Origin of the sequence: Rhodococcus sp. NPDC058532 (assembly GCF_042719255.1) — a bacterium.
In the GTDB taxonomy this organism is placed as follows: domain Bacteria; phylum Actinomycetota; class Actinomycetes; order Mycobacteriales; family Mycobacteriaceae; genus Rhodococcus_G.
Window position 1 is genome coordinate 524,553 of record NZ_JBHXNU010000001.1, and the last position, 99,863, is coordinate 624,415.

Sequence of the window (99,863 nt, forward strand, 5' to 3'; positions counted from 1 at the left end):
TCCGGAAGCTGCAGGAGCTGCACGCGGCGCCGATCCAGCCCCACCTGCTGGCCGCCGCGGTCGCGCAGGTGCGGGACGCGGGCGTCACCACCGCGGTGCGGGTCAGCCCGCAGAACGCCCGCGCGTTGACCCCGGACCTGCTCAAGGCGGGCATCGACCTCCTCGTCATCCACGGGACGATCATCTCGGCGGAGCATGTGGCGAACGGGGCCGGTGAGCCGCTGAACCTCAAGACGTTCATCTCGGAATTGGATGTACCGGTCGTCGCGGGCGGCGTGAGCGATCACCGCACCGCCCTGCACCTGATGCGCACCGGTGCCGCGGGTGTCATCGTCGGCTACGGCTCGACCGAGGGCGCGACGACCACCGGTGAGGTGCTGGGGATCGGGGTCCCGATGGCGACCGCGATCGCCGACGCCGCCGCCGCGCGCCGCGACTACCTGGACGAGACCGGCGGGCGCTACGTGCACGTCATCGCCGACGGCGACATCACCACCTCCGGTGACCTGGCCAAGGCGATCGCCTGCGGCGCCGACGCCGCGGTGCTCGGTGCGCCGCTCGCCGCATCGGCCGAGGCGCCGGGCGGGGGATGGTACTGGCCGTCCGCCGCCGCGCACCCGTCCGTGCCGCGCGGTGCGATGCTGCCGGTCGGGTTCGGTGACCGCCCGAGCCTGGACCGCGTGCTGACCGGCCCGTCGGACGACCCGTACGGGTCGCTGAACCTGGTCGGCGGCCTGCGCCGGTCGATGGCGAAGGCGGGCTACTCCGATCTCAAGGAGTTCCAGAAGGTCGGGCTCAGCGTCCGCGCCTGACCCCCGCGCTCCGCACCACCGACCACGACAGACCCCACCCCCACCGAGTGAACGGAAGCGTTCAGTCGATCAGATCGAGCGAATGTTCCGTTCGCTCAATCGCCAAAGGGGTGGGGTCTTTCTGGTACTTATGGTTACGCTAAGCCGCACCCTGTGGGGTCGGTCACAGATCCCGGGTGCATACTGGCGAGTAACCAAGAGGTTCACGGTGGAGGTCTCCTGATGGGTAAGCGTGCGACGGATTTCGACGTCCTGATCGTTGGCTCCGGATTTGGCGGCAGCGTCACGGCGCTGCGGCTGGTCGAGAAGGGGTACCGGGTCGGGATCCTCGAGGCCGGACGCCGGTTCGCGGACGCGGACTTCGCGAAGACCAGCTGGGACCTCAAGCGCTTCCTCTGGGCACCCGCCCTCGGCTGCTACGGGATCCAGCGGGTGCACCTGCTGCACGACGTCCTGATCCTTGCTGGTGCCGGCGTCGGCGGCGGCTCCCTCAACTACGCGAACACCCTCTACAAGCCGCCGACCTCGTTCTTCCAGGACCCGCAGTGGCGGGAGATCACCGACTGGGACGCGGAGCTCACGCCGCATTACGAGCAGGCGAGGAAGATGCTCGGCGTCGTGCAGAACCCGCACATGACGCCCGCCGACGAGATCATCAGGTCCGTCGCCGATGACATGGGCGTCGGCGATACCTTCATCCAGACCCCGGTCGGGGTGTTCTTCGGGGAGCCGGGCGCGACGGTCGACGACCCCTACTTCGGCGGTGTCGGACCGGCCCGCACCGGCTGCATCGAGTGCGGTGAATGCATGACCGGCTGCAGGCACGGGGCCAAGAACACCCTCGTCAAGAACTACCTCGGCCTCGCGGAGCTGGCCGGGGCGACGATCGTGCCGATGACGACGGTGGACTCGCTGCGCGAGGCGGCGGACGGCACCTGGGAGGTGCGGACGCATCGCACCGGCGCGAAGGTCCGCCGCCAGCAGCGGACCTACACCGCCCAGCATGTCGTCCTCGCCGCGGGCACCTGGGGCACCCAGCACCTGCTGCACCGGATGAAGGACACCGGCGCGCTGCCGAGGCTGTCCGACCGGCTCGGCGAGCTGACCCGCACCAACTCCGAATCCATCGTCGGTGCGGGGAAGATGAAGGTTGATCCGGCGATGGACCTCACCAGGGGCGTCGCGATCACGTCGTCGTTCCATCCCACCTCGGACACCCACATCGAACCGGTCCGCTACGGCAAGGGCTCCAATGCGATGGGCCTGCTGCAGACCCTGATGACCGACGGCGGGGGTAGCACGCCGCGCTGGGTGAAGCTGCTGAAGATCATCGCCGCGAACCCCGCGCAGATGCTGCGGATGCTGTCGGTGAAGGACTGGAGCGAGCGGACGATCATCGCGCTCGTCATGCAGAACCTCGACAATTCGATCACCACCTACACCAAGCGCGGCCTGTTCGGTCGCCGCAAGGTCACCAGTAGGCAGGGGCACGGGGAGCCGAACCCGACCTGGATCCCGGCGGGCAACGAGGCGACCCGGCGGATCGCCGACAAGATTGACGGCGTCGCGGGCGGCACCTGGGGCGAGGTGTTCAACATCCCGCTCACCGCGCACTTCCTCGGTGGGGCCGTCATCGGATCGGATCCGGGTCACGGGGTCATCGATCCCTACCACCGGGTGTACGGGTATCCGACGCTCAGCGTGGTCGACGGATCCGCGGTGTCGGCCAATCTCGGGGTGAACCCGTCCCTGACGATCAGTGCACAGGCGGAGCGGGCGGCGTCGCTGTGGCCGAACAAGGGGGAGAAGGACTCTCGACCCGAGCAGGGGCAGGCGTACCGGCGGATCGAGCCGGTGGCCCCGAACGCCCCGGTGGTTCCGGCCGGGGCCCCGGGCGCGCTGATGCTGCCGATCACCCCGGTCCGTCCCGGTGTCGAGCCGACGCAGGAACCGTCGGGCACCGGGGCGGCCTGACCGCCGATCCGGGTGGGCGCGGCCACACATTAGACTGGGCGGGTGGCAGACACCCAGCATTCCGGCCCCAGCCAGCAGAATCCGGTCCTCGTCGTCGACTTCGGTGCGCAGTACGCGCAGCTGATCGCACGCCGGGTCCGTGAGGCCAGCGTCTACTCCGAGGTGGTGCCGCACACGGCGACCGTCGAGGAGATCGTGGCCCGCAAGCCGGCGGCGGTGATCCTGTCCGGCGGACCGTCCAGCGTGTACGCCGACGGCGCGCCGAAGCTTGATCCGCGGCTGTTCGACCACGGCATCCCGGTCTTCGGCATCTGCTACGGCTTTCAGGCGATGGCCGGCGCGCTCGGCGGCACCGTCACGCACACCGGTACCCGGGAGTACGGCCGCACTCAGCTCAGCGTCGACGGCGGCATCCTGCACGAGGGCCTGCCGACCACGCAGCCGGTGTGGATGAGCCACGGTGACGCGGTCACCGACGCCCCGGACGGCTTCGAGGTGACCGCCACCAGCGCGGGCGCCCCCGTCGCCGCGTTCGAGGACCGCGCGCGCCGACTGGCCGGTGTTCAGTACCACCCGGAGGTCCTGCACTCCCCGCACGGCCAGCAGGTGCTGACCCGCTTCCTGCGGGAGATCGCGGGCATCGCCCCGACCTGGACCGCCGCGAACATCGCCGAGGGTCTGATCGAGCAGGTCCGGGCGCAGGTCGGCGACGGCAAGGCCATCTGCGGCCTGTCCGGCGGCGTCGACTCGGCGGTCGCGGCCGCGTTGGTGCAGCGCGCGATCGGCGACCGGCTCACCTGCGTCTTCGTCGACCACGGGCTGCTCCGGGCAGGCGAGCGCGAGCAGGTGCAGCAGGACTTCGTCGCGTCCACCGGCGCCAAGCTGATCACCGTCGACGCCGTCGACACCTTCCTCGGCGAGCTCGACGGCGTGTCCGACCCGGAGGCCAAGCGCAAGATCATCGGCCGCGAGTTCATCCGCAGCTTCGAGGGCGCCGTCAGCGAGGTGCTCGGCGAGTCCGCCGCGCACGGCGAGGCCGTCGAGTTCCTGGTGCAGGGCACCCTCTACCCGGACGTCGTCGAGTCCGGCGGCGGCACCGGCACCGCCAACATCAAGAGCCACCACAACGTCGGCGGGCTGCCCGAGGACCTGCAGTTCGCCCTCGTCGAGCCGCTGCGGCTGCTGTTCAAGGACGAGGTCCGCGCCGTCGGCCGCGCCCTCGGTCTGCCCGAGGAAATCGTTGCGCGCCAGCCATTCCCGGGCCCGGGCCTGGCGATCCGCATCGTCGGCGAGGTGACCCGCGAGCGTCTCACCCTGCTGCGTCAGGCGGACGCCATCGCCCGCGAGGAGCTCACCGCCGCTGGCCTGGACGGCCAGATCTGGCAGTGCCCGGTGGTGCTGCTCGCGGACGTGCGTAGCGTCGGCGTCCAGGGCGACGGCCGCACCTACGGTCACCCGATCGTGCTGCGCCCGGTCTCCAGCGAGGACGCGATGACCGCGGACTGGACCCGGCTGCCCTATGACGTCCTCGAACGCATCTCCACCCGGATCACCAACGAGGTGCCGGACGTCAACCGTGTCGTGCTCGACGTGACCAGCAAGCCGCCGGGAACCATCGAGTGGGAGTGAGCCCGACGCACTGACCTCGCGGGCCCCGATCGGCGTCGACGGCACTGGCCGTCGGCGCCGATCGGGCGTTGACTGGGGGGAGACGGTATGGGAGGCGTGTGATGAAGACGAATCCACGCAATGGATGCAGGCGGCTGCTCGGCCTCGCCGCCGCGAGTGTGTTGGTCGCCGTCCCGATGGTGGTGGCCGGAACCGCGGTGGCCTCGGCCGCTCCGACGGCCGCTCCGGCGATCGTTCAGGTGCGTGCCGACACCCACAATGACAATCCCCAGTGGAACAACAGCCACAACAAGGGGTGGAACCACAACAAGGGTCGCGGTGACGGCTGGAACAACAACTGGACCGAGAACGAGAACCTCGGCGGGGCGGGCACCGGCAACGGTCTGCTCGGCGGCGGCGGTCCCCTGGGTGAGCAGGGACCGCTGAATCAGGGACTGATCTGGGGAAACGAGGGCGGGGTACTCAACGGCGGGGGAATGCTGCCCGGATTCCCCGGTGGTGGCGGGATGGGCCTGTTCGGTGGTGGCGGCATGTTCGGCGCCTTCCCGGGCGGCGGCATGCTGTTCGCGCTTCCCGGCATCTGAGCCCCGCCTACTTCCGGCGGCCCGGGGCGATCACCAGCACGACCCCGACGACGACGGCGGCAAGCACCAGCACCCAGGTGAACTGCCAGTCGCCGAGCGCGCCGAGACGGTCCGGCCCGACCAACGCCCACAGGGCGACCAGCAACGCGGCCAGCCCCGACAGCAGCAGGGCCGCGGACGGGCGTCGGCTGGTGCCGGTCGTCGCTCCCGATTCGATGTTCTCAGCCACGACGAACCTCCAGGTCTCCAATGCGGCCATCCATGTTCAGGGTCAGGACCGGGCCGTCGGTCCCGTCGGAGCCGCCGCTCAGTCCCTCCGGGAGGCACCGGACGTCGCCGATCGCGATCGAGCAGTGGTTGACGACGTTCATGTTTTCGGGAACCAGCACCGTGAAGGTGCCGACCCCCGCCTCGACGGCGACGGTCTTGTCCTCGGTGAGCGTGACGCCCCGCAGGTCGAGCACGAAGTCGCCGAGCTCGCTGGTGTACTCGGGTTCAAGGTCCGCCGCGGTCAGCGGTGTCCAGGTGCGACTGCCGACATTGTGGCTGCTCCAGTCGATCGGACCGATCAGGGAGGCGAGGACGACGAACCCGGCGAGCGGGCCCGTGACAACGAGGAGCCCGTAGCCGCGGCGCAGGAACGCGCCGACGACCATGCCCGCTCCGATCACCGCCAGCCCCACCGCGCCGATCCGGCCCGGCGTCATCCACGTCCCATCGGTGGCGGCGCCTATCGCCCACGCGGCAACCGAGGCCAGGATCGCGAGGCCGATCACCACCGACGTCAGCCGGGACTTCGGCCGGGACCGCGGTGCAGACACGGGCGCGGGGGCGGGTGCGGGCTCGGGCAGGTCCCACGCGAACGGGGCGACGCCGAGCGGGTCCCACGCCGGGGGGTCGGTGGGGCCATGCTCCCGAGGATCGGCCGCCGCGGCCGGGGCAATCGGGTCCGGCGTCGATGACCCCTGCGGTTCGCCGGGAGGCGGTGTGGGAGTGCTTGCGGCCGTTGTCGATTCACTGTCCGGCTGATAGCTCTGCGGGAGGGTCGTGAACACGCCCGGTGCGGTGTACTGGCCGGTCGCGGGCCCGACCGTGCCGGGGAAGCCGGACGCGGGTTGCGTGATACCGAACCACGGGTCGGTGCCCGCGGGCAGCGCAGGCGGTTCCGGGCGGCGCTGAAACAGCAGCCACAGCCCGCCGAGCATCAACGCCATGCTGATCAGACCGGACCCGCCGAAGTTGACCCCGATCGGGCCGAGGGTGCTCACCGCGATCAGCAGCGCGACCACCAGCACGATGGTCTTCGTTCCCGACTCGGAGCTGTGCCCGCGTCCGACCAGGGACTCGGCGGCCGAGGTGGGGTCACCGGCCCGCGGCAGCAGCAGCCAGCCGGCGAGATACAGGACGATGCCCGCGCCGCCGAACAGGGTCGAGACCACGAACGCCACCCGGACCAGGACCGGGTCGACGTCGTACCGGTGACCGATGCCCGCCGCGACCCCGGCGACGGGCCCCTGCCGGGGCAGCCGCGCGGGCCGGGTTCGCCACAACTGGTTCAGCTGCTCGGAGAAACTCGGTGTGCTCATGCCCACCATCGTCGTGGCCGGCGCACCGCCAGCACATCAGGGATGAACCCTGATCTTTCGGTGCTTGCCCGGTGCGGTATCAGGGTCCACCCTGATGCGCCCCCGGGCGCGATCGTGCCACGATCGAAGATGTGCAGCCGATTCCGCGTGTCCAGGTCCCGGGTGAGGTGACCCATCCTCGCCTCGAGCGCCGTGTCGGTGGTCGGGTGATCGGCGGTGTCGCCGGTGGCGTTGCCGACCATCTCGGGGTCGACGTCTTCAAGGTCCGGGTCGCGTTCGTCCTGCTCGGTGGGCTCGCGGGTGCGGGCATCGTCGCCTACGGACTGCTGTGGATCTTCACCCCACCCGGCAGCGACACCGAACGGCCGAGTCCCGCCGAACGGCGCAGGGCCCTCGGCCTCGCTGTGCTCGGCCTTGCCCTGTCCGGGGGACTGGCCCTGCTGGTCAGCGGCACCGCAGCGGAGGTGCTCGTCCCGGTCGCGGTGGTGGCCGTCGGCGCGGCCCTTGTCTGGCGCGAGTACGACTCGAATGGGCCCCGCTCGGTGTTCGGGCTGCCGCAGGGGTCGACGGTGCTCACCTGGGCGCGGGTGCTCGGCGGGATCTCCCTGATCGTGCTGGGCCTCGGCGTCGTGGTGCTCGCCCAGGTGGACCTGGCGTCGCTGCAGTCGTCGCTGCTCGCCGCCGTCGTCACCCTCGTCGGCATCGGGTTGCTCACCGTCCCGCTGTGGCTGCGACTGTGGCGGGACCTCGGCAAGGAGCGGGCGGCCCGCATCCGCAACGAGGAACGCGAGGAGATCGCCTCGCACCTACACGATTCCGTCCTCCAGACCCTCGCGCTGATTCAGAAGCAGTCGGACCGCCCGCAGGAGGTGCTGCGGCTTGCCCGTGGGCAGGAACGCGAACTGCGTCGATGGTTGTTCGGTGAGGGGGAGGCCGCGCACGCCAGCCTCGCCGAGGCACTGCGCACCATCGCCGGTGAGGTCGAGGACCAGCACGGCATCGCGGTGCAGACCGTGACCGTCGGCGATGTGCGACTCGACGTCCCCGAGGAGGAATCGGGTCTGCCGAAGGAGGCCGTTGCTGCCGTCCTCGGTGCCACCAGGGAGGCGCTGGTCAACGCCGCCAAGCATTCCGGCGAGTCCACCGTCGACCTGTTCGCGGAGGCGGAGGCCACTCAGGTCAATGTGTACGTGCGCGACCGTGGCGTCGGCTTCGACCCGGCCGCGATCCCCACCGATCGGCAGGGGCTGGCGAAGTCGATCCGGGCGCGGGTCGAGCGTCGCGGCGGCGACGTCTCCGTGGAGTCCGCGATCGGACGCGGAACCGAGATCCGGATCGGGATGCCGTTGGGTGGTCCGGAAACCGGCGACGACGCTGACCTAGAGTGGTCGAAGCAGGCCGAACCCCCGAGCAGCAGCGCAACCCCGAAGGAGCAGTACAGGTGACGTCGTCCGCAGGGCCCGGGGTGGGCACCCCGGGCACCGCCTTTCGGGTGTTCCTGGTCGACGATCACGCGGTCTTCCGTTCCGGGGTGCGTGCCGAACTCGCGTCGGAGCCCGACATCGAGGTGGTCGGTGAGGCGGGCGGGGTCGCGGAGGCCGTCGCGGGCATCAACGCGTCAACGCCGGACGTGGTGCTGCTCGACGTGCACATGCCGGATGGCGGTGGGGTTGCCGTGCTGCGGGCGATCGAGCCCGGCCCGGTGTGCCTGGCGCTGAGCGTCTCCGACGCAGCGGAGGACGTGATCGCGGTGATCCGTTCGGGTGCCAGGGGCTACGTGACGAAGACGATCTCCGGGCACGAACTCGCCGACGGGGTGCGCAGGGTCGCGGGCGGGGACGCGGTGTTCAGTCCGCGGCTTGCCGGTTTCGTTCTGGACTCCTTCACCGGACGGTCGACGGCACCGGAGCCGCCGCTCGATCCCGAACTGGATTCACTGACCCCTCGGGAACTCGAGGTGCTTCGTTTGCTTGCCCGCGGCTACACGTACCGCGAGATTGCCGAGACGCTGGTGATCTCGGTGAAGACGGTGGAGACCCATGCATCGAACGTGCTTCGAAAGACGCAGCAGTCCAACCGGAATGCCCTGACGCGCTGGGCGCATCGCCGCCGGATCGAGTGACGCCGGACCGGCTGCCGCCGGAGCCGCGTTGCCATCGCGGTCAGGCGACGAGCGCGACGACCAGGATCACGATCAGCAGGGCCGCGACGACCAGCGCCGCGATCAGCGGGACCGGGATGCCGGGGCCGGGGCGCTTCGGCTCGAACGCCGGTGGTTGCGGACGTTGCTGACTCGGCCGGTGCACGGACTGCAGGGGCACCGGTTGCGGGACGGCAGTCAGCCCGCCGGAGGTGCTCGACGGGAGGCGGCGGCCGGGCCGGGGCGATCCGCCCGATGCGCCCCGACGAGCCCAGAACGGAACCGTCCCGTCCGGCTCCCGCAGCGGCGCGTCGAGGACGTAGGCGATCCCGTTGTCGGTTCCTGCGGCACTGCGCGCCAACAGATCCCGGGCCTCGATCATCGTGGGGCGCCGCGCCGGATCGGGTTCGAGCATGCGCAGCAGCACGTCAGTGAGGGCGCCGCTGCGGACCGGACGCATGATCTCGGCCTTGGCGACCCGGTGCAGCAGCGCACGGGTGTCCTCGTCGATGCCGAACGGCGGCTGCCCCTCGGTCGCGGTGAACAGTGTTGCGCCGAGCGAGAATACGTCCGACGCCTCGGTTGGATCGGCGCCGCGGGCCACCTCGGGCGCGAAGAAGGCGGGGGTGCCCGCGATCACCGAGCTGCGGGCGGTCTGGTCCTCGCCGCGCGCGCGGGAGATGCCGAAGTCGCTGATCTTGACGGTGCCCGCGTCGGGGCCGCGGTCGGCGATCAGGATGTTGCCCGGTTTGACGTCGCGGTGGATGATGCCCGCGGCGTGCGCCTCGGCGAGGGCGGCGGCCACCTGCGCGCCGATCTGGGCGACCTGCGGCGGGGGCAGCGTCTCGGTGACGCCGAGTGCCTGCGCGAGGCTGCGGGAGGGCATGTACTCCATCACCAGCCACGGATCGTCGCCCTCAAGGGTGACGTCGTACATGGCGATGGCGTGCGGGTGGGACAGGCGCGCGGCAAGCCTGCCCTCACGCATGGCGCGGGCCCGGACCTCGGCGGCGCCCTCGGGGGTGAGGTCGTCGGGAAAGCTGATCTGCTTGAGGGCGATCTCGCGGTCGAGGAGGGTGTCGGTGGCCAGCCAGACCGACCCCATGCCGCCGCCGCCGAGTTTCGAGCGCAGGCGGTGCCGGCCGGCCACCAAATGGTCCGGTCCGACGATGCGCTGCCCCTGATCCGCCACACCGTGAGGGTAGTCGACCCGCCGACGGCGCCCGCGTTCGGAGCCGTGAGCAGCGGTTATCTCACGCCTTGACGGGGTCGACGGAGTCGGCTTTACTGAGCATGTTCGAATAAATGTTCGATAATGTTCTGGTATCTGCTGGCCCCGCGTCTTCCCCACGGTGGTGCCACGGCCTCGTGAGTCGTGTGTCGAGTTGCGTGCGTGGACGGAGTTGGAGTGGTGGGTGGGACGGGTCTCGCCGCCGACCTGGCCGGGTTGTCCCGGCAGGAGCGGCTCGAGCAGTTGCGGCGGCGGATGGCAGCGGTGCCTGCACGGGGCGAATCGGTGGCGGCTCGACCGGATCCCGTTTCCGGGTCTGATGGGCGCGGCCGTCCGGTGCTCCCGGTGCCGTCGGTGCTGGCGGGCCTGCTGCCGCACGGGGGGCTCCCGCGCGGGTCGGTGGTCACCGTTGCGGGTGCTGGCTCCCTACTCGTTGGGTTGCTGGCCGAGGTGACGGCCTCCGGTGGGAACGCGGCGGTGATCGGTCAGCCCCGTCTCGGGCTGCTTGCCGCGGCCGAGATGGGTGCCGAACTCGGCAGGCTGGCGGTGATCCCCGACCCGGGACCGGATCCCGTCGAGGTGGCGGCGGTGCTGCTCGACGGGCTGGATCTGGTGGTGCTGGGACTCGGCGGGATGGTGGTGCCGCCGTCGCGGGCCCGGGCCGTGGTGGCCCGGGCCAGGAGCAAGGGCGCAACGCTGGTGGTCGCCGGTGGGCGGTGGAGCGGGGCGGAGATACGGCTCGACGCCACCATCCGAGGCTACGACGGGCTGGGAGGCGGAACCGGACGGCTGCGCGGGCTGCGACTCGCTGTCGGCGCCGAGGGGCGGGCCTTCGGGCGGCGGACCGCGTGCGTCGACCTCTGCCCCGGCCGGGGCAGGGTGGAGTGGACCGCCGGGGCCGATGTCGCGCGGCGCAGGCCGGAGTTCGAAGGCGGCGTGGCGTGAGCGCCGGGGGATCGCGGGTCCTTGCGCTGTGGTGCGCGGACTGGCCCGCCGTCGCCGCCGCCGCGACCGCGGACCTGTCGCCCGCCGAACCGGTGGCGGTGATGTCCGGGAACCGGGTCGTCGCGTGCTCGGCGACCGCGCGAGCCGAGGGCGTCACGCCCGGCCTGCGGAGACGGGACGCGCAGGCGCGGTGCCCGCGGCTGCACGTGCTGGCCGCGGACGACGGCCGCGACGCCCGGGTATTCGAGCCGGTGGCGGCCGCGGTGGACGCGGCGGCGCCCGGGGTGGAGGTGCTGCGCCCCGGACTGCTGGTTCTCGCCGCAGGCGGGCTCGCCAGGTACTTCGGGTCGGAGGAGGCCGCTGCCGAACGGTTGGTCGACGAGGTGGCGGCGGTCGGGGTGGAGTGTCAGGTCGGTGTCGCGGACGAGTTGTCCACCGCGGTCGTCGCGGCCCGGCGGTCGGCGCTGGTGCCGCCGGGGTCGGGGGCGCGCTTCCTCGCGCCGCTTCCGATCGGGGAACTCGCCGCCGAGCCCGCCTTGGCGGCCGGGAGCCGTGCCGACCTGGTCGACCTGCTGCACCGGCTCGGGGTGCGAACGGTGGGGGCGTTTGCCGCGCTGACCCCGGTCGCGGTGGCCTCCCGGTTCGGCGCGGACGCGGTCGCCGCGCACCGCGGCGCCCGCGCCGAACCGGAGCGTCCGCCGTCGGCGCGGCCGTTGCCGCCGGATCTGGAGGTGGAGATGCGGTGCGATCCGCCGGTCGACCGGGTGGACGCGGCGGCCTTCGCGGGTCGCGCATTGGCGCAGCGCCTGCACGGGCGGTTGGCGGCGGCGTCGGTGTCCTGCACGCGCCTGGCGGTTCATGCGAGCACCGTTCGGGGAGAACATTTTTCGCGAACATGGCGGTGCGCGGAACCGCTGACGCCGGACGGAACGGCGGACCGGGTGCGCTGGCAACTGGACGGCTGGCTGACCGGACGCAGCGGATCCCGGCCCACCGCGGGCATCGACCTGTTGCAGCTGGAGCCGGTGGAGGTGGTGCCCACCGGGGCGCTGCAACTCGGATTGTGGGGCGGGGTCGGTGCGGAGGACGACCGCGCTCGCCGCGCGTTGACACGGGTGCAGGGGCTGCTCGGCGGGGACGCGGTACGCATCGGGGTGCTCAGCGGCGGACGCGGCCCCGCGGAACGGGTCACGGTGGTGTCCCTCGGGGACGAGATGGTGCCGGACGCCGATCCGGCCGCGCCCTGGCCGGGGCGGCTGCCCGAACCGGCACCCACCGCGGTGCTGCCGATCCCCCCGCGGGTGGTGCTCGAGAGCGTCGACGGGGTCCCGGTGACGGTGACCGAGCGCGGTGAGTTCGGTGCCAACCCCGCCAGGCTGCGCTGGGGGGACCACAGTTGGGCCCTGCTCGGCCACGCGGGTCCCTGGTCGGTGGACGAGCGGTGGTGGGACCGGTCGACGGCGCGTCGGGTGGCGCGGGCGCAGGTACTGCTCGGGCAGGGGGCCGGGAGCGGGGCGGGCGCGCCGCGAGCGCTGCTGGTGCTGTACGACGGGACCGGGTGGTGCGTGGAGGGGGTGTACGAGTGAGCGGAACCGGGCTCGGTGCTGTTGCGGCATACCCGCAGGGGGTTCATCCTCGTGGCATGGACTCCGAGCACGCCGGACATGCGGGGCACGGCGACCACGCCGATCACGCAGCCCGGTTCGGTCGGCTGTTCTGGATCATGCTCGTGCTCGCGGTCCCGGTCGTCCTTGCCAACGCGATGTTCGCGGACCTCGTCGGGTACACGCTGCCGCACGACGGGCCGGTCACCTGGATCTCCCCGCTGCTCGGCACGGTGATGTACCTGTGGGGCGGCCGCCCCTTCCTCGCCGGTGCCGTCGACGAGATCAGGGCCCACCAACCCGGCATGATGCTGCTGATCGCGCTGGCCATCACCGTCGCCTTCGTCGCGTCCTGGGGTGCGACCCTCGGACTGCTCGCCCACGATCTCGACTTCTGGTGGGAGCTGGCGCTTCTCATCGTGATCATGCTGCTCGGCCATTGGATCGAGATGCGTTCGCTCGGGCAGGCGTCGAGTGCACTTGACTCGTTGGCGGCACTGCTGCCCGACGAGGCCGAACGACTCGGAGCCGACGGCAGCACCGACACCGTGCCCCTGACGGCACTGCGCGCGGACGACCTGGTGATCGTCCGGCCCGGTGGGCGGGTGCCCGCGGACGGGACCGTCGTCGACGGCGCGGCCGACGTCGACGAGTCGATGATCACCGGCGAGTCCGTCACCGTCCGCCGCGCCGTCGGGGACCGGGTCGTCGCAGGCACCGTCACCACCGATTCGGCGCTGCGGGTGCGGGTCACGGCGATCGGGGAGGACACCGCGCTCGCCGGGATCCGGCGCCTGGTCGCCGAGGCGCAGACCTCGACCTCCCGCGCCCAGGTCCTCGCGGACCGGGCCGCAGGCTGGTTGTTCTGGTTCGCGCTGGGGGCCGCGCTGCTCACCGCCGCGACCTGGCTGCTGCTCGGTCAGCCGGAGTCCGCCGTCACCCGCACCATCACCGTCCTGGTCATCGCGTGCCCGCACGCGCTCGGACTCGCGATCCCGCTGGTGGTGTCCATCGCCACCGAACGCGCGGCGCGGGGCGGGGTGCTGATCACCGACCGCCGCGCACTCGAGGCCATGCGGACCGTGGATGCGGTGCTGTTCGACAAGACCGGAACCCTCACCCGGGGCGAACCCGCGGTCGTCGAGGTGGTGCCCGCGCCAGGCAGCACCCCGGACGAGGTGGTCGCGGCGGCCGCCGCGGTCGAGCGGGACAGCGAACACCCGCTGGGGCGCGCCATCGTCGCCGCGGCCGACGAGCGGGGACTGCCCGCGGCGGCGGCGTCGGACTTCCGGGCGCGCAACGGGGTCGGGGTCACCGCCGTCGTCGGCGGCGCGACCGTCAGCGTCGGCGGCCCCGGCATGCTCGCCGCGCATGGGATCGCGGCGCAGCACGTTGCGCCGACGGCCTCGGGCGCGACGGTGCTGCAGGTGATCCGGGGCGACGCCGTGATCGGGGCACTGGCGCTGGCCGACGCGGTCCGCCCGGAGTCGCGGCAGGCGATCGACGCGCTGCACGCCCGCGGGGTGCACGTCGCGATGATCACCGGGGACGCGCAGGCGGTGGCGGATGCCGTCGCGGCGGACCTGGGTATCGACGAGGTATTCGCGGGCGTGCTCCCCGAGGACAAGGGCGCCAAGGTCACGGCGCTGCAGCAGGCGGGGCACACCGTGGCCGTGGTCGGTGACGGCGTCAACGACGCGCCCGCGTTGGCACAGGCCGACGTCGGTCTCGCGATCGGCGCGGGCACCGACGTCGCGATCGCCTCGGCCGGGGTGGTGCTCGCCGGGGACGACCCGCGGTCCGTGCTGTCGGTCATCGAGCTCTCCACCGCCACCTACCGCAAGATGATCCAGAACCTCACCTGGGCGGCCGGATACAACCTGATCGCGGTGCCGCTCGCGGCCGGTGTCCTCGCACCGTGGGGGATCACGATGCCGATGGAGGTGGGGGCGTTGCTGATGTCGGCGTCCACGGTGGTCGTTGCGCTCAACGCCCAGCTGCTGCGGCGTCTCGACCTGCGACCCGGCGTCGCCGCGCGGGGGACTACCCTCTCCCCGGGAACATGAGCACTGCGAAGGACAGGTCCGATTCGATGACGGCGACGGCAACGGCCACCCTCGGCGGTGTCGACATCCACTACCGGGACACCGGCGGCGCCGATCCCGCGCCGGTCCTGCTCGTGCACGGCATGGGCGGCGACGGCCGCACCTGGGACCGCTTCACCCGCACCCTGATCGGCCGCGGCCGTCGCGTGGTCGCCGCGGACCTGCGCGGGCACGGCCGCAGCGCCCACGCCCCCAGCTACCTGTTCCGCGAGTTCGGCGCCGATCTGCTTGCCCTGTGCGACCACCTCGCGCTGGACCGGGTGGACATCGTCGGGCACTCCCTCGGCGGGCACGCGGCGTCCCTCGTCGCGCAGTCCCGGCCCGCTCTGGTGCGGCGGTTGGTGCTCGAGGAGGCGCCGGTGCCGCTGCGACCGGGGGAGCAGATGGGGCCGCTGGCCCGGCACCTGCCGTCACCGGTGGAACTGTGGCACGCCGCGACCAGCATGGTGCGCAGCCCCCGCGCGACGCTGGCGTTCGACCGATCCATGACCGGCGGAATGCTGACCCAGTTCCACGCCCCGCACCCCGACTGGTGGGAGGCGCTGCCGTCGATCACCGCTTCGACCCTGCTCGTCACCGGCGGGCCGAGGGGCATGGTGGACCCCGCGCGGCTCGCCGCCGCGCTCGCCGCCATTCCCGACAGCAGGACCGTGACGATCGAGGTCGGGCACAGCGTGCACCGCGACCGGCACCGCGAGTTCGCGACGACGGTGGGGCGTTTCCTCGGCCGCTGAGGCGGTACCTGCTCGATCACCGCACGGCCGGGCACAATGGCGGGGTGAGCCAGGGCCCGATGACCGACGACACCACCGCGACCGTACTCGGGTCGGGCACCTGCGCCGCGCTGTCCGCGGTCGACGAGCCGCTGCCCGGCACCGCAGCGCAGGTGACGGCGTGGCTGTGCCTCGAGCATCCGGGTCCATGGGGTCGGGACGTGTTCTCCGGGGAGGCGTTCGGCCCGGAGTTGTCCGCGCGGCTGCAGGAACGGACCGAGCGGGCCGGGGTCCGGCTGATGTTGATCCGGAGGCCGGGTCGCACCGTCCACCGCGGCAGGCGCACGGTGCTGTTCGCCCGGTCCGCACCGGACGGCAGCTGGTGCGCACGGGTCGAGGTGGACGGTCCAGCAGACCTCCTCGACCTCGACCTGGCCGCCACCCCAGCCCCGCCCGGGTGGGGGACCGCGGTCACCGACCCCGTCGCGCTGGTGTGCGCGCACGGGAAACGCGACCAGTGCTGCGCGGTATTGGGTCGACCCGTCGCGGCGGAACTGGTCGCCGGGTTCGGTGACGCGGTGTGGGAGTGCTCGCACACCGGCGGGCACCGGTTCGCGCCGTCGATGATCGTGCTGCCCACCGGCTACACCTACGGCAGGCTCGGCCCGGCGGGGTCCGTCGCCGCGGTGACCGCCGCGGCCCGCGGCGAGGTCTCCCTGCCGGGGTTGCGGGGTCGCAGCTGCTGGACGCAGGCGGGGCAGGTCGCGGAGATCGCGGTCCGGCAGCGGGTGCCCGCAGGCGCCGCGGACCTGACGGTGGACGAGTCCGGCGCGGCACCGGTGGTGCGGCATCGCGACGGCCGATCCTGGGAGGTGACGGTCGACGGCGTCGACCTGCCGCCGCGCCCGGCGAGCTGCGGCGCCGCGGCCAAGCCGGTGCGTGCGCTCGTCGCCGGGGCAGTGCACGACCTCCCGCGCTGAGCGCCGCGACCGGACCGGGTCACCAGTGGGTGCCGGGAACTAGCCGGGCCAGCCTGCGGCAGGCGCGGGCCGCCGCCGACCGTCGGTGCCGCTCCGCGGCGCGGACCGGGGACCGCGTGTCCGGCGCCGCCGGCGCCTGCCCCCGTGCGGCGGGGGAATCGGGGTACGCCAGGTACAGCCGGTGCAGGATCCGATCCTTCGTGGCGGGCGCGAACAGGTTGCCGAACTCGCCGAGGGTGCCGAGGGGAACGTCGATGCGCTTGGGTCGTTCGACCAGCGCGCGCACGACCATCGCGGCGGCGTGCCCCGGGCTGAGCACCCGTCCGACGTTCGCCCTGCCGGACGGAGCGATCATCGGCGTGTGCACCAACGGCATGTGGATGGTGGTGAACGTGATTCCGTCCGACAGGGTTTCGGCGGCAACGGTGTCGGTAAACCCGTCCAGTGCCGACTTGCTCGCAACGTACGCCGAGAAGCGAGGCGTGCGACCCTGCACGCCGGCGGTGCTGATGTTGACGATGTGGCCGAAACGCCGGTCGCGCATCCCGGGGAGCAGCGCGAGGACCAGGCGCACCGCCCCGAAGTAGTTGACGGCCATCGTGCGTTCGTAGTCGTGGACGCGGCCGGTCGAGGCGTACACGCCGCGCCGGATCGAGCGGCCCGCGTTGTTGACCAGCATGTCGACGTGGTCGTGGTCGGCGAGGATGCGGGCGACGGTCGCGGTCACGGCGGCGTCGTCGGTGAGGTCGCACGGATAGCCGTGCGCGTCGCCGCCCGCGTCGCGGATCTCGGTGACCGTCGCGTCGAGATCCGCAGCGCCGCGGGCGATCAGCAGCACCCGTGCGCCCTTCGCCGCGACCGCGGTCGCCGTGGCCCGACCGATTCCCGACGATCCGCCGGTGATCAGCACGTGCCTGCCGACGAGGGGGCCCGCGGGGTCGGGTCTGCGGTGCCTGTCCGGATCGAGATGGCCCCGCCAGTAGCGCCAGAGGGTGTCGGCGTAGGACCCGAACGGGGGGACGGTGATGCCGGTGCCGTGCAGGGCGGCGCGGGTCGCGGTGGAGTCGAAGGTGGTGGGCAGGGCGAGGTGGTCGAGAATGACCGGCGGGATGCCGAGTCGGCGCAGCGCCTCGTTGCGGGCGGCGGTCGCGGCGTGGCCCGGCGGCCGCAGTACCGGTGCGGCAACCAGCGCGGGCAGGTCCGCGACCGGGTGCGGGGCGCCCGCGGCGGCCGCGAGTGCGGCGTAGATCTCCCGGATCGGCTGGGGCCGCGGGTTCACCAGGTGGAAGACCTCGCCGTCGCGGCCCGGTGTCATCATCAACTCCACGACTGCGTGCGCCACGTAGTCGACCGGAACGATGTTGGTGGCACCGAGATTCGGGACCGCGACCGGGAGCCGGGCGGGCAGCGCCGCCAGCGCCGCGATGGTCGGGAACAGGTAGTACGGGCCGTCGACCTTGTCCATCTCGCCGGTGACCGAGTCCCCGACCACCGCCGCGGGCCGGTAGATCCGCCACGCGGCGCCGCGGTCCCGGACCAGCTTCTCGGCCTCGAATTTGGTGCGGTGATACGGGGTGGGGAAGGACTGGCCGAGGTCGAAATCGGCCTCGGTGAACGTGCCCCGGTGGTCACCGGCCACCGCGATCGAGGAGACGTGGTGCAGGGTGGCGCCCAGTCGATCGGCCAGGTCGATCACGGCGCGGGTGCCGTCGACGTTCGTCGCGGCCTGCTCGTCGCCTGCCGTCAGGTCGTAGATCGCGCCGAGGTGCAGGAGATGGTCGGCGGCGGGCGGCGGCGAACCGAGGCCGAGGCCGGGCGCGGTGAGATCACCGACCAGCGGGTGGATCCGGTCGCCGCCCAGCCAGCCCGCGGCCAGGTCGGTGAGCCGGTCGACGGACCCGGCCCGGACCAGGACGTGGATCCGGGCATCGGGCACCCGCGCGAGCAGCAGGGGCAGGATGTGGCGGCCGAGGAAGCCGGTGCCGCCGGTCACGAGGAAGGTCGGCATCGGCGCTCCTTCTGTGCGGGCAGGATGCCGCTAACTTACTCCATAGTCAGATGCGGGGGAAGGTTCGCGAACCCACCGGTCAGTGCCCGATGCCGACCTTCGCGTGGACCTTCCGCATCCACGCCGGTGCCCACCAGTTGGCCTCGCCCATCAGCTTCACCAGCGACGGCACCAGCAGCATCCGCACGACGGTCGCGTCGACGATCAGCGCGATGATCATGCCGACCCCGAGGAACCGCATGATCGACAGGCCCGACAGGGTGAAGGCGCCGGTGACGATGATCAGCAGGGCCGCCGCCGCGGTCACGATCCGGCCGGTGCGGGCGGTGCCGACCCGGACCGCTTCCTCGGTGCTCGCCCCGTTCGCGCGGGCCTCGACCATCCGCGACATCAGGAACACCTCGTAGTCGGTGGACAGCCCGAACACCACCGCGAGGATCAGCACCACGAACGTCGGTTCGAGGGGGTTCGGGGTCACCCCGAGCAGGCCCGCCCCGTACCCCAATTGGAAGATCCAGGTCAGCAGGCCGAACGTTGCGGCAAGGCTCAGGCCCGCCATCGCGACCGCCTTCAACGGCAGCACCACCGAGCCGAACGCAAGGAACAGCAGCACCAGCGTCGAGACCACCATGATCGCGATCATCAGCGGCAGGTGGGCGACGATCGAGGAGTTGGTGTCCTCGGTCAGCGCGGCGCCGCCACCGACCATCACGTCGGTGCCGGGCGGCGGTGTGATCGCCCGCAGGTCCCGCACCGCGTCGGCCGGGTCGACGTCGTTGCTGAAGGTGGCATTCAGCACCGACACGTCGCCGGTGGTCGCGGCGAGCTTCACCTGCGCGATGCCGTCGACGTCGCGGACCGCACGGCCGAACTCGGCAAGCTGGGGGGTGGTCGGCGGTGCGCCGTCCTCGCCGCGCAGCAGCACGCTCGCGCCGTCGCCCATGGAGGTGAACTCGGTGGCGAGGGTCTCGGTGGCGACGCGCGCCGGGTCCCCGGTCGGGAGCACCGTGTAGGTGACCTCACCGAGCGCGACCCGCAGCAGCGGGGACGCGAGCACCAGCAGGCCCGCGACGATGGTGACGGAGAAGAAGACCGGCCTGCGCATCACCCCGGTCACCACCCGCGACCAGAACCGCGCCGCCCGTTCCTCGCCGCGTTCGACGGCGCCGCGCCGCCACGCCAGCGCGTTGACCCGGCGGCCGAGGATCGCGAGCAGCGCGGGCACCGCGGTCAGCGACAGCAGCGCCGCGCTGGTCACTGCCGCGATCGCCCCGAAGCCGAGGGACCGGATCACCGGCTGCGGGAACACCAGCATCCCGGCGAACGCGCACGCGAGCAGGAGGCCGGAGAACAGCACCGTGCGGCCCGCGGTGAGGACGGTGCGTCGCACGGCGGCGGCGGGGTCGCTGCCCGCCGCGAGTTCCTCGCGGAAGCGGCTGACGATGAACAGGCCGTAGTCGATGGCCAGTCCGAGGCCGAGGAGGGACGCGACGTTCAACGCGAACGAGGAGACCTCGGTGATCTCGGTGAGCAGTCGCAGCGTGCCGAGCGCACTGAACACCGTGAGGATGCCGACGAACACCGGGATCGCGGCGGCGGTGACGGTGCCGAAGATCAGCACCAGCAGCAGCAGGGTGATCGGAAGGGCGATCGCCTCCGCCTTCACCAGGTCCTGCTGCAGGTGCTGGTTGAAGGCGTGCGCCACGAGGGTGCCGCCCGCGAACTGGGCGTCGATGCCGGGTGGGCTCAGCGACGCGGCCATCGCGTCCAGGTCGCTCAGCGTCGGGCCAGCGTCCCAGTCGACGAACACCGTCGCGAGGGCCTTCGTGCCGTCCTCGGACAGCAGTTGTCGCGCGGTCGCGGAATCCACCGACCAGTACGAGGTGACCGATCGCGTCGGCCAGGTCTGCTGGAAGTCGGCGAGGGTGCGCTGCACCTCGGGACCGATGTCCGCGGCCGTCCGACCGTCGGGAATCGTGTAGATCGCGACGATGTCGGGGGACTGCGGGCCGAGTTCCCTGCTGATCAGCGTGCCGACCTGTGCTGCTTCGCTGTTCGGGTCGAAATAGCCCTCCTGGCTCATCTTCCCGAATACCCCGAGGCCCCAGACGCCCGCGGCGAGCACCGCGAGCACCGCGAGTGCCAGCACCCACCATTTCCTCGCAACGACGAATGCGGCCCAGCGTGTCATGAAGTGGTGTCCTCGGGGGGTCGTGTGGTCGGCGGCGCCACGACTTTACAGACGTGACCGGCTGCCGGGGGCGCCGCCGAATGTGGTCTGGCGCACTGCCCGGGATCGGGGGACAGTGGACGGGTGGACCTCCCCGGCACGATGACCGGTTGGCGGGTGCGCGAGCCCGGACCGATGCGCGGCAGGCCGCTCGCGCGATTGACGATGCCGGTGCCGGATCCGGGACCCGACGAGTTGCTCCTCCGGGTGCGGGTGTGCGGGGTGTGCCGGACCGACCTGCATGTCGTGGAGGGGGACCTGGCGGTGCATGGGCCCTCCGTGGTCCCCGGTCACGAGGTGGTCGGGGAGATCGTGGCGTGGGGTGATCGGGTCGGTGCTCGTTACGGCCTTGGCGATCGGGTCGGGATCGGGTGGCTGCGCGGCACCTGCGGTGGGTGCCGGTATTGCCTGCGGGGCGACGAGAACCTGTGCCCCGACTCGCGGTACACCGGATGGGACGTCGACGGCGGGTACGCCCAGTACGCCGTCGTGCCCGCGGCCTTCGCGCACCGGTTGCCGGACGGCTACCTCGACGAGGAGGTGGCCCCGCTGCTGTGTGCGGGGATCATCGGCTACCGGGCGCTGCGGTGCGCTGCCGTCCCGGACGGCGGACGGCTGGGGATCTACGGGTTCGGCGGCAGCGCCCACCTGGCCGCGCAGGTCGCGTTGGCTCGCGGCGTCGAGGTGCACGTGATGACGCGCGGTGATCGGGCCAAGCGGCTGGCGCTCGACCTTGGGGTGGCGTCCGTGCAGGGAGCGGCGGATCCGCCGCCGGTGCCGCTGGATTCGGCGATCCTGTTCGCGCCGGTGGGTGCCCTGGTGCCCGCCGCGCTGGCCGCACTCGATAGGGGCGGCACCCTCGCAGTCGCGGGCATCCATCTGACTGACGTGCCGCGGCTGAACTATCGAAACCACCTATTCCAGGAGCGGACGCTGCGGTCGGTCACCGCGAACACCCGCGACGACGCCCGCGAGTTCCTCGACTTCGCGGCCGGTCATCGGCTGCGGGTCACCGCCAACGCCTACGCCCTCGACGAGGCCGACCGCGCGCTCACCGATCTGAAGGAGGGGCGCGTCGTCGGCGCCGCGGTGCTGATTACCGGTTGACCCATCCCGCCGCCCCGTGCAAAATAGAACGCATGTTCGAAGCGCTTCCCCGCTTCGGGTTCGCCGACGGTTGTCCCGTCGGCGGAAACCGAACGGGAGGAGTGCACGGTGGGATGGCACAACGGTCCGCCGACCTGGTCGGAGCTGGAGCGGGTGCTCTCGGGGCGGCCGGGGCGCACCCCGCCCGAGGCCATGCACCCCGGCGACGGCAGCGACAGCCCGGCGTGGTCACGCAAGCGCGGCGCCTATCGGGCAGGCGGGATCGCCCCCGGGCCGGGGCCGGTCGTGCCCTACGCCGAACTGCACGCGCACTCCGCGTTCAGCTTCCTCGACGGCGCGGCGCAGCCGGAGGAGATGGTGGAGGAGGCGGTCCGGCTCGGCCTCGAGTCGATCGCGCTGACCGACCACGACGGCCTCTACGGCGTGGTCCGGTTCGCCGAGGCGGCCAAGGAGTTGCGGATGCGGACCGTCTTCGGCGCCGAACTGTCCCTCCCCGCGCAGGGTGCCGGGTCCGCGCCGCCGCGCACCGGGGTGCCGGACCCGGGCGGGAACCATCTGCTGGTGCTGGCCAGGGGGCGAGAGGGGTACCGGCGGCTGTCCCGGCAGATCGCCGCCGCGCACCTGGCCGGGGGGACTAAGGGGAAGCCGACCTACGACCTAGACGAGCTCACCGAGGCCGCCGGTGGGCACTGGCAGATCCTCACCGGGTGCCGCAAGGGGCACGTGCGTGCGGCGCTCGCATCCGGGGGAGTGTCCGCTGCCGAGGCCGAAGTGCGCGGCCTGGTCGAGAGATTCGGCGCGGACCGGGTGGCCGTCGAGTTGACCGTTCACGGGGTTGCCGAGGACGGGGAGCGCAACGCCGCGCTCGCGGATCTGGCCCGCCGCTGCGGGCTTCCCGTGGTCGCGACCACCGCCGCGCACTTCGCCGGACCCGACCGGGGGCGGCTCGCGATGGCGATGGCGGCGGTCCGCGCCAGGCAGTCCCTCGACGAGGCCGCCGGATGGCTCGCCCCCACCGGCGGCGCGCACCTGCGCTCCGGGGCCGAGATGGCCCGCCTGTTCGCCGACCACCCGTCTGCGGTCCCGACCGCGGCCGACCTCGGGCGGGAGTGCGCATTCGACCTCGCGCTCATCGCGCCGAAGCTGCCGCCGTTCGACGTGCCCGACGGGCACACCGAGGACACCTGGCTTCGGGAACTGGCGCTGTCCGGTGCCCGGCGCCGCTACGGCGCACCGGCCGACCGCCCCGATGCCTACCGGCAGATCGACCACGAACTGGGAATCGTTGCGCAACTGGGGTTCCCGGGCTACTTCCTGGTGGTGCACGACATCGTGTCGTTCTGCAAGCGCAGCGACATCCTCTGCCAGGGCCGGGGCTCGGCGGCCAATTCGGCGGTCTGCTACGCCATCGGCATCACCAACGTGGACCCGGTCGGCAACAAACTGCTCTTCGAGCGGTTCCTGTCCCCGGAGCGGGACGGCCCGCCGGACATCGACGTGGACATCGAGTCGGACCGGCGGGAGGAGGCCATCCAGTACGTCTACCACCGGTACGGCCGCGAGTACGCCGCGCAGGTCGCCAACGTCATCACCTATCGCGGGAAGATGGCGGTCCGGGACATGGCCCGAGCCCTCGGCTACTCGCCGGGGCAGCAGGACGCGTGGAGCAAGCAGGTCAGCCGGTGGAGCGGCGTGAAGGACGAGGTAGGAACAGATATTCCGCCCGCCGTCCTCGACCTGGCCGGTCAGATCGAGGGCTTCCCCCGGCATCTCGGCATCCACTCCGGCGGCATGGTGATCTGCGACCGGCCGATCGCGGACGTGTGCCCGGTCGAGTGGGCGCGGATGGAGAACCGCAGCGTCCTGCAGTGGGACAAGGACGACTGCGCTGCGGTGGGGCTGGTCAAGTTCGACCTGCTCGGCCTCGGCATGCTGTCCGCGCTGCACTACATGATCGACCTGGTCGCCGAGCACAAGAACGTCGAGGTGGACCTCGCGCACCTGGACCTGTCCGAGGCCGCCGTCTACGAGATGCTGTGCCGCGCCGACTCGGTCGGCGTGTTCCAGGTGGAGTCCCGGGCCCAGATGGCGACGCTGCCGCGGCTGAAGCCCCGCACGTTCTACGACCTGGTGGTGGAGGTGGCGCTGATCCGGCCGGGCCCGATTCAGGGCGGCTCGGTGCACCCCTACATCCGGCGCCGCAACGGCCGCGAACCCGTCACCTACGACCACCCCAGCCTGGAGCGCTCGCTGAGCCGGACCCTGGGGGTGCCGCTGTTTCAGGAACAGTTGATGCAGATGGCCGTCGACGTGGCCGGGTTCACCGCGGCGGAGGCCGACCGGCTGCGGCGGGCGATGGGATCGAAACGGTCCCCGCAGAAGATGGAACGGCTCCGCGGCAGGCTGTACGAGGGCATGCGCGAGCTGCACGGCATCACCGGGGAGGTCGCCGACCGGATATACGAGAAGCTGTACGCCTTCGCGAATTTCGGTTTCCCCGAGAGTCATTCGCAGTCGTTCGCGGCGCTGGTGTTCTATTCGGCGTGGTTCAAGCTGCACCACCCCGCGGCCTTCTGTGCCGGGCTGCTGCGCGCCCAGCCGATGGGGTTCTATTCGCCGCAGTCCCTGGTCGCCGACGCCCGCAGGCACGGGGTGGTGGTGCACGGCCCGGACGTCAACGCCTCCGGAGCCAACGCCGGCCTGGAGGGCGGGGGTGCCGAGGTCCGGCTCGGGCTGGGGGCGGTGCGGCACATCGGTACCGCGCTGGCGGAGCGGATCGTCACGGCGCGACAGGAGGGCGGGCCGTACGCGTCCCTGCTCGACCTCACCGGACGGGTGGAACTGACTACCGCGCAGGCGGAGTCGCTGGCCACGGCGGGTGCCCTTGCCGGTGTCGCCGGGACCCGCAGGCAGGCGCTGTGGGCGGCGGGGGCGGCGGCGGGCGAACGACCCGACCGGCTGCCCGGCACCGGCGCCTCGGTGCTTGCGCCGACGCTGCCCGGAATGAGCGACGTGGAGCTGGCCGCCGCCGACGTGTGGGCGACCGGAATCTCCCCGGACTCCTACCCGACCCAGTTCCTGCGGCCGCAGCTCGATGCGCTCGGCGTGGTCCCGGCGGCGCGGCTGCTGTCGGTGCCGGACGGGGACCGGGTGCTCGTCGGCGGCGCGGTCACGCACCGGCAGCGGCCAGCCACCGCGGCGGGGGTGACCTTCATCAACCTCGAGGACGAGACCGGGATGGTCAACGTGGTCTGCTCGGTGGGGTTGTGGGCGCGGTACCGCACCCTCGCGCACACCGCGCCTGCGCTGCTGGTGCGCGGGCGGGTGCAGAACGCGGAGGGCGCGGTGACGGTGGTCGCGGACCGGTTGCAGCGGATGGACCTGCGGATGACGGGGAAATCCCGGGACTTCCGGTGACCCGCGCCACCTCGACGCCGGGCGGGGAACACGCCTCGACCCGTCGCCGTTCAGATACCCCAGGGGGTATGGTGTGGTGAACGAGCGAAGGGAGTCGACGTGAAGGTCGTCATCGTGGGTGGGGTCGCCGGTGGAATGTCCGCCGCGACCCGGTTGCGCCGACTGAACGAGGACGCGCGGATCGTGGTGTTCGAGCGGGGCGCGCACGTCTCGTTCGCGAACTGCGGCCTGCCGTACTACGCGGGCGGGGTGATTGAGGAGCGTGACGCCCTGCTGCTGCAGACGCCCGAGTCGCTCGCCGCCCGCTTCGACCTCGACGTGCGCGTGCACACCGAGGTGACCGCCGTCGACCCCACCGCGCGGACCGTCACCGTCCGCGACCTGCGCACCGGCGCCGAGGCCGTCGAGTCGTACGACGAGCTGGTGCTCAGCCCCGGCGCGAGCCCGATCGTCCCCGACCTGCCGGGTGTAGGGCGTGCCCTGGTGCTGCGCGACGTCGACGACGTCGACCGCCTCGTTGCCGCGCTGGATTCCGCCGCGGGCAGCGCGGTGATCGTCGGTGCGGGCTTCATCGGGGTCGAGCTGGCCGAGAATCTGCGCCGCCGCGACCTGGACGTCACGCTCGTCGAGCTCGCCGACCAGGTGCTCGCCCCGCTCGACCCGGAGATGGCGGCGCCCGTCGCGGACGAGTTGCGGGCCAACGGGGTGCGGATCGAACTCGGCACCCAGGTCGTCTCGATCGGCGCCGACGACGTGACCCTGGCCGATGGTCGGGTCCTCCCGGCCGAGGTGGTGGTGATGGCGATCGGCGTCCGTCCCGAATCCGGGCTCGCGGTCGCGGCCGGGATCGCCGTCGGCCCGCGTGGCGGCATCGCGGTCGACGACCGGATGCGCACCTCCGCCGACCGCGTATACGCGGTCGGTGACGCGGTGGAGAAGATCGACGCGGTGTCCGGGCAGGCCGGCCTCGTTCCGCTGGCCAACCCGGCGAACCGGCAGGGCAGGCTCGTTGCGGACGTCATCTCCGGGTTGCCGGTGCGTCCGCGTCCCGTCGTCGGGACCGCGATCGTCGGCGTGTTCGCGCTGATGGCCGCGGCCGTCGGCTGGAACGAGAAGCGGCTGCGTGCCGCAGGTCGGCCGTACCGGGCGATCCACACCCACCCGCAGTCGCACGCCGGGTACTACCCGGGTGCCGAGGGCATGTCGCTCAAGCTGCTCGTCGACCCGGATACCGACACGATCCTCGGCGCCCAGGGCGTCGGCGGCGACGGGGTGGACAAGCGCATCGACGTGATCGCGACCGCAATGGTCGGCGGCATCACTGCATCCGAGCTCGCCGATCTCGAGCTGGCGTACGCGCCGCAGTTCGGGTCGGCGAAGGATCCGGTGAACATGCTCGGCTACGTCGCGGACAACCTGCGTGCCGGCACCGCCGCCACGATCCAGTGGCACGAACTCGACGCCGCGCTGGCGGCCGGGGCCACGCTCGTCGACGTGCGCACCCCCGCGGAGTTCGCGACCGGGTCGATCCCCGGGGCGGTGAACATCGAACTCGACGCGCTGCGGTCGCGGGCCGGCGAGCTGCCTGTCGGGGAGATCGTCGTGCACTGCCAGGTCGGCCAGCGCGGGCACACCGCGGCCCGGCTGCTGCGTCAGCTCGGCCGCGACGTCCGCAACCTGGACGGCGGCTACCGCACCTGGCTCGCCGGCCGGTCACGCACCGACATCCTGGTCTGAGTCGCGAGGCAGCCCCGGTTCGCCGGGGCTTTTCTCGGCCCACCCATATACCCCCACCCGTATTCTGTGAAGGGTTCAGAAAGTCATGACCACCACCGACACCCACGCACCACCGGTACCGGGGCACGAACTGATGGCCCGGCTCGGCGCCACCATGGCCGACCGCTTCCGCCTCGTCGTCCTCGCCTGGATCGCCGTCGTCGTCGCGCTCGGCGCCGCCGCGCCGAGCGTGTTCAGTTCGCTCGCCGGCGCCGGCTGGCAGGCCAACGGTTCCGAGTCCGTCCAGGTCCGCGAACTCGCTCAGGAACAATTCGGTGGCACCGGGTCCGACGCCATCCAGGTCGTCGTGCACTCGCCGACCCGCACCGTCGACGACCCCGAGATGGCGGCCGCGATCGCCGGCGTCACCGACGTCCTGAACGCGGACGACCGCATCTCCGAGGTGGTGCCGCCGCGGCCGGGCATGACGATCAGCCCCGACGGGCACACCGCGATCGTGCTCGGCGGCGCAGGCGCCGACCCGAACGCCATGGTCACCGCGGCCGGTGACCTCGCCGACCCCCTCGCCGCGGTCGCGGGAGAGGGGATCGAGATCCACCCGACCGGCGCGTCGGCGTTGTGGAGCGACTTCAACGCCGCCAATCACGACGCGATGATCAAGGCCGAGATGCTGTCCTGGCCGGTCACCCTCGCGATCATGGTGCTGGCGTTCGGCTCGCTCGTCGCCGCCGGCCTACCGCTGCTGCTGACGATGGCCGGGCTGATCGCGTCCGCGGGCGCGCTGGTGTTGCTGAACGAACTCACGCCGATCTCGGTGTGGGCAATGAACTTCGCGATGATGTTCGCCCTCGCGCTCGGTATCGACTACGCGCTGTTCCTGGTCGTCCGGTTCCGGGACGCGCTGCGCGGCGGGGCGAGTGCCCGGCTGGCGGTCGCGCAGACGATGGCGACCGCGGGCAAGGCGGTGCTGCTGTCCGGGCTGACCGTGCTCGTCAGCCTGTCCGCGGTGCTGTTGGTGCCCGCTCCCGCGGTGCGGACGATGGCGGTCGGGATCATGCTGGCGGTGCTGTTCGTGCTCGCCGCGACCCTGACGCTGCTTCCCGCGGTGCTGGGCAGGCTCGGCGGCAAGATCAACGCGGGATCACTGCCCTACGCGAAGCGTCAGGAACACCGGTCGCCGCTGTTCGCCCGCTGGGGTGGGGTGGTGCACCGCAGGCCGTGGCCGCTGGCGCTCGGCGCCCTCGCCGTCCTTGCGCTGCTGTCGATCCCGGTGTTCGGGCTGAAGGTCGCGATGCCGTCGATCCAGGTGGTCCCGGAGGACGCCGCGGTGCGGCAGGGCTACGAGATCGTGCAGGAGCAGATGGGTGCGGGCGTGCCCGGCACGCTGCAGATCGTCGCGGATGCCCGGGACGCCGACGAGGTGGCCCGGGCCGCCGCCGCCACCGACGGCGTGGCAATGGTGAGCCCGGCCGTGTACTCCTCGGGTGACTCCGGTCTGGTGCTGGTGCAGGCGGTGCCGGACGTCGACCCGTCCGATCCGGCGCTCGCGGACACCCTGGACCGGCTGCGCACCGACCTGCCCGCGTCCGCGCTCGTCGGCGGCGCTCCCGCCGAGAACCTCGACCTGCAGCAGACGCTGAACGACTACCTACCGATCGTGATGGCGGTGATCCTGGTGCTCGGCTTCCTGCTGCTGCTGGTCGCGCTGCGCGCCCCGCTGGTGGCGCTGCTGGGCACGGTCGTCAGCCTGCTGTCCACCGGTGCCGCGTTCGGTGTCGCGACGCTGATCTTCCAGGACGGGCACGGCGCCGCGCTGCTCGGCTTCGAGCCGCAGGGCTTCCTCGATGGCTGGGGTCCGGTGTTCTTCTTCGCGATGATCTTTGCGATCGCGATGGACTACACGGTATTTCTGCTCTCCACCGTCAAGGAGCACTACGAGCGCACCGGCGACGCCGCGGCCGCTCAGGTCGAGGGCATGGCGCACTCGGGTCGGGTCATCTTCGCCGCTGCCGCGGTGATGGTCGGCGTGTTCTTCAGCTTCGCGCTGGCGCAGCCGCTGCCGCCGAAGGAGATGGGCATCATCCTCGGTGTCGCGGTGCTGCTGGACGCGGCGGCGATCCGACTGGTGCTACTGCCTGCGCTGCTGCGCATCACCGGCCAGGCGGCGTGGTGGTCACCGGCGTGGCTGCGCAGGCTGCTGCCGGAGATCAGCTTCTCGCACTGACGTCAGTGCTCCGGATCGGGTTCGGTGTACTCGTCCGGCCCCGGTTCGGTGTCCGATCCGGGGTCACGGTCGTCGTCGAGTGCACCGACCGCGATGCCGTATGGGAGGAACCGGACCCGGCGGCGCGGGTCGGTGTTGGACTTGTTGGCGCGCAGCGCGTCGAGTTCGGTCGCGTGGATCTGTTCGACCGTTGCTGCGCCGTCGTCTCCGACGACGAAGATCGCCCACACCCCGTCGCCGGTCTCGCCGGTGGTTCGCCGTCGACGCGGGTAGGTCACCGTGCTGGCGGGGCCGTGGTGGGTTGTCCACTCAAGCCCGGCATCGCCGATGATGTCGCCGATCCGGTCGACGGTCTCACGGATGCCCTCCCCGACCTGCCTCGCCAGGCGGTCGAGGTCGTCGGGATCGAATCCGAAGGGGCCATTGCTGGTCATGGAGGTCTCCTGTGGTCGTGGACGGGGGAGCGTTCGCCTCTGTGCCTCCAGTGTGGGCGTGTCACGGCCGCCCCGCCACGAGATCCGTCAAATACCCCGAGGGGTACCCTGGGGGTATCGGGACGTCGAGAGAAAGTGCAGGTGCCGAAAGATGACCGGAGACGAGGAGAGCATCGCCCAGGTGCTCAACCGATTGCGCCGGGCACAGGGACAGTTGGCGGGTGTGATCTCGATGATCGAGGACGGCCGCGACTGCAAGGACGTGGTCACCCAGCTCGCCGCGGTCTCCCGGGCGCTGGACCGCGCAGGCTTCAAGATCGTCGCGACCGGCCTGCGTGACTGCCTGCAGGGCGCCAGCAGGGAGAACCAGGAACCGATGACCGAGGCGGAGCTCGAGAAGCTCTTCCTCACACTGGCGTGACCGAGATGGACGCCGCGGCCTGGGACGAGCGCTACCGGGACCGGCCGGACCCGTGGGGCGGCGAACCCGCGGAGACCGTCCGCCAGCGGCTGGCTGGCGCGTCCCCGGGGCAGGCGGTGGACCTGGCCTGCGGGGACGGCAGGCACGCCCGCTGGCTGGCCCGCCAGGGGTGGCGGGTCACCGCCGTCGACCACTCCGAGGTCGCGATCGAACAGGCCCGCGCCAAGGACCCCGACGGCCGGATCGACTGGCGGGTAGGCGATGTCACGAACCTGGTTCCGGACGGCGCCGCTGACCTAGTGCTGATCAGCTTCCTGCACCTGCCGATCCCGCAGCTGCAGGCGCTGATCGCGACGGCAGCGCGGTGGCTCGACCCGGGCGGGCGCCTGCTGTACCTGGGACACTCGATCGACAACCATCACCGCGGGACCGGCGGCCCACCGGACCCGACCATCCTGCCCGGCATCGCGGACCTCGCGCCGGCCGCGCGGGGGCTGCGCGTCGACGCGCTCGAACACGTCCTGCGGCAGCAGGGCGACGGTACCGCCATCGACATCCTGCTCGAGTGCGGTCCGTGGGAGCAGCCCGAACATCACTGAGAAGGGAAGACGCACCATGGAACTCGGCATCGGAATCACCCTCACCGCGGACTTCGACGACGCGGTCGCCCGCACCAGGGACGCGCTGCAGCAGCAGGGGTTCGGCGTGCTCACGGAGATCGACATGCAGGCAACGCTGAAGGCGAAGATCGGCGCGGACCTGGACCGCTACCTCATCCTCGGCGCGTGCAATCCCGGACTGGCGAACCGGGCGGTCGGCGCCGACCCGCGGATCGGGCTGCTGCTGCCCTGCAATGTGGTGGTGCGGGCCGACGGTGACGCGGTGGTCGTTGAGGCGATGAACCCCCGGCTGATGGTCGAGGTCACCGGCAACCCGCAGCTCGCTGCCGTCGCCGACGAGGCGGCCGAACTGCTGGAGGCGGCGGTCGACGCGCTTCGCGCCTGACGTTCGATCCGCCGCGGCGGGCGCGTAGATTGCACTCTGTTCGTCACCGAATGGAGTGCGCATGTCTGTGGGAATTGGGGTCCGAATCGGCAGCCTGGTGTCGACGCTGGTTGTCGCGTCGAACGAGCCAGGCACCCCCGATCCGATCGTCATCGTCCGGGACACCGTGCTCTACGTCTGTTCGAACGGTGAGGTGGTCCTCGGGGGCGGCGATCCGCCGGAGGGTACCGAGTTCGTCGCAACGGTGTCGGGATTCGTTGGCCGAGTCGGAGATCCGGAAGGCATCGCCGCCAGTGACGGGACCCGGTATCGCGCCGAGGACGTCGTCGCGTCCGCGATGCGCGGACTGGTGCGCGAGTGTGAGCCCCTCCCCACCTTCGGCGGCCGCGACGGCGGCGCACCGACGGTGGTCGCCGCGTACCCGTCCATGTGGGACGGGGACCTCGTTGCGGACCTGCGCAACTCGCTGAACTATGCGGGCCTGAATGATCTTTCGCTCGTCTCCGATGCGGAGGCGGCCTGCGCCTGGTTCGAGTCCGAGGTTGCCGAGAAGCCCGGCCAGCTGATCGGCAGCTATCACGTCGACGACGCGGGCGCGACGGTCACCCTGGTCCGGTCCGGAGTGTCCAGCGGCCGCTCGTTCTGGTTCGCCGCGGGCCGCGGGTCGTCGCCGACCGCGCAGTTGTCCACCGCGCTCGGCGCATTCGGCTGGCTGCCGTCGAACCTGGACGCGGTGGTGGTGACCGGCGACGGCCTGGTCGCGCGCGACGACGTCGCGCTGCGGGGGGTCGCCGACGCGCTGGCAGGCAAGTTCGGGGTGCACGTCGTCGTCGGCCCGGGGCCGGAGCAGGCCGCGGCGCTCGGTGCCGCGATCCTCGCCGCCGGGTTCCGCAGTTCCACCCGGCCGAACAAGCCGATCGGATTGCCGCCGTCCTACGACGTGACCGAGGTGTTGACCGCGATCCGAGGACCGCTGCTGCCGCCCGAACTGACGGCGGAGGCGGCCGCGTCGGGCGCGGCGGCGGACGAGACGGTCACCCCGGACGTGGTGGTGATCGAGGCGGGGGCCAGCGCGGCGGCGGTCGCGACAGTCCTGCCCGAGGCGGCCACCGCCGCCGCGGACCCCGAGCCGGCCAACGGGGACGCCGCCGTCAGTTCGGGCGGCACCGCCGCGGTCAGTTCGGGCGGCACCGCCGCGGTAATTTCGGGCGGCACCGCCGCCGTCAGTTCGGGCGGCACCGCCGCGGTAATTTCGGGCGGCACCGCCGCCGTCAGTTCGGGCGGCACCGCCGCCGTGCCCTCGGGCGACGATGTCCCCGACTCGGAGCCGGGACCCGCCGGGCGAATCCTGCTGTGGGTGCTCGTCATCCTCGCGGGGGTCGCCCTGATCGTGGCGGCGCTGGCGGTCGTCGTCCTCTGATCCGGGTGGGCGGCTCACGGTTGTCGCCCCACAAGCGCTGTTTGTTGCCGAGGTAGTCTGGCGGCCATGCCGCTCTCGCCCCGGGTCCCCGAACTGGCCGCACTCGACGTGCTGGTTTCCGTCGCCCGGCTGGGCAGCATGGGGGCGGCCGGACGCGAGCACGGTCTCAGCCAGCAGGCCGTCAGCGCCCGGGTCCGGTCGGCCGAACGGCAGCTCGGCATCAAGGTGTTCGACCGCACCACCACCGGCGTCACCCCCACCTACGAGGGGGGCCTGGTGCTCGAATGGGCCGCCGGAACACTCACCGCCGCAGAACATCTCGCCTCCGGCGTCTCCGCGCTCCGGGGGGAGCGGGAAGCGAACCTCACCGTTGCCGCGAGCATGACCATCGCCGAGTACCTGGTCCCGGCGTGGACCGTGACGATGCGCCGCAAGAACCCGAAGGTGGTGACCTCGGTCCGGCTGCTCAACTCCGCCGACGTCGCCGCCCACGTCCTCGGCGGTGACGCCGACCTCGGCTTCGTGGAGGGCCCCGAGGTGCCCGCGGGTCTCGACGCGCGGGAGGTGGCTCGCGACGAGCTGGTCGTCGTTGTTCCGCCCGGCCACCCGTGGGCCCGGTCCGGGCCGATCTCGCCCGCCGAACTCGCCCGCACCCCGCTGATCCAGCGGGAGTTCGGGTCCGGTACCCGCACCACCCTCGAGCAGGCCGTCCCGGGATGCGTGGCACCGCTGCTCGAGTTGACGTCCTGCACCGCCGTCAAGGCCGCCGTCGTCGCGGGCAACGCCCCCGCCGTGGTCTCGTCGCTGGCGGTCGCGGCGGACCTGACGGACGGCCGCCTCGTCGGCGTCGCGCTCGAGGGCCTGCGGATTCCGCGGCGGCTGCTCGCCGTCTGGGATCGCGACCGCGGGGTCCGCGGGTCCGCCCGCGAGTTCCTCGACATCGCGGCCGGGGCGCGGTGACCGCGTCAGGCTATTCGCCTCCGGCGCTGTGTCGCCTATTCGCCTCCCGCGCTGTGTCGTCTATTCGCCTCCCGCGAAGCCGTGCTGACGCCAGGCCTCGTAGGTGACGACGGCGGCCGCGTTGGACAGGTTCAGTGACCGGCGGCCCGGCACCATCGGGATCCGCACCCGGTCGGTGACGTGCGGGTCCGCCAACACCTCCTCCGACAGGCCCGTCGGCTCCGGACCGAATAGCAGCACGTCACCCGGCAGGTAGGCGATGTCGGCGTACCCGGTGCTCGCGTGCGCGGTGAACGCGAACACCCGCTGCGGTGACAGTGCCGCCCACGCCGCGGACAGGTCCGCGTGCACGGTCACCGACGCCAGGTCGTGGTAGTCCAGTCCGGCCCGGCGCAGCTTCGGCTCGGAGAGATCGAACCCGAGCGGCCCGACGAGGTGCAGTTCGCACCCGGTGCCAGCGACCATCCGGATCGCGTTGCCGGTGTTGGGTGGGATGCGGGGCTCATGGAACATCACTCGGAACACGGCGTTCAGCTTGCCACCGCGGCGGCGAGCCGCACCGAACGGGCTGTTGCCGGGCAGGCCTCTCGGGCGATGCCGCGGTAACCACCCGTTCGGCGCCGACCCGCTGGCCGGAACGTGTCGGTGGGCCGTGCGACCCTCTCCCACGAAACATCAGCGCACCGAAATCCGGTGGCGTGGCACCGTGGGGGAGCAGTAGGTTCGGGATCCTCCCCTGGCGTGCCGTCGGCCGCCGGCGTGACCCAGCTCCCACCACCCGAAAGGTCAATCGTGACCGAGTCCACCCGTCTCGACACCGCCGACGGGCCCGCCGTCGGCGACCGCATCGAGCGGCGACACCTCCAGGTGATCGGCGTCCTGCTGGTCGCCACCTTCGTCGTGATTCTCAACGAGACGGTGATGTCCATCGCCATCCCGGTCCTCCAGGTCGAACTGGGTGTGCCGCCGAGCGTCGGGCAGTGGCTCACGACCGCGTTCATGCTCACGATGGCGGTGATCATCCCGCTCACCGGCTACCTCATCCAGCGCATCCCCACCCGCTCGCTGTACCTGCTCGCGATGTCGCTGTTCACGGCGGGAACCCTGATCGCGTTCGCCGCACCGGGATTCGGGGTGCTGCTGATCGCCAGGATCGTGCAGGCATCGGGGACGGCCATCATGCTGCCGCTGCTGATGACGACGGTCATGACCCTGGTTCCGCCCGCCCGCCGGGGCGCGATGATGGGCAACATCTCGATCGTGATCGCGGTGGCGCCCGCGCTCGGACCGACCATGTCGGGATTCATCCTCGACCACTTCGGGTGGCGGTGGATCTTCGGGTTCGTTGCCCCGTTCGCCGTGGTGGCGTTGGTCGTCGGCGCACGGTTCGTGGTGTCGGTGTCCGAGACGTCGGCGGCGCGCGTCGACCTGATGTCCGTCCCGCTCGCGGTGCTCGGATTCGGTGGTCTGGTGTACGGATTGGTGGGCATCGGCGAGTCCGCGCAGGGATCCTCGACCACCCCGGCGTGGGTGCCGTTCCTGATCGGTGCGGCCGCGCTGGCCGGCTTCATCGCCCGACAGTCGCGGTTGCAGCGCGAGGACCGGGCGCTGCTGGACCTGCGGGTGTTCGGCTCCCGCCAGTTCACCATCTCCGTCGTCGCGATGCTGGTCGGCATGGCGACGATGATGGGCACCTTCATCATCGTCCCGTACTTCGCGCAGTCGGTGCTGCACCTCGACCCATTCGAAACGGGCCTCATCACCCTCCCCGGCGGCCTGCTGATGGGTATCGCGGGGCCGATCGTCGGTCGCGTCTACGACCGGCGGGGCCCGCTCGTGCTGGTGGTCCCCGGATCGATCCTCGTCAGCATCGGTGTGTGGATGCTGATCGCGGTGAGCGCTTCGACGTCGCTGTGGTGGCTGCTGCTGTCCAACATCGCCCTGTGCCTCGGCCTCGCCGCGACCTTCACGCCGCTGATGACCTCCGGGTTGGGGTCGGTGGCCCCGCACCTCTACGCGCACGGCTCGGCGGTGGTTGGCACCTTCCAGCAGGTGGCTGGCGCCGCGGGCACGGCCATGTTCGTCACGGTGATGACGGTGGTCGCCTCGCGATCCGGTGCGGACGCCGAATCGCCCGACGCGATCGTTGAGGGGGTGCGGGCGGTCTTCCTCGTCGCGGGCATCCTGTCGTTCGTGCTGATCGCGGCGTGCCTGTTCGTTCGCAGGCCCGCGGACGCGCAGCAGGCGGCCGACCATCCGGTGCCCGAGCCAGCCCTGGAACGGTGACCAGCGGAGGAGATCGACGAATGCGTCGGCGCGGACCTCTCCGACGCGCGGTGGTCCCCGGCGGCACCGGGTGCCGCACGCGTCCCCGGCTCCCGGTGCCGGGGACGCGTGCGGCAGGGGCTCACGGCGCGGGGTACGCCCGCGGCAGCTCCATCCCGCGCTCGGCCAGCACGGCCCGCAGTCGGGTCGGGTAGTTGGTGATGATGCCGTCGACCCCCAGGTCGATCAGCGCGTGCATCCGGGCGGGATCGTCGACGGTCCACGGGACCACGACGTGACCCGCCTCGTGCGCGCCGGTGACGAGCGCCTCGTCCACCAGGCTGTGCGAGGGCGACATCACGTCGGCGCCCAACTGCTCCGCGGCCTCGAAGATGTCGCCGCCGACGGCGTCGTAGTCGACGGGGCCGGTCCAGGCCGAGCCCGGGACCCACTTGGGCTCGTTCCACAGCATCACCAGCGGGATGGACGGCTCCGCGGCGCGCACCAGCGGCAGTGACCGCCAGTCGAAGCTCTGGATCATCACCCGGTCGACGACGTCCGCGGCGCGGACCTCGTCGAGGATCGCGTCGACGTACTCCTCGGGCTCCGCGGTGAGCTCGCGGCGGTCCGCCTCGATCTTCGTCTCGATGTTGAAGTGCACGTCCGCCCCGTGCGCGGCGGCGAGCGTGAAGACCTCGCGCAGCTGGATCAGCTTGTTGCCCTCGACCGTCTCGGCGTCCGGGTGTGCGGCGAGCTTCTTGTCGCAGTTGAGGGTCTGGAGCTGGGCCCAGGTGAGGTCGTGGATGGCGTCGCCGACGTACGGGAACTGCGGGTCGTTCTCGGTGGCCGCCGCGGTGTCCGAGCACTTGTTCGACGAGATGGTCGCGTCGTGCCACACCACGGGGACGCCGTCGGCACTCATTACGATGTCCAGTTCGAGCGTCGTCACCCCCAGTTCGAGGGCCTTCCGGAACGCGGGCAGCGACTCCTCGATCGTCTCGCCCATGCCGCCGCGGTGCGCCTGCAGGTCGAAGCCGGCAGGAAGGGTGGTGCCGGGCCCGGCCAGGGAACCGGTGCCGCTTGAACCGGTCCCGAACATGCCGACGAGGTCGTCGAGCGGGTTCGGGGCGGCCTGCGCGGCGGCGGTGCCCAGCGTGGTGACGGCAACGGCGGCGGCTGCGACGGCTGCGCCGCGCACCAACAGGGCCGGACGGCGTCCACCGGGACGTCGACTGTGCGACATGGAAGTCCTTTCGCGTACGAAGGCGCCCGGATCGGGCGCTCGTCACAGGACGCTAGTGAGCGAAAACATCGAAATCGACTCGTGCGCAGGGAGTTCGGCAGGGTTTCACGACGTCGTCGTGTGGTGGTCGCGTCGTCGTCGGCGGGAGTTCACCGCGTCGGCCGGACCGCCCGCCCGCGGACGTCGGTACCGCCCGTCCCGCCCGTCGGTGCGGCAGGGCAGTATCGGGGTATGGCGCAGGAGCAGATTCAGGAGTTCGTCGGCGAGGACTTCTCGGACGCACGGTTGTCGCGGCAACACTGGGTGGACCGGCACTACACCGGGTGCACCTTCCGGGACGCCGATCTCAGCGAACTGCGCACCGAGCGGGTGGTGTTCACCGACTGCGACTTCACCGGCGCGGACCTGTCCGGGTCCGTGCACCGGGTCGCCGCCTTCCGCTCCTGCACTTTCGTGTGGACAAGGCTGTGGCACAGCGAGTTTCACAGTTCCACGATGATGGGATCGACCTTCGAGCAGTGTCGGCTGCGCCCGATCGAATTCGACGAGGTGGACTTCACGCTGGCCTCCCTCGGCAAGGCCGACCTGCGGGGCGTCGACTTCACCGACTGCCGGCTGCGGGAGGCCAACCTGGTCGACGCGGATCTGCGCAACACCGCGCTGCGTGCGGTGGACCTGCACGGTGCCCGCACCTTCGGTCTGCGCCTGGACGGGGCGGACCTGCGCGGCGCGCACGCCGACGCCTCGCTGTGGACCACCGCGAAACTCGCCGGAGCCAAGATCGATCTGACTCAGGCCGTCGCGATGGCCGCCGCGCACGGCCTCGTGGTCGGGGAGTGACGGCGGGTCAGCGGACGAACTCGCGGGCAAGCAGGTCCATCAGCAGGCCGTCGTCCCAGCTGCCGTCGTGCCGCATCGCGTACTCGCGCATCACCCCGACATCCCGGAAGCCGACCTGGCGGTAGCAGCCGATCGCCGCCGTGTTCGACACCGTCGGGTCGATCACCAGACGGTGATGGTGGTGGTCGTCGATCAGGTGCGCGCACAGCACCCGCACCACCTCGGTGCCGAGGCCGCGACCCTGCGCCTCGGCGGACAGAAACAGGTCGAGGCCCGCGCGGCGGTATTCCGGATCGGGCTCGGCGTACCACTGCGCGTAGCCGACGATCACCCCGTCCGCGAGCACCGTGTACCGGGTGGTGTTCGGCTCCGCCGCGTCGGGCCAGTCGTCGTCCGGCATCTGCCACCAGCGCCGCACCTCGGGCTCCCGGTGGATCTCCCGCAGCCGGGTCCGGTGCTCGGCGGTCAGCGGGGTCAGCAGCACCCGCGGACCCCGCAATTCCGGCGCGAGTTCAGGACTGTGTGCCATGAGTCCAGTCTTACCTGAAACAATGGTCGCCGTGACTGCGACGATCCTGGATGGCAAGGCAACCCGCGACGAGATCTTCATCGACCTGAAGGCCCGGGTGGACGCACTCAGGGCCAAGGGCATCACCCCCGGACTGGGCACCGTCCTGGTCGGCGACGACCCCGGCTCCGCGTCGTATGTGCGCGGCAAGCATGCGGACTGCGCGAAGGTCGGGATCAACTCGCTGCGCCGCGACCTGCCCGCCGACATCACCCAGTCCGAGCTCGAGGCCGTCATCGACGAGCTCAACGCCAACGACGAGTGCACCGGCTACATCGTGCAGCTGCCGCTGCCCAAGCACCTCGACGAGAACGCCGCCCTCGAGCGCATCGACCCGGACAAGGACGCGGACGGGCTGCACCCGGTGAACCTGGGCCGGTTGGTGCTCGGCAAGGACGCCACCCTGCCGTGCACCCCGCGCGGGGTCGTGCACCTGCTGCGCCGGTACGACGTGCCGATCGACGGCGCCCGCGTCACCGTCGTCGGCCGCGGTGTCACCATCGGCCGCCCGATCGGGCTGCTGCTGACCCGCCGGTCCGAGAACGCCACCGTCACCCTCTGCCACACCGGCACCAAGGATCTGGCCGCCGAGGTGCGCCGCGCCGACATCGTCGTCGCCGCCGCGGGTGTCGCGGGCCTGATCACCGCGGACATGGTCAAGCCGGGTGCCGCGGTCCTCGACGTGGGGGTGTCCCGCACCGCGGACGGGCTGCGCGGAGACGTCGCCGACGGGGTGCGTGAGGTCGCCGGATTCCTCTCCCCGAACCCCGGCGGTGTCGGCCCGCTGACCCGGGCGTTCCTGCTCAGCAACGTGGTCGAGCGGGCCGAGCAGCTCGCGGCCGAGTCGGCCTGACCGCCGGTGAACGCCTCGGCAGGCACCCCGGCCCGTGAGCCGGGGTTCGCGCGCCGGAACCTGCCGCTGCTCGTGGTGGCCGCGGTGGTTCTGGTCGGCGTCGGATTCGTGCTCGCCGATCGGTGGCGGCGCGGGGCCTTCGTCTTCGGGATCGCGACACTGCTGGCGGCCGGGTTCCGGCTCTGCCTGCAACCGGAGGAGGTCGGCCTGCTCGCCGTGCGCGGGCAGCCCTTCGACGTGGCCGCCCTCACCGTCGTCGGCGGCACCATCGTCTGGCTCGCGGTGTCGATCGACCCGCTCGGGACCGGCTGAGCCGCGGCCGCGCCCCGAGGGGCGGCGGCTACCGGGCGGGGCGTGCGGTCCTGGCCAGCCCCAGGGTCTCGGCAACCAGTTCGGTCACCCACGCGACCTCGGTGAGGAAGCCGTCGTGCCCCGCCGGCGAGTGCACCACTCGGGTGCCGTCGCACCCGGGGAGCAGGTTCGCCATCTCCTCGATCTGGTGCAGCGGCATGATCCGGTCGGAGTCGATGGCGCCGACGACCACCGGCACCGGCGTCGAGGACAGCGCGGCGGCGATGCCGCCGCGGCCCCGGCCGACGTCGTGCTTGTTGGCGCAGTGGGTGAGCGCGACGAACGAGCCGGCGTCGAAGGTCGCCACCAGCTTAGACGCGCAATGCTCGAGGTAGCTCTGCACCGCGTACCGGCCGCCGGTCCAGATGTCCTCGCCGTCCTGCTCGGCGTTCTCGAACTGGTCGTCGAGGGCGGCCGCGCCGCGGTACGTCAGGTGCGCGAACCGGCGGGCGATGTTCAGCCCGTTGTCCGGCGAGGTGCCGGTGCCGTAGTAGTCGCCGCCATGCCAGTTCGGGTCCGACGCGATGACATCGATCTGGGCGGTGTGGCCGCCGATCTGGTCCGCGGTGGCCCGCGGGCTGACCGCCAGCAGCAGCGCCGATGCGATCCGGTCCGGGTGGCCGATGATCCACTCCAGGGCGCGCATGCCGCCGAGCGAGCCGCCGACGACCGCGGCGAACCGGTCGATACCCAGCAGGTCCGCCAGCGCCCGTTCCGTCTCGACCTGGTCGCGGACCGAAATCGCGGGAAACCGCGAGCCCCAGGCGCGCCCGTCCGGTGCCGGTGACGCGGGCCCGGTCGTTCCGCGGCAGCTGCCGAGGGCGTTGGTGACGAGCACGCACCACTCGTCGGTGTCGATCGGGGCACCGGGCCCGACCATGCCCTGCCACCAGCCGGGGGTGGGATGGGCGTCATCCGCGGGCCCGATCACGTGCGAGTCGCCGGTCAGCGCGTGCTCGATCAACACGATGTTGTCGAGGTCGCGGCTCGGCTCACCCCAGCACTGGACGGCGACCGTGACGTCGGGCAGCTGCTCGCCCGACTCGAGCGGCAGGGTGCCGATCCCGAGATGGACCACCGTTCCGTCGGTCGGTGGAAAGTCCACCAGCGGCCGGGGGAGCGGCCGGGTGGTGGTCGAGGCGGAAGCTGTAGGGAGCACGGCGCGATGCTATCGAGCCGAGACACGCGCGATGGAGCATTCGCGAAACTGAGTCCCGCCCGCCGGTCAGCCGGTGCGCCCGGCGCGCGCCAGCTCCATCGTCTCGCCGAGCAGCCCGCGCACCCACGCGGCCTCGGTGAGGAACCCGTCGTGGCCGTCCGCGGAGTGGACCACCCGCAGCCCGTCACAGCCCGGCAGCAGGTCCGCGAGTTCCTCGAGCTGCCGCAGCGGGAACAGCCGATCGGAGTCGATGCCGCCGACGACAACCGGGACCGGGGTCGCGGTGAGGGCGGCCGCGACCCCACCGCGGCCGCGGCCGACGTCGTGCCGGTTGATGACGTCGGTGAGCACCACGTAGCTGCCGGGGTCGAACCGGGAGGTCAGTTTCCTCGCCTGATGGTCGAGATAGCTCTGCACCGCGTACCGGCCGCCCGCCCTGGGATCCTCACCCGGCTGGGGATCGTTCGCGAAGCGCCCGTCCAGACCCGCGTCGCCGCGGTAGGTCAGGTGTGCGATCTTGCGGGCGAGGGCCAGCCCGGCCCGGGGGGAGCGCCCGGTGCCGTGGTAGTCGCCGCCCTGCCAGTCGGGGTCGGCGGTGATGGCCGCGATCTGGGTGGTCTGGGTGCCGATCTGGTCGGCGGTGGCGCGCGCTCCGACCGCCAACACCAGCGCGGACCGCACCCGGTTCGGGTGTCCGGCCATCCACTCGAGGGCGCGCATGCCGCCCATCGAGCCGCCGATGACCGCCGCGAAGCGGTCCACCCCGAGCAGGTCCGCGAGCACGACCTCGGCGGCGACCTGGTCGCGGATGGAGATCGCCGGGAACCGGGAGCCCCACGCGACATGGTCCGGTGCCGGCGATGCCGGGCCGGTGGATCCGTCGCATCCGCCGAGCACGTTCGCGGTGACGACACACCATTCCTCGGTGTCCAGCGGCGCGCCGGGGCCGACCTGATCGTTCCACCAACCGGCAGTGGCGGATCCCTGTCCGGCCTCGCCGGTGACGTGCGAATCGCCGGTGAGCGCGTGCTCGACCAGCACGATGTTGTCGCGCGCTGCGGTTGGGGTGCCCCAGCACTGCACGGCGAGGACGACATCGGGCAGCACGGACCCGCTCTCGAGGCGCAGCGCGCCGATGCCGACCGTGACTCGGGTCCCGTCCGTCGGGAGCAGCCAGGACGCCCCGGGGGCGCCCGGTGCGGACTGCTCGTTCGATGCGGCGATCGTGGGCGGCGAGTCGGGGACGGGCACGATTCCCCATGCTAATGATCGGGGTGCGGGCCGCCAAACACCGCGGGTGTGTCGCGTCGACGGATCCGCTATCGGACCCGGCAGCCCGCCCGATGCGCACGCGCCAGGGCCATCGTCTCGCCGAGCAGGGTGGTGACCCACGCCGCCTCGGTGAGGAAGCCGTCGTGCCCGTCCTTCGAATGCACCACCCGCAGGCCCTCGCAGCCGGCGAGGTGGTCCGCGATCTCCCGCTGCTGCCACAGCGGATACAGCCGATCCGAGTCGACCCCGCCGACGATCGTCGGCACGGTGCACGCCGCAAGGGCTGCTTCCACGCCGCCGCGGCCGCGGCCGACGTCGTGCCGGTTCATCGCCTCGGACAACAGCACGTAGGTGGCCGGATCGAAGCGGGTGACCAGCTTCGCCGCCTGATGCTCGAGGTAGCTTTGCACCGCGTAGCGGCCACCCTGGCGCGGGTCCTCACCGTCCTGCGCCGCGTTCCGGAACCGGGAGTCGAGTTCGCCCTCGGTGCGGTACGTCAGGTGCGCGATGCGGCGGGCGATGCCGAGACCGGCCTCCGGCGAGCGTCCGGTGCCGTGGTAGTCGCCGCCCTGCCAATCGGCGTCGGCGGTGATGGCCGCCATCTGCGTGGTCTGGGTGCCGATCTGGTCGGCGGTGGCGCGGGCGCCGACCGCGAGGACGAGCGCGGCCGTCACCCGGTCCGGGTGGCCGACGATCCACTCCAGGGTGCGCATGCCGCCCATCGACCCGCCGAGGACGGCCGCGAACCGCTCGATTCCCAGCCGGTCCGCGAGCGCCACCTCGGCGGTCACCTGGTCGCGCACCGAGATCCCCGGGAACCGGGACCCCCACGCCCGCCCGTCCGGGGCTGGCGTCGCCGGGCCGGTGCTGCCGCGGCACCCGCCGAGGACGTTGGTGGCGACGACGCACCACTCGTCGGTGTCGATCGGCGCGCCGGGCCCGACCATGCCGTCCCACCAGCCGGGCGACGGGTGGTCGGCGGACGCCGGGCCGGTGACGTGCGAGTCGCCGGTCAGCGCGTGCTCGACGAGAACGATGTTGTCCCGGGCCGCGGTGGGCGTGCCCCAGCATTGGACCGCGAGCACGATGTCGGGCAGCACGGCGCCGCTCTCGAGGGTGAGCGCGCCGATCGGGATGTGCGTCAGCCGCCCGTCCGGCGGCGGGAACCCCGCGGGGGTGCCGGCCGGACGGGCGCCCGAGACGGAGCCGACTGTCAAGAGTTCGCCGCCGCGAATCCGGTCTCGAGGTCGGCCAGGATGTCGTCGATCCCCTCGATGCCGACGGCCAGCCGCACCAGTCCGGGTGTGACGCCGGAGGCCAACTGCTCCTCCGGGGACAGCTGGGCGTGGGTGGTCGAGGCGGGGTGGATCACGAGCGAACGCACGTCGCCGATGTTAGCGACATGACTGTGCAGCGTCAGGGCATCGACGAACTTCTTGCCCGCCGGGGCGCCGCCCTCGAGTTCGAACGCGACGATCGCGCCCGGACCCTTCGGGATCAGCGCCCGCGCCCGCTCGTGCCACGGCGAGCTCGGCAGCCCCGCATAGGAGACGGACGTGACGTCCGACCGGGCATCCAGGAACTCCGCGACCCGCTGCGCGTTCTGCACGTGCCGTTCGATCCGCAGGCTCAACGTCTCGATGCCCTGGCTGATTAGGAACGCGTTGAACGGCGACACCGCCGACCCGAGGTCGCGCAGCAACTGCACGCGGGCCTTGAGCGCATAGGCGGGCGCACCGAGGTCCGCGAAGACGGCACCGTGGTAGCTGGGATCGGGGGTGGTGAAGCCGGGATGCCTGCCCTGCGTCCAGTCGAAGGTGCCGCCGTCGACGATGACCCCGGCGATCGCGGTGCCGTGGCCGCCGAGGTACTTCGTCGCCGAGTGCACGACGATGTCCGCGCCGTGCTCGAGCGGGCGCAGCAGGTACGGGGTGGCGACCGTGTTGTCGACGATCAGCGGGATCCCCGCCGCATGCCCGACCGCGGCAATCCCGGGGATGTCGAGCACGTCGTTGCGCGGGTTCGAGATGGACTCGCCGTAGAACGCGACGGTGGTCGGGCGGATCGCGGCCCGCCACTGCTCGAGGTCGTCGGGGTCCCCGACGAACGTGACCTCGACGCCGAGCTTCGCGAGGGTGTAGTGGAAGAGGTTGTAGGTGCCGCCGTACAGCCGCGGGCTGGCGACCACGTGGTCGCCAGCACCCGCGAGGTTCAGCAGCGCGAACGTCGTCGCGGCCTGCCCGGAGGCGAGCAGCAGCGCGGCGACGCCGCCCTCGAGCGCGGCGATCCGCTGCTCGACCGCGTCCTGCGTCGGGTTCATGATGCGGGTGTAGATGTTGCCGGGTTCGGCAAGCCCGAACAGCGCCGCGGCGTGGTCGGTGCTGTCGAAGGTGTACGAGGTGGTCTGGTAGATCGGCAGCGCCCGGGCCTTGGTGGTGGCGTCCGAGGTCTGCCCGGCATGGATCTGCTTCGTCTCGAAGCTCCACCCTGCCGTCGGATCGATCGTGTTCTCACTCATGGGTGACTCTGGCTCCAGGGGTGTCGGGAGATGGGGCGCGTCTCCGGCGCCGAGGGCTGATCGGGCCTATCTGCGACAACAACACATGGTGAACCTCCGGTGGGTCGTGGCCCTGTCGGTGGGTCCGTCCCAGCGGACCCGCGCTTGTCATCCGACGTGTTCTCGAACAACCAGGTCATCACCCGGGGCACCCCACCGCGGATGGAGGGTTGCCGACCAGCGAGCCGGGGCTTGGCACTGGCACTCATGACCTGGCAGCGATCTTAGCGTCAGCGGTCGAACCCGCGGCATCGGGGCGGAGCCGCGATCGGGTGACCCGCGTAACACGACTAAAGTCCTGGTCGCACGCATGCCCGACCAGTCTGGGGGATTTCCGCAGTGAAGGACGCCGCGTCGGCGCTGACCCGGGGTTTGTCGGCCCGCCACATCCGTTTCATCGCGCTCGGCTCGGCGATCGGGACCGGACTGTTCTACGGCTCGGCCGAGGCCATCGAGAAGGCCGGACCGTCGGTGCTGCTGGCGTACCTGATCGGCGGCGTCGTCGTCTACATCGTGCTGCGGGCGCTCGGTGAGATGGCGGTCCGCAACCCGGTCTCCGGCTCGTTCGGCGAGTACGCAGGCAAACACCTCGGACCGCTCGCCGGATTCCTGACCGGCTGGACCTACACGTTCGAGATGATCGTCGTGTGCCTCGCCGACGTCACCGCGTTCGGCGTCTACATGGGCTTCTGGTTCCCCGATGTCCCCCGCTGGATCTGGGTGTTGGCGATCGTGTTCTTCATCGGGGCACTGAACCTGCTCAGCGTCAAGGTGTTCGGCGAGCTGGAGTTCTGGTTCACCCTGGTCAAGGTGGCCGCGATCATCGCGATGATCGCGGCGGGCGTTGCGATCCTGATCTTCGGGTTCGGCATCCACGACACCTCCGAGGGGGTGAGCAACCTGTGGGCCGAGGGCGGCTTCTTCGCGAACGGCTTCGGCGGGTTCGTCGCCTGCTTCGCGATTGTCATGTTCGCGTTCGGCGGCACCGAGATCATCGGCATCACCGCCGGCGAGGCCGAGGATCCGGCCCGCACGATTCCCCGCGCCGTGAACACGGTGCCCGCGCGGATCATGCTGTTCTACATTGCGACGCTGGCGGTGATCATGGCGATCACCCCGTGGCATTCGGTCGGCACCGAGGGCAGCCCGTTCGTGCAGATCTTCGAGGGCCTCGGGGTTGGGCCGGCCGCGGCCGTGCTGAACGTCGTCGTCATCACCGCGGCCCTGTCCGCGATCAACAGCGACATCTTCGGCGCAGGCCGGATAATGTACGGCATGGCGCAGCGCGGTCAGGCGCCTGCCGTGATGACGCGGGTGACCCGGGCCGGGGTGCCGTGGATGACGGTGGTGGTGATGATCGGCGCGCTGCTGGTCGCGGTGCTGTTGAACTACCTGATCCCCGAATCGGTGTTCCTCGTCATCGCGTCGATCGCCACCTTCGCCACCATCTTCGTGTGGGTGATGATCCTGCTGTCGCAGTACCGGTCCCGCCGCCGGATGAGCGACGCGGAGGTGGCGGCGCTGACCTTCCCGGTCCCGCTGTGGCCGTACGCGCAGCTCGCGGCGCTCGCGTTCCTCGGCTTCGTGATCGTGGTCCTCGCATTCGACGCCGACACCAGGGTGGCCCTCGTCGTTGGTGCGGTGTGGTTGGTCGGTCTCGCGCTGGCGTACCTGCGGTTCGTCCGGCCCGCCGGTGACCGGCCGGATCCGGTTCCCGCCGACCAGCCCCGATGACACCGCTACCCTGAGCGGCGCCGGGCACCCGGTGACCACCGACCGGGAGGACAACACCGTGCCAGGAACCGGACGATCAGCGAGCGGGCTGGCCGCCCTCATCCCCGTCGCGGTGCTGCTCGGCGGGTGCGGCACGCCCGACGGCGACACCCACGCGGACGGGCCAGCCAGGGGCGGCACGTGTCAACGATTCGAGTCGTTCTCCGGGCAGCTCGTCGTCGGCAACCCGGACGCGGCGCCCCCGACCCGGGTGCTGGTGCCGGTGGAGCCGGGGGCGGCGCTGCCGCAGCCACCCGACCTTCCGTCGCTGGTGTCGATCGGGGTGGACCGGGAACCGGGCCGCGACAGCGTCGTCCTCGAACTCGGGGGCGACGGCACCACGGGGTGGGCCGCCCGCTTCGTGCAGATGCCGCTGCTGCGGGGGACGGACGACCCCGTCGCGGTCCCCGGGGCGTGCATCCTGCAGGTCGACCTGACCGGGATCGACCCCGGCCAGCCGGGGGAGGGCGGCGGTCCGACCCGGATCACGCCGGACGGCGACGCGACCTCCCCGGTCGTCGAGGTGCTGAGCTATCCGACCGGCGACGGGGTGAAGCAGGTCTTCGTCGGTACCCGCAGCGGTGCCCCGGAGGTGACGGTCGGGTCGGTCGACGCCCGCCGCGCGATCACCATCACGATCTCGTCCTAACCCGCATCCTGGCGGCGCGTCACGGCAGCGGGAACCGGGTCGCGGCAAGGGAGGCGTAGTCGGTCCCGTCGTGCCCGACCATCCACGAGCCACCCTGCTGGTGGCAGGTAGCGACCACATCGAAGGCCTTCATCAGGAACAGGATCGCGTCCTCGGCGTTCGGCGCGAGGGCGAGCTGATGGGATTCACCGGGCCGGGCCATGTCCAGCCAGACGCCCCGGTTGCCGTCGAGTCGCATCCCGAGCACGTGGGTGACGTCGACGAACTGGTACTTGCGGTGCTGCCACGGCGTGCTGTGCGAGTAGCCCTGTTCGAGCACCTGAATCAGAATCGTCATCGCTGCCGGCCTCCAGCGTCATTATTCCGCCGGCCGCGGTCGTAAATCCAGGTGTCGGGCCCGGGTGATTGGATGGTCCGGTGGTGCACGCGCTGTGGTCCCCCGGGTCGGGCCTGATGCTCTGGCGCGACGCCGCAACTCCCGGCGACGCCGCCGATCTGCCGTCGCCGCTGCCCGGTGTGTTGGGTCGCCGGTTCCGGCACCGTGCCACCGTCGCACTGCCGAACGGCGACGGCACCGTCGCGGAGGTGACGGTGCCCGCGTTGGCGTTGGCGCCGCCCGCCGCCGCCTCCCTGCTGCTCGACCTGCCCGCCGCCGATCCCCGGCTGTCCGGCGACCTCCGCTACCTGATCCACGTCGCGCGGGGGGTGTGTCGGTGGGCGGAGGCCGGGCGGGTGGTGCCGGACCTGCGCCGCGAGGACGGCCAGTGGTGGGTGCGGTGGCGGCTGCTCGGTGGCGACGGGCAGCGCGCGTGGCTCGCCGAACTCGCGGTCGCGATGCCCGGCGTGCTGCGCGCCGCCGGTGGCAGGCAGGCCCTCGAGGCGTTCGTGGAGACGCTCACCGATCCGATCGTGCGGGGCCGGCTCGCGGGCCGGGACGCCGGCCATCCGCTGTTGCACGCGCTGCTCACCGACACCCCGCTCGCGGTGGCCGACGCGGGCGGGGCGGCGCAGGCGGAGGCCCGGCTGACCCGATGGCGGGAGTCGGCCACCGCGCAGGAACCGGATCTGGTGCTCCGACTCCTCGAGCCCGACGACTCGGGGGACGATCCCGAGGACGCGCTGTGGCGGCTCGAGGTGTGCCTGCGTCCGGCGGGGGAGGCGCCGGCACCGGTCCGGCACACCGACCCGGACGGGCTCCGGCTCGCGTTGCGCAAACTCGCGGTCGCGATGGAGGCCTATCCGCGTCTGCGCGCCGTCCCCACCGACCCGGACGGGCTTGACCTGCTGCTGCCGTTGCCGGTGGTCACCGACCTTGTCGCGCACGGTGCCCGCGAGCTCGCCGCCGCCGGGATCGCGCTGCTGCTGCCGAGGGAATGGATGATCGCCGCGCCCTCCCTGCGGCTGACGGTGACCAGCCCGCCGGTGCTGCTCGACACCGACGACCGGGCCGTCGGGCTCGGCCAGCTGCTGTCCTACAACTGGGAACTCGCCGTCGGCGACCTGGTGCTCACCGCCGCCGAACTGGACCGGCTCGCCAGCTCCGCCTCGGATCTGGTCCGGCTGCGGGGTCGCTGGGTGCAGGCCGACGGGGCGGCGCTCGCGAGGGCCGCGAAGTACGTCGGCGCACGACCCGATGACGCTTCGACGCTGGGTGGCCTGCTCGCCGAACTCGGGTCCGGCCCGCCTCCGCTGCCGGTCGACGAGATCGCGTCGACGGGATGGGTTGCGGCGCTGCTCGATTCCCGGTCGCGTCCCGAACCGGTTGCCGTCCCGGCGGGGCTGGCCGCGACGCTGCGGCCCTACCAGCGGCGCGGACTGGACTGGCTGGCGTTCATGTCCAAGCTCGGGCTCGGTGCGGTCCTCGCCGACGACATGGGGCTCGGAAAAACGGTGCAGGTGCTGGCGTTGCTCGCCCACGAGCGGGAGACGGCAGGCCGGACACAGCCCGATCCGGTCCCACCGACGCTGCTGGTGTGCCCGATGTCGGTGGTGGGTAACTGGCAGCGCGAGGCGGCGACCTTCACCCCGCGCCTGCGGGTATACGTCCACCACGGCGCGGGCCGACTGCGCGGCGACGCGCTGATCGCCGCGGCGACCGGACACGACCTCGCCGTCACCACCTATGCGCTCGCCGCCCGCGACCGCGACGTGCTGGGTGGGATCGGCTGGGGGCGGGTGGTTCTCGATGAGGCGCAGCACGTGAAGAACGCGGGGACGGCGCAGTCGCGGGCGGTGCGCGCGATACCCGCCCGGCACCGGTTGGCGTTGACCGGCACGCCCGTCGAGAACCGGCTAGAGGAACTGCGCGCGATCCTCGACTTCGCGAACCCCGGGCTGCTCGGGTCGCCGCAGCAGTTCCGGGCCCGGTTCGCGGTCCCGATCGAACGCGAACGCGACCAGGCGGCGCTGGCGCGGCTCACCGCGGTCACCGCACCGTTCGTGCTGCGCCGGGTCAAGACCGACCCGGCGGTGATCTCGGATCTCCCGGACAAGTTCGAGATGACGGTGCGCGCCAACCTGACCGCCGAGCAGGCGAGCCTGTACCGGGCGGTGCTCGACGACATGACCCGGCGACTGCGGGACGCCGACAATCCGCGTGCCCGCAAGGGGGTGGTGCTCGCGGCGCTGACCCGGCTCAAGCAGGTGTGCAATCATCCCGCGCACTACCTCGCGGACGGGTCGGCGGTGCTGCGCCGCGGCAGGCACCGGTCCGGGAAGCTCGCCCTCGTCGAGGACATCGTCGACGCCGTTCTCGGGGACGGTGAGCGGGTGCTGCTGTTTACCCAGTTCCGGGAGTTCGGGTCGATCGTCGCGCCGTACCTCGCCGAGCGGTTCGGGGTGCAGGTCCCGTTCCTGCACGGCGGGGTGCCGCGGACCGCCCGCGACGCGATGGTGCGGGACTTCCAGCAGGGCGCGTCGACGACGCCGATCATGCTGCTCTCCCTCAAGGCTGGCGGCACCGGACTCAACCTGACCGCCGCCAATCACGTCGTGCACCTGGACCGGTGGTGGAATCCGGCGGTGGAGAACCAGGCCACCGACCGGGCGTTCCGGATCGGGCAACGCCGGGACGTGCAGGTGCGCAAGCTGCTGTGCGTCGGCACCCTCGAGGAACGGATCGACGCGATGCTCACCGGCAAGGCGGAACTGGCGGACCTCGCGGTCGGGGTGGGGGAGAAGTGGATCACCGAGATGAGTGACGACGAGCTCGCCGCGCTGATGCGCCTCGGCCCCGACGCGGTCGGCGAATGAGCAGCCGTGCGGTGCCGCGTCGGGCGGCCACGCCCGGCTGGGGTCGGTCCCTGCTCGCGGCCATCGAACGCTCCGTCGAGGTGGCCCGCCTCGCGCGCGGGCGCAGCCACGTCCGGGCGGGCCAGGTGCTCGGGACGCGGATCGCGCCGGGCCTGGTGATCGGCGAGGTGCAGGGCAGTCAGAACGAGCCGTTCACCGCGACGGTCACGGTCCGCCGCCTCGACGCCGCGGAACTGGGCGAGGTGGTGGACCGGGTCCGCGGCACGCCGGGAGTGCTCGCGTCGGTCGCGGCGGGGACGGTGCCCGCCGAGCTCGGGGAGCTGCTGCTGCCGACCGGGTCGGGCGACCTCGACTTCGGGTGCACCTGCCCGGACCAGGGGTGGCCGTGCCGGCACGCGGCCGCGCTGGTCGCGGTGACGGCGGAGCGGCTCGACACCGACCCGACGCTGCTGCTGACGCTGCGCGGGGTGGACCTTGACACCCTGATCCACGGCGTCGACGACCGCTCCGACGGACCCGAGGATCCGGGGGACTGGTTCGGTGACGCGACGGACCTGCCCGCGCTGCCGCGCCCGCCGATCGCGCCAGCGCCGCAGGAGCTGAACCCGGTGCACCTGCATGCCGCGCTGCGGGCGACCGCCCCCGGCGACCACGACCTCGCCCGGGCCGCCCGCGACCTCGACGACCTCTATTCGGCCCTCGGGGGATAGCGCTCGTCGTCATTCCGATCGGGCCGCCATCGGGTCGGCGGACGTGGCGGCTACCGGGGTGCGCCGGAGGGGCAGGAATCGATCGGTGCCTCGAAGGTGGCACTGCCTGCGACCTCGAAGACGAAGGTGACCGCCGCGCTCCGCCCCGGCTGCACCCACTCTTCCAGTTGGTACATCAGCACGTGGATCGGTTCGTCCGGTGCCATCGGCGCGTCGAGCTGCTCGACGGGTTGGCCGGCGGCGAGGGCGGACCCGCCGTCGAGGAGGAGCAGATCCGGCGCAGCCTCAATGGTCACCGACTGCGCGGCGTCGCTGGTGATTCCGACCAGGCGATCGGGCTCCCGGCCGGTGTTGACCGCCGTGAAGGACAGTTCCGACGGGCCGTCGCGTTGCAGGACGCAGGTTCCGGGTTCGACCGAGGGGGTGATTCGAACGTTCCGCAGGTCGATGCCGCCCACCTCGGCCTGGCTGCCGTACGCGTGCGGAATGTCCTCGACCGGGTTTGCGCCACCCCAGCAGCCGGACACCGTGCCGGCGATCGCGATGGAACCGAGAGTCATCCCTGATCTGCGTCGCATGTTGGTGGGATGACCGTTTCTGGGCGCCGTCAAACATCACGGTCCGGGTGGCTCCGGCTGGTATGCGCGGCAGGTCGGGTCGTACCTCCCGGTGCGCCGATCTAGACATGCATGGACATCCAACTATAGGATGAGCACATATTCGCGAGGATCGCTCACGCTCTCAGTCAGGACGGTTGGTCATGGTTCAGGAACTCACGCACTTTGTCGGCGGCAAGCGCATCCCCGGCAGCTCCGGCAGGTTCGCCGACGTCTTCGATCCCAACACCGGTCAGGTGCAGGCCCGCGTCCCGCTGGCCGACCGCGCCGAGACGGAGGGGGTCATCGCCAACGCCGAAGCGGCGCAGCGGGAATGGGCCGCGTTCAACCCGCAGAAGCGGGCCCGTGTGCTGATCAGGTTCCTCCAGTTGGTGCAGGACGAGATGGATTCGCTCGCCCGACTGCTGTCCTCCGAGCACGGCAAGACCGTCCCCGACGCGCGGGGTGACATTCAGCGCGGCCTCGAGGTCATCGAATTCGCGCTCGGTGCCCCGCATCTGCTCAAGGGCGAATACACCGAATCCGCGGGCACCGGCATCGACGTCTATTCGATGCGCCAGCCGCTCGGCGTCGTCGCGGGCATCACCCCGTTCAACTTCCCGGCGATGATCCCGCTGTGGAAGGCGGGCCCGGCCCTCGCCGCGGGCAACGCGTTCATCCTCAAGCCGTCCGAGCGTGACCCGTCGGTGCCGCTGCGCCTCGCCGAGCTGTTCCTCGAGGCCGGTCTGCCCGCGGGCGTGTTCAACGTGGTCAACGGCGACAAGGAGGTCGTCGACGTGCTGCTCACCGACGACCGGGTCAGGGCGGTCGGCTTTGTCGGGTCCACCCCGATCGCGCAGTACATCTACGAGACCGCCGCCGCCAACGGCAAGCGCGCCCAATGCTTCGGCGGCGCGAAGAACCACGCGATCGTGATGCCCGACGCCGACCTCGACGAGGTTGCGGACGCCCTGGTCGGGGCGGCGTACGGGTCCGCGGGCGAGCGCTGCATGGCGCTGTCCGTCGCGGTGCCGGTCGGTGAGGAGACCGCCGACGCGCTGGTCGCGAAGCTCACCGAGCGGGTCCGGAGGCTGACGATCGGCCGCTCCGACGACGAGGGTGTCGACTTCGGGCCGCTGGTCAGCCGGGACGCCGTCGACCGGGTGAACCACTACATCCAGGTCGGCATCGACGAGGGCGCCGACCTGGTCGTCGACGGCCGCGGCTTCTCCCTCGCGGGCAACGAGGACGGCTTCTTCACCGGCGCAACCCTGTTCGACCGGGTCACCACCGACATGGCGATCTACCGGGAGGAGGTCTTCGGCCCGGTGCTGGTCGTCACCCGCGCCGCCGACTACGAGGAGGCGCTGCGGCTGCCCTCCGAGCACGAGTACGGCAACGGCGTCGCGATCTTCACCCGGGACGGCGACACCGCCCGCGACTTCGCGAACCGGGTCAACGTCGGCATGGTCGGCGTCAACGTCCCGATCCCGGTTCCGATCGCCTACCACACCTTCGGGGGCTGGAAGCGGTCCGGATTCGGCGACCTCAACCAGCACGGCCCGGACTCGTTCCGCTTCTACACCAAGACCAAGACGGTCACCCAGCGCTGGCCGTCGGGCACCAAGGAGCATCCCGAGCTGAAGAGTCGCTCCGTGGACTCCGCTCCCGGCGACCACTTCGTCATCCCGACGATGGACTAGGGCGGCCGGCATGTTCACCCTCACCGACGATGAGCGGGCCATCGCCGAGACCGCCCGCGACTTCGCCGCCGAGTACCTGGCACCCAACGCGATCGAATGGGACCAGACCAAGCACTTCCCGGTGGACGTGCTGCGGAAGGCGGGCGCGCTCGGCATGGGCGGCATCTACATCCGCGAGGACGTGGGCGGGTCGGGCCTGACCCGGCTCGACTCCGTCCGTATCTTCGAGCAGCTCGCGGCCGGGGATCCGTCGATCGCCGCATACCTCTCGATCCACAACATGGTCACGTGGATGATCGACACCTACGGCACCGACGCGCAGCGCCGCCGCTGGGTGCCCGCGCTGGCCACGATGGAGCACCTCGGCAGCTACTGCCTGACCGAGCCGGGCGCCGGGTCGGATGCGGCGGCCCTGTCCACCAAGGCGGTCCGGGACGGCGACGATTACCTGCTCACCGGGGTGAAGCAGTTCATCTCCGGCGCGGGCACCTCGGACGTGTACGTGGTGATGGCCCGGACCGGTGATGCGGGCCCGCGCGGCATCTCGGCGTTCCTCGTGCCGAAGGACGCGGCCGGGCTCTCGTTCGGTGCGAACGAGAAGAAGATGGGCTGGAATGCGCAGCCGACCCGGCAGGTGGTCATGGACGCCGTGCGGGTACCCGCGGCGAACCTGCTCGGCGGTGAGGGCAACGGATTCCGCATCGCGATGGCGGGGCTCAACGGCGGTCGCCTCAACATCGCGGCGTGTTCGGTGGGCGGTGCTCAGGCGGCACTGGAGAAGGCCGTCGCGTATCTCGGTGAGCGGCGCGCATTCGGTGCGCCGCTGGTGAATTCGCAGGCGCTTCAGTTTCAGCTCGCGGACATGCGCACCGAGCTCGAGGCGGCCCGCACGCTGCTGTGGCGGGCGGCGGCCGCGCTCGACTCCGACGCCGAAGGCAAGGTCGAACTGTGTGCGATGGCGAAGCTGTTTGCCACCGACACCGGTTTCGAGGTGGCGAATCGCGCGCTGCAGATGCACGGTGGATATGGGTATCTCGCCGAGTACGGTCTGGAGAAGATCGTCCGGGATCTGCGGGTCCATCAGATCCTGGAGGGCAGCAACGAGATCATGCGGGTGGTGGTCGCCCGCAGCGTGGTGGCAGGAAAGGCGGACGCGACGTGAGCAGCGTGAACGAACCGGAGGTCATCGCGGCGCGGGTCGGCGCGATCGGCAGGCTGACCCTCAACCGGCCCCGCGCGATCAACGCCCTCAACCATGCGATGGTGCGGACGATGGCGTCCGCTCTGCTCGAATGGGAGGCCGACCCGCAGGTCCGGGCGGTGGTGGTGGACGGGGCCGGGGAACGCGGGCTGTGTGCGGGCGGCGACATCGTCGCCATCCACGATGACGCCAAGTTCGGCCGCACCGGCTCCCGCGACTTCTGGCGCGACGAGTACATCCTCAACGCCGCGATCGGCAGCTACCCCAAGCCGTACGTGGCGATCATGGACGGCATCGTGATGGGCGGCGGGGTCGGCATCTCCGCGCACGGCAGCGTCCGGGTCGTCACCGAACGATCGTCGATCGCGATGCCGGAGACCGGGATCGGCTTCGTCCCCGACGTCGGCGGCACCCACCTGCTGTCCCGGGCGCCCGGCGAGATCGGCACCCATGTGGCGCTGACCACCGGGCGGCTGAACGCCGGTGACGCCATCGCGCTCGGATTCGCCGACCACTTCGTGCCGTCGGACTCCCTCGGCCCGTTCGTTGCTGCCCTCGAATCCGGGTCGGTCCCGGATGCGCTCGCCGAGTTCGAACGCCCCGCACCGGAATCCCCGCTGCTCGGGCAGCGCTCCTGGATCGACGCCGCCTACGGTGCCGACACCGTGGAGGAGATCGTCGCCCGGTTGCAGGGCAGCGACGTCCCCGAGGCGCGGAAGGCGGCCGAGCAGATCCTCGGTAAGTCGCCGGTCGCGCTGAAGGTGACGCTGCGCTCGCTGCGCCACGCCCGCACCCTGGGCAGCCTGGAGGAGGTACTCAACGAGGAATTCCGGGTCTCCGTCGCCGCACTCGACTCGCACGACCTCGTCGAGGGCATCCGCGCCCAGGTCATCGACAAGGACCGCACCCCGCGGTGGGCGCCAGCCACCCTCGCCGACGTCACCGCGGCCGACGTCGACCGCTACTTCCAGCCGCTCGGCGACCTCGAACTCGGACTCGCCGCACCCGACCTCGAAGGGGTCCGACCATGACCACCCACCCCACCGTCGCCTTCCTCGGTCTCGGGCACATGGGCGGCCCGATGGCCGCGAACCTCGTCCGGGCGGGCCATGAGGTCACCGGCTATGACCCGGTACCGGCCGCGCAGGAACAGGCGTTCAAGGACGGGCTGACCGTCGCCGATACGGCCGCGGCCGCGGTCGCGGACGCCGACGTGGTGATCACGATGCTGCCGAACGGCAGTCTGGTCCTCGACCTATACGCCGAGATCCTCGCGGTCGCCAAGGCGGGCACCCTGTTCATCGACAGCTCCACCATCGACGTCGCCGACGCCCGCGAGGCGGCGGACCGCGCGCACGCCGCCGGTCACCGCGCCGTCGACGCTCCCGTCTCCGGCGGCGTTGCCGGGGCAGCGGCGGGCACCCTCGCGTTCATGGTCGGCGGCTCCGAGGCCGACTTTGCGTCGGCCCGGCCGCTGCTCGACGTCATGGGCGCCAAGGTGGTGCACTGCGGCGGATCCGGGGTCGGGCAGGCCGCGAAGATCTGCAACAACATGATCCTCGGCATTTCGATGATCGCGGTCAGCGAGGCGTTCGTACTCGGCGAGAAGCTCGGCCTGACCCACCAGGCGCTCTTCGATGTCGCGTCCAATGCATCCGGCCAGTGCTGGTCGCTGACCAGCTACTGCCCGGTGCCCGGCCCGCTGCCGACGAGCCCCGCGAACAACGCCTATCAGCCCGGTTTCGCCGCCGCGCTGATGGACAAGGACCTCGGGCTGGCCGCGAACGCGCTGCGCGCGGCGGGCATCGAGGACGGGCTGGGGCTGCGCGCCGCCGAGCTGTACCACCGGTTCAACACCGAAGGGCATGGCGGTCAGGACTTCTCCGCCATCGTAGGCGATATCCGCAGCCGATCCAGGGACAGTGAGTGAGCACCGACGTGAGCGAGTACGAGACCATCCTGACCGAGCGCACGGGCCGCGTCGGCGTCGTCACCCTGAACCGGCCGAGGGCCCTCAACGCGCTCAACAGCCGCCTGATGTGCGAGGTCGTTGCCGCGGTGGAGGCCTTCGACGCCGACGAGCAGATCGGCGCGATCGTCGTGACCGGCTCGGAGCGGGCCTTCGCGGCGGGCGCCGACATCAAGGAGATGCAACCCAAGACGTTCGCGCAGGTGTATGCGGAAGACCTGTTCTCCCAGTGGGATCGGCTGTCCTCGGTGCGCACCCCGATGATTGCTGCGGTGTCCGGGTACGCCCTCGGCGGCGGCTGCGAGCTGGCGATGCTCTGCGACTTCATCATCGCGTCCGACACCGCGAGGTTCGGTCAGCCGGAGATCACGCTCGGCGTCATCCCCGGCATCGGCGGCTCCCAGCGGCTGACCCGCGCGGTCGGCAAGGCCAAGGCCATGGACCTGTGCCTGACCGGACGCACGATGGACGCGGAGGAGGCTGAGCGGGCCGGGCTCGTCGCCCGCATCGTCCCCGCCGCCGAACTGCAGGGTGCCGCGCTCGACGCGGCGACCACGATCGCGTCGATGTCGCTGCCGATCGCGATCATGGCCAAGGAGGCGGTCAACCGGTCGTTCGAGACCACCCTCGCCGAGGGCGTGAAGTTCGAACGGCGCGTGTTTCATTCGACGTTCGCGACCGCCGACCAGAAGGAAGGCATGGCCGCGTTCGTCGAGAAGCGGGCGCCGACATTCGTCAACGGCTGACGGGGGCACCGGCGGCGGCGAGGAGCACCGCCCCCCGCGCCGCCACCGCCGCCGGATCCGCCACGTCCGCAACCGGAAGGCCGAGGAGCTCCTGCAGGTGGGTGCCGAGGCCGGGTAGCTGGGCACCACCGCCGAGCAGGACCGCGGTGGTGGGGGCGACGCCACATTCCCGAACCATCTTGTCCAGCAACGAGGTCGACGCGGCCAGGTCCTCGCGGATCAGCCTGGTGAGGTCGCCTGCGGTCACCACCGTCGCCGCACCGGTGTGCGGATCGGTGACGGTCGCGACCCGATCGATGGTGAGCTGCCGGGTGACCTCCGCGCAGTGCTGCAGGTCCCGCCACACGCCGGCCGCGGCCAGCGTCTCCTGCACCAGCCGGTCGAGGCGGTCCCCGCAGACCAGGGCGCTGCGCCGGGAGGTGATGATCGTTCCGGTGGCCCCCTCGGCAAGGCACAGCGACAGTCCGGAACGACCGATGTCGTAGAGCACCGCGACGGCGTGCCGGGGGAGCGCTCCGGTGAACCGCAGATACCGCACCTGCGCTGCGGTTTCCGCGAGCACCCGGACGTGCTGGCGGCTGGCCACCGAGCCCAGATCCGCCGCGATCTCGGGTTCGAGGCCGGACCGCACCGTCACCGCGGTCGCGGCGACCGCCTCACCCCGCTCGGCGGCCTCCGCACGCAGCGTGCGGATGGCGGACACCGCGGGCTCGCCGATCGACATCCCCGGCCCGCGCCCGACAGCGCAGCGGGCCACCGGCTCGTGGTGGGGCCGATCCGGCAGCGACAGCACCGCGCGTGCCCCGCTCGCTCCCGCCGAGACACCGAGAACCAGCGCCACTGTCGAACTCCTCGTCGCAGATCACGTCACCATCGGGTCGGCGCGCCCCCGGTGTCGAAGTCGCCTGCCTCGCGGCGCAACTCCGCGAGGATGCGGACCAGGGTGTCGAGTTTATCCGCGGACAGGCCGGGGGCCGCGAACACCTTGCTGTTGAGTCGCTCCGTTGCCTCAAGCGCCAGATCGCGCCCGGCCTTGGTGATTTCGACCAGCGTCGTGCGCCGGTCGCTCGGATGCGGCACCCGGCGCACCAGGCCCGCCTTCTCGAGTCGGTCGACGGCATTGGTGACCGACGTCGGGTGAACCTGAAGGCGCGCACTGGCCTTCGCCATCGGCAGCGCCCCGGTGCGGGTGAAGGTCAGCAGGGTCAGCAGTTCGTACCGGGAAAAGGTCAGCCCGGTCGGCTTGAGCGCCTCCTCGACCCGGGCGATCATGATCTGCTGCGCCCGCATCACCGAGGTCACCGCGGCCATCCCGTCGGCGACAGCGCCCCACCCGTGCGCCTCCCACTGGCGGTGCGCCTCCTCGATCGGGTCCAGCGGCAAGGGTCGTGACGGCATGTCCGTCATCATCCCACGCTGCCGCACCGGGACCGGGGTGTGGACCGGTGGCCGAGAACGCGGCGGCGGTACCGTTCTTCGCGGAGGTAGTGACCACGTGACCGAACCGCGCACGCCGTGGGCGCAGCATGCGCTGATCCGCGCCGTGTTCTTCCTGATGGGCGCGGAGCTGTTCCTTGCGTCCCCGCTGCTGCCGACGATCTCCACCGACTTCGGGGTGTCCATCCCCGCGGCCGCCTGGGTGGTGACGGTGTTCGGGTTGTCCTACGCGGCGGCAAGCCCGCTGCTCGGCGCGCTCACCGAACACCTGCCGCGGAAGCGGGTGATCCTGTCGGGCGTTGCCGTGTTCGCGGCAGGCGAGGCGCTGTGCGCGATCGCGCCCGGACTCGGCTGGCTGCTCGCCGCCCGGGTGATCGGGGGAGTCGGGGGCGCTCTGGTCGGCCCGGCGATGTGGGCCTACCTCGCCGAGACGGCGGCCCCGCGGGAACGCGGCCGCGCGATCGCGGGCGGGTCCGCGGCGTACGCGGGCGGCCAGATCGTCGGGGTACCGCTGGCCACCTTCGCCGCGGCCGCGCTGAGTTGGCGGTTCGCGTTCGCCGCGGTGGCGCTGGGTCTGGTCGTCGCGGGGACGCTCATCGCGCTGCGGCTGCGGGAGCCAGCGCGGGTCGCGAACCGCACCGGGTCGCCGCTGCTGGCGCTGCGCTCGTCGTTCGGATTGTGGCGGGTCGGTGTGTTCCGCACGATCATGGCGGGCAACTTCTTCGTCCAGGCCGCGCGGCTCGGCACCTACGCCTACGCGGGCGCGCTGTTCGCGACGTCGTTCGGGTTCGGCACCGGCGTGCTCGGCCTGGTCGGCATGGTCGTCGGCATCGGATCGCTGGTCGGGTCGCTGCTCGCGGGACCGCTGATCGACCACTGGACGTCGGCGGGCAGGCACGTGTCGGTGCTCAGCGTCGGCTGGGGACTGCTGATGGCGGTCGGGCTGGGGGTCGCGACCACTGCCGGGACGTGGCCGGTGGCCCTTGCCGGGTTCGTGCTGTCCTTCTTCGCGGGCACCAGCTTCTTCGCCACCGCGCAGGTGTACCTGACCACGGTGATGGCCGATCGTCGTGCCCCCGCCGTCTCGTGGAACAACTCGGTGCTGTACATCGGGACCGGCGCAGGGACCACCATCCTCGGTGCCACCACGCTCGGCGGCACCGCGTTCGCGGCCTGTTCGGTTCTCTTCGCGCTGTGCGCGGCCGGGTTCAGCGCGATGCTGGCGGCCCGCGGCCGCTGACCCGTCAGCCGACGTTCGGGGGCTGTTCGACGCACTGGGCGAGGTAGAGCTGCTCACCGAGCTTGTCGATCAGCTCGAGCTGCGTCTCAAGGTAGTCGACGTGCTCCTCCTCCTCGGCGAGGATCCGCTCGAAGATGCCCGCGGAGGTGTGGTCGCCCTTGCCGCGGCACATCGTGATGCCGGGTCGCAGCCGCTGCACGACCTCCACCTCGATGGCTAGGTCCGACACGAACTGCTCCCGGATCGTCTGGCCGATGCGCAGCGGCAGGATCCGCTGGTAGTTCGGCAGCGCCTCGAGCATCAGGATGCGGTCGGTGAGGATCTCCGCGTGCTGCATCTCCTCGAAGGACTCCTGGCGAGTCTTCTCCGCGATCTTCGTCAGGCCCCAGTTGGCCTGCATCTTCGAGTGCAGAAAGTACTGGTTGATTGCCGTGAGCTCGCTGGTCAACTGCTCGTTCAGGAGAGCAATGACCTCGTCGTCGCCGCGCATGACACCTCCGATGGGGGTGGGCTGAACAGTGGGTTCAGCCTAACCCTCACCGGGTGCTTTCACACGGTGTATTTGGGGCGCGGGTCGCGTCAGGCGCTGATCGGCTCGTCCTCGCATTCGACGGTGGCGTAGTGCTGTTCGATCATCGACTTGATCCGGTCGCGGCACATGCCGCAGCCGCGTCCGCGTCCGGCGCCGCAGCCCAGCGCGACGTGCTTGGCGGTCCGTGCCCCCGCGGAGATGCACTGATGCACCGTCTCCTCGGTGGTGGCCTCGCAAACGCAGACGTACATGTCGGGGAACCTCCAGCCCTACCTTCTCAGGCGAGGCTACACTAAGAAGGCGTGCCGTGAACAGGGTAGGCTAACCCAATTTTCTGATCTTGATCCTGTTCGGTCGTTGACGCTCCTGTCGTCAAATGCGTAACCTCTCGTCACACATACCTGGGCGAGGGGTGGACATGGCCGACTTCGACATCGTGCTGACCGGTGGACTGTGGTTCGACGGGACCGGGACGCCCGCGCTGCGCCGCAATCTCGGCATCCGGGACGGCGTGGTCGCGGCCGTCAGCCCCGAGCCGCTCCCGATCGGTCCGCACACCGAGGTGATCGACGCCGCGGGCAAGTGGGTGTTGCCCGGCTTCGTCGACGTCCACACCCACTACGACGCCGAGGTGCTGGTCAATCCTGGCCTCGGGGAGTCGGTGCGGCACGGCGTCACGACCGTGGTGCTCGGCAACTGCTCCCTGTCCACGGTGTTCTCGACACCCCGCGAGTGCGCGGACCTGTTCAGTCGGGTCGAGGCCGTCCCGCACGACGCGGTGCTGCGGATCCTCGACGAGAAGAAGACGTGGTCGTCGCCCGCCGAGTACGTCGGCGCCCTCGACGAGCTTCCCCTCGGCCCCAATGTCGCCGCGTTCATCGGTCACTCCGACATCCGGACCGCCGTCCTCGGGATCGGGCGCGGCACCGACCGGACGGTGACGCCCACCGCGAACGAACTCGACGCGATGGGCGCGATGCTCACCGCCGCGCTCGACGCGGGCCTGCTCGGGCTGTCGTCGATGACGAACGCCCTCGACAAGATTGACGGCGACGAGTACCGGTCCCGGTCCCTGCCGTCCACCTACGCGCGGTGGCGCGAGCTGCGGTTCCTCAACCGGATCCTTCGTAGCCGCGGCCGGATCCTGCAGTCCGCGCCGACCATCAACCTGCACCCGAACGTCGCCGCGTTCTTCGCTGAGAGTTCCGGGATCGGCCGCGGCCGCCGACTCAAGACGTCGCTGCTGTCGGGCGCCGACTCCAAGGCCTACCCGGCGCTGGTGTACTTCATGCTGACGGCCGCGCCGCTGCTGAACCGGTTCGCCAGGACCGACTTCCGATGGCAGCACCTGCCCGTACCGTTCACCGTGTACGCCGACGGCATCGACCTTGTCGTGTTCGAGGAGTTCGGTGCTGGCGCCGCCGCGCTGCACCTGCGGGACGAGGTCGACCGCAACGACCTGCTCCGGGACGAGCAGTACCGGCGCTGGTTCCGCAGGGACTACGACAACAAGTGGGCGCCGCGGATTTGGCACCGCGACTTCCACGACGCCGTGATCGTCGGGTGCCCGGACGAGACGACCGTCGGTAAGAGCTTCGGGCAGGTCGCCGACGAGCGGGGCGTGCACCCGGTGGACGCGTACCTCGACCTCGTCGTCGAACACGGTCGAGACCTGCGCTGGCGCACCACCGTCGCCAACCACCGTCCCCGGTACGCGCGAATGCTGGCCGCGAGTTCCGGTGTGCAGATGGGGTTCGGTGATGCGGGCGCACACCTGCGGAACATGGCGTTCTACAACTTCCCGATCCGACTCCTCAAGCGGGTCAACGATGTCAGGCACGACCGTCGGCCGTTCCTGACCGTCGAACGCGCCGTGCACCGGCTGACCGGCGAACTGGCCGACTGGTACGGACTCGATGCCGGGCACTTGCGCCTCGGTGACCGCGCGGACTTCGTCGTGGTCGACCCGGCCGGACTCGACGACACCGTCGACGCGCTGTTCGAGGAACCGGTCGCCGAGTACGGGGGCCTGCGACGGATGGTCAACCGCAACGACCGCGCCGCCGTCGCGACCGCGGTCAACGGTCGAATCGTCTTCCGGGACGGTCGATTCACGGACGGCTATGGGGACACCGGGACGGGCCGGTTCCTGCGCGCCGGGCAGCGCTCCGACCGGGGAACGATCCGGCAGCGGGAACGCGTGTGAGCCGCATCGCCGCGGTCACCCGGTCCGGCCTGGTCTTCGACGTTCGGGACGACGGCCCGATCGACGGGGTCCCGGTCGTCCTGTTGCACGGCTTCCCGCAGGACTCCCGGTCCTGGGTCGGGGTCGCGCAGCAGTTGCATGCCCGCGGGTTCCGCACCCTCGCACCGGATCTGCGGGGCGCCTCGCCGGGGGCCCGGCCGCGGTCGCGGTGGGCGTACCGCGCATCGGAGCTGACCGCCGACGTCGTCGCGCTGATCGACCAGGCCGGGCTCGGCCCCGTGCACCTGGTCGGGCACGACTGGGGTGCCGCCGCGGCATGGTGGGTTGCCGGCGCGCGACCGGACCTGGTGCGGACCCTGACCGCGGTGTCGGTGCCGCATCCGGCCGCGTTCGTTCGGTCGCTGCTGACCACCCGGCAGTTCCTGCTGTCCTGGTACATGGCCGCGTTCCAGGTTCCGGTCGTGCCCGAGCGGATGTTCTCGGCGGGCACCCGGGTGCGGCGCCACCTGATCGGTACCGGGATGACCGCGGAGTGCGCCGACCGGGATCTGGCGCCGATGCGCGAGCACTCCCGGGCGCGCGGCGGCCTGAACTGGTATCGCGCCCTGCCGTTCGTGGATCCGCGTCGCCCCGGCGAGCGGATCACGGTCCCGACCCTGCACGTATGGAGCGACCGCGACGCGATGCTGGGCCGGGCGGGAGCCGAACTCACCGCGCGGCACGTCGCCGGTCCCTACCGGTTCGAGGTGCTCCACGGCGTGAGCCACTGGATTCCCGACGAGGCCCCGGACCGGCTCGCGGAGCTGATCGCCCAGCAAGCCGAATCCGGGGTGTAGGTCGGGACGGTCAGAACGCGAACCGTTCGTCGACCTCGGCCTCGGTCAGCCCGTACTCCGCAAGGGTGTAGCGGTGCGCTGGCTTGCGGTCGCCGGTCTGCGAGTCGGCGTGCAGCGCCTCCATGTTCTGCTGGGCCGCCGAACTCAGCGGGAGGCCGAACCGCGAGTAGATCCCCTCCACCGTGCCGAGCGGGTCGGCGTGGAAGTCCGTGAAGTCGACGTCGATGAACTGCGCCGGGTCGTACTTCGCGCGGGCCGAGGTGAACGTCTCCAGGCCGCGGGCCCACAGTTCGAGCTGCCCCCGGCCGATGACCTCGCCGCGGAACCTGTTCGACCAGCCGTCGGTTGCCTGCTCGGCGAGGCTGCAGGCCGACGCCATGATGGTGCTCGGCGGCCGATGCGTCTGCACGATCAGCGCGTCGGGGTACACCGCCATCAGCTCGTCGAGCGCGAACAGGTGGCTCGGGTTCTTCAGCACCCACCGCCGGTCCTGGTCGGGCAGGCCGATCAACTGCAGGTTCTTCTTGTGGCGGGCATAGGCATTCGTCCAGTCCTGGCCGGCGAGCCACTTCGAGTACGTCGGCAGGTTCGCCAGGCACTCGTAGGAGACCGACTTGAAGGTCTGCCGAAGCAGCTGCCAGCACTCCTCGACCTCGGCCGCCGACATGTAGTGCACGCCCATGAACTCGGGGTGCTCGACGTGATGCTGGCTGAACTGGGCCTCGATCCCGGCGAACACCGGGTTCGTCTCCCACGTCTCCCGCGGTGGACGCGGCTGCGGCATCTCGGTCAGCCACATCTCCAGACCCTGGTGCGCCGGGTCCACGGTGAGCAACCGGTGCAGGGCGGTGGTGCCGGTGCGGGGCAGGCCGGTGACGAAGATCGGACGCTCGATCGCGACGTCGGCGTGCTGGGGATGCTGCTGCCAGGCCGCCTCGGACAGCAGCCGGGCGACCAGGGCTCCGCGCAGGAACACCCGGGAGATCTTGCTGCCGAACGGTGTCAGGTCCTCGTCGCGGGCGTACGAGTCCAACAGGACGCCGAGCGCTTCGGTGTAGTCGTCGACGCCGAAATCGGTCAGGCCGGTCATCCGGGTTGCCGAGGCGTGCAGGTCCTCGACCGTGCCGACGGTGGTGCGTTCTGTCATGGCTGGGTCGTCTCTCCTAGTGGTGGAACTCGCCGCAGTTGACGTCGAGGCACTGGCCGGTGATGCCGCTCGCCATCGACGACGCAAGGAAGATCACCGCGTCGGTGACCTCGTCGGTGGTGGGCAGGCGCTTGAGATCGGTGCCCGCCGCGGTGTGCTCGTAGATCTGCTCGACGGTGGTGCCGTACTTGTTCGCCTGGTACGCGAAGAACTGCTGCAGTGTGTCACCCCAGATGTAGCCCGGTGCGACGGAGTTGATTCGGATCCCCTTGGGGCCCAACTCGGTCGCCAGCGACTGCGACACCGAGAGCAACGCCGACTTGGCCATCTTGTAGCTGCCGTAGCGCTCCTGCGAGTGCCGCAGCACCATCGAGTTCACGTTGACCACCGCGCCCTTCGAGTCGGCGAGGGCGGGGGTGAACAGCTGGGTCAGCCGCAGCGCACCGAACACGGTCAGCTCGACGGCATCCCGCATGTGCTGGTAGTCGGTGCGCTCGAGGGGCTTCATCGACGGCACCGAGAAGGCGTTGTTGATCAGCACGTCGACCCGCCCGTACGCCTCGTCGACCGCCGCGACGAGGTTCTCCACCGATGCCTGGTCGGTGATGTCGGTGGCGACGGTCAGCGCCCGGCGGCCGAGGTCGGCGACCTCCTTGGCTACCTCGTCGAGACGCGACTGCGTTCGCGCGGCAAGCACCAGGTCGGCGCCCGCCTCGGCGCACCGCAGCGCGAGGGTGCGGCCGAGCGCCGGACCCACCCCCGAGACGACAACGATCTTGTCCTGCAACAGATTCGGCATGTGTTTACCCCAGCATTCGGTCGGCGACGGCGGATCGGCGCGCCGCGATGCGCGCGGCGTAGTCCTCCGGCGTGATGGTGTTGTTGTCGTGGAACGGGAGGGCCGCGGCGAGATCGTCGAACTTCACGACCTCGACCGTCGGACCGTCGGCGGGCGTGAACTCCCGCGACGTGCGCTGCCATCGGAACTGCAGGTAGCCGCGGGGGTGGCCGAGGGCCTCAAGCCAGTTGACGACGCCGGGATTGCGCTCGGACAGGACCATTCGGATCATCCCGTCCGGATCGACCTGGGCCTGCGCGTTGTTTAGCGACGTCTGGTGGTCGAGGTAGTCGAGCGAGATATACCACAGGCTACCCAGCTGGAAACCCTGGTACGGCGCATCGGATTTCGGGACGGTGATGATCATCGCCTCGTCGTCGGCGAGCTCGTAGTGCCCCACCGACGAGTACTGGGTGGCCAGTCCGCCCGGGGTCAGCCGCGGTGCGGTCATCGTGTTGACCGGCAGGGTGTCGTAGAACCACTGCGGGAACTGCAGCCACGTCTTGACCCGCCCGACGAGGGCCTTGCCCGCGCGGGCGAACCGCTTCTCGGTCTCCGCCATGGTGAGCGCGGGCGGCGGCACTCCGATCCGGTCGGCCCGCTCGATGCGGATGGTGCCGCGCTGCTGGCTCCAGTCGCTGTACACCTCGCGGACCACGAGCTGCGACGAGCCGGGGGCGAGGGTGAAGTGGTTGCGGCGCCCGTCGGCGGGGCTCGGCCCGAACGTGGCGACGAAGCTGCCGTCGGGCTCGATGTGCAGTTCGCGGTCGTCGAATGCGATCTCGCTGCCGGGCACGTTCGAGTTCGTGTAGTTGCCGCTGAGCACCTGGAAGCTCAGATCCGCGGTGGTGCCGCGGGTTCCGGTGACGATGTACTCGGCGTCGTCGTTGATCCGGGCCCCGAAGTACAGGGTGTCCGGGTTGTCGAGGCCCATCTTGGTGAACGGCCCGGTCCCGGAGATGAAGCTCGGATGGGTCTTCTCGGTGGCCCACGCCGCGTGCACGGTCGCGAGGATTCCGCCTGCGAGGTACTGCATGCCCTCGAGCAGGTCCTGTTCCGACCGGATGTGGGGGGCGTCCGCCACGAGTTTCTCGGCCTCGGCGATCGCCTCGGCGAGGGGGTCCGTCAGCACACCGTGCTCCTTCGATCGAGTGGTACAAATATGTACCTGAGTGGTAGATCACGTGGTGGTCCGACGATAGAACGTGTTTCAAGGAGTGGTCAATGATCTCTGCCGAATCCACCGACGCCGCCGAGCCGGCCGGGCGCCGTTCGCCGCCGACCGCGCGCGTCGTGCAGGTGATCGACTATCTGGTCGCGCGGCCCGATCAGCGGTATGGGCTGTCCGAACTCGCCCGCGCCATCGGCATCAGCAAGCCGACCTGCCTCGGCATCGTGTCCGAGCTGGTCGCGGCCGGGTACCTCACCCGCGATCGACGAGACAAGACGTACGGTCTCGGGCCTGCGCTCATCGCGGCCGGGCGCGCCGCGCAGCGCGGCTTCGCGATCGGTCCGATCGCCCGGACTCACCTCGAGGGCCTCGCCGCCGCGTGCGGCGCGGTGTGCACGGCGTCCGCCGTCGTCGGCGACCAGGTGACGATCCTCGAGAACGTGACACCTCCCGGAGTCACGTTGGGGCGCACCGCGGCCCGCGCCGGACAGTCCTACCCGTTCGCGCCCCCCGTCGGGCTGATGTACGTCCTGTGGGGCGGCGACGACGAGCTGGAGGCATGGCTGCGCCGCGACCCGGCGTTGCCCGTCGTCCTTGACCGTGACCTGCTCGGCCGCGTGGTCGAGGACTGCCGCCGGGTCGGCTACCTCGTCGAACGGCTCACCCCGGTCGGGCGGAAGCTGTTCTCGCTGATGGCGGGTGTCGCCGGGCGAGACGTGCCCGCCGAACTCAAGGAGCTGATCGGTGAGGTGGTCTCGAGTCTCGGGGAGCGGGTCTACCTGCACAGCGAGACCGACGACGACGTCGACTACCCGGTCAGTCTCATTGCCGCACCCTGCTACGACGGCGATGGTCACCAGGCGCTCGTGCTCACCCTCGACGTCGGCGGTGCCATCAGTGGCGCCGAGATCGCCCGGCGCGGTGCGGCGCTCGTTGCCGTCGCGGATGCCGTCACCGCGGAGATCGGCGGTCGTCCGCCGGTACGCGGCTGAACCATTGACCATTCGGTGGAACGCGTTCTATTCTCGGCGCACAGGCGAAGTATGAACCGATGCGGTACAAATGTGTACCGCCTTCTCGTCCGAGGAGTTGCGCGTGACAACCCTGAATTCCCCGCCCGCCTACGAGCTGACGCACCTGCAGGCGCTCGAGGCCGAGGCGGTCCACATCTTCCGCGAGGTGGCCGCGACCTTCGAACGCCCCGGGCTGCTGTTCTCCGGCGGCAAGGACTCGGTGGTGATGCTGCACCTCGCCGCCAAGGCATTCTGGCCTGCGCCGCTGCCGCTGCCGGTGATGCACGTCGACACCGGCCACAACTTCGACGAGGTCATCGAGTTCCGGGACCGTACCGTCGACCGGCTCGGCCTGCGGCTCGTCGTTGCGAGCGTCGAGGACGACATCGCCGCGGGCACCGTCGTCGAGGAGACCGGTCCGCGCGCGAGCCGCAACCGGCTGCAGACGCATTCGCTGCTGCGCGGCATCCGGGAGAACCGCTTCGACGCCGTGTTCGGCGGTGCCCGCCGCGACGAGGAGAAGGCCCGCGCCAAGGAGCGGGTGTTCAGCTTCCGGGACGAGTTCGGGCAGTGGAATCCCAAGGCGCAGCGCCCCGAACTGTGGAACCTGTACAACGGCAGGCATCGGAAGGGGGAGCACATCCGGGTGTTCCCGCTGTCCAACTGGACCGAACTCGACATCTGGCAGTACATCGCCGAGGAGAACATCGAGCTCCCGGACATCTACTACGCGCACCGGCGTCCCGTTGTCGAACGCGACGGAATGCTGTTGGCGCACACCCGGTTCCTGACCATGCTGCCCGGAGAGGAAGCACGGGAGGAGCTCGTGCGGTTCCGGACCGTCGGCGATGCGACCTGCACCGGCTGCGTCGAGTCGTCCGCGGCCACCGCCGACGAGGTCGTCACCGAGATCGCGGCCAGCCGCATCACCGAACGCGGCGCAACCCGCGCCGACGACCGGATCTCCGAGGCGGGCATGGAAGATCGCAAGAAGGAGGGCTACTTCTGATGGCCACCACCCGACACCTGCTGCGCGTCGCGACCGCGGGCAGCGTCGACGACGGCAAGTCCACCCTGATCGGCAGGCTGCTGTACGACTCCAAGTCGATCTTCGAGGACCAGCTCGAGGCGGTCGAACGCAGCAGCCGCGACCGCGGCGCCGCCCACACCGACCTGGCGCTGCTCACCGACGGACTGCGTGCCGAACGCGAGCAGGGCATCACCATCGACGTCGCGTACCGCTACTTTGCGACGCCGCAGCGCAAGTTCATCATCGCCGACACCCCCGGCCACGAGCAGTACACCCGCAACATGGTCACCGGTGCCTCCACCGCGGACCTCGCGCTGATCCTCGTCGACGCCCGCAAGGGCATCCTCGAGCAGACCCGCAGGCACGCGTTTCTGTCCACCCTGCTCGGCATCCCGCACCTGGTGCTGTGCGTCAACAAGATGGACCTCGTCGGCTGGTCGCAGGACCGGTTCGAGGCGATCAAGGACGAGTTCGCGCAGTTCGCCACCAAACTCGACGTGCACGACCTGACGTTCATTCCGGTCTCCGCGCTCGAGGGCGACAACATCGTCACCCGCACCGAGAACATGCCGTGGTACGAGGGGTCATCGCTGCTGCACCACCTCGAGGAGGTGCACATTGGATCCGACCGCAACCTCATCGATGCTCGGCTGCCGATCCAGTACGTGATCCGTCCGCACCAGCAGACCGACTCCGACCTGCACGACTTCCGTGGCTACGCGGGCACCGTCGCCAGCGGGGTGTTCAAGCCGGGCGATGAGGTGGTCGCGCTGCCGTCCGGGGTCACGTCGACGATCTCGGCGATCTGGGGGCCCGGAGGCACCCCGGTCACCGAGGCGTTCGCGCCGTCCGCGGTGTGCGTGCAGCTCGCCGACGAGATCGACCTCAGCCGCGGCGACACGCTGTGCAGGCCGAACAACCGGCCGCTCGTCGGGCAGGAGCTCGACGCGATGGTGTGCTGGCTCACCGAGGCGTCGTCGCTGCGGCCCGAGGCCCGCTACACCGTCCTGCACACCACCCGCGCCAGCACGGCGCGGGTGCAGCGGCTCGACTACCGGCTCGACGTCAACACGCTGCACCGCGACGAGACGGCACAGTCGCTGTCGCTCAACGAGATCGGACGCATCCAGCTGCGCACCCAGCAGCCGCTGCTGTTCGACCCGTACCGTCGCAACCGGGTCACCGGCAGCTTCCTGCTGGTCGACGACGCCACCGGCAACACCGTCGCCGCGGGCATGATCACCGGGCCGACCCTGCCCGACTCGAAGGTGGTGTGGCATGCGGCGACCGTGGCCCGCGACGACCGCCCCACCCGTGGGGCCACGGTGTGGCTCACCGGCCTGTCTGCGTCCGGGAAGTCCACCGTCGCCGTCGAACTCGAACGGCGGCTGATCGCCTCGGGGGTGCCCGCCTACCGGCTCGACGGCGACAATCTCCGGCACGGACTCAACGCCGACCTCGGGTTCGGGGCCGCCGACCGCGCCGAGAACGTCCGCCGCGTCGGGGCGGTCGCCCAGTTGTTCGCGGACTCCGGGGTGGTCGCGGTCGCCTCGCTGATCAGCCCCTACCGGGAGGATCGGGATCGGGTCCGTGCCGAACACGAGGCGGCGGGCCTGCGATTCGTCGAGGTGTTCGTCGACACCCCGATCGAGCAGTGCGAGGCCCGAGATCCGAAGGGCATGTATGCCAAGGCCCGGGCGGGGGAGATCACCGGGTTCACCGGGGTCGACGACCCCTACGAGCGCCCCGAACGCGCCGAGCTGGTGCTCACCCCCGACGACGGGGACCCGGTCGCGCAGGCGGCCGCGATCATGGAGTATCTGACCCGATGAGCATCCACCACGACCTCGACGACGCCCAGCTCGCGGCCGACATGGCTGGCCGCGCCGGCGACCTGCTGCTCGACCTGCGGGCCCGCGAGCTCGGCCCGGAACCGCTGCCGAAGGACGCCGCCCGCGACCTGAGCCGCCGCGGCGACCGGGAGGCGAACACCCTGCTGCTGCGGATGCTCGCCGAGCACCGCCCGGCGGACGCGGTGCTGTCCGAGGAGTCCGCCGACGACCCGGCCCGGCTGGGCGTCGACCGGGTGTGGATCATCGACCCGCTCGACGGGTCCCGCGAGTACGGGCTGCCCGGCCGCGTCGACTGGGCGGTGCACGTCGCGCTGTGGGAGCGGGGCCTTGGGATCACCGCGGCCGCGGTCGCGCAGCCCGCCCTCGACCGGGTGTTCCGCAGCGACACCTGCACGGCCGCGGTCGAGGAGCGGCCCCGCCCGCGCATCCTGGTCAGCGACAGTCGCCCACCGGAGTTCGTCGGCCCGCTCGCGGAGCGGGTCGGCGGCGATGTCGCGCCGATGGGCTCGGCGGGCGCAAAGGCGATGGCGGTGTTGCGCGGGGCGGCCGACGCCTACGTGCACGCCGGTGGGCAGTGGGAGTGGGACTCCGCGGCGCCGGTCGGGGTCGCGCTGGCGGCGGGGCTGCACTGCTCCCGGGTCGACGGGTCGCCGCTCGCATACAACGAGCCGCACCCGTATCTGCCGGACCTGCTGATCTGCAGGCCCGAGCTGGCGCAGGCGTTGCTGGCAGGCATCGCGGACCTGACCGGGACGACCGCGGACAGTCCGCGGGTCGCGATGGTGCGCGAGTACCTCGGCTCGCTGCTGAGCCACGACGCGAGCAAGGTGCGGCTGGCCGCGGACTGCTTCCGCGTCGAGAACGGCAAGCGGACGGGCGATTCCGGACCGGAGATCGTCCGCGAGCTCGAGACCGCGGCGCAGTACCTGCCGCTGACCGCGATCCGGAACCTCACGTTCACCGAGTTCGGCACCGATGTCGTCGCGCGATTCCTGCTGGACATGGCGGTGGGGGACGAGACGCACACCGTCGCGCTGACCGAGCACTTCGCCGTGCCCGGCGCCGAGATCACCGCGATCACCGCCGTCATCGAGCCCGCCCCATGCCCCGACTGAACGGAAGCGTTCAGTCGATCCGATCGAATGAATGTTCCGTTCGCTCGGGCTCGGGGGTGCTCGGATGAGGGTGTACGCCACCACCGACCCGCGCCTCGGGCCCGCGGCGATCGGTGCGTACGCCCGCCGCGTCGAGGCCCTCGGCTACGACGGCATGCACGTCTCGGAGACGATGCACGACCCGTTCCTGCTCGCGGCGCAGGCGCTGCAGGCAACGTCGCTGGTCACGGTGCGCACCTCGATCGCGGTGGCGTTCGTGCGGAGTCCGGTGCTCACCGCCTATACGGCCTGGGACCTGGCTCGGCTGTCGGGCGGGCGGTTCCAGCTGGGGCTCGGCACCCAGATACGGCAGAACATCGAGGAGCGGTACGCGATGCCGTGGTCCGATCCGGCGGCGCGGATGCGTGAGTACGTGCGCGTGGTCCGGGCCGCGTTTGCGACGTTCCGCACCGGTGAGCTGGTTCCGTTCGTCGGGGAGCACTACCGGTTCACCCGGATGCAGTCGGACTTCAACCCGTACGACGGCGGTGACCTGCCGCCGGAGCCGCCGATCTACCTCGGTGGGGTGGGGCGCCGGATGTGCCGGGTGGCGGGGGAGGTGGCCGACGGCTATCTCGGGCACCCCACCTCCGGGCCCCGCAGCATCGCCGAGGACATTCGGCCCGCGCTCGCCGAGGGCGCGGCCGGGTCCGGTCGGGTCCTCGCCGACCTCGATATCATCGCCGGGGTCCGGGTGATCAGCGGGGCCTCGGACGCGGACCTGGCCCGGGAGCGTGAGCGTCAGCGGCGCCAGCTCGCCTTCCTGTACTCGACGCCCGCCTACCGGCGGGGGCTCGAGCACGCCGACCTCGGGCACCTGCAGCAGTCGCTCGCCCGGATGGTTCGCGCGGACGAGTGGGAGGGCCTGCCCGCCGTCGTCACCGACGACGTCCTCGCCGCGTTGCTGCCGATCGCACGGTATCCCGAGCTCGCCGCCGTGATCGGTGAGCGCGTCGGCGGCCTCGTCGACGGCATCACCCTCGCGCCGCCCGCGGACCCGGTCGACGACTCGCGGTTCGCGGACGTCGTCGCCCAACTCCAGGAACTGTGAGTGATTTTCACCCCGACCGGGGTGAAAATCACGCACGGGCGGCGCAGCCGCACTCACGAAGGGAACACCCATGACACCCGACCAGCTCGTCACCGAATTCTGCGCGCGGTGGAAGGACGCCGACGCCGACGCTCTTGCCGCGTACTTCACCGATGACGCGGTGTACCACAACATTCCGATGCAGCCGATCGTCGGTAGGGATGCGATCAAGGAGTTCATCGCCGGGTTCCTCGGCCAGACCGGTGGCGTCGAGTACCGGGTGCACCACCAGGCGACCACCGGGTCGGTGGTGATGAACGAGCGCACCGATGTGTTCACGATCGGCGGCACCACCATCGAACTCCCGGTGATGGGGGTCTTCGAGGTCGCCGGGGACGGCAGGATCTCCGGCTGGCGGGACTACTTCGACATGGCGCCGCTTGCCGCGATGGGATAGCGCAACGGCAGAAGGCCCCGGTCGACACTGTCGACCGGGGCCTTCTGCATGTGTGGTGCACTCGAAATGCGAGTGCCCCCGGCAGGATTCGAACCTGCGACCTTTCGCTCCGGAGGCGAACGCTCTATCCCCTGAGCTACGGGGGCGCACCGAGAAATCGGTGTGCCGGTTGGGCTGGCTTACTGTAACGCATGCGACGCCGGATTCCCTATTCGCGCCGCTGACCTGCGATGAACGGGGGTTCATGGGTCATATTCGGACCTCCGATGACCCATGAACCCCCGTTCATCAGTTCATCGGGAGCGGGGCCGCGCCCTTCTCGGCGAGCAGCTGCGTCATCCGGTCGGACTCGCTCTGCTGGGTGTCGACCATCGTCTGCGCGAGTCCGCGCACCGTCGGCACCTCGGCGCGCTGCGCGCCGTATTCCATCATCGGCAGCCCACCCTGATGGTGCCGGAGCATCAACTGCAGGAACAGCACGTCCGCCTCGGGGCCCCTGGCCTGCCGCAGCGCCGCCATGTCCTCGGACGTCGCCATCCCCGGCATCTGCGTTCCCGCCGCCGTCGGTGCCGTCGTCGCCGCACTGCCGTGTGCCGCGCCGTCGTGTGCCATGCCGTCGTGTCCGTCGGCCATCCACGTCATGTAATCCTCGGTCGACAGCAGCGGCTGGTCCCACAACGACAACCAGCCGGTCATCTGACCGATCTGGTTCTGCTGCGTGGTCAGGATGTCGTACGCGAGGTCCCGGACCATCGGATCGGTGGCGTTCGCGATCGCGATAGCGGACATCTCCACCGCCTGGTTGTGGTGCACCATCATGTCCTGCGCGAATCCGACATCCACCGACCCCGCGACCGGGTCGGCTGGTCGGTCGTCGTGCAGGAACTGATTCGCGAAGAACCCGAGCCCGAACCCGACCGCGATCGCCGCGACCACGCCGAGCACGGCGAGCGCGGTGCGCTGGCTGCGGCCGGTTTCGGAGCTGTTCGTTGCGGTCATGTCAGCTCGCGGGCGCAGGCTCGGGGGCCATCGGCAGGCCGGCGCCGCCGATCTCGGACGCGTCCGGGGTGAGGCCCTCGCCGTCCATCGAGACCGCGTCGGGTCCCGGCGTCGACGGGTCGAACGCGGGCGGGTTGTCGGGATCGAACGCGCCGGGGATCGTCGAGCAGCTCGCGCCCTTCTCCGGGTACGCGCCGAAGTTGTTCAGTCGCAGCGCGGCGATGAACTGGTTGATCCGCGGGTCGTCGGCGCCGTCGACCTTGAGCTGGTGACCCCAGCTCTGCAGCGAGATCGGCGTGTCCATGCCCGGGTACGGCGACATCAGCATGTACGCCTTGCCGTCGACCCGGTCGACGAGCTGCTGCCGCTCCTCGTCGGACACGGTGTCCGGGTTGTAGGTGATCCAGACGGCGCCGTGCTCGAGCGAGTGCACCGCGTTCTCGGTGCGGATCGGGTTCGGGTAGACGACACCCGTGCAGGTGGCCCAGGTCGCGTCGTGCGGGCCACCGAACGGCGGGGTCTGGTCGTACGCGACCCGCTGCTCCGCGGACACGTGCAGTGCCGCCGGGTAGTCGATCTTCACGACGCCGTCGATATTCGTCGACGGGTCCGGGTTCGACTCGCTGGGGGCGAACTTATCGGCCTCGGCCTTGTCCTGGTACTTCGGCACCAGGTTCACCGCAAGCAGCGCGATCAACGCGATCACCGCGACCGCGGCCCCGATCGTCAACCAGGGGATGTTGCGCTGCGTCGGCAGCCCGCCCTTGGCGGAGCCACCGGAACGCTTGTTGGCAGCCTTGATGGCCTTGGCGGATTTGGCGCTGCTCTTGGCGCCGCGATTTTCCGAACCGCTCGGCATCTGTCAGTGCTCTTTCGCTGAAGTGGACGTCGTGTCTCGGGGGCGGGGCGCCCGCTGTCGAGCTGACAGGTGCCCCCTATGGTCGTCCCACTGTACGTTCAGTGCCTGAGCGCAGGCTTTGAACGGCCAGCCCATAGGATGAATACCCGTGACTCCCGCCGACCTTGCCGAACTCCTTCGCGTCACCGCCGCGAAGGTCCTCACCGACCACGATCTCGACACCGCCGTCCTGCCCGCGACGCTGACCGTCGAGCGTCCGCGCAACCCCGAGCACGGCGACTACGCGAGCAACGTCGCGATGCAGGTGGCGAAGAAGGCCGGTGTCAACCCGCGTGAGCTGGCGACCTGGCTCGCCGAGGCGCTCACCGCGGCGGACGGCATCGACTCCGCCGAGATCGCTGGCCCCGGCTTCCTCAACATCCGGCTCGCCGCAGCGGCGCAGGGCGCCATCGTGGCGAAGGCGATCGCCGCAGGTCAGAGCTACGGAAGCTCGACCGCGCAGGAGGGTCGGCGGATCAACCTGGAGTTCGTGTCCGCGAACCCGACCGGACCGATCCACCTCGGCGGCACTCGGTGGGCCGCGGTCGGTGACGCGCTCGGCCGGATCCTCGCCGCCCAGGGCGCGGACGTCACCCGGGAGTACTACTTCAACGATCACGGTGCCCAGATCGACCGGTTCGCCCGGTCGCTGATCGCGTCCGCGAAGGGGGAGCCCGCACCCGAGGACGGGTACGCCGGTGCGTACATCGTGGACATCGCCGCCGACGTGCTCGCGCAGCGTCCCGACGCGCTCGCGCTCCCCGTCGACGAGCAGCAGGAGGTGTTCCGCTCGATCGGTGTGGCGATGATGTTCGACCACATCAAGCGGACCCTGCACGAGTTCGGGACCGACTTCGACGTCTACTTCCACGAGAACTCGCTGTTCGAGTCCGGTGCGGTGGAGCGGGCCGTCGCCACCCTCAAGTCGAGCGGCAACCTGTACGAGGAGGACGGGGCCTGGTGGCTCAAGAGCACCGACTTCGGTGACGACAAGGACCGCGTCGTCATCAAGTCCGACGGCAACGCCGCCTACATCGCGGGCGACATCGCGTACTTCCAGGACAAGCGTTCCCGCGGCTTCGACCTGTGCATTTACATGCTCGGTGCCGACCACCACGGCTACATCGGCCGGCTCAAGGCCGCAGCAGCGGCGTTCGGCGACGATCCGGCGACCGTCGAGGTGCTGATCGGGCAGATGGTCAACCTGGTCCGCGACGGGGTCGCGGTCAAGATGAGCAAGCGGGCGGGCACCGTCATCACCCTCGACGACCTCGTCGAGGCGATCGGCGTCGATGCCGCCAGGTACGCGATGATCCGCTCGTCGGTGGATTCGAGCCTCGACATCGACCTCGAGCTGTGGGCCAGCACCACCAGCGAGAACCCGGTCTACTACGTGCAGTACGCGCATGCCCGGCTGGCGTCGCTGGCCCGCAACGCCGCGGACCTCGGGCTGACCACGGAGAACCCGCGGTTTGAGCTGCTCACCCACGAGCGTGAGGGCGACCTGATCCGCACCATCGGCGACTTCCCGAAGGTCGTCGGGACCGCCGCGGACCTGCGGGAACCGCACCGCGTCGCCCGCTACCTTGAGGAACTGGCCGGCACCTACCACCGCTTCTACACCGACTGCCGCGTCCTGCCGCAGGGCGACGAGCCTGCCGGCGACCTGCACACCGCGCGGCTCGCGCTGTGCGGTGCCACCCGCCAGGTCCTCGAGAACGGTCTCGGCCTGCTCGGTGTCAGCGCACCGGAGCGAATGTGAACGCGCACCCCGCCGGACCGCGGCACGCGGACATCCCGCACGCGCCGGGGCTGCCGCCTCGGCCAACCGCCCCGGCGCAGATGACGGCACTTCCTGCCGCGGTGTGGCCGCGCGGCGCCGCCCGCGGGGCGGACGGCGTCGTCCGCCTCGCCGGGGTCGCGGTCACCGACCTGGCCGAGCGGTACGGCACCCCGCTGTTCGTGATCGACGAGGACGACTTCCGGTCCCGCTGCCGCGACATGGCCCGCGCGTTCGGCGGCGCTGACCGCGTCCACTACGCGTCGAAGGCATTCCTGAGCGCCGAGATCGCCCGGTGGGTCGCCGACGAGGGGTTGTCGATGGACGTGGCCTCCGGCGGCGAGCTGGCGGTCGCGCTGCACGGTGGGTTCCCCGCGGACCGGATCACGATGCACGGCAACAACAAGTCGGTCGCCGAACTGCGGGCCGCGGTCTCGGCGGGGGTCGGGCATATCGTGCTGGACTCGATGCAGGAGATCGACCGGCTCGACGCCGCCGCGGCCGACCTCGGTGTCGTGCAGGACGTCCTGATCCGGATCACGGTCGGCGTGGAGGCGCACACCCACGAGTTCATTGCCACCGCCCACGAGGACCAGAAGTTCGGCTTCTCGCTGTCCGGTGGTGCGGCGCGGGGGGCCGTCCGGCGCGTGTTCGAGACCGGTAATCTTCGGCTCGTCGGCCTGCACAGTCACATCGGCTCGCAGATCTTCGACGTCGACGGGTTCGAACTGGCGGCGCACCGGGTGATCGGGCTGCTCCGGGAGATCGTCGACGAGTTCGGCACCGACAAGACCGAGCAGCTGAACATCATCGACCTCGGTGGCGGCCTCGGGATCTCCTACCTGGAGAGCGACGATCCGCCGCCGGTGGACGAGCTGGCCGCGAAGCTGACGAGCATCATCGCCACCGAATCCGCCGCCGCCGGGCTGCCGGTGCCGACCCTGATGGTCGAACCCGGTCGGGCCATCGCCGGCCCCGGCACCGTTACGTTGTACGAGGTCGGCACCGTCAAGGATGTCCGCCTGGACGGCAACGCAACTCGCCGATACGTCAGCGTGGACGGCGGCATGAGTGACAATATCCGGACCGCGCTGTACCAGGCCGAGTACGACTGTCGGCTGGTCTCGCGGGACAGTCACGCGGATCCCGTCGTCGCTCGAGTGGTGGGCAAGCACTGCGAGAGCGGCGACATCGTGATCCGTGACGGCTGGCTGCCCGACGACGTCGGAGCCGGTGACCTGCTCGCGGTCGCGGCCACCGGCGCATACTGCTATTCGATGTCCAGCCGCTACAACCTGCTCACCCGGCCCGCCGTGGTCGCGGTTCGCGACGGAGAACCCCGTCTCGTCCTGCGCAGGGAGACCGTGGAAGATCTGCTCAGCTTGGAGGTACAGCAACATGACTGAACCGAACGCCGCCGCGATCGGTGTGGCGGTACTCGGCCTCGGCAACGTGGGCAGCGAGGTTGTGCGGATCATCCGCGAACACGCCCGCGACCTCGAGTCCCGGGTCGGCGCCCCACTCGTCGTGCGGGGGATCGCCGTTCGCCGGATCGACGGCGACCGGGGGGTGCCGGAGGAGCTGCTGACCACCGACGCGGATTCGCTCGTCGCGCGCGCCGACGTGGACGTGGTGGTCGAGGTGATCGGGGGAATCGAGGTCCCGCGCAAGCTGATCCTCGCTGCCCTGAACTCCGGCAAGTCCGTCGTCACCGCCAACAAGGCGCTGCTCGCCGAGTACACCGGGGAACTGGCCGAGGCCGCGGAGAAGCAGAACGCCGACCTGTACTTCGAGGCCGCCGTCGCCGGTGCTATCCCGGTGATCCGGCCGCTGACCCAGTCGCTCGCCGGTGACCGGGTCGTCCGGGTTGCCGGAATCGTCAACGGCACCACCAACTTCATCCTGTCCGCGATGGACGAGACCGGCGCCGACTACGCCGACACCCTCGCCGAGGCGGGTCGTCTCGGCTACGCGGAGGCCGACCCGACCGCGGATGTGGAGGGCTTCGACGCCGCAGCCAAGGCCGCGATCCTCGCGTCGATCGCGTTCCACACCCGCGTCACCGCCGCCGACGTCTACCGCGAGGGCATCTCGACGATCAGCTCGGCGGACCTCGAGGCCGCGAAGTCGCTGGGCTGCACCGTCAAGTTGCTCTCGATCTGTGAGCGTCTCGTCGGGGAGGACGGCACCGAACGGGTCTCCGCCCGGGTCTACCCGTCCCTCGTGCCGCTCGAGCATCCGCTTGCCTCGGTGAACGGCGCCTTCAACGCGGTCGTCGTCGAGGCCGAGGCCGCCGGTCGATTGATGTTCTACGGGCAGGGCGCGGGCGGTGCCCCCACCGCGTCCGCGGTGATGGGCGACGTGGTGATGGCGGCCCGGAACAAGGTCAACGGCAGCCGCGGGCCCCGCGAGTCCAGCTACGCCGACCTTCCGATCGCGCCGATCGGGGAGATCCCGACCCGGTACTACGTCAACATGCAGGTCGCGGACCGGGCCGGCGTGCTCTCGGCGGTCGCGGCGGAATTCGCCAAGCATGACGTCTCGATCTCGACGGTCCGCCAGGAGGGTGCGGGAGACGGGGCGCGACTGATCGTCGTCACCCACCGTGCCACCGACGCCGCCCTGTCCGAAACTGTTGCCGCCCTTGGCAAACTCGACTTCGTCACCGCGGTCACCAGCGTTCTCCGATTGGAAGGTTCCAGTGAATAGCCCTCGTCAGCACACCCCCGTTCACACGCCCTGGCCGGGCCTGATCGAGGCGTACCGGGATCGTCTCGCGATCGGCGAGAACTGGAAGACCGTCACCCTGCGCGAGGGTGGGACGCCGCTGCTTCCCGCGGGTCACCTGTCCGAGCTGACCGGGTGCGAGGTGTACCTCAAGGTCGAGGGCCTCAACCCGACCGGGTCATTCAAGGACCGCGGCATGACGATGGCCGTCACCGATGCCCTCGCCCGCGGGCAGAAGGCCGTGCTGTGCGCGTCCACCGGCAACACCTCCGCCTCGGCGGCGGCCTACGCCGCGGTCGCGAAGATGACCTGCGCTGTGCTCGTCCCGCAGGGCAAGATCGCGATGGGCAAGCTCGCCCAGGCGGTCATGCACGGCGCCAAGATCATCCAGGTCGAGGGCAACTTCGACGACTGCCTTGAACTCGCCCGCAAGACCACCGCCGAGTTCCCGACCATCGGCCTGGTCAACTCCGTGAACCCCGTTCGGATCGAGGGACAGAAGACGGCGGCGTTCGAGATCGTCGACGCGCTCGGCAAGGCCCCCGACATCCACGCGCTGCCGGTCGGCAACGCGGGCAACATCACGGCGTACTGGAAGGGCTACTCCGAGTACTACGCCGACGGCATCAGCTCGGTCCGGCCGCGGATGCTCGGTGTGCAGGCCGCAGGCGCCGCCCCGCTGGTGAACGGCGCCCCGGTCAAGGACCCCGAGACCATCGCGACCGCGATCCGTATCGGCGCGCCCGCATCGTGGGAGGGCGCGGTGAACGCGAAGGAGCAGTCGAACGGGGCGTTCCGCGCCGCGACCGACGAGGAGATCCTCGAGGCATACCGCCTGATCGCGCGCACCGAGGGCGTCTTCGTCGAGCCCGCGTCCGCCGCGTCCGTCGCGGGCCTGCTCGCCGCGCACAAGGAAGGGTGGCTCGACGCCGGACAGACGGTCGTCTGCACCGTCACCGGCAACGGACTCAAGGATCCCGATACCGCACTTCTGGGAATGCCTGCTGTCCAGCCGATCCCGGTCGACCCGGTGGCCGTCGCCTCGGCGCTCGAGCTGGTGTAGTGACCGCACAGCGAATCGACGACACTGCGATGACTCAGACCTTGCCAACGGGGTTGACCGTGACCGCGCGGGTGCCCGCGTCCACGGCCAACCTCGGCCCCGGGTTCGACACGCTGGGCATGGCGCTGGGTCTGTACGACGAGATCACCGTCAGCACAACCGAGTCCGGGCTGTCGGTCCGCGTCGAGGGGGAGGGGGCCTCGGACGTTCCTTGGGGACCCTCCCACCTGGTGGTCCGCGCCATTGAGCGTGGTCTCGAGGCGGCCGGTGTCTGGGCGGGTGGCCTGGACGTGGTGTGCCGCAATGTCATTCCGCATTCGCGTGGTCTCGGATCATCCGCGTCGGCGGCCGTCGGTGGTCTCGCCGCGGCCAACGGCCTTGTCGCCCTGCTCGACCCCGCGCTGGCCCTCACCGATGCGCAGCTGGTTCAGCTCTCGTCGGAGTTCGAGGGTCACCCCGACAATGCGTCCGCCAGCGTGCTCGGCGGCGCCGTCGTCTCCTGGAGCGAGGACGCGGACGACGCCAATTCGCCGCGCAGCTTCGGCGCGGTCCGGCTCGCCGTGCACCCGAGCATTCGCGTCGTTGCGCTGGTGCCGGAGGAACGGTCGGCGACCGCCCACACCCGCGGACTGCTCCCCGATGCGGTGCCGCACGTCGACGCGGCGTTCAACGTCAGCCGCGCTGCGCTCGCGGTGGTTGCGCTCACCTCACGGCCGGACCTGCTGATGACCGCCACCGAGGACCGCCTGCATCAGGGGCAGCGGGCGTCCGCACTGCCGCTGACCACCCGCTGGGTCGAGACGCTGCGCGGTCGGGGAATCGCCGCCGTCGTCTCCGGTGCGGGCCCCACCGTGCTGGCGTTGACCACCGAACCGCTGCCCGAGGACCTGCGCACGACCGCAGCGGCCGAGGGCCTGCGGGTGCTCGACCTCGAGGTCGCGGACGGGGTCCGCGTCTCCTGACGGGCCACCGGGTCGCCCGCACGGCGACCCGCCGGTGCCCCTGTCGGCGCCTCTCACGGCGACCCGCCGGTGTGCCGCAGCACACCGGCGGGTTCTCCTTGCTCGTAATCGTGTTCACGGCTATCCTGAGGTCGTTCGCCCATCGTGCGTATCAGTCGCCGGTGCTCTTCAGGGCAATCACTCCCGACTCAGGAGTCTTCCGATCGGATTCTCATCGGTCGTCAGACTCGGAATCACGGATACCCGCCCCGAGTTCCGGACTGCGTCTTTCTCGCCCGAATCCCCTGTACGCGAGGCACTCGACTTCGCGGGGTGTCGGTGTCGAAGGACGCGCCTGAGTGCGAGATGCGGGTGAGCGGCCCGGCATTTCCCGAACATGTCCGGCATATCCGAGTTCAGTAAATGAGCTGCTTGGACGAACCCCTCGACTCAGCGCCGCGCGGGCGAGGGAAGGAAAGGACCTCCGTGACCGATACGGACCTGATCGCCACTCCTGTGCTCGATTCCGCGGCGTCCGCCGCGACGAGCCAGGCTGGCGGTTCACCGACTTCAGGGGCGGCCCCGGCCGTCGCTACCGCAACCAAGCGCGCCGAGGCGCGCCGCGGCTCCGGACTCTCCGGCATGGTGCTCGCCGAATTGCGCGCGCTCGCTGGCGAGCTCGGCATCAAGGGCACCTCCGGCATGCGCAAGGGCGATCTGATCGCCGCGATCAAGGAGCGGCAGTCCGGTGGCTCCGCCACGCAGCAGGCCGGTGGTGCCGCCACCAAGACGGCACCGGCCGCCGCCGACGAAAAGGCTCCCGTCGTGAAGGTCGAAGCCCCCACGAAGAGCAACACTCCCGCCAAGGGCGAGGCGCCGGCCGGGTCCGAGCGCGGCGAGCAGGCCGCCGAGCCCCGCGAGCGTTCGGGTGCCGCCGAGCCCCGCGAGCAGGCCGGTGAGGCCGAGGGCGGTCGCCGCGGGCGTCAGCGCCGCGGTGCCTCCCGTTCGGGTGCCGCCGAGCAGTCCGAACCCGCCGAGCAGTCGACCGAGCGTCAGTCCGGTCGGCAGGAGCAGGGCGGCGGTGACCGTCCGCGTCGCGACCGCAACCAGGGCGGCCGGAACAACCAGGACCGAAACCAGGACCGCACCCAGGACGAGCGCGGCCAGGGCGGCAACGGACCCCGCAACGACCGCGACAACCGTGGCGGCGACGACGAGGGGGAGGGCCGCGGCAGGCGTGGCCGCCGCTTCCGGGAGCGTCGCCGTGGACGTGACCGCGGTGAGGGCGGCGGCGGTGATGTCGAGATCCGTGAGGACGACGTCCTGCAGCCCGTCGCAGGCATCCTCGACGTCCTCGACAACTACGCGTTCGTCCGGACGTCCGGGTACCTCGCCGGACCCAACGACGTCTACGTCTCGATGAACCTGATCCGCAAGAACGGGCTGCGTCGCGGTGACGCGATCACCGGCGCGGTCCGGGTCCCGCGTGAGGGCGAGGGCGGCGGCGGGGGCAGTCAGCGGCAGAAGTTCAATCCGCTGGTCCGGATCGACACCGTCAACGGTGGCGACGTCGAGGCCGCACGCAAGCGCCCCGAGTTCGGCAAGCTCACCCCGCTGTACCCGAACCAGCGGCTGCGGCTTGAGACGACGCCGAACATCATCTCCACCCGCGTCATCGACCTGGTCATGCCGATCGGCAAGGGGCAGCGCGCCCTGATCGTGTCGCCGCCGAAGGCGGGTAAGACGACGGTGATTCAGGACATCGCGAACGCCATCGCCACGAACAATCCCGAGTGCTACCTGATGGTCGTGCTGGTGGACGAGCGACCCGAAGAGGTCACCGACATGCAGCGCTCGGTCAAGGGTGAGGTCATTGCCTCCACCTTCGATCGCCCGCCGTCAGATCACACCTCGGTCGCCGAGCTGGCGATCGAGCGGGCCAAGCGCCTCGTCGAGAACGGTCGCGACGTGGTCGTGCTGCTCGACTCGATCACCCGGCTCGGCCGCGCGTACAACAACTCGTCGCCCGCGTCGGGACGCATCCTCTCCGGTGGTGTCGACTCGACCGCGCTGTACCCGCCGAAGCGTTTCCTCGGCGCGGCCCGCAACATCGAGAACGGCGGCTCGCTGACGATCATCGCCTCCGCGCTGGTCGAGACCGGCTCGACCGGTGACACGGTGATCTTCGAGGAGTTCAAGGGCACCGGCAACGCCGAGCTCAAGCTGGATCGCAAGATTGCCGAGCGTCGGGTGTTCCCCGCGGTCGACGTCAACATGTCCAGCACCCGCAAGGACGAGCTGCTGATGAACCCGGACGAGTTCGCGGTCGTGCACAAGCTGCGCCGCGTGCTCTCGGGGCTCGACACCCACCAGGCCATCGACCTGCTCGTCAATCGGCTGAAGAAGTCGAAGAGCAACGTCGAGTTCCTGATGGAGGTCTCCAAGACCGCCCCCGGCGCCATCGGCGACGACTAGCAGCTGCGCCGCCCGTGGGGGGGTTTTTCCCCGACTGGGGGGAAAACCACGCACGGGTGCGGAGCGCAGCGCCGGGAACAAACTCCGTTTCCTTGCCCTTTCGGAGAAAACCAGCGGCCTCTGGCAGAATGACCGATCGCGCATCGGCATCTGCCGCGTGCTACGAAAACCATGTCCGGTTCCGGTTCACGGCTTCGAGTCTCGGAGTCGACCCGGCGACCATCGAAAGGGACACCATGAAGGCAGGAATTCACCCCGAGTACGTGGCGACCACCGTCGTCTGCGGCTGCGGGAACACGTTCGAGACCCACAGCACCAAGGAGTCCGGACGCATCGTCGTCGAGGTCTGCTCGCAGTGCCACCCGTTCTACACCGGCAAGCAGAAGATCCTCGACACCGGCGGCCGCGTCGCCCGCTTCGAGGCCCGCTACGGCAAGCGCGCCCCGAAGAAGGCCGCTGCCGACAGCTAGCGACACCGCCGACGCCCGTCCTGTGCACCTTGCAGGCCGGGCGTCGGCGTTTTTGCCTCCCGTACCCCTCGACCGCATCACCTCTCGAATCTGGAGCGCACCATGGCGGGCACCACCCAGCCGTCGGCCATCGACGACATCCTTGCCGAACACGCCGGCCTCGAACTGCAGCTGGCCGACCCGTCGCTGCACAACGATCCGGCCGCAGCGCGCCGGGTGGGGAAGCGGTTCGCCGAACTCGCGCCGATCATGGCGACGCACACCAAACTGGTCGCCGCCCGCGAGGATCTCGAGGCCGCCCGCGAGCTGGCCGCCGACGACTCCGCGTTCGCGGCCGAGGTGCCCGCGCTGGAGGCCCTCGTCGCCGAGCTGGATGTCGCGCTGACCGACCTGCTCGCACCGCGCGACCCGCACGACGCCGACGACGTGGTCCTCGAACTGAAGTCGGGGGAGGGCGGCGAGGAGTCCGCGCTGTTCGCGTCCGACCTCGCCCGCATGTACATCCGCTACGCCGAGCGGCACGGTTGGCGCGTCGAGGTGCTCGACGCCACCATCTCCGACCTCGGCGGCTACAAGGACGCGACCCTGTCGATCAAGACCAAGGGCGACGCGAGGGACGGCGTGTGGGCCCGGTTCAAGTTCGAGGGCGGCGTGCACCGGGTGCAGCGGGTCCCGGTGACCGAGTCGCAGGGCCGGGTGCACACCTCCGCGGCGGGGGTGCTGATCTACCCGGAACCCGACGAGGTCGAGGAGGTGCAGATCGACGAGGGCGATCTGCGCATCGACGTCTACCGGTCGTCGGGCAAGGGCGGGCAGGGTGTCAACACCACCGACTCCGCGGTCCGGATCACGCACCTGCCGACCGGCATCGTCGTGACCTGCCAGAACGAGCGGTCCCAGTTGCAGAACAAGGCCCGCGCCATGCAGGTGCTCGCCGCGCGCCTGCAGGCCGCAGCGGAAGAGGCAGCGGAGGCCGAGGCGTCCGCGGGCCGCGCCAGCCAGGTCCGCACCGTCGACCGGTCCGAGCGGATCCGCACCTACAACTTTCCGGAGAACCGGATCACCGACCACCGCATCGGCTTCAAGGCGCACAACCTCGACGCCGTGCTGGACGGGGACATGGACGCACTGCTCGATGCGCTCGGGAAGGCCGACCGAGAGGCCCGGCTCGCCGCGGAGTGAGCGACGGGCCGGGCCTGCCTCCGGTCAGTCGTCGGGTTCCCCGGCCAGTTCGGTGACGTCGACCCCCGGCAGCAGGAAGCAGTTCTCGCCCGTGGCGTTCTCGTAGGGCCCCCACACCGCGGACAGCACGACGCCGCCCTCCGGTTCGACCAGCACCGCCGGTGCGTTGAGGATCTCCTCGGTCGGCGTCATCCGGGCCGCGCCGGTCTCGCCGGTGGTGATGTTGATCCAGTTAACGTCGGGCCCCGACCTGCCCTGCTCGTTCACGACGAACAGCAGGTCGTCGGGTTCGATCCCGTCGTTGTCCGTGTGGGTGAGCGACTGGACCGTTGCGACGCCGCCCTGGCAGCCGAGCGGCGTCGGCTGGACGTCGATCGGTGCCGCGATCGCGAGTGCGGGTGCGCCGACCACGACCGCCCCGCCGAGTGCCGCCACCGCCGCCGCGCGGACCGTGAACCGTGAGTGCAGCATGAGGATTCCTTCCGGTTGCCTTGTCCCGACCCTCCGAACGTATCCGGACATTCCGGGTCCAGGGGAGCGTGCGTGACCGTTCCGTGCCCGCTTCGTGATGGTCATGGCAGGCTGAACCCGTGACCCGACAACCGTTGCGCCTGGCCATCCTCGACGCCACCAGAGCCCTCGAGGACGCCGGTGTGCCCAGCCCGCGGACGGACGCGGAGCTCCTCGCCGCGCACGTGGTCGGCGTCGAACGTGGACGCCTCGGCCTGGTGCCGCTCGTCGACCCCGACGTCATCGCGACCTATCGCGACCTGGTCGCGCAGCGGGCCAAGCGAATTCCGTTGCAGCACATCACCGGTATCGCCTCCATGGGAGAAATAGACCTCGCGGTCGGGCAGGGCGTGTTCGTGCCCCGCCCGGAGACCGAACTGCTGCTCGCGTGGGCGCTTGCGGTGCTCGAGTCGACCCCGACCCGGCCCCCGGTCGTGCTCGACCTGTGCACCGGATCCGGGGCCCTGGCGTTGGCGATCGCGCACGCGCGTCCCGACGCGGTGGTGCACGCCGTCGAACTGGAGTCGAAGGCCCTCGCTTGGGCGCGCCGGAACGCCGACGCGCGGAGTGCGCGGGGGGACACGCCGATCGTGCTGCATCAGGGCGACGTGACCGTACGAACCCTGCTTCCGGACCTGGAGGGCGGTGTCGACCTGATCGTGTCGAACCCGCCGTACATCCCCGAGGGGGCCCCGCTCGACGTGGAGGTCGCCGAGCACGATCCGCACTCGGCGCTCTTCGGCGGGTCGGACGGGTTGTCGGTGATCACGCCGATGGTCGCGAACATCGCCCGATGGTTGCGGATCGGCGGTGCCCTGGCGATTGAGCACGATGACAGCAATGGCGGCCAGGTGGCCGCGCTGTTGCGGGAGCGGCGGGTGTTCGGGGAGGTTGCCGAGCACGACGACCTCGCGGGCAAGCCGCGGTTCGTGGTGGCCCGGCGTGTCGCGACGGCGGCGGAGGCAGCGCGACGACCCTGAGAGGGTGGTGGCGACAGCGGTCCGTTTGGCCGGTGAAAGGATGAACAGGTGAGCATCGTCTACGACTGCGGGCAACCCGACACGCGCGAGGCCGGAATCAGGGCGGCCGGCAATGCACTCAAGGCCGGTCGGCTGGTGGTCGTCCCCACCGACACGGTGTACGGGCTGGCCGCCGACGCCTTCGACAGCGACGCCGTCGCGAGCCTGCTCCGGGCCAAGGGGCGTGGCCGGGACATGCCGGTGCCGGTCCTTGTCGGTTCCTGGAACACCATCGACGGTCTGGTGTTCGCGGTGCGCCCCGAGGCCCGCGAACTGATCCGGGCCTTCTGGCCCGGCGGGCTGAGTCTCGTTGTCCAGCAGGCGCCCTCGCTGGCGTGGGATCTGGGGGACACGCGGGGGACGGTGATGCTGCGGATGCCGCTGCACCCGGTCGCCCTGGAACTGCTCCGGGAGGTCGGCCCGCTGGCGGTGTCGAGCGCGAACATTTCCGGGCAGCCGCCAGCGACGACCGTGGCGGAGGCGCGGGATCAGCTCGGCGGCGGTGTCGGCGTGTACCTCGACGGCGGGCCTGCCGAGCACGCGCTCGCCTCGACGATCGTCGACCTGACCTCCGACGTCCCGCGCATCCTGCGTGAGGGTGCGGTGCCGACGCCGGAGATCGCCGAGGTGCTCGGCGTGACGGTCGAGAGTCTGCTCGGGGGCGGGGCGTGAGGGTGAGCACGGCACAGTGACCGCAGTCGACGCCACGCTCCTGCTCGCAGACGGCCAGGCGACCCGCGGCGCCGGGGTGCCGCTGCGGGAACTGCTGCTGGTGCTGTTCACCGCCGCGGTCGTCACGTTTCTTGCGACCGGGGCGGTGCGCCTGTTCGCGCTCAGGTTCGGTGCGGTCGCGGTGCCCCGCGACCGGGACGTGCACGTCACGCCGACACCGCGGCTCGGCGGCCTCGGCATCTATTTCGGGTTCGTCGCCGCCCTGCTGTTCGCGCAGCAACTTCCTGCGCTGATGCGCGGATTCGAATACAACACCAAGGACATCCCCGCGGCCCTGGTCTCGGCGACGGTGATCGTCGCGGTCGGGTTCGTCGACGACCGCTGGGGCCTCGACGCGCTCACCAAGTTCGTCGGCCAGGTCACCGCCGCGGGCGTGATGGTCGTGATGGGCGTCAGTTGGCTGGTGCTCTACGTCCCGTTCGGCGGGGTGAACACCGTCGTCCTCGACCAGTTGCAGGGCGGGCTGTTCACCGCGCTGGTCGCGGTCGTGATGATCAACGCGATGAACTTCGTTGACGGCCTCGACGGCCTTGCCGCGGGTCTCGGGCTGATCGCGTCGGTGGCGATCTGCGTGTTCTCCGTCGGGCTGCTGCACGAACAGGGCGGTGACGTGAGCGCCTACCCGCCCGCGATGATGGCGGCAGCCCTGGCCGGCGCCTGCCTCGGCTTCCTGCCGCACAACTTTCAGCCCGCCCGGATCTTCATGGGCGACTCCGGGTCGATGCTGATCGGTCTGATGCTCGCCGCGATCGCCACCAGCGCCTCGGGGCGGATCCCGCTGAACGCGTACGGATCCCGCGACATGCTCGGCCTGCTCTCGCCGCTGCTGCTGGTCGGTGCGGTGATGTTCATTCCGATCCTGGACCTGCTGCTCGCGGTGGTCCGCCGCACGATGGCGGGCCGCAGCCCGTTCGCCCCGGACAAGATGCACCTGCATCATCGGCTGCTGCAGATCGGCCACTCGCATCGGCGTGTGGTCCTGTTGATCTACTTGTGGGTCGGGGTGCTGGCCTTCGGTGCGGTCGGCTCGGCCCTGTTCGACCGGCGGATCGTGGTGTTGCTCGTCGCGGGGGGGTTGGTCTTCGCCCTGGTGGTGACCGCGGTGCCGTCGCTGCGGGTGCAGCGGGTGCGTGATCGCGACGGCGGCGCCGGCTGACGGTGCTGCGGGGGAGGCGCGCGGGCGCCCGCTACCCTGGACCGCTGTGAGCTTCTCTCCGGAACCCCTGCCCGATCCGTCCGCACCGCTTCGCGCCGCGGTGCGCTGGGGACTGGCGGGGCTGGTCGCCCTCGCGGTCCTCGGGTCCGTGGTGGCCGCGCTGGTCGCGGGCCTGCCCGGGCTGTGGGGTGCGCTGATCGGGGTCGCGGTCGGCGGCGGGTTCATCCTCTGCACCGCGCTGGCCGTGCTGTTCACCGAGAAGATGCCGCCCGCGACGTCGGGATTGATCCTGCTCGGCAGTTGGCTGCTGAAGATGATCCTGGCGATCCTGGTGCTGGGGCTGTTGAAGGGGATGGACTTCTACAGCAAGGGTGCACTGGTCATCGTCATGGTGTTGGCGCTCGTGATCGTGCTCGGCGCCGAGACGTACGGATTGCTGCGGGTGAAGGTTCCGTACGTCGACAGCCCCGATCCGGGCGACGCGGAGTCCGACGGAAAGTAGTACTACGGCCAGTAGTTGACCGGTTTGATCGACCCCCGTCCACACAACGTCGTAGAAGTGTTGATAGGGTCGACCCCACGCGAGTGCTGGAACGACGCGAATCAGACGAAACAGCGTCGGCTGGCAGCCGCACAGGTGACTCCGTTCGAGTGTGTTCGGAATCGGTCTAGTCGACCGGATCCGCACGTGGTGGGGCCGCCGAGTCGACGACAGTCGCCGACACCGACAGACGCAGGACCAGCGACATCCATGGATGCGCGTGGACCTCAGCGGCTGACGAACACGCGAGCCGACCTTGTCGACTTGTTAGTTCGTCAATGTCCGATCGAACCGCAGGCGATGCCGCCTGCGGCCACGACAACGGGAGAGACCGCTGAGCGTCACCACCTTGGCCGCGGAATTCCATCCGCCGTCACTAACCGACTTCTTCCCTCCCGCTGTGCTGTTCGAGGGCACCCCGTTCGAGCTCGACCGACTGATGCTGATCCGCATCCTGATGTCGGTCGTCCTGCTCGCGTTCTTCGCGTACGCGATGCGCAGCCCGAAGCTCATCCCTCGCGGCGTGCAGAACGTGGCCGAGATCGGCCTGAACTTCGTCAAGGAGCAGATCGCCGACGAGGTGCTCGGTAAGGAACAGGGCAAGCGCTTCCTGCCCGTCCTGGTCACGATCTTCTTCACGGTCCTGTTCCTGAACGCGTCGAGTGTCATCCCGTTCCTGAACATCTCGTCGAACGCCCGGGTCGGCATGCCGATCGTCCTGGCCGCGCTCGCGTACGTGGTGTTCAACTACGTCGGCATCAAGAAGTACGGCTTCTTCAAGTACGTGAAGTCGTCCATCGTCGTCCCGAACGTCCCGATCGCGCTGCACGTGCTGCTGATTCCGATCGAGTTCATCTCGACCTTCATCCTGCGGCCGTTCACGCTGACCGTGCGACTCATGGCCAACATGCTCGCCGGCCACATCATGCTCGTGCTGTTCTTCAGCGCCACCCAGTTCTTCTTCTTCGAGGCAGCCGCGGGAATGAAGGTGTTCGGCATCTTCTCGCTGGCAGCCGGGTTCGGCTTCACCCTCTTCGAGATGCTGGTGATCTTCCTGCAGGCGTACGTGTTCGCCCTGCTGACCGCCGTGTACATCGACCTGGCGTTGCACGCCGACTCGCACTGACCGGACGATCCGCACGGATCTCCGCTCAGGCCTGCACTGACTGCCTGACACACCACACAAACTGACCCTTCGCCGAACCCGGCGTCGGGCAACAGAAAGGGAACGGAAAACCAATGAGCCTCGCGTACCTGGCACAGGAAGCCGTTACGACCACCACCACCGGTGAGGGCTTCGGCGCCATCGGTTACGGCCTCGCCGCCATCGGCCCCGGCATCGGCGTGGGCATCGTCGTCGGCAAGGCCATCGAGGGCATCGCCCGTCAGCCCGAGCTGGCCGGCCAGATCCGTACCAACATGTTCCTCGGTATCGCGTTCACCGAGGCCCTGGCGCTGATCGGCCTCGTCGCCGGCTTCATTTTCTGATCACGCCATGACGAACATTGCAGTGATCGCGGCCGCGGAGGGCGAGGACATCAATCCTCTGCTCCCCGCGACCTATGACATCGTCTGGTCGCTGGTCTGTGTCGCCGTCATCGGCGTCGTCTTCTGGAAGTTCATCCTCCCGAAGTTCCAGCAGGTGCTGGCCGACCGTACCGACCAGATCGAGGGCGGCATCAAGCGTGCCGAGGAGGCCCAGTCGGAGGCGAAGGCTGCGCTCGAGCAGTACCGCGCTCAGCTGGCCGACGCGCGCACCGAGGCCGCGGCGATCCGCGAGGACGCCCGCACCCAGGGCCAGCAGATCATCGCCGAGATGAAGGTGCAGGCGCAGGAGGAGAGCGACCGCATCGTTGCCGCGGGCAACAGCCAGCTCACCGCTCAGCGTCAGCAGATCGTTGCGGAACTGCGCAGTGATCTCGGCCGTACCGCGGTCGACCTCGCCGAGAAGGTCATCGGTGAGACCCTCGCCGACGACGTGAAGCGGGCAGGCACCATCGACCGTTTCCTCAGCGAACTGGACGCCGTCAGCTCCGCGAACGGAAAGTGAGCACCATGTACGCAGCAAGCCGTGAGGCGCTGACTCAGACGAGGAGCGCCCTGGAATCAGCGTTGGCCGGGGTTTCGGCCGGCGCGGCGACCGCGGCTGCGGCACAGACCGGCGCGGAGCTGTTCACGGCGGTCGAGGTCCTCGACGGCCAGCGCACCCTCCGCGCCGCGCTGGCCGATCCGTCGGCCCCCGCGGCCGTCCGGCAGGCGCTCGCCGAGCAGGTGTTCTCGGGCAAGGTGTCCGCCGAGACGCTGGCGACGCTGAAGGCGGCAGCTGGCCAGGACTGGTCGACCTCCGCGGACCTGCGCAACTCGCTGGTCCAGCTCGGCCGGGAGTCGCTGCTGCGCGCAGCCGACGACCAGAACCAGCTCGACACCGTCGAGGACGAGCTGTTCCGGCTCGGACGCATCGTGGCAGGCAACGCCGACCTCGAGCAGAACCTGTCCGATCGTGCCCAGCCCGCGGCGGCGAAGCGGAAGCTGCTGTCCACGCTGCTGTACGGCAAGGTCACGGCGGTCACCGAGGCGTTGGCTGGTCAGGCGGTCGGTCGGCTGCAGTCGGCACCGGCAGATGCGTTCAACGAGCTGTCCGAGCTGGCCGCGGCCCGACGCGATAAGGCGGTCGCCCACGTGCGCAGCGCCACCCCGCTGTCGGACGCGCAGGCTCAGCGGCTCGCCGAGACGCTGACCCGGACCTACGGGAAGCCGGTCACCGTGCACGTGGAGGTCGACCCCGAACTCCTCGGTGGACTCGTGGTCCGCGTGGGTGACGAGGTCATCGACGGCAGTGCCGCGGGACGACTCGCGTCGCTTCGCAAGAACCTCAAGTAGCCGGCGTCCACCGCTGCGGCCCGCAGCACCCACCCTCCCGAACCATTTTCGAGACCAGATACCGAGAGCAGGAAGAACATGGCGGAGCTGACGATCTCCTCCGACGAGATCCGTAGCGCGATCGAGAACTACACCGCGAGCTACTCCCCGGAGGCCTCCCGTGAGGAGGTCGGCACGGTGTCCGACACCAGCGACGGCATTGCGCACGTCACCGGCCTGCCGTCGGCGATGGCCAACGAACTGCTGGAGTTCCCCGGCGGCGTCCTCGGTGTGGCGCTGAACCTGGACGCCACCGAGATCGGTGCCGTCGTCCTTGGTGACTTCCAGGACCTGGAGGAGGGACAGCAGGTCAAGCGGACCGGCGACGTCCTCTCCGTTCCCGTCGGCGACGCCTTCCTTGGTCGCGTCGTGAACCCGCTCGGCCAGCCGATCGACGGCCTCGGCGAGATCGAGTCGACCGAGAACCGCGCCCTGGAGCTGCAGGCGGCAACGGTGCTCGAGCGCCAGCCGGTCGAGGAGCCGCTGCAGACCGGCATCAAGGCCATCGACGCGATGACCCCGATCGGCCGCGGCCAGCGTCAGCTCGTCATCGGTGACCGCAAGACCGGCAAGACCGCGGTCTGCATCGACGCGATCCTGAACCAGAAGGCCAACTGGGCGACTGGCGACCCGAAGCAGCAGGTCCGCTGCATCTACGTCGCGATCGGCCAGAAGGGCTCCACCATCGCAGGCGTGAAGCAGGCGCTGGAGGAGAACGGTGCGATGGAGTACACCACCATCGTCGCCGCCCCGGCCTCCGACTCCGCCGGCTTCAAGTGGCTGGCCCCGTACACCGGCTCGGCCATCGGCCAGCACTGGATGTACCAGGGCAAGCACGTCCTCGTCGTGTTCGACGACCTGACCAAGCAGGCCGAGGCGTACCGCGCCATCTCGCTGCTGCTGCGTCGCCCGCCGGGACGCGAGGCCTACCCCGGCGACGTGTTCTACCTGCACTCCCGCCTGCTGGAGCGTTCGGCGAAGCTGTCCGACGCGCTCGGCGGCGGCTCGCTGACGGCCCTGCCGATCATCGAGACCAAGGCCAACGACGTCTCGGCCTACATCCCGACGAACGTCATCTCGATCACCGACGGTCAGGTCTTCCTCGAGTCTGACCTGTTCAACAAGGGCATCCGCCCCGCGATCAACGTCGGCATCTCGGTGTCCCGCGTCGGTGGCGCCGCCCAGACCAAGGGCATGAAGAAGGTGTCCGGCTCGCTGCGTCTGGAGCTGGCCCAGTTCCGTGAGCTCGAGGCGTTCTCCGCCTTCGCGTCCGACCTGGACGATGCCTCGAAGGCCCAGCTCGAGCGCGGCCAGCGTCTGGTCGAGCTGCTCAAGCAGGACCAGTACAGCCCGATTGCCGTCGAGGATCAGATCGTCTCGATCTACCTTGCCGGTGAGGGCGTGTTCGACTCGGTGCCGGTCGGCGACGTCCGCCGCTTCGAGTCCGAGCTGCTCGAGGATCTGCACCGCAACGCCGCTGGCGTGTACGAGCAGATCGCGGGCGGCAAGGCGCTCGACGACAGCTCGATCGAGGCGCTGACCGCCGCGACCGACAAGTTCAAGCAGGGCTTCCTCGCGTCCGACGGCAGCCGCGTCGTCAACGAGGCCGAGGCGTCCGCGCTTGGCGCCGACGAGGTCAGCCAGGAGCAGGTTTCCGTCACCCGCAAGCACGTCACCAAGTGAGGGCGACGGCCGTGACGGACACTAATTGGGAAGGAGGGACTGAGTAGATGGCGAACTTGCGCGAATTGCGCTCCCGCATCAAGTCGGTCAACTCGACCAAGAAGATCACCAAGGCGCAGGAGCTGATCGCCACCTCCCGCATCACCAAGGCGCAGATTCGGGTCGCGGCCTCCAAGCCGTACGCCGAGGAGATCACCAAGGTGCTCTCCGCGCTGGCGAGTGCCTCGGGATCGCTCGATCACCCGCTGCTCAACGAGCGTGCCAACCCGAAGCGTGCGGCCGTGCTGGTGGTCACCAGCGACCGCGGCATGTGCGGCGGCTACAACTCCAACGTCCTCAAGGAGGCCGAGGAGCTGTTCGCGCTGCTGCGCAGCGAGGGCAAGGAGCCGGTGCTCTACGTGCTCGGCACGAAGGGCCTGACCTACTACACCTTCCGCGACCGCGACGTGAAGGGCGCCTGGACCGGGTTCTCCCAGGACCCGGGCTACGCCGACGCGGCACGGGCCAGCAGGCACCTCGTGGAGCTGTTCATGGCGGGGTCGGGGACCAGCATCCCGGCCCACAACGGTGAGGGCACGATCGAGGGCGTCGACGAACTGCACATCGTCTACACGAAGTTCGTGTCGATGCTGACGCAGGCGCCCGAGGTGCGCCGGATGGCGCCCCTGGAGATCAGCTACCAGGACGAAAACTTCGAGCTCGGGGACGACATGCTCTCCGACTCGAACGGTGCTGCGCCGACGGCTCAGTACGACTTCGAGCCGGAGGCCGGGACGCTGCTGTCCGCCCTCCTCCCGAAGTACATCAACACCCGCATCTACTCGTCGCTGCTCGATGCGGCAGCGTCGGAGTCGGCCGCACGTCGTACCGCCATGAAGGCGGCAACCGACAACGCGAACGAGCTGGTGAACACCCTGAGCCGCGAGGCCAACCAGGTGCGCCAGGCACAGATCACCCAGGAAATCAGCGAGATCGTCGGTGGCGCGAATGCGCTCGCCTCGAGCGCAGGAAGTGACTAAGAGCACATGACCGCAGCAGTAGCCCAAACCAACGCGAACGGCACGGCAACCGCCGGCCGGGTCGTGCGGGTCATCGGTCCCGTTGTGGACGTTGAGTTCCCGCGCGGCGCCGTCCCCGCCCTGTTCAACGCGCTGAACGCGGAGGTCACCCTCCCGTCCGTCGCGAAGACGCTGACCCTCGAGGTCGCGCAGCACCTCGGCGACAACCTGGTGCGCACCATTTCGATGCAGCCGACCGACGGCCTGGTCCGTGGCGCCGCTGTCGTCGACTCGGGTCGCCCGATCTCGGTTCCCGTCGGTGACGTCGTCAAGGGCCACGTGTTCAACGCCCTCGGCGACTGCCTCGACGCGCCGGGCACCGGCCGCGACGGTGAGCAGTGGGGCATCCACCGCAAGCCCCCCGCCTTCGATCAGCTCGAGGGCAAGACCGAGATCCTCGAGACCGGCATCAAGGTCATCGACCTGCTGACCCCGTACGTCAAGGGCGGCAAGATCGGTCTGTTCGGTGGCGCCGGCGTCGGCAAGACCGTTCTGATCCAGGAGATGATCACCCGTATCGCCCGCGAGTTCTCCGGAACCTCGGTGTTCGCAGGCGTCGGTGAGCGCACCCGTGAGGGCACCGACCTGCACCTTGAGATGGAAGAGATGGGCGTCCTCCAGGACACCGCCCTTGTCTTCGGCCAGATGGACGAGCCGCCGGGAACGCGTATGCGCGTCGCCCTGTCCGCGCTGACCATGGCGGAGTACTTCCGCGATGTCCAGGGCCAGGACGTGCTGCTGTTCATCGACAACATCTTCCGGTTCACCCAGGCCGGTTCCGAGGTCTCGACCCTGCTGGGTCGCATGCCGTCGGCCGTGGGTTACCAGCCGACGCTGGCGGACGAGATGGGTGAGCTCCAGGAGCGCATCACCTCGACCCGTGGCCGCTCGATCACCTCGCTGCAGGCGATCTACGTCCCCGCCGACGACTACACCGACCCGGCGCCGGCCACCACGTTCGCGCACCTCGATGCGACCACCGAGCTCTCGCGTCCGATTTCGCAGATGGGTATCTACCCCGCTGTGGACCCGCTGACGTCGACCTCGCGCATCCTGGAGCCCGGCATCGTCGGTGCCGAGCACTTCCGGGTTGCGAACGAGGTCAAGCGGATCCTGCAGAAGTACAAGGAGCTGCAGGACATCATCGCCATCCTCGGTATGGACGAGCTGCAGGAAGAGGACAAGGTCCTCGTCGGCCGTGCCCGGCGTCTGCAGAAGTTCCTCGGCCAGAACTTCATCGTTGCCGAGAAGTTCACCGGTGAGGCCGGCTCGGTCGTGCCGCTGCGCGACACCATCGAGGCGTTCGACCGCGTCTGCAAGGGCGAGTTCGACCACCTGCCCGAGCAGGCGTTCAACAGCTGCGGTGGACTCGACGACGTCGAGGCCGCTGCCGCCAAGATCGCCGGAAAGTAGTCGACGATGGCTGAGATGACCGTTGAGCTCGTCGCCGTCGAGCGGCGGCTGTGGTCGGGGCAGGCGACTCTCGTCAGCGCCCAGACCACCGAGGGCGAGATCGGCATCATGTACGGCCACGAGCCGGTCCTCGGCCAGCTGGTCGAGGCCGGGACCGTTGCCATCACCACCGCGGGCGGCGAGCGTCTCGTCGCCGCGGTGCACGGTGGCTTCCTCTCGGTGACCGGCAAGACGGTGACGATCCTGGCGGAGTCCGCGGACTTCTCCGGCGACGTCGACGTCGACGCCGCGAAGGCCGTCCTCGCCGACAGCACCGCGTCCGACGAGGCGCTCGCTGTCGCCAAGGGCCAGCTCCGCGCTGTCGAGCGGGCCTGACAAGTAGTCACGACAAGCCGCGACGGGTAGGCCGACGAGTAGTGAGCACCGGAGTGATCGTTCTCTTCATTCTGGTTGTGCTGCTCGCGGCCCTCGTCGCGGCTTTCGTATATCGGCTGGCGGTGCTCCGCCGCGGTGGCACCGCCGTGATCCTGCGGACGATGCCCGCAGGCGACGGCATCGGATGGCGGCACGGGATCATTCGCTACGGCGAGGAGTCCCTGGTGTTCTTCAAACTGTCGAGTCTGCGGCCGGGCCCGGACTCGCGGATCGCCAGGCAAGGCATCGACATCGGGGAGCGGCGCTCGCCCCGGGACACCGAGTTCGACATCATGACCGACGACATCGTCATCGTGGCAGTGCACGATGCGGACCGGGCGTTCGAGTTCGCGTTGGACCGCGGCGCCCTGACGGCCTTCCTGTCCTGGGTGGAGTCCCGCCCGCATGGGCGTTCCGTCCGGGGCAGGCCGCCGGGATCGATCGACTGACCAGACACGTGAACCCCGACCGGTACCGGTCGGGGTTCACGTGTTTCCGGTGTCAGGCTCGTCCTGCGCCCGGCTTCCACAGGACGTCCCCGCCGGGATTGGCGATCCGGCCGAGGATGAACAGCAGATCGGACAGGCGATTGAGGTACTTCGCGGGCAGGACGCTGGTGCCGTCGGGGGCGGCGTCGACGGCAGCCCACGCCGCCCGTTCGGCCCGCCGGACCACGGTGCGTGCGACGTGCAGGTGCGCGGCCAGCGGGGTGCCACCCGGCAGGATGAACGAGTTCAGCGACTCGAGTTCTTCGTTGAACTCGTCGCACCAGCCCTCGAGTCGCTCGATGTAGCCCGCGGTGACGCGCAGCGGCGGGTACTTCGGATCCGCGACCACCGGGGTGGACAGGTCGGCGCCCGCATCGAACAGATCGTTCTGGATCTCCCGGAGGACCCCGGCGATCCGCTCGTCGGGTGCACCGACCGCCAGCGCGACGCCCAGTGCGGCGTTCGCCTCGTCGCAGTCCGCGTAGGCGACCAGGCGCGGATCGTTCTTCGACACCCGGGAGAAGTCACTCAGACCGGTGGTCCCGTCGTCTCCGGTGCGGGTATAGATGCGGGTCAGGTGGACTGCCATGCGGTCACGGTACCGCGCCTCGTCGGGATGTCGGCGCGGCCTGGTTAGGCTGTGCGACTGTGAGTGAACGCTTTCTGGTCACCGGCGGCAATAGGTTGTCGGGAGAAGTCTCCGTCAGCGGCGCGAAGAACAGCGTCCTGAAGTTGATGGCGGCTGCGCTGTTGGCGGAGGGCACCACCACGATCACCAACTGCCCGGACATCCTCGACGTGCCGTTGATGGCCGAGGTGTTGCGCGGCCTCGGCTGCGACGTCGTGCTTGACGGCGACGAGGCGCGGATCACCACGCCCTCCGAACCCAAGTACCACGCGGACTTTCCCGCGGTCACCCAGTTCCGGGCGTCGGTCTGCGTGCTCGGGCCGCTGGTTGCCCGGTGCCGCAGGGCGGTTGTTGCGTTGCCGGGCGGGGACGCGATCGGGTCGCGGCCGCTGGATATGCATCAGTCGGGGCTCCGACTACTCGGTGCCACCAGCGAAATCCAGCACGGATGCGTGGTCGCGGAGGCCGAAGATCTGCACGGCGCGCACATTCGCCTTGCCTTCCCGTCGGTCGGCGCAACCGAGAACATCCTGATGGCGGCGGTCCTGGCGAAGGGCGAGACGGTCATCGACAACGCGGCACGTGAACCCGACATCGTCGACCTGTGCAACATGCTCGGCCGGATGGGCGCGCAGATCGAGGGAGCAGGGACGTCGACCCTGACGATCCAGGGTGTCCCGTCGCTCCGCCCGACGACCCACCGCGTGATCGGCGACCGGATCGTCGCCGCAACCTGGGGCATCGCCGCGGCAATGACCCGCGGCGACGTCCGGGTGCGCGGTGTGAACCCGCGGCACCTGGCGTTGGTCCTCGACAAGCTGAGGGCCGCGGGGGCACAGGTCACCGTCGAGGCCGATGGATTTCGGGTGGTTCAGGCGGAACGTCCCCATGCGGTCAACTTCGCCACTCTGCCGTTTCCGGGGTTCCCGACAGATCTGCAGCCGATGGCGATCGGCCTGGCCGCCGTCGCGGATGGCACGTCGATGATTACCGAGAACGTGTTCGAGGCACGGTTCCGGTTCGTCGAGGAGATGATTCGGCTCGGTGCCGACGCCCGCACCGACGGTCATCACGCCGTCGTCCGGGGCATCCCGCAGTTGTCGAGTGCGCCGGTGTGGTCATCGGACATCCGGGCCGGCGCGGGACTGGTCCTCGCGGGACTGGTCGCGGATGGGACCACCGAGGTCCACGACGTCTTTCACATCGACCGCGGCTACCCGCGCTTCGTCGAGGACCTCACCGAGCTCGGTGGTGACATCCAGCGGGTGCCGGGGTCCGACTGAGCGGGATCCGATGGTCGACACGACTGGGCGTCGAGCCTTCGCATGGTGCGGGGGATCGGCGCCCATTCGCGTCGTCGGGGCGGACCCGGGTCGTGGTGTCCGGCGTCACATCGGTCGGATTCGGGTGTCTGCGGGATGATCGGGGTGGGTGACCTGCGTGTTTGTGTCCGGTCATGGTGGTTGACCAGCGGATTTGCGGTGGCGTTCACGGCCACGTAACTTTTGTCGAGTCAGAGCGACACGGACACCGACTCCGCCCCAACCGGGTGTGAGAGAACGAGGTTGGACGAAGGCGCCTGGCGAGCCTGCTTGATTGTTCCTGTTTCGCCGGTTTGCTCCGGTGGGGGGAATGGGTTAGGCTGGAACAGTTGCCCCGGAGAGGCCCACTTGGTGGGTGTTGATGGTGTGTGCGTGTTCTTTGAGAACTCAACAGTGTGCCGATGAATGTCAGTGCCAATTTTTTGGTACTCCGCCCCATCATTTGTGTGGGGTGGGTATTGCTGGCTCTCTCCTTCTTCCGTCGGGGAGGGTCAGTGTTTGAATGCTAGTTTGAGTTTTTTTGCTAGT

At 70.5% G+C, this 99,863-nt stretch carries 90 protein-coding genes, 1 tRNA gene and 1 riboswitch (1 of these 92 only partly in view); of the genes, 64 read left to right on the forward strand and 27 right to left on the reverse strand.

Annotated elements, in window-relative coordinates:
- The 4 genes from ACFWQG_RS02340 to ACFWQG_RS02355 form a co-directional block, all read left to right on the forward strand.
- On the forward strand, positions 1–812 hold the 3' portion of the coding sequence (locus ACFWQG_RS02340; RefSeq protein ID WP_378505941.1) for a GuaB3 family IMP dehydrogenase-related protein. It extends 328 nt beyond the left edge of the window; 812 of the gene's 1,140 nt are visible here — the last part of the coding sequence; its start codon lies off the left edge, out of view; its stop codon occupies positions 810–812.
- A 222-nt stretch (positions 813–1,034) separates the two neighbouring features.
- A complete protein-coding gene (locus ACFWQG_RS02345) occupies positions 1,035–2,786 on the forward strand; it encodes an FAD-dependent oxidoreductase (RefSeq protein WP_378505942.1) in 1,752 nt (583 codons plus the stop codon).
- Positions 2,787–2,828: 42 nt separating this feature from the next.
- On the forward strand, positions 2,829–4,415 hold the full coding sequence (guaA, locus tag ACFWQG_RS02350; RefSeq protein ID WP_378505943.1) for a glutamine-hydrolyzing GMP synthase: 1,587 nt from the start codon (positions 2,829–2,831) through the stop codon (positions 4,413–4,415).
- 101 nt (positions 4,416–4,516) lie between these two features.
- The gene (locus ACFWQG_RS02355; protein WP_378505944.1) at positions 4,517–4,999 is read left to right on the forward strand and encodes a hypothetical protein; all 483 of its coding nucleotides are present in this window, start codon (positions 4,517–4,519) and stop codon (positions 4,997–4,999) included.
- Positions 5,000–5,006: 7 nt separating this feature from the next.
- Here ACFWQG_RS02355 and ACFWQG_RS02360 read toward each other — a convergent pair whose 3' ends face one another.
- Both ACFWQG_RS02360 and ACFWQG_RS02365 read right to left on the reverse strand, forming a co-directional pair.
- Positions 5,007–5,228, reverse strand: a complete 222-nt coding sequence (locus ACFWQG_RS02360) for a hypothetical protein (RefSeq protein ID WP_378505945.1) — start codon at positions 5,226–5,228, stop codon at positions 5,007–5,009.
- Positions 5,221–6,585 carry a PspC domain-containing protein gene (locus tag ACFWQG_RS02365; protein WP_378505946.1) on the reverse strand — a complete coding sequence of 455 codons (1,365 nt, stop codon included), beginning with the start codon at positions 6,583–6,585 and terminating at the stop codon, positions 5,221–5,223. The genes ACFWQG_RS02360 and ACFWQG_RS02365 overlap by 8 nt, the downstream gene beginning before the upstream one ends.
- Before the next feature lie 131 nt (positions 6,586–6,716).
- Between ACFWQG_RS02365 and ACFWQG_RS02370 the strand changes: the two genes are divergently transcribed.
- Positions 6,717–8,030 carry a PspC domain-containing protein gene (locus tag ACFWQG_RS02370; protein ID WP_378505947.1) on the forward strand — a complete coding sequence of 438 codons (1,314 nt, stop codon included), beginning with the start codon at positions 6,717–6,719 and terminating at the stop codon, positions 8,028–8,030.
- Positions 8,027–8,707, forward strand: a complete 681-nt coding sequence (locus ACFWQG_RS02375; RefSeq protein WP_378505948.1) for a response regulator — start codon at positions 8,027–8,029, stop codon at positions 8,705–8,707. The genes ACFWQG_RS02370 and ACFWQG_RS02375 overlap by 4 nt, the downstream gene beginning before the upstream one ends.
- A gap of 40 nt (positions 8,708–8,747) precedes the next feature.
- On the opposite strand, the gene ACFWQG_RS02380 is transcribed toward ACFWQG_RS02375, so the two are convergent.
- Complete coding sequence (locus ACFWQG_RS02380) at positions 8,748–9,917, reverse strand: serine/threonine-protein kinase (protein WP_378505949.1); 1,170 nt, start codon at positions 9,915–9,917, stop codon at positions 8,748–8,750.
- A gap of 219 nt (positions 9,918–10,136) precedes the next feature.
- Between ACFWQG_RS02380 and ACFWQG_RS02385 the strand changes: the two genes are divergently transcribed.
- Genes ACFWQG_RS02385 through ACFWQG_RS02405 form a run of 5 tightly spaced genes read left to right on the forward strand, consistent with a single transcriptional unit; the run spans position 10,137 to position 16,303 of the window.
- Positions 10,137–10,901: a hypothetical protein gene (locus ACFWQG_RS02385; RefSeq protein ID WP_378505950.1), complete on the forward strand. Its 765-nt coding sequence runs from the start codon at positions 10,137–10,139 to the stop codon at positions 10,899–10,901.
- Positions 10,898–12,487: a DNA polymerase Y family protein gene (locus ACFWQG_RS02390; protein ID WP_378505951.1), complete on the forward strand. Its 1,590-nt coding sequence runs from the start codon at positions 10,898–10,900 to the stop codon at positions 12,485–12,487. Before ACFWQG_RS02385 ends, ACFWQG_RS02390 begins: the two co-directional genes overlap by 4 nt.
- Before the next feature lie 56 nt (positions 12,488–12,543).
- Positions 12,544–14,571 (forward strand): heavy metal translocating P-type ATPase, encoded by a 2,028-nt coding sequence (locus ACFWQG_RS02395; RefSeq protein WP_378505952.1) that lies wholly within the window; start codon positions 12,544–12,546, stop codon positions 14,569–14,571.
- The gene (locus ACFWQG_RS02400) at positions 14,568–15,344 is read left to right on the forward strand and encodes an alpha/beta fold hydrolase (protein ID WP_378505953.1); all 777 of its coding nucleotides are present in this window, start codon (positions 14,568–14,570) and stop codon (positions 15,342–15,344) included. Before ACFWQG_RS02395 ends, ACFWQG_RS02400 begins: the two co-directional genes overlap by 4 nt.
- Before the next feature lie 59 nt (positions 15,345–15,403).
- Entirely contained in the window at positions 15,404–16,303 is a 900-nt protein-coding gene (locus ACFWQG_RS02405) for a sucrase ferredoxin (protein WP_378506057.1), read from the forward strand.
- A gap of 19 nt (positions 16,304–16,322) precedes the next feature.
- Here the strand turns inward: ACFWQG_RS02405 and ACFWQG_RS02410 are convergent, their stop codons facing one another.
- Together ACFWQG_RS02410 and ACFWQG_RS02415 are read right to left on the reverse strand one after the other, a co-directional pair.
- Positions 16,323–18,311: an SDR family oxidoreductase gene (locus ACFWQG_RS02410; protein ID WP_378505954.1), complete on the reverse strand. Its 1,989-nt coding sequence runs from the start codon at positions 18,309–18,311 to the stop codon at positions 16,323–16,325.
- A 79-nt stretch (positions 18,312–18,390) separates the two neighbouring features.
- Positions 18,391–20,502 (reverse strand): MMPL family transporter, encoded by a 2,112-nt coding sequence (locus tag ACFWQG_RS02415; RefSeq protein WP_378505955.1) that lies wholly within the window; start codon positions 20,500–20,502, stop codon positions 18,391–18,393.
- Between the two features lie 141 nt (positions 20,503–20,643).
- On the opposite strand from ACFWQG_RS02415, the gene ACFWQG_RS02420 reads away from it, so the two are divergent.
- From ACFWQG_RS02420 to ACFWQG_RS02435, 4 genes are all read left to right on the forward strand, one after another.
- Positions 20,644–21,648 (forward strand): zinc-binding alcohol dehydrogenase family protein, encoded by a 1,005-nt coding sequence (locus ACFWQG_RS02420; RefSeq protein ID WP_378506058.1) that lies wholly within the window; start codon positions 20,644–20,646, stop codon positions 21,646–21,648.
- A gap of 108 nt (positions 21,649–21,756) precedes the next feature.
- Entirely contained in the window at positions 21,757–25,065 is a 3,309-nt protein-coding gene (locus ACFWQG_RS02425) for an error-prone DNA polymerase (RefSeq protein ID WP_378505956.1), read from the forward strand.
- 99 nt (positions 25,066–25,164) lie between these two features.
- Positions 25,165–26,802 (forward strand): FAD-dependent oxidoreductase, encoded by a 1,638-nt coding sequence (locus tag ACFWQG_RS02430; protein ID WP_378505957.1) that lies wholly within the window; start codon positions 25,165–25,167, stop codon positions 26,800–26,802.
- A gap of 85 nt (positions 26,803–26,887) precedes the next feature.
- Positions 26,888–29,026, forward strand: a complete 2,139-nt coding sequence (locus ACFWQG_RS02435) for an MMPL family transporter (RefSeq protein WP_378505958.1) — start codon at positions 26,888–26,890, stop codon at positions 29,024–29,026.
- Positions 29,027–29,028: 2 nt separating this feature from the next.
- Here ACFWQG_RS02435 and ACFWQG_RS02440 read toward each other — a convergent pair whose 3' ends face one another.
- Positions 29,029–29,460, reverse strand: a complete 432-nt coding sequence (locus ACFWQG_RS02440; RefSeq protein ID WP_378505959.1) for a hypothetical protein — start codon at positions 29,458–29,460, stop codon at positions 29,029–29,031.
- Positions 29,461–29,611: 151 nt separating this feature from the next.
- Between ACFWQG_RS02440 and ACFWQG_RS02445 the strand changes: the two genes are divergently transcribed.
- The 5 genes from ACFWQG_RS02445 to ACFWQG_RS02465 all read left to right on the forward strand — a co-directional run bounded on the left by ACFWQG_RS02445 (position 29,612) and on the right by ACFWQG_RS02465 (position 33,266).
- Positions 29,612–29,881 carry a metal-sensitive transcriptional regulator gene (locus tag ACFWQG_RS02445; RefSeq protein WP_378505960.1) on the forward strand — a complete coding sequence of 90 codons (270 nt, stop codon included), beginning with the start codon at positions 29,612–29,614 and terminating at the stop codon, positions 29,879–29,881.
- Between the two features lie 5 nt (positions 29,882–29,886).
- Complete coding sequence (locus ACFWQG_RS02450; RefSeq protein WP_378506059.1) at positions 29,887–30,480, forward strand: class I SAM-dependent methyltransferase; 594 nt, start codon at positions 29,887–29,889, stop codon at positions 30,478–30,480.
- Between the two features lie 16 nt (positions 30,481–30,496).
- Entirely contained in the window at positions 30,497–30,886 is a 390-nt protein-coding gene (locus tag ACFWQG_RS02455; protein ID WP_378505961.1) for a DUF302 domain-containing protein, read from the forward strand.
- 61 nt (positions 30,887–30,947) lie between these two features.
- Positions 30,948–32,306, forward strand: coding sequence for a hypothetical protein (locus tag ACFWQG_RS02460; protein ID WP_378505962.1), 1,359 nt, complete (start codon positions 30,948–30,950; stop codon positions 32,304–32,306).
- 66 nt (positions 32,307–32,372) lie between these two features.
- Positions 32,373–33,266 carry a LysR family transcriptional regulator gene (locus ACFWQG_RS02465; RefSeq protein WP_378505963.1) on the forward strand — a complete coding sequence of 298 codons (894 nt, stop codon included), beginning with the start codon at positions 32,373–32,375 and terminating at the stop codon, positions 33,264–33,266.
- Between the two features lie 60 nt (positions 33,267–33,326).
- Here ACFWQG_RS02465 and ACFWQG_RS02470 read toward each other — a convergent pair whose 3' ends face one another.
- Positions 33,327–33,791, reverse strand: a complete 465-nt coding sequence (locus ACFWQG_RS02470) for a tRNA (cytidine(34)-2'-O)-methyltransferase (protein ID WP_378505964.1) — start codon at positions 33,789–33,791, stop codon at positions 33,327–33,329.
- Positions 33,792–34,058: 267 nt separating this feature from the next.
- Here ACFWQG_RS02470 and ACFWQG_RS02475 point away from each other — a divergent pair, with 267 nt between their 5' ends.
- Positions 34,059–35,552: an MDR family MFS transporter gene (locus tag ACFWQG_RS02475; RefSeq protein ID WP_378505965.1), complete on the forward strand. Its 1,494-nt coding sequence runs from the start codon at positions 34,059–34,061 to the stop codon at positions 35,550–35,552.
- Positions 35,553–35,673: 121 nt separating this feature from the next.
- Here the strand turns inward: ACFWQG_RS02475 and ACFWQG_RS02480 are convergent, their stop codons facing one another.
- Positions 35,674–36,774 carry a glycerophosphodiester phosphodiesterase family protein gene (locus tag ACFWQG_RS02480; protein WP_378505966.1) on the reverse strand — a complete coding sequence of 367 codons (1,101 nt, stop codon included), beginning with the start codon at positions 36,772–36,774 and terminating at the stop codon, positions 35,674–35,676.
- 231 nt (positions 36,775–37,005) lie between these two features.
- Here ACFWQG_RS02480 and ACFWQG_RS02485 point away from each other — a divergent pair, with 231 nt between their 5' ends.
- A complete protein-coding gene (locus ACFWQG_RS02485) occupies positions 37,006–37,614 on the forward strand; it encodes a pentapeptide repeat-containing protein (protein ID WP_378505967.1) in 609 nt (202 codons plus the stop codon).
- A gap of 7 nt (positions 37,615–37,621) precedes the next feature.
- On the opposite strand, the gene ACFWQG_RS02490 is transcribed toward ACFWQG_RS02485, so the two are convergent.
- Complete coding sequence (locus tag ACFWQG_RS02490; RefSeq protein WP_378505968.1) at positions 37,622–38,143, reverse strand: GNAT family N-acetyltransferase; 522 nt, start codon at positions 38,141–38,143, stop codon at positions 37,622–37,624.
- A gap of 31 nt (positions 38,144–38,174) precedes the next feature.
- On the opposite strand from ACFWQG_RS02490, the gene ACFWQG_RS02495 reads away from it, so the two are divergent.
- The gene (locus ACFWQG_RS02495) at positions 38,175–39,035 is read left to right on the forward strand and encodes a bifunctional methylenetetrahydrofolate dehydrogenase/methenyltetrahydrofolate cyclohydrolase (RefSeq protein WP_378505969.1); all 861 of its coding nucleotides are present in this window, start codon (positions 38,175–38,177) and stop codon (positions 39,033–39,035) included.
- 6 nt (positions 39,036–39,041) lie between these two features.
- Entirely contained in the window at positions 39,042–39,347 is a 306-nt protein-coding gene (locus ACFWQG_RS02500; RefSeq protein WP_378505970.1) for a DUF3017 domain-containing protein, read from the forward strand.
- 28 nt (positions 39,348–39,375) lie between these two features.
- Here ACFWQG_RS02500 and ACFWQG_RS02505 read toward each other — a convergent pair whose 3' ends face one another.
- The 4 genes from ACFWQG_RS02505 to ACFWQG_RS02520 all read right to left on the reverse strand — a co-directional run bounded on the left by ACFWQG_RS02505 (position 39,376) and on the right by ACFWQG_RS02520 (position 44,335).
- Positions 39,376–40,491 (reverse strand): homoserine O-acetyltransferase, encoded by a 1,116-nt coding sequence (locus ACFWQG_RS02505; RefSeq protein ID WP_378506060.1) that lies wholly within the window; start codon positions 40,489–40,491, stop codon positions 39,376–39,378.
- Positions 40,492–40,611: 120 nt separating this feature from the next.
- Entirely contained in the window at positions 40,612–41,769 is a 1,158-nt protein-coding gene (locus ACFWQG_RS02510; protein WP_378506061.1) for a homoserine O-acetyltransferase, read from the reverse strand.
- Positions 41,770–41,864: 95 nt separating this feature from the next.
- The gene (locus tag ACFWQG_RS02515; protein ID WP_378505971.1) at positions 41,865–43,034 is read right to left on the reverse strand and encodes a homoserine O-acetyltransferase; all 1,170 of its coding nucleotides are present in this window, start codon (positions 43,032–43,034) and stop codon (positions 41,865–41,867) included.
- Positions 43,031–44,335, reverse strand: coding sequence for a bifunctional o-acetylhomoserine/o-acetylserine sulfhydrylase (locus tag ACFWQG_RS02520; RefSeq protein ID WP_378505972.1), 1,305 nt, complete (start codon positions 44,333–44,335; stop codon positions 43,031–43,033). The genes ACFWQG_RS02515 and ACFWQG_RS02520 overlap by 4 nt, the downstream gene beginning before the upstream one ends.
- Before the next feature lie 135 nt (positions 44,336–44,470).
- A riboswitch (SAM riboswitch) is annotated at positions 44,471–44,587 on the reverse strand.
- Between the two features lie 126 nt (positions 44,588–44,713).
- Here ACFWQG_RS02520 and ACFWQG_RS02525 point away from each other — a divergent pair.
- The gene (locus ACFWQG_RS02525) at positions 44,714–46,108 is read left to right on the forward strand and encodes an amino acid permease (protein ID WP_378505973.1); all 1,395 of its coding nucleotides are present in this window, start codon (positions 44,714–44,716) and stop codon (positions 46,106–46,108) included.
- 58 nt (positions 46,109–46,166) lie between these two features.
- Positions 46,167–46,796 (forward strand): hypothetical protein, encoded by a 630-nt coding sequence (locus tag ACFWQG_RS02530; protein ID WP_378505974.1) that lies wholly within the window; start codon positions 46,167–46,169, stop codon positions 46,794–46,796.
- 19 nt (positions 46,797–46,815) lie between these two features.
- On the opposite strand, the gene ACFWQG_RS02535 is transcribed toward ACFWQG_RS02530, so the two are convergent.
- On the reverse strand, positions 46,816–47,133 hold the full coding sequence (locus ACFWQG_RS02535; protein ID WP_378505975.1) for a hypothetical protein: 318 nt from the start codon (positions 47,131–47,133) through the stop codon (positions 46,816–46,818).
- A 116-nt stretch (positions 47,134–47,249) separates the two neighbouring features.
- Between ACFWQG_RS02535 and ACFWQG_RS02540 the strand changes: the two genes are divergently transcribed.
- Positions 47,250–50,048: a DEAD/DEAH box helicase gene (locus ACFWQG_RS02540; protein ID WP_378506062.1), complete on the forward strand. Its 2,799-nt coding sequence runs from the start codon at positions 47,250–47,252 to the stop codon at positions 50,046–50,048.
- On the forward strand, positions 50,045–50,758 hold the full coding sequence (locus ACFWQG_RS02545) for an SWIM zinc finger family protein (RefSeq protein WP_378505976.1): 714 nt from the start codon (positions 50,045–50,047) through the stop codon (positions 50,756–50,758). The genes ACFWQG_RS02540 and ACFWQG_RS02545 overlap by 4 nt, the downstream gene beginning before the upstream one ends.
- Before the next feature lie 50 nt (positions 50,759–50,808).
- Here ACFWQG_RS02545 and ACFWQG_RS02550 read toward each other — a convergent pair whose 3' ends face one another.
- A complete protein-coding gene (locus ACFWQG_RS02550) occupies positions 50,809–51,318 on the reverse strand; it encodes a hypothetical protein (protein WP_378505977.1) in 510 nt (169 codons plus the stop codon).
- Between the two features lie 200 nt (positions 51,319–51,518).
- Between ACFWQG_RS02550 and ACFWQG_RS02555 the strand changes: the two genes are divergently transcribed.
- The 5 genes from ACFWQG_RS02555 to ACFWQG_RS02575 are packed head-to-tail and all read left to right on the forward strand — an operon-like array spanning position 51,519 to position 56,973.
- Positions 51,519–53,057: a CoA-acylating methylmalonate-semialdehyde dehydrogenase gene (locus ACFWQG_RS02555; RefSeq protein ID WP_378505978.1), complete on the forward strand. Its 1,539-nt coding sequence runs from the start codon at positions 51,519–51,521 to the stop codon at positions 53,055–53,057.
- A 10-nt stretch (positions 53,058–53,067) separates the two neighbouring features.
- Positions 53,068–54,219, forward strand: a complete 1,152-nt coding sequence (locus ACFWQG_RS02560) for an acyl-CoA dehydrogenase family protein (protein WP_378505979.1) — start codon at positions 53,068–53,070, stop codon at positions 54,217–54,219.
- Positions 54,216–55,289: an enoyl-CoA hydratase/isomerase family protein gene (locus ACFWQG_RS02565; RefSeq protein WP_378505980.1), complete on the forward strand. Its 1,074-nt coding sequence runs from the start codon at positions 54,216–54,218 to the stop codon at positions 55,287–55,289. Before ACFWQG_RS02560 ends, ACFWQG_RS02565 begins: the two co-directional genes overlap by 4 nt.
- Entirely contained in the window at positions 55,286–56,188 is a 903-nt protein-coding gene (mmsB, locus tag ACFWQG_RS02570; protein ID WP_378505981.1) for a 3-hydroxyisobutyrate dehydrogenase, read from the forward strand. The genes ACFWQG_RS02565 and mmsB overlap by 4 nt, the downstream gene beginning before the upstream one ends.
- A gap of 8 nt (positions 56,189–56,196) precedes the next feature.
- The gene (locus tag ACFWQG_RS02575; protein ID WP_378506063.1) at positions 56,197–56,973 is read left to right on the forward strand and encodes an enoyl-CoA hydratase; all 777 of its coding nucleotides are present in this window, start codon (positions 56,197–56,199) and stop codon (positions 56,971–56,973) included.
- Here the strand turns inward: ACFWQG_RS02575 and ACFWQG_RS02580 are convergent.
- Together ACFWQG_RS02580 and ACFWQG_RS02585 are read right to left on the reverse strand one after the other, a co-directional pair.
- A complete protein-coding gene (locus tag ACFWQG_RS02580) occupies positions 56,963–57,814 on the reverse strand; it encodes a hypothetical protein (protein WP_378505982.1) in 852 nt (283 codons plus the stop codon). The genes ACFWQG_RS02575 and ACFWQG_RS02580 overlap by 11 nt on opposite strands.
- Positions 57,815–57,840: 26 nt before the next feature.
- Complete coding sequence (locus tag ACFWQG_RS02585) at positions 57,841–58,371, reverse strand: MarR family winged helix-turn-helix transcriptional regulator (protein ID WP_378505983.1); 531 nt, start codon at positions 58,369–58,371, stop codon at positions 57,841–57,843.
- A gap of 97 nt (positions 58,372–58,468) precedes the next feature.
- On the opposite strand from ACFWQG_RS02585, the gene ACFWQG_RS02590 reads away from it, so the two are divergent.
- Positions 58,469–59,650 (forward strand): MFS transporter, encoded by a 1,182-nt coding sequence (locus ACFWQG_RS02590; protein WP_378505984.1) that lies wholly within the window; start codon positions 58,469–58,471, stop codon positions 59,648–59,650.
- A 4-nt stretch (positions 59,651–59,654) separates the two neighbouring features.
- On the opposite strand, the gene bfr is transcribed toward ACFWQG_RS02590, so the two are convergent.
- Both bfr and ACFWQG_RS02600 read right to left on the reverse strand, forming a co-directional pair.
- Positions 59,655–60,140: a bacterioferritin gene (bfr, locus tag ACFWQG_RS02595; protein ID WP_378505985.1), complete on the reverse strand. Its 486-nt coding sequence runs from the start codon at positions 60,138–60,140 to the stop codon at positions 59,655–59,657.
- 89 nt (positions 60,141–60,229) lie between these two features.
- Positions 60,230–60,433 carry a bacterioferritin-associated ferredoxin gene (locus tag ACFWQG_RS02600; RefSeq protein WP_378505986.1) on the reverse strand — a complete coding sequence of 68 codons (204 nt, stop codon included), beginning with the start codon at positions 60,431–60,433 and terminating at the stop codon, positions 60,230–60,232.
- A 167-nt stretch (positions 60,434–60,600) separates the two neighbouring features.
- On the opposite strand from ACFWQG_RS02600, the gene ACFWQG_RS02605 reads away from it, so the two are divergent.
- Positions 60,601–62,388 (forward strand): amidohydrolase family protein, encoded by a 1,788-nt coding sequence (locus ACFWQG_RS02605; protein ID WP_378505987.1) that lies wholly within the window; start codon positions 60,601–60,603, stop codon positions 62,386–62,388.
- Positions 62,385–63,224, forward strand: a complete 840-nt coding sequence (locus ACFWQG_RS02610; RefSeq protein ID WP_378505988.1) for an alpha/beta fold hydrolase — start codon at positions 62,385–62,387, stop codon at positions 63,222–63,224. The genes ACFWQG_RS02605 and ACFWQG_RS02610 overlap by 4 nt, the downstream gene beginning before the upstream one ends.
- A 10-nt stretch (positions 63,225–63,234) precedes the next feature.
- On the opposite strand, the gene ACFWQG_RS02615 is transcribed toward ACFWQG_RS02610, so the two are convergent.
- From ACFWQG_RS02615 to ACFWQG_RS02625, 3 genes are read right to left on the reverse strand one after another with little or no spacing between them, the layout of a single operon-like run.
- Complete coding sequence (locus ACFWQG_RS02615) at positions 63,235–64,371, reverse strand: sulfotransferase family protein (protein ID WP_378505989.1); 1,137 nt, start codon at positions 64,369–64,371, stop codon at positions 63,235–63,237.
- Positions 64,372–64,387: 16 nt separating this feature from the next.
- Positions 64,388–65,170: an SDR family oxidoreductase gene (locus ACFWQG_RS02620; protein WP_378505990.1), complete on the reverse strand. Its 783-nt coding sequence runs from the start codon at positions 65,168–65,170 to the stop codon at positions 64,388–64,390.
- Between the two features lie 4 nt (positions 65,171–65,174).
- Complete coding sequence (locus tag ACFWQG_RS02625; protein ID WP_378505991.1) at positions 65,175–66,341, reverse strand: hypothetical protein; 1,167 nt, start codon at positions 66,339–66,341, stop codon at positions 65,175–65,177.
- 92 nt (positions 66,342–66,433) lie between these two features.
- On the opposite strand from ACFWQG_RS02625, the gene ACFWQG_RS02630 reads away from it, so the two are divergent.
- The 6 genes from ACFWQG_RS02630 (at position 66,434) to ACFWQG_RS02655 (ending at position 72,917) form a co-directional block, all read left to right on the forward strand.
- Positions 66,434–67,372 carry an IclR family transcriptional regulator gene (locus tag ACFWQG_RS02630; protein WP_378505992.1) on the forward strand — a complete coding sequence of 313 codons (939 nt, stop codon included), beginning with the start codon at positions 66,434–66,436 and terminating at the stop codon, positions 67,370–67,372.
- A gap of 70 nt (positions 67,373–67,442) precedes the next feature.
- On the forward strand, positions 67,443–68,402 hold the full coding sequence (cysD, locus tag ACFWQG_RS02635; RefSeq protein ID WP_378505993.1) for a sulfate adenylyltransferase subunit CysD: 960 nt from the start codon (positions 67,443–67,445) through the stop codon (positions 68,400–68,402).
- Complete coding sequence (gene cysC / locus ACFWQG_RS02640) at positions 68,402–70,255, forward strand: adenylyl-sulfate kinase (protein ID WP_378505994.1); 1,854 nt, start codon at positions 68,402–68,404, stop codon at positions 70,253–70,255. The genes cysD and cysC overlap by 1 nt, the downstream gene beginning before the upstream one ends.
- Positions 70,252–71,391: a 3'(2'),5'-bisphosphate nucleotidase CysQ gene (locus ACFWQG_RS02645; RefSeq protein WP_378505995.1), complete on the forward strand. Its 1,140-nt coding sequence runs from the start codon at positions 70,252–70,254 to the stop codon at positions 71,389–71,391. Before cysC ends, ACFWQG_RS02645 begins: the two co-directional genes overlap by 4 nt.
- A gap of 64 nt (positions 71,392–71,455) precedes the next feature.
- A complete protein-coding gene (locus ACFWQG_RS02650; protein ID WP_378505996.1) occupies positions 71,456–72,481 on the forward strand; it encodes a TIGR03617 family F420-dependent LLM class oxidoreductase in 1,026 nt (341 codons plus the stop codon).
- Positions 72,482–72,551: 70 nt separating this feature from the next.
- Positions 72,552–72,917 carry an SgcJ/EcaC family oxidoreductase gene (locus tag ACFWQG_RS02655; protein ID WP_378505997.1) on the forward strand — a complete coding sequence of 122 codons (366 nt, stop codon included), beginning with the start codon at positions 72,552–72,554 and terminating at the stop codon, positions 72,915–72,917.
- Positions 72,918–72,990: 73 nt separating this feature from the next.
- On the opposite strand, the gene ACFWQG_RS02660 is transcribed toward ACFWQG_RS02655, so the two are convergent.
- The 3 genes from ACFWQG_RS02660 to ACFWQG_RS02670 all read right to left on the reverse strand — a co-directional run bounded on the left by ACFWQG_RS02660 (position 72,991) and on the right by ACFWQG_RS02670 (position 74,775).
- Positions 72,991–73,063: transfer RNA gene (locus ACFWQG_RS02660), tRNA-Arg, on the reverse strand.
- A gap of 142 nt (positions 73,064–73,205) precedes the next feature.
- Positions 73,206–73,916 (reverse strand): DUF305 domain-containing protein, encoded by a 711-nt coding sequence (locus tag ACFWQG_RS02665; protein WP_378505998.1) that lies wholly within the window; start codon positions 73,914–73,916, stop codon positions 73,206–73,208.
- A 1-nt stretch (position 73,917) separates the two neighbouring features.
- Positions 73,918–74,775 carry a DUF3105 domain-containing protein gene (locus ACFWQG_RS02670; RefSeq protein WP_378505999.1) on the reverse strand — a complete coding sequence of 286 codons (858 nt, stop codon included), beginning with the start codon at positions 74,773–74,775 and terminating at the stop codon, positions 73,918–73,920.
- Positions 74,776–74,923: 148 nt separating this feature from the next.
- Here ACFWQG_RS02670 and argS point away from each other — a divergent pair, with 148 nt between their 5' ends.
- From argS to prfA, 8 genes are all read left to right on the forward strand, one after another.
- Positions 74,924–76,576, forward strand: a complete 1,653-nt coding sequence (argS, locus tag ACFWQG_RS02675; protein WP_378506000.1) for an arginine--tRNA ligase — start codon at positions 74,924–74,926, stop codon at positions 76,574–76,576.
- The gene (gene lysA, locus ACFWQG_RS02680; protein ID WP_378506001.1) at positions 76,573–78,000 is read left to right on the forward strand and encodes a diaminopimelate decarboxylase; all 1,428 of its coding nucleotides are present in this window, start codon (positions 76,573–76,575) and stop codon (positions 77,998–78,000) included. Before argS ends, lysA begins: the two co-directional genes overlap by 4 nt.
- On the forward strand, positions 77,993–79,303 hold the full coding sequence (locus ACFWQG_RS02685; RefSeq protein ID WP_378506002.1) for a homoserine dehydrogenase: 1,311 nt from the start codon (positions 77,993–77,995) through the stop codon (positions 79,301–79,303). Before lysA ends, ACFWQG_RS02685 begins: the two co-directional genes overlap by 8 nt.
- A complete protein-coding gene (gene thrC / locus ACFWQG_RS02690) occupies positions 79,296–80,384 on the forward strand; it encodes a threonine synthase (protein ID WP_378506003.1) in 1,089 nt (362 codons plus the stop codon). The genes ACFWQG_RS02685 and thrC overlap by 8 nt, the downstream gene beginning before the upstream one ends.
- Before the next feature lie 29 nt (positions 80,385–80,413).
- The gene (thrB, locus tag ACFWQG_RS02695) at positions 80,414–81,346 is read left to right on the forward strand and encodes a homoserine kinase (RefSeq protein WP_378506004.1); all 933 of its coding nucleotides are present in this window, start codon (positions 80,414–80,416) and stop codon (positions 81,344–81,346) included.
- Between the two features lie 465 nt (positions 81,347–81,811).
- Entirely contained in the window at positions 81,812–83,800 is a 1,989-nt protein-coding gene (gene rho / locus ACFWQG_RS02700) for a transcription termination factor Rho (protein ID WP_378506005.1), read from the forward strand.
- Between the two features lie 236 nt (positions 83,801–84,036).
- Entirely contained in the window at positions 84,037–84,270 is a 234-nt protein-coding gene (gene rpmE / locus ACFWQG_RS02705; protein WP_378506006.1) for a 50S ribosomal protein L31, read from the forward strand.
- A gap of 102 nt (positions 84,271–84,372) precedes the next feature.
- On the forward strand, positions 84,373–85,452 hold the full coding sequence (gene prfA, locus ACFWQG_RS02710; protein WP_378506007.1) for a peptide chain release factor 1: 1,080 nt from the start codon (positions 84,373–84,375) through the stop codon (positions 85,450–85,452).
- Positions 85,453–85,476: 24 nt separating this feature from the next.
- Here prfA and ACFWQG_RS02715 read toward each other — a convergent pair whose 3' ends face one another.
- On the reverse strand, positions 85,477–85,923 hold the full coding sequence (locus ACFWQG_RS02715) for a hypothetical protein (protein ID WP_378506008.1): 447 nt from the start codon (positions 85,921–85,923) through the stop codon (positions 85,477–85,479).
- Between the two features lie 119 nt (positions 85,924–86,042).
- Here ACFWQG_RS02715 and prmC point away from each other — a divergent pair, with 119 nt between their 5' ends.
- The 13 genes from prmC to ACFWQG_RS02780 all read left to right on the forward strand — a co-directional run bounded on the left by prmC (position 86,043) and on the right by ACFWQG_RS02780 (position 97,346).
- Positions 86,043–86,942 carry a peptide chain release factor N(5)-glutamine methyltransferase gene (gene prmC, locus ACFWQG_RS02720; protein WP_378506009.1) on the forward strand — a complete coding sequence of 300 codons (900 nt, stop codon included), beginning with the start codon at positions 86,043–86,045 and terminating at the stop codon, positions 86,940–86,942.
- Positions 86,943–86,990: 48 nt separating this feature from the next.
- Entirely contained in the window at positions 86,991–87,653 is a 663-nt protein-coding gene (locus ACFWQG_RS02725; protein WP_378506010.1) for an L-threonylcarbamoyladenylate synthase, read from the forward strand.
- A gap of 16 nt (positions 87,654–87,669) precedes the next feature.
- Positions 87,670–88,869, forward strand: a complete 1,200-nt coding sequence (locus ACFWQG_RS02730) for a glycosyltransferase family 4 protein (RefSeq protein WP_378506011.1) — start codon at positions 87,670–87,672, stop codon at positions 88,867–88,869.
- Positions 88,870–88,915: 46 nt separating this feature from the next.
- Positions 88,916–89,371, forward strand: coding sequence for a hypothetical protein (locus ACFWQG_RS02735; RefSeq protein WP_378506012.1), 456 nt, complete (start codon positions 88,916–88,918; stop codon positions 89,369–89,371).
- A gap of 439 nt (positions 89,372–89,810) precedes the next feature.
- Entirely contained in the window at positions 89,811–90,536 is a 726-nt protein-coding gene (atpB, locus tag ACFWQG_RS02740) for a F0F1 ATP synthase subunit A (protein WP_378506013.1), read from the forward strand.
- Between the two features lie 113 nt (positions 90,537–90,649).
- Entirely contained in the window at positions 90,650–90,898 is a 249-nt protein-coding gene (locus ACFWQG_RS02745; RefSeq protein ID WP_378506014.1) for an ATP synthase F0 subunit C, read from the forward strand.
- Positions 90,899–90,905: 7 nt separating this feature from the next.
- The gene (locus ACFWQG_RS02750; RefSeq protein WP_378506015.1) at positions 90,906–91,460 is read left to right on the forward strand and encodes a F0F1 ATP synthase subunit B; all 555 of its coding nucleotides are present in this window, start codon (positions 90,906–90,908) and stop codon (positions 91,458–91,460) included.
- A gap of 5 nt (positions 91,461–91,465) precedes the next feature.
- Positions 91,466–92,290: a F0F1 ATP synthase subunit delta gene (locus ACFWQG_RS02755; RefSeq protein ID WP_378506016.1), complete on the forward strand. Its 825-nt coding sequence runs from the start codon at positions 91,466–91,468 to the stop codon at positions 92,288–92,290.
- Positions 92,291–92,368: 78 nt separating this feature from the next.
- Positions 92,369–94,012: a F0F1 ATP synthase subunit alpha gene (atpA, locus tag ACFWQG_RS02760; protein WP_378506017.1), complete on the forward strand. Its 1,644-nt coding sequence runs from the start codon at positions 92,369–92,371 to the stop codon at positions 94,010–94,012.
- A gap of 47 nt (positions 94,013–94,059) precedes the next feature.
- Positions 94,060–95,031 (forward strand): F0F1 ATP synthase subunit gamma, encoded by a 972-nt coding sequence (locus ACFWQG_RS02765; RefSeq protein ID WP_378506018.1) that lies wholly within the window; start codon positions 94,060–94,062, stop codon positions 95,029–95,031.
- 6 nt (positions 95,032–95,037) lie between these two features.
- Complete coding sequence (gene atpD / locus ACFWQG_RS02770; RefSeq protein ID WP_378506019.1) at positions 95,038–96,483, forward strand: F0F1 ATP synthase subunit beta; 1,446 nt, start codon at positions 95,038–95,040, stop codon at positions 96,481–96,483.
- A 6-nt stretch (positions 96,484–96,489) separates the two neighbouring features.
- Positions 96,490–96,858 (forward strand): F0F1 ATP synthase subunit epsilon, encoded by a 369-nt coding sequence (locus tag ACFWQG_RS02775; RefSeq protein ID WP_378506020.1) that lies wholly within the window; start codon positions 96,490–96,492, stop codon positions 96,856–96,858.
- A gap of 41 nt (positions 96,859–96,899) precedes the next feature.
- Positions 96,900–97,346, forward strand: coding sequence for a DUF2550 domain-containing protein (locus tag ACFWQG_RS02780; protein ID WP_378506021.1), 447 nt, complete (start codon positions 96,900–96,902; stop codon positions 97,344–97,346).
- Between the two features lie 52 nt (positions 97,347–97,398).
- Here ACFWQG_RS02780 and ACFWQG_RS02785 read toward each other — a convergent pair whose 3' ends face one another.
- On the reverse strand, positions 97,399–97,974 hold the full coding sequence (locus ACFWQG_RS02785; RefSeq protein ID WP_378506022.1) for a cob(I)yrinic acid a,c-diamide adenosyltransferase: 576 nt from the start codon (positions 97,972–97,974) through the stop codon (positions 97,399–97,401).
- Between the two features lie 59 nt (positions 97,975–98,033).
- Here ACFWQG_RS02785 and murA point away from each other — a divergent pair, with 59 nt between their 5' ends.
- On the forward strand, positions 98,034–99,296 hold the full coding sequence (gene murA / locus ACFWQG_RS02790) for a UDP-N-acetylglucosamine 1-carboxyvinyltransferase (RefSeq protein WP_378506023.1): 1,263 nt from the start codon (positions 98,034–98,036) through the stop codon (positions 99,294–99,296).
- The last annotated feature ends 567 nt before the right edge of the window (positions 99,297–99,863 follow it).

Excerpts from the sequence above, each read along its gene's own strand:
- ACFWQG_RS02345 (WP_378505942.1), top strand. The coding sequence starts at position 1,035 with ATGGGTAAGCGTGCGACGGATTTCGACGTCCTGATCGTTGGCTCCGGA.
- ACFWQG_RS02355 (WP_378505944.1), top strand. The coding sequence starts at position 4,517 with ATGAAGACGAATCCACGCAATGGATGCAGGCGGCTGCTCGGCCTCGCC.
- ACFWQG_RS02365 (WP_378505946.1), bottom strand. The coding sequence starts at position 6,585 with ATGAGCACACCGAGTTTCTCCGAGCAGCTGAACCAGTTGTGGCGAACC.
- ACFWQG_RS02395 (WP_378505952.1), top strand. The coding sequence starts at position 12,544 with ATGGACTCCGAGCACGCCGGACATGCGGGGCACGGCGACCACGCCGAT.
- ACFWQG_RS02400 (WP_378505953.1), top strand. The coding sequence starts at position 14,568 with ATGAGCACTGCGAAGGACAGGTCCGATTCGATGACGGCGACGGCAACG.
- ACFWQG_RS02405 (WP_378506057.1), top strand. The coding sequence starts at position 15,404 with ATGACCGACGACACCACCGCGACCGTACTCGGGTCGGGCACCTGCGCC.
- ACFWQG_RS02410 (WP_378505954.1), bottom strand. The coding sequence starts at position 18,311 with ATGCCGACCTTCCTCGTGACCGGCGGCACCGGCTTCCTCGGCCGCCAC.
- ACFWQG_RS02415 (WP_378505955.1), bottom strand. The coding sequence starts at position 20,502 with ATGACACGCTGGGCCGCATTCGTCGTTGCGAGGAAATGGTGGGTGCTG.
- ACFWQG_RS02420 (WP_378506058.1), top strand. The coding sequence starts at position 20,644 with ATGACCGGTTGGCGGGTGCGCGAGCCCGGACCGATGCGCGGCAGGCCG.
- ACFWQG_RS02435 (WP_378505958.1), top strand. The coding sequence starts at position 26,888 with ATGACCACCACCGACACCCACGCACCACCGGTACCGGGGCACGAACTG.
- ACFWQG_RS02440 (WP_378505959.1), bottom strand. The coding sequence starts at position 29,460 with ATGACCAGCAATGGCCCCTTCGGATTCGATCCCGACGACCTCGACCGC.
- ACFWQG_RS02445 (WP_378505960.1), top strand. The coding sequence starts at position 29,612 with ATGACCGGAGACGAGGAGAGCATCGCCCAGGTGCTCAACCGATTGCGC.
- ACFWQG_RS02450 (WP_378506059.1), top strand. The coding sequence starts at position 29,887 with ATGGACGCCGCGGCCTGGGACGAGCGCTACCGGGACCGGCCGGACCCG.
- ACFWQG_RS02455 (WP_378505961.1), top strand. The coding sequence starts at position 30,497 with ATGGAACTCGGCATCGGAATCACCCTCACCGCGGACTTCGACGACGCG.
- ACFWQG_RS02460 (WP_378505962.1), top strand. The coding sequence starts at position 30,948 with ATGTCTGTGGGAATTGGGGTCCGAATCGGCAGCCTGGTGTCGACGCTG.
- ACFWQG_RS02465 (WP_378505963.1), top strand. The coding sequence starts at position 32,373 with ATGCCGCTCTCGCCCCGGGTCCCCGAACTGGCCGCACTCGACGTGCTG.
- ACFWQG_RS02480 (WP_378505966.1), bottom strand. The coding sequence starts at position 36,774 with ATGTCGCACAGTCGACGTCCCGGTGGACGCCGTCCGGCCCTGTTGGTG.
- ACFWQG_RS02485 (WP_378505967.1), top strand. The coding sequence starts at position 37,006 with ATGGCGCAGGAGCAGATTCAGGAGTTCGTCGGCGAGGACTTCTCGGAC.
- ACFWQG_RS02490 (WP_378505968.1), bottom strand. The coding sequence starts at position 38,143 with ATGGCACACAGTCCTGAACTCGCGCCGGAATTGCGGGGTCCGCGGGTG.
- ACFWQG_RS02520 (WP_378505972.1), bottom strand. The coding sequence starts at position 44,335 with ATGAGTGAGAACACGATCGATCCGACGGCAGGGTGGAGCTTCGAGACG.
- ACFWQG_RS02535 (WP_378505975.1), bottom strand. The coding sequence starts at position 47,133 with ATGACGATTCTGATTCAGGTGCTCGAACAGGGCTACTCGCACAGCACG.
- ACFWQG_RS02540 (WP_378506062.1), top strand. The coding sequence starts at position 47,250 with ATGCTCTGGCGCGACGCCGCAACTCCCGGCGACGCCGCCGATCTGCCG.
- ACFWQG_RS02545 (WP_378505976.1), top strand. The coding sequence starts at position 50,045 with ATGAGCAGCCGTGCGGTGCCGCGTCGGGCGGCCACGCCCGGCTGGGGT.
- ACFWQG_RS02550 (WP_378505977.1), bottom strand. The coding sequence starts at position 51,318 with ATGACTCTCGGTTCCATCGCGATCGCCGGCACGGTGTCCGGCTGCTGG.
- ACFWQG_RS02555 (WP_378505978.1), top strand. The coding sequence starts at position 51,519 with ATGGTTCAGGAACTCACGCACTTTGTCGGCGGCAAGCGCATCCCCGGC.
- ACFWQG_RS02560 (WP_378505979.1), top strand. The coding sequence starts at position 53,068 with ATGTTCACCCTCACCGACGATGAGCGGGCCATCGCCGAGACCGCCCGC.
- mmsB (WP_378505981.1), top strand. The coding sequence starts at position 55,286 with ATGACCACCCACCCCACCGTCGCCTTCCTCGGTCTCGGGCACATGGGC.
- ACFWQG_RS02585 (WP_378505983.1), bottom strand. The coding sequence starts at position 58,371 with ATGCCGTCACGACCCTTGCCGCTGGACCCGATCGAGGAGGCGCACCGC.
- bfr (WP_378505985.1), bottom strand. The coding sequence starts at position 60,140 with ATGCGCGGCGACGACGAGGTCATTGCTCTCCTGAACGAGCAGTTGACC.
- ACFWQG_RS02600 (WP_378505986.1), bottom strand. The coding sequence starts at position 60,433 with ATGTACGTCTGCGTTTGCGAGGCCACCACCGAGGAGACGGTGCATCAG.
- ACFWQG_RS02605 (WP_378505987.1), top strand. The coding sequence starts at position 60,601 with ATGGCCGACTTCGACATCGTGCTGACCGGTGGACTGTGGTTCGACGGG.
- ACFWQG_RS02615 (WP_378505989.1), bottom strand. The coding sequence starts at position 64,371 with ATGACAGAACGCACCACCGTCGGCACGGTCGAGGACCTGCACGCCTCG.
- ACFWQG_RS02620 (WP_378505990.1), bottom strand. The coding sequence starts at position 65,170 with ATGCCGAATCTGTTGCAGGACAAGATCGTTGTCGTCTCGGGGGTGGGT.
- ACFWQG_RS02630 (WP_378505992.1), top strand. The coding sequence starts at position 66,434 with ATGATCTCTGCCGAATCCACCGACGCCGCCGAGCCGGCCGGGCGCCGT.
- cysD (WP_378505993.1), top strand. The coding sequence starts at position 67,443 with ATGTGTACCGCCTTCTCGTCCGAGGAGTTGCGCGTGACAACCCTGAAT.
- cysC (WP_378505994.1), top strand. The coding sequence starts at position 68,402 with ATGGCCACCACCCGACACCTGCTGCGCGTCGCGACCGCGGGCAGCGTC.
- ACFWQG_RS02645 (WP_378505995.1), top strand. The coding sequence starts at position 70,252 with ATGAGCATCCACCACGACCTCGACGACGCCCAGCTCGCGGCCGACATG.
- ACFWQG_RS02650 (WP_378505996.1), top strand. The coding sequence starts at position 71,456 with ATGAGGGTGTACGCCACCACCGACCCGCGCCTCGGGCCCGCGGCGATC.
- ACFWQG_RS02655 (WP_378505997.1), top strand. The coding sequence starts at position 72,552 with ATGACACCCGACCAGCTCGTCACCGAATTCTGCGCGCGGTGGAAGGAC.
- ACFWQG_RS02665 (WP_378505998.1), bottom strand. The coding sequence starts at position 73,916 with ATGACCGCAACGAACAGCTCCGAAACCGGCCGCAGCCAGCGCACCGCG.
- ACFWQG_RS02670 (WP_378505999.1), bottom strand. The coding sequence starts at position 74,775 with ATGCCGAGCGGTTCGGAAAATCGCGGCGCCAAGAGCAGCGCCAAATCC.
- ACFWQG_RS02685 (WP_378506002.1), top strand. The coding sequence starts at position 77,993 with ATGACTGAACCGAACGCCGCCGCGATCGGTGTGGCGGTACTCGGCCTC.
- thrB (WP_378506004.1), top strand. The coding sequence starts at position 80,414 with ATGACTCAGACCTTGCCAACGGGGTTGACCGTGACCGCGCGGGTGCCC.
- rpmE (WP_378506006.1), top strand. The coding sequence starts at position 84,037 with ATGAAGGCAGGAATTCACCCCGAGTACGTGGCGACCACCGTCGTCTGC.
- prfA (WP_378506007.1), top strand. The coding sequence starts at position 84,373 with ATGGCGGGCACCACCCAGCCGTCGGCCATCGACGACATCCTTGCCGAA.
- ACFWQG_RS02715 (WP_378506008.1), bottom strand. The coding sequence starts at position 85,923 with ATGCTGCACTCACGGTTCACGGTCCGCGCGGCGGCGGTGGCGGCACTC.
- ACFWQG_RS02745 (WP_378506014.1), top strand. The coding sequence starts at position 90,650 with ATGAGCCTCGCGTACCTGGCACAGGAAGCCGTTACGACCACCACCACC.
- ACFWQG_RS02750 (WP_378506015.1), top strand. The coding sequence starts at position 90,906 with ATGACGAACATTGCAGTGATCGCGGCCGCGGAGGGCGAGGACATCAAT.
- ACFWQG_RS02755 (WP_378506016.1), top strand. The coding sequence starts at position 91,466 with ATGTACGCAGCAAGCCGTGAGGCGCTGACTCAGACGAGGAGCGCCCTG.
- atpA (WP_378506017.1), top strand. The coding sequence starts at position 92,369 with ATGGCGGAGCTGACGATCTCCTCCGACGAGATCCGTAGCGCGATCGAG.
- ACFWQG_RS02765 (WP_378506018.1), top strand. The coding sequence starts at position 94,060 with ATGGCGAACTTGCGCGAATTGCGCTCCCGCATCAAGTCGGTCAACTCG.
- atpD (WP_378506019.1), top strand. The coding sequence starts at position 95,038 with ATGACCGCAGCAGTAGCCCAAACCAACGCGAACGGCACGGCAACCGCC.
- ACFWQG_RS02775 (WP_378506020.1), top strand. The coding sequence starts at position 96,490 with ATGGCTGAGATGACCGTTGAGCTCGTCGCCGTCGAGCGGCGGCTGTGG.
- ACFWQG_RS02785 (WP_378506022.1), bottom strand. The coding sequence starts at position 97,974 with ATGGCAGTCCACCTGACCCGCATCTATACCCGCACCGGAGACGACGGG.